Here is a 113,866-nt window from a genome sequence, read left to right as displayed (position 1 = left end):
CACGAAGGCTGCAGCCTTAAAATTAGTGGGAAGCGTTACCTGCAGTACATTCAACCCTTCCTCGGGCGGTCGAAATGCCTGTGGGTCTGGACTACAAAGCGTCATCAGATCAGAATCGAAGATATTCCATACTTTTGACGCGGAGAAACATTCGGCCAATGCATCAACATTAAGCCTCGGTATGCGTCGAAGAAATGTCTGCGGCGGCATGTTCATGATCGACATGGTCGGTATACGTCGGCGCGCAATTTGAGCCATCAGATCTTCAAGGCTCTTGGCAGCATATTGTGGTTCCTGCATTGCGAGAACCACTAGATCACACTCATTGAGATTTGCATCTGCCGGACTCTCGGCGCGGATTGTTCCAATTACCTCCTTGGACTTAATCTCAGCCAAGCCTGCATGTCCACGAATGGGGAAGCGAACAATAGTGCCCTCACTATTGATAAGGTCTGCTTCCTCAGGCAGACACACCAACGTCACCCGGTGGCCACCCATCGCAAGTTTGGTTGCAAAAAGAGAGCCGTACGACGCACCGAGAATGAGCACTCTGTACTTATCTGACATTCTTAATCCTGCTTTGTAGTTAGATTGACCCTTGTGGACCGCGCTGATGGCGATCGCTCAGAGCGTTCGATTTCCTGTCATGCTCAATACCCAGAAACTCAAGCTCACCTGGCATTGGTCCACCCGTAGCCCAATCAAGCAACTCCACCGTGTGAACGACCGGAATGCCGATGCCTGACTTCAGTTGAACAGCACAGCCTACATTCCCGGTGGCAATCACCTGAGGATTCACCTTCTGGATATTTGCAATTTTTCGATCACGCAGCTTCGATGCAATCTGCGGCTGCAATATATTGTACGTGCCAGCAGAGCCACAGCAAATGTAAGACTCTGGGATATCTCGCACATCGAAACCAGCAGCCTTGAGCAAGAACTTTGGCTCGTCACGAATCTGCTGGCCATGTTGCATTGAACATGCGGAATGATACGCCACCGTCAGCTTCGGCCTCCCGACGAAATTCAACGGTCCCAACTCGTGGAGGAATTCCGTGATATCCTTAGCGATCGCCGACACCTTTGCCGCCTTATCTGCATAGGCAGGGTCATTGCGTAGCATGAAGCCGTAATCCTTAACTGTTGTACCGCAGCCGGATGCAGTAATGATGATTGCGTCCAAACCTTTCTCGATTTCGGAAAACCATGCATCGACATTCTGCCGTACGAAGCTCAGAGTTTCCACCTCGCGCCCCAAATGATGGGTAAGCGCTCCACAACAGCCTTGCTTGGACACATCAAATACTTCAATGCCGTGACGCGAGAGCAAGCGTTCTGTCGCCGCATTATAAGACGGGCGCAAAACAGGTTGCGCGCATCCTTTGAGAATAGATACTCGTTTATATGCAGCTACGGCGACTGCAGGCTTCGGAGGCATACTTGCCAGCTCGCTCGGCACCAAATCTATCATCGCGGCGAGCCGCCCGCCGCCACGAGGTATCCGCTTTATCAAGCCACGCAATGGGCGCGCTGCAAGACCAAACGGCAGCAACATCCGCAGTCGCCATGGATACGGAAGCACTTTTGCCAAGGTCCAGCGAAACAACCGATCCAGGAGCGGGCGCTTATAAGTGTTCTCAATATAGGTCCTCGCGTGATCGACAAGGTGCATATAGTTCACGCCGGACGGACATGTTGTCATGCATGAAAGACAAGATAAGCAACGATCAATATGCTTCACAACGTCAGACGTTGGCGCAATTCCTTCTTCTAGCATGGACTTAATGAGATAAATTCGACCCCGAGGGCTATCAAGCTCGTCACCAAGTAACAGATAGGTGGGGCATGTGGCTGTGCAAAACCCACAATGGACGCAAGTGCGCAACACTTTTTCCGACGACCTCATCGCCGGATCCTCAAGCTGCTCCGGAAGGAAGTTTGTTTTCATCGATTAAATCCAGTCGTACATCCGGTGCGGATTCAAGATACCAGCCGGATCGAAGGCATTTTTGAGTCGCCTCGTAATGGCCATCAGCGCAGGCGACAACTCTTGAAAAACGGGAATGTCGCGGCGCACGTGCTCACTCGCCCTCATGAGCGTTGCATACCCACTTGTTTGTCCAACGGCGGCTCGAATGGTTTCACATCCAGAGCCAAGCCAGCTCGGTACCGCAACCCAAACTAGGCCGCCCGACCAATCAAAATACCAGCGCACGCCTTCGAGTTTCGATTTAATAATGGCCATCACCTCGGAGGCGCGATCCGGTGGAACGGAAAGACGCCACACAGCTTCATCCTGTCTTGCTCGAAGCGGACCGAGCTCGCGAATGCCTGCCCAGACGAATGCTGAACGCTCTTTATCTAGGCAGAGAACAGATCCATATTCCCTAAGGGCGGCATACAACCGACCGACTCTTACTTCGACTGAAGCAAGCGAACCCTCAATCCTGATCAGCGTCTGAGCAGGCATATCGACATCTTGCTCGGGGATATGAGCCGCTCCACTGACATCGTAGCTTGACCTCATAGCTGTGGTAAGAACTTCAATCCCATCCACATCAGACAACCCTTCTAGGCACAACGTTTTGGACACGCGGGCGCTGGGCAAGACTTTGAAGGTAACTTCACTCAGAAAGCCAAGTGTCCCCCACGAACCGGCCATCAACTTGACCAAGTCAAGTCCAGTCACATTCTTCATGACACGCCCGCCGGATTTAATGATGTCCCCGCGCCCGTTAACGAAACGAACGCCAAGTAGGCAATCGCGTGCGGCGCCTACGGATATGCGTCGCGACCCGGACAGATTCATTGCGGCCACCGCGCCGATCGTCGGCCGGCCACGAACACCATATAGTCCATAAAAATTTGGCGGCTCGAAAGGCAAATCCTGCCCATTATCCTGCAACAGCGCTCGAATTTCGTCGAGTGACGTTCCCGAGCGCGCCTGAATGACAAGCTCACTTGGCTCGTACATGACAACGCCCTTGAGGTTCACCGACGAAAGCACGCTGTCTGCAAGAACTGGGCGACCCGCCGACGATTTGGTACCACCGCCCTCGATACGCAGGGGAGACTGGCACCCCGCTGCTTCCCTGATCACCTCTGCTGCTTCCACCTCGTCGTGAGGTTCATGCCGAATTGAATCAAACATCAGGATGTTCCCGCGCACGCAGGCCGGCAATCGAGCGGAAAAACTTTCGCCGGATTAAGCAGCCATTTCGGATCAAATGCCGCGCGCGCATACATTTGCTGATCGAGATCGCCCTGCGAGAACTGTACCAGCATAAGGTCACGCTTCTCGATTCCAACGCCATGTTCCCCGGTCAGGCAGCCGCCGACTTCGACACAAAGCTTGAGCAGATCCTCGCCTGCCGCCTCCGCCTTTTCCATCTCGCCAGACTTATTGATGTCGAAAAGAATAAGCGGGTGGAGATTTCCATCTCCGGCGTGGAAAACATTCGCCACCCGCAATCCGTATTCCGCGATGATCTCCTGCGTGCGCCGGAGGACGTATGAAAGCTGACCGGTCGGAATGGTGCCGTCCATGCAGATATAGTCGGAGATACGGCCCGTTGCGCCAAAGGCAGCCTTCCGCCCCTTCCAGATCGCCGCGCTTTCCACGTCACTACGGGAAACCTTGATGCTGCGAGGAGTATAGGCCGACACAATGTCGGTAATCTGTTCCAACGTAGCATCGATTTCCTCGTTGGTCCCTTCGACCTCGACAATCAGCATCGCCTCGACATCGAGCGGATATCCGGCCTTCGCGTAATCTTCGGTAATCCCGATAGCCGTACGATCCATATACTCCAACGCAACGGGAATAATCCCCGCACCGATAATAGCGGCCACCGCCGCTCCTGCGGCTTCGACGGAATCAAACCCGAGAAGAGCGGGCCGGGCATTTTCCGCAGCCCGGATGATGCGAACGGTGGCTTCGGTCACGATACCCAGTTGCCCTTCCGACCCGCATACCAACCCGAGAAGATCATATCCCGGAGAGTCGAGATGCTCTCCGCCTATTTCAACGATTGTGCCGTCAATCAGAACGAGCTTTACGCCGAGAAGGTTATTCGTCGTCACGCCATACTTGAGACAATGAGCTCCACCCGAATTCATGCCGATATTGCCGCCGATGCTACAAGCAAGCTGGCTCGACGGATCGGGCGCATAGAAAAATCCCTCGGCTCTGACCTCCTGGCTGACCGCGAGGTTAGTAATGCCCGCCTGAACGCAAGCGGTCCGGTTTCGATAATTGATCGATAGCACGCGCTTCATCTTCGCTAGGCCGACAACGATTGCGTCCTCTTGCGGAATCGCACCGCCGGCGAGCGACGTTCCAGCGCCACGGGCGACGATCTTGATGTCATGTTGATTGCAATAACGAAGAACCGCCGACACCTGCTCCGTCGTCGTCGGCAGTACCACGGCGAGTGGGACGCGGCGATACGCGGTCAACGCGTCTGTCTCATAAGCACGCAATTCATCGCTGCTGGAAATGACGGACTCCGGCGAGAGGATTCGCTCAAGATCACAGATGATTTTCGGACGACGCTCTAGGATCGTGTTGTCCGGCGCAGGAATTTCGATCATCAAGTAGAACTCTCGCGGTTTACTTCAAGTGGTCGCGGTAGAGAGCAGCACGCGCCGCATAATCGCGCGCGTTATCGGCAATCCACTTCACCTCGTCATCCGTGAGCTGGCGTACAGCCCTTCCCGGAACTCCGAGGATCAGCGAGCGGTCCGGATAGGTTTTACCTTCCGGCACAACACTCCCTGCCGCCACGATGCTGTCCTTTCCGATTTTCGCATCATTAAGGATGGTTGCGTGAATTCCTACAAGGCTTCCATCTCCAATCGTGCATCCATGCACAACTGCGGCATGCCCCACCGTGACATTGTGACCAATCGACATGGGATGACCCGGATCAACATGCAAAATTGCACCGTCCTGAATATTGGCGCCACTTTCGATTGAGATCAGATCATTATCGGCACGCACGACGGCGCTCGGCCACACACTGGCATTCTCTGCCAACCGCACCTGCCCGATCACCGTAGCGTTCGGCGCCACGTACGCCGTGTCCGCCACTGATGGATGGAGGTTCTGCAAGGTAAAGATCGTCATATGTCGTTCCGTTGATGAGAGTAGGGCACGAAGGGTTCCTCTTTCGTGAGTCAAGCCGCATCACCGCCTTGGATTTGGCGCGCTGTATTGGACGACAAGCCACTACCGAAGAGGTAGCCCACCGCGGCCTCCGTCATCATGACAACCGCCGGCGTCACCAACGCGATATAAATGTTGTCAATTCCGAAGGGATCTCCAAGTAAATACCAGACGGTTGTCGTCACGGTTGCACCAATGAGGCCCATCGTCGCGCCCCGATTACTTCCGAAAAACGGGAGATAGAAGCCAATCATCGCTACGATGGAGATCGCCAGCCGCAACGCTCGCGTGAAGAACGAGAGATGCAGCACCTCGGGAGCGTAGAAGACAAAGAGAAGAGGCAGAAATCCGATTGGAACCGCAAGCAGACGAGACATGCGCAATTCCTTTTCTTCCGTTGGCTTAAACATCGGAACGTAGAAGTCGCGAACAATGAGAGCTGCAATCCCGATTGAAATGCTGCTCACTCCCACCAACACCGACGCCACCAGCGAAACAGTAACAATGCCGGAAAGCCAAGGGGACATATGGTCAAGAAATATCGGAAGCGCATAGAGACTCTTCATATCAGGGAAGAGATACTTCGCGCACACACCGATAATGCCGAGAGCGAAGCTGATGGGCACGCAAAGAATCCCTGCGACGTAACAGGCATTACGCACCTGACTAGGTCCCTTCAACGCCGAGATTGCTTGAATGATATACTGGGTCGAGAAAATGGCACCGACATTCGCGATTGCCCAGGCGATTATCGTTGAAGCACCAATCTTGCCATCCCACGTGAAGTAATAAGATGGCAACTTCGCTACCATAGGACCGAAACCTTTGGTCATAATCAACGCAACCACCAAAACGATAATAACGCCGATGTACTTGACCGCGGTGTGAAGCACCGAAACGTAAGCTGTGCTCTTAAGACCACCAACCGCACAATAGAACGTGCTGATTACGGCCGTCAGAACTGCTGCCGCCGCAAAAGAAATATGGAGCGAAGTTGAAACCGAAGCTGCGCCGCCAACGTAATAGCCAACATTTACGAGCAACAGCGCGTAGATCATAATGACGGAGACTGTCAGCTGCGTAGAGCGACCATACTTCTTCGCAATCGCCGCTGAGATCGTATACTCCCCTGAGTTGTAAAGCTTTCGGCCGAGAAGAAGCCCGAAGAGCGGAAAACCGACGGCAACGCTCAATACCGCCCAGGATGCTGCTGCACCCTTCTCAAACGCCGTTTGCGCGGCACCAATTGTCGATTTAGCTCCTATAAATTCCGACATCATAAGAACGCCAATAATGAAAGCCGGAACTGACCTCGCCGCGACGTTAAAGTCTGAATTCGTTTTGGCGCGATATCTGATCGTCAACCAAGTTGCAAAGCTGATATAAGTAACGACCATCCCGACGACGATAGCTGTATTATTGAGATCAAACCCTCGCACTCAAGTCTCCTTTTTTGATGGAGGCGTTTCGACTACGTGATGCTATGAGGTTTCTGATAAGCATACGCAGGCGATGACGCCGCCTTGTACATTTCCTCCGAGGCAGGTTTCTTTGAATGACCTGCTTCCCATGTATGATGCTTAGGTTGATGGCTGTGGTAGCTACCCCAATCGGGTAGCTACCAATATCGAGCTATGAATGCCGACTGCGCCAAATCATGATGGATCGAACAGCACGCCTGGATTGAGAATAGCTTTCGGATCGAAGGTGTGCTTCGCAGCCTTCATGGCTGAACAGAACAGCTCGGGGCGTTCCTTGTCATACCAGGGGCGATGATCCCGGCCGAGCGCATGGTGATGGGTAGTCGTTCCTCCAGCATCAACCATCGCCGTTTCAGCGATCTTCTTGATCGCCATGTACTGCTCTGGAATACGAGCCTTATCGCCGTAGGCGTACCAGGTGAAGTACGGCGCCGGGCCGTCCGGATAGATATGAGTAAATCGGCAGGTGACAGAACCGGGCCGCCCCGTGACTTCCCGAATCGCACGAAGCGTTTCCGCTCTCACATGTTCACGCATTCGGGCAAACTGCCCCCAGGTGACGCATGTTTCCATCGTTTCGCGCATCACGCCGCGAGCGATCGCGTATTCACGCAAGTAAGGACCGCGCAGAAACTTGTCGCGCCAACTCTTGGCGCTGGAATCTGCGTTCGCATCACCCTTCAGAACTGAGGCATCCCAGGTGCCGCCATGATCGCCACAGATTTCAAGCGCGCGATTCATCCAGACATCGACCGGATGGTCCGCGGATTCAAAGCCGAGCACCAGAATGTCGTAGGTGCCGTCGCTCGAACCGGTGTAGGCGGCTTCTTCACGTTCGACCAAGCGGGCGCTTGCGGGATAGAGACCAGATTGCGAAATGACGCGCGTCGCCTCGACCGCCTTGTCGTAGTCGCTGAACCGGACGCTGACCATCTGCCGGAAGGTCGGTCGCTTATGCAAACGCACCCATGCTTCGGTGATGATGCCCAAGGCACCCTCGGATCCAAGGAACAAGCGGTCCGGATTCGGGCCGGAGCCGGATGCCGGAAAGCGGCGCGATTCGATATTTCCCGACGGGGTAACGACTTTCAGGCTTTGAACGTGATCGTCGATCTGCGTGTAGACGGTCGCGAAGTGACCTGCGGCCCGAGTCGCAATCCATCCGCCCAAAGAGGAGAACTCCCATGCCTGCAAAAAGAAGCGCATGGTAAGGCCGCTCGACTTGAGTTGCCGCTCAAGGCTCGGGCCAAGAACGCCAGCCTGAATTCGCGCGGACTGCGACGCATGGTCGATCTCAAGCACCTTGTCGAAATACTTCATGTCGATCGACACAACGCCGCGATAGCGGTCATACGTCGGAGGATTGACGCCGCCGACGACGCTCGTTCCGCCGCCGTACGGAATAGCCGCAAGGCTGTCGTTTTCGCACCAGCGATAAATATCGACGATGTCCTGCTCGGTGCGCGGATAAGCGACCGCATCCGGCGGATTGCGGAATTCACCGCGCACAGCGTATGCAACGTCGACAGTCCCCGCCCCATAGGTGTGATAGAGCCGGTCATATTTGTCGGTCGTGCAGATATTCTGCAGCGCCGCGGGGACCTTCACGCGCGAATCTCTGATCGTCACCGACTCGAGGGTCGGGAACGGCACTGCACTGAAATCCCCAACACCGAGAAGCTCGGTCCAGGCCTTTTCGAATTCAGCGATTTCCGTGGGCGAAACCTCATCGCCTTCGTAACCCCAACCGTAAAACTTTCTGCGTCGCTCCTGCAGACCGCCGTGCATCTTATTCATTGCGTTATCTCGCTCCTCGTTTGTTAAGCCTTAGCGTCAAACATATTTTTCCAAGATGCCGTACCTGGCTTGGCTTCCCATCTCTTCGTTTCCGACATTACGGCGAGACCTTCCTCCACCGCAGAACGTGCTTTAATTGCATCGAACCAGCGTTTTAGATTCGGAAAATCTTGAAGATCCTGCCCCTGCCAGCGGTGCAGTCGGATCCACGGAAAAGTCGCGATATCTGCGATAGAATAATCACCCGCGAGATACTCGCTGTTTGCAAGCTGGCGGTCCATCACCCCATACAATCGAGTCGCCTCGTTCGTATAACGATCTACCGCATATTGAATTTGTTCGGGTGCGTAACGACGAAAATGATGAGCCTGCCCCAACATTGGTCCGACGCCGCCCATCTGGAACATCAACCACTGAAGGGCGTTCGTTCGCGCTCGAACTTCCGTTGGAAGCAGCTTACCTGTCTTCTCGGCGAGATATAAAAGGATCGCACCAGATTCAAAAATCGATATCGGCTTTCCACCTGGCCCATCGTGGTCAACGATGGCCGGAATTTTATTGTTTGGGCTAATCTTGAGAAATTCAGCGCCGAACTGATCCCCCGAGGTGATATCGATCGGCAGCACCCGATAATGCAGGCCAAGTTCGGCCAGCATTATCGTCGCCTTGTATCCGTTCGGTGTTGTCCAGAAATAGAGATCAATCATAACGAATTGCCATACATGACTGAACGCCGCCCATTGCAGCTCACATCGCGGGCCGGTCGAACAGAACACCAGGATTGAGCACCCAGTTCGGATCGAGCTCCCTCTTGCTCGCCTTCATCATGCGGACGAAGCCTGGGTCGATTTCCTTGTCGTACCAAGGACGGAAGCTACGTCCCACCGCGTGATGATGCGTGATGGTGGCCCCAAGCTCTATCAAGGCATCGGACGCCACCTTGTTCAGGGCAGCATAGTGCTCGATATTTTTCTCATGAGAGGACGGAGCCATGATTGAGTAATATGGCGCGGGACCATCCGGATAGAGGAATGAAAAGCGGCGGCATACAATGCCTCCACCGCAAATCTTCTTTTCTGCATCCGCTATACGACGCATGATTTCAGCATCGACGGCTTCGAATTTGTCCCACGTATATGCGGTCTCGAATGTGAAGCTAATGATGCCCATCGCCGCACGGACATGCATAAGGTATGGGAGATAACGAAATTGATTACGCCAGCTTCCTTGCGCACCTGAGCGGCTGTTCTCAAGAGCCGCCCCGCCGGATCCCGCCTGATCTTTCACCGTGCCGCCGAAATCCCTGCATATCTCGAGGGATCTTTCGAGCCACGCATCGACCGGGTGATCCGCCGATTCGTAACCGATCAGCAGCATCGATTCGGAGCCATCCCCTGCGCCATAAAAGAAAGCGTCCTTTTCATCCAGATATCGACAATTAGCTGGATAGAGACCAGCCTGTGTGATCCGCCGAACGGCTTTCGCGCCCTGATAAAAAGTCTTGAACGAAACCGCCGCGTTGGCCCGGAATCTCACCCGCCCCTGCAAGCGCATCCACGCTTCGGTAATAATGCCAAGCGTTCCCTCTGAACCGATAAACGCCCGGTCTGGGTTTAGGGCCGGCACCGGACGAGGGCAGCCGGCGGTTTTCAATCGTTCCCGTCGGCGTCACGACACGCAGACTTTCCACCATCTCGTCGATATGAGTGAGATGCGTTGCATAGTGACCAGATGAGCGTGTCGCGATCCAACCACCGAGCGAAGAAAATTCCCACGATTGCGGGATATGCCGCAGCGTGAAACCATGAGGCTTCAATTGCGTTTCGAGCGACGGCCCCAAGGTGCCGCTCTGAATACGAGCCGCACGTGAAATCGGATCGACTTCAAGCACACGATTGAAGTTCTCAAGATCGATGGTGACGACACCCTTATAGTGGCTATCGTCAGGAGGGTTGATTCCACCAACAACGCTCGACCCACCACCGTAAGTCACGGCCGCGTAGCCATTCTCACCGCACCAGTCGAGAACGGCAGAAATATCCTTCTCATCTCGGGGATACGCCACGATGTCGGGCGGATTGGGGTATTTTCGCTTATAAATCATGGCAAGGTCACGGAAACTCTTGCCATAACTATGAGCTACTCGATCCCACTTAGCAGTGGTGCAAAAACTCGTCAGCGAAGCCGGCGGTGTGATGCGAGGCGCGCGAATCTCGATCTCATCGAGGGTTGGATCCTTAAGAACCGTGAAATCGCTCATTCCAAGACGCTGCGCCACGCGCGCGTGCATCGATTTCACTTCCGACTCGGGAATCTCCTGGCCCTCGTAACCCCAGCTCCAGAACTTCCTGCGCGGCCCCTTCGATACAGCCATGGGCGCATTCATTCGCTTCACTCCTCAATCATGTTGAACCAGAAAGAAAATCCGCGCCCGCCACACCTTTTCGTAAGCAATCAGGCGAGAATTTCCGAGATATGGACCATCCAAATTGGTCTTACCAGTAAGATCAAAAAAGACCGCAGTGTCAAGATTATTATTGGCGATCGTGGGGAATTTCATCGCGCTGGGAAGGATCAGCTTGTCAGGCGCGTAATGCGCACAACGACAAATACGGCAAAGTTCAAAGCCGTTTCGAAGCCACCGGGGGCCTCGACTTCACAGTTCTATGCAGCCGCTCTCACACTTCACCACATTCATGGTCGGAGGCTGACGCTACACGTGATGTTCAGTTATGAATTTCGTATTCAGGTAAGCATCCATCGCTTCCGTGCCACCCTCAAAGCCAAACCCGGAATCCTTGATCCCACCAAAAGGGGTTTCGGGCAAAGCAAGGCCATGATGATTGACGGAGACCATGCCGCTCTCCACAGCCGCCCCGAACGCACCACTCGTTGCAGCTGATTTTGTATAGGCATAGGCAGCAAGGCCATAAGGCAGGCGATTGGCCTCAGCCACGGCATCTTCGAATGTCGAGAAGCGCGCGATCGGCACGACAGGACCAAACGGTTCTTCATTCATGATGCGCGCGCTCAGCGGCACCTCTGTCAGAACAGTTGGTTCAAAGAAAAACCCTTCGTTTCCTGAACGCTTACCACCTGTTCTCAGGCATGCCCGCTGCTGAACAGCATCCGAGACCAGGGACTCTATCGCTTCTACACGTCGAAGATTTGCCAACGGTCCCATCTGGGTCGTCTCATCGAGACCATTTCCCACAATGACAGCTTCAGCCGCAGCGATAAAGCGCTCGACGAACTCTTCATAGATTTGCTCGTGAACCACAAATCGCGTGGGAGAAACACAAACCTGACCAGCATTTCTGAATTTCGCCGCCGCCAACAAGCGAACTGCTTCCCTCACATCCGCATCTCCAAAGACAATTGCCGGCGCGTGGCCACCAAGCTCCATGGTGACGCGCTTCATGTGACCGCCCGCCAAAGCAGCAAGTCGCTTGCCCACTGGTGTTGAGCCTGTAAAGGAAATCTTGCGAATGACGGGGTGCGTGATCAGATATTCAGATATCTCAGACGGTACGCCGAAAACTAGATTGAGAACGCCCCGCGGCAGCCCCGCATCGACGTAAGCCTGCACTAGGGCGGCGCAACTCGCCGGCGTCTCTTCTGGGCCCTTCAGAATCACCGAACAGCCTGCGGCCATTGCAGCTGAAATTTTCCTGACCGCTTGATTGATTGGAAAATTCCACGGCGTAAAGGCCGCCACCGGCCCAACCGGCTCCCGCACCACAGCCTGCTGCACAGCGCCAGACCGTGCGGGAATGATTCGACCGTATGATCGGCGAGCCTCTTCCGCGAACCAATCGATGATATCGGCACCAAGCAATATCTCGGCGCTCGCTTCGCGGAGCGGCTTGCCTTGTTCGAGGGTCATAATTTCCGCAATTGCGCTGACCCGTTCGCGGAGCTTCTCAGCAGCCCCACGCATAAGTTTGTAGCGATCAAAAGCAGACGTCCGTCGCCAAACTTCGAATCCGTCCCTGGAGGCATTAACCGCACGATCGAGATCGTCGATAGACGCATGAGCGACACTTCCTATCTGCGCTCCTGTCGCCGGATTGAAGATCGGCTCGGCATATCCGGAAACGCCATCACACCAAAGGCCGTCAACAAATAACTTTACATCTGGATAAATCTGTTGCTGGCTCATGCTCTTGATCAACTCCGAATCCTGATTGTCGACCGCAGCAGCAAGAATCTCTTCCGCCTTGATGGCACAAAGCCGGAGTCCTGCCTGCTGCTTTGACGCGTCTCCTCACGCGAACCGGCTTCCACTTCGCTGAACGCATTCTAAGCGGTCAACGCTAACTCTTCAGCTCGTTTCTTCAGATCGTGTTTTCTGATCTTGCCGTTTGGCGCGGTTGGCAGCTGCGACATAATGATAATCTGCTGGGGTTTCTTGTATCGCGCCAGTTTTTGTTCCACGAGGACAAACAGCTCTTCGATGACAATGGAGGCTTCAGGGACCGGCTCGACAAAAGCGATGATTTCCTCATTCCCCTCGACCGATCGCCCGACGACCGCAGTATTGAGCACCGCTGGATGAGCATTGATAACAGCCTCGATCTCAGCCGGATACACATTGAAGCCAGAACGGATAATCAGTTCTTTTGAGCGTCCCTGCACGATCAGCTCGCCTTGAGGAGCGCGACTGACAATATCTCCGGTGCTCAAATATCCGTCGTCATTGATAACAGCTGCAGTCATCTCCGGCTGGCCATAGTAACCCAACATCACGTTGGGACCTCGCACCAGCAATTCTCCCGGTTTGCCATCCGGCACTTCTTGTCCGTCAGGCCCGATAATCTTGACCTCGACACAGGGGATCGGCAACCCGATATTGACCTCATTACTTCCCATCTCATACTGCGTACGACTGATCGTCGGTGATGTCTCGGTCAGACCGTAACCATTATGAAGCACGACGCCGAACACACGCTCGACGCTCTTGCGGAGTGAGAGATCGAGCGGAGCCGTTCCCGTGTAGACATAACGAAGCCGATTGGGCGTGAGCTTGATTCCTTCCTGATCGACGTGCGCGACAATTCTGGAAAACAAGGCAGGAACAGCGTTAAGGATCGTTAGCGTTCCATCGACGACGGCTTCAATAACCCGCGAAAGCGAAAATCTCTTCATGATCCGCAAATGCCCGCCTGCAAACAACATCCCTTGCATAAGCGTCAGACCATACGAATGCGAAATCGGCATAAGGCAAAGAGATACATCGTCGGCGTGAATGGCATTTGTTCTCTTGCCGCGGCAAGCAACGAACGCAAGGTTTCGGTGAGTGAGCATGACCCCTTTCGGGCGGCCAGTGGTCCCGGTCGTGTAGATCAGAACCGCGACCTGTCGCGCCGGATCTGCATGGACTTTCTCGGGGACGGAATCCGTCGCCAACTTGCCGGCCTTGATTTCGCCGATACCCGTCAGCACCTGCACCTCCGCCCCTCCCCGGTGCGCGGCGGCGTCTGCCTCGGGCGATACCCTATGGATATAGAAAACACGCCTGGGCTTGCAGTCACCTTCAATCAAGTCCAACTCATGTGGACTGAGCCGGGCATTTGCCATCACAACCCAGGCATCAAGCCGGCTTGCCGCATACATGATGACAATGGCAGCGATTGAGTTTTCACCGATCACCATGATCCGATCGCCAGGGCGAATGCCGAGGCGCGCCATCTCAGCGGAAACGGCCTCAATCGTGCCGATCACCCGCTGATACGACCAGACGACGCCATGTTCGTCGGTGAATGCAGGACGAGAGCTCCCCGCTTTCGCCCCTTCTTCAAGAATCATGTGAATGCGAGGTGGTAGATTTGACAGTAAATCTACTTTCATCGCCTCACCCGCCCTGCCTGAACTGAAATACTCGATCGACCTTCACGCGACGAACCGAAATGCTTTCGGGCAGCATCGACCTCGTCATCATCATTGGTCTATTTGGTAATACCAATTTGGTCGGCAGAAGTGGCTCGTGTCAAGCTATTTCTGATCGGCCGCCCCCATTTGCAAGTGACGGGAGCAATCCAATAACAACCTTCGCATCGTAACCAGTTGCGATCCGGGTCGCGCGAACACCCCGTCACGAACGAATCGACAGCAAATGGCGCGCGCTGCCTGTGGTTTTATGGCCTACCTGGCGGGTTTCGGATGCTTCAAATTCTCCAACCTGATATCAACAAGCGGTAGACTCGGCGCCAACGGTTACTCCGTTGGTCATTTAGTTTGTGGGTCTTACCAATTTGGTATACCGTTAGATTTAGTAGAATCCTCAAATCAAGTCACTGATGGCGCACGTCAGGAAAATTAGATGCCCGAAAAAAGTCGAACCAATAAGACTGCCGCCCTCCCATCAAACGCTATCGGGAAAATTCTTTCGTTCATTCATGAGCGCCCTTATCAGCCTTCTGAGCGGCTTCCTTCGGAACGCGATTTTGCTGAGAAATTCGATACCAGCCGCGGCGCCGTTCGCGAAGCCTTAGCAGCACTTGAATCCATGCGCGTGATAGAGCGACGCCCGAATTCCGGCATCTACTTGCGGAATTCAGAAGAAAGCAGCATCGAAGCTCTCGTTCTTTACGCCGAGTCCGGAGTTCCGTTCGAGCCCAAGGAAATTGCCGAGGTTATGGAAGTTCGGCGTATCCTGGAGGCTCAGGCAACCAGACTGGCCTGTACACGCAGGACCGCCGACAACATCCGCGATCTCCACATGATCCTGCGCGACACGGAAAAGCGTCTCAGCAAAAAACAGAGCATCGAGCATGAGGACGAAGCGTTTCACCTAGCGATTTTCGCTGCCGCTAAAAACGACATCCTGCTCCGCATCGCGAGGTCATTCTACGAACTATCGAGACCGCGGCGGCGCCTCTATTTTTCAGATCAGGGCCGCTGTCGACGCGCCTACGACGATCATCAGACGATCCTGACGGCTATCGAGGGACGGCGCGTCGGCCAAGCCGAACAGCAAATCAATGCGCATTTGTCCCGAACCACCGATGCTTGGCAGGCGCTGTTAGGGGAACAAAAGAATTCGAAGTAATCGCGCGCCGCAGTTGCCTCTCCGGTCCTGCGCAGATTTTCCACTGTTCGTTTTCTCCATCGCCGCAACATCCGTTCTCGGAGTAAATCCAAGAATGGATGTCGCAAAAATCCTATCCCTTGACCGCTCCCGCCGTCAGACCAGCGACAAAATATCGGTAGCAGAACGTAAATACTACAAACAGCGGCAGAGCGATAAGGGTCGCACCAGCCAAGATCTCGCCCCAACGCAAATCCTGTGCGCCGAGCATCGATGCCAAAGCCACGGGCAACGTCTTCCGGTCATCACTCATGATCAGGATCAGCGCAAAGACGTAATCCGCCCACGATAACAGGAATGAGAATATACCAACCGTAATCAGCCCAGGCGCTGAAAGCGGGAGAACGACCTTGATGAAAGCGCCGAACTGGGAACAGCCGTCGACCATTGCGGCTTCCTCCAGGTCGAAGGGCATCGATTTAAAGAATCCCCAAAGCAACCACACAGCTAAAGGCAACGAAATCGCCAGATGGGCGATCAATAGCCCCCACAAACTGTCGGCGAGACCAGCCATCCGAAACAAAGCTGACATTGGAATAACCAGCATCAACGGCGGAAACATGTAAGCAAATAACATGGAAGCAATCAGCATCGTCTTGCCGCGGAAGCGTAACCGGGTCGCGCCATAAGCAATAAATGACGACAGTATCGTGGCTGCTACGATGGTGGCGAGCGCCAGCAGAACGCTGTTGATAAAATTCACCGGGTAATTCGTAAGCTCTAAAAGCGACTTGTACGAACTCAAATCCGGCGGCCAGAACACCAACGACGTATCCAGAAAAAGCTTCTGAGGCTCTCGCAAGCTCGAAATCAGCATCCAATAGATTGGAAAAGCCGAATAGATGCAGACTGCAAGAACAGCGATATACAGACCGCTGCGACCGGCAATATGCTTGATCAACTTTCCATCGAATGCCTGCTTTCCGGCAGCTTTCCCTGTCATATTTTGCGATGTTCCTTCCGCGCCAGCCGTATCACGGTGCAGTATCTCCACTGAAGAAGCCGAGGTTACGATATAAGGAACGGTGTTCTGAGAGTTCATCGTCACCGCCCCTGCTTCACTTCATCAATCGGGAAAAAGCGCAGGTATATAAGAATAATACATGCAAGCAGCATGAATGACACGGTTGCGACTGCTGCTCCCCCCCCCAGATCGAATTCAATAAATGCCTTCCGATAGGCTAGTGTCGGAAGTGTCTCCGTTTGATTAAGAGGTCCGCCTTTCGTCAACAGCCAGATCACATCGAACTTGTTGAACATCCAGATTCCTCTCAAAAGAATCACGACGATCAACACCGACCGGAGTCCTGGCAGCGTGACGTGCCAAAACTGCTTCAAGGCGCCCGCACCGTCAACTCGAGCAGCTTCGTAAAGTTGGGATGGAATTGACTGAAGACCTGCGAGCACACATGTCACAACGAATGGAGTCCAAATCCAAACGCTCACAAGAACTATGGTCATCTTCGCAGTCGTTCCCGACGCCCCCCAGTCAAACATGCTATATCCGAACGAGTTCAGAATGCTTTTGACTAGGCCGTAGTTAGGATCGAGAAGCCATTGAATTACGAGGCACGCAACGACAGTCGGAAGGAAATAAGGCACGATCGACAACGCCCGGACAATCGTTTGCCCGACGAAATGCCGATTGAGAACAAGCGCAATGCTCACCCCAAGAACGACTTGCAGCACAATCGCAGAAACCGCGATCGTGATTCCGTTCAGCAGCGAGCTCCAGAAGAGCGGATCGCTTAATACCTTCCGATAGTTTTCAAAACCTACCCAATGCGACGGCTCAATGAATGAGCTCGCCGCATAGAATGAGAGCTTGATCGAATAAACGAGCGGCCCACCGACAATAGCACCGAGTATCAATACACTCCCGATGAATAAGCTTATGATGCCTCGGTCTTGTCTCATGAAGTGCCGTCCCTTATTATAAGTGGCTCTTAGCTGATCTTACGCATTCGATCGGCTGCAGTTTTCACACAATCGCTAGACGGAACATTTCTCAGCACTCGGTTCTGTAACATCTCGGGCATAATATTTGTGTCGAAAACCTTGCATGGCCGCGTGTCCATCGCTGGGCCACACATATCAATCGCATTGAGAATGGTTGTGCTACCCGGATCGATGAACGACTTCATCTGCATCATTGTCTGCCAATGCTTCTGGATCATCGGATGATCCTTCCATCGCGGATCATCGTAGATATCCATACGCGCCGGCTGGAAGTTCATCCAGGCTGAGTGAAGCCAGTTGATATAATACTCATCAACGAACCATTTCAGAAACTTGATTGTTTCTTCCGTTTGCTTGGTCTTGAAGACGATAAAGCCATCGAAGGCGAAGGACAGCGCCTTCTGCTTCCCTGCGCTATCAGGAAAAGCAAAAATCCCATACTTGTTCGCGAGATCTGGGTTTCGCGCTTCGAGCGCCTCAACGACGCGGCCGGAATAGACAGTATGTGCGGTTTTTCCTGTCGCAAAAAGACTCATCAACTCTGCATAGCCGACCGTGTTCATGCCAGGCGGCATGGTCGTGTAAAGATCGGCATAAAAATCAAGGAAGCGGCTAGTTCGATTCTTGTTCTCCGCCTCGTCAAGAACCACGTTCCATTTGTCGTCGTAGAATTTTGGTTGCTCCGCAAACAGACCTCCAAAACTCGCCCAATTGGTCGAACTATCACTGGCCAAAGGAAGGACGCAACCGCCCCGTTCGATATTGCCGCCCTTTGTAATAGTCAGAGCCCGGCAATTCTCCAGAAACTCATTCCAGGTGGTAGGGACCTTCAGGCCGTTTTCTTTATACAAATCCTTTCTGTAATACACCGTCACCAAATTATAATCGTAGGGATAGAACCAGTGTTCGCCCTGATAGGACCAATCGCCCTTCCGCCCCCACGAGTACTTTTTGACGATATCCGTGAGCGGAACGATATAACCTGCACGCGCATACTGCAGAATTTCAAAGGCATATCCTTGCGTAGAAATATCGTATGGCACACCCGCGTTGAGAGCCGCCATCGTTTTCGAATATGCACCGCTAATCGGTGATGAATCGACGAGGACTTTTACGCCGAACTTGCTCTCGTAAGCATTGCCCGCGTCTCGCAGTACGGCTTGACTCGCGGCAGACGTTTCGGTGTTCAAAAAGCGAAGTGTTACATTGGATTTAGCGTGGACATGGGGAGCCGCCAATGAACCGGCAATGCCTGTCGCCAACCCGGCAGACGCCTTAAGAAAATTCCGCCGATCAACGCCAACGAGATCATCCTTGGAATTCGACCGGCTCGATCCGTGACCTTTCATGACACTCCCTCCCGATGCTGTTTTCGCTTGTCTTCGTCGCTTGCCTCAACGTTCCGCCGCTCTCGCGAGAGAACAGATGCAACCTCTGTCGAGGAAAAACGATTGAAATCCGATCTTGTACTTTCAATGCATCGTCGCGAGCAAATACCGCACGCAGTTTCTTGCCGTGAATTGTACCCAGCACGTAAGTTTGAGCGCCAATCTGCTCGACAAGATCGATGGCCATTTCAAATGCGCCGGATGCCGCAGAACGCTCGATGTGCTCCGGCCGAATGCCTAAGGTGACATCTTGCTTCGCTTCGGAGAATTCATTGTCCGGAAGATCGACAAGGAGGCTTCCCGAGCGCACGGCAAGACGCCCTTCGTCTCGCGTCAGTTCACCATCCACCAAATTCATTTCAGGCGAACCGATGAAAGCCGCCACGAAAGCATTCGCAGGCCGATCGTAGAGATCAAGGGGTTTTCCAGCCTGCTGAATTAGGCCATCTCGCATAATCACAATGCGGTCGCCAAGCGTCATAGCTTCGACCTGATCGTGGGTCACAAAAACCATTGTAGCCTTCAATCGAGCATGCAGAGTCGCGATCTCTTCACGCGTCCTAACACGCAACTTGGCGTCCAAATTGGAGAGAGGCTCATCGAACAGAAAGACATCCGGGTCTCGAACCAAGGCGCGACCAAGAGCCACTCGCTGCATCTGCCCTCCTGACAACTGTCGAGGCTTGCGCTCGAGCAAATTTTCAAGGCCTAAACTCGATGCAGCACTACGTACTCGCCGTTCTATTTCATCACTCGGCGCCCTACGCACCCGGAGCCCGAACGCCATATTCTCGTAAACGGTCTTCTGCGGATAAAGCGCATAGTTCTGAAACACCATCGCGATATTGCGATCTTTCGGCGGAAGCGTCGTTACATCTTTCCCACCAATAAAAATTTTTCCAGAGGTCACCTCTTCAAGGCCAGCAAGCATACGCAACGTGGTTGATTTCCCACAACCAGACGGCCCGACAAAAACGACCAACTCACCATCCGCAATATCTAATGAAAAATCCTGTACTGCCCGCAGCCCTCGATCTCCTCCGTAGGATTTCGTGACATTCTGGAGAGTTACTCGCGCCATACAGTAAGACCTCCCTCAAGTGTTTCTCCCATTTATCACCGCGCTTTTTTGTCATGCGCTTGTGTCGACGTTTCATCGACCTCACAATTGGACAAACCAATTTGGTGTACCGTAAATCTCGACTAGTAGAATGTCAAGCGCTCGCGATTCGACGACGGACTTCTCGCCCTCCATCAGACAGCAAATCCACCCATTCGTCGGAGAAATTGCCATTTTGCGCGTAATTGGTTTGACCATTTTGGACGACCAAATATAATGCAAGCACACGCGATGAACCGTCGGATGTATTGGGAAAGAAAAATGGCAGGTCCGTTAGTTGGCTACCGAGTTCTCGATCTTTCAAGAATTCTCGCAGGACCTTGGTTGGGACAATTATTGTCTGATCTCGGAGCTGAAGTTTGGAAAGTCGAACGACCCGGCACCGGTGATGATACCCGGCAATGGGGGCCGCCGTTTCTAAAAGACGATAATGCAGCTAACACCACAGAGAGCGCTTATTTCTTAAGCGCAAACCGCGGGAAACATTCGATCTGCATCGACATATCGACCGAGGAAGGCGGCACTATTGTAAGGAAGCTCGCACAGCACGCAGATATCGTGATCGAAAACTATAAGGTCGGCGATATGGCGCGTTATGGCCTGGATTACGAGACTCTGAAGAAATCGAAGCCGGATATTATTTACTGCTCCATCACCGGCTACGGCCAGACCGGTCCAATGAAAGCCATCGCAGGCTACGACATGGCTATTCAGGCGATTGGCGGATTAATGAGCATTACCGGCGAAAGTGACGATAACCCCGGCGGAGGTCCTCAAAAGGTTGGCGTACCGATCGTCGATATTCTTACCGGCATGTATAGCGCGACCGGGGTCATCTCCGCCCTCCTGCATCGCGAACGTACCGGCGAAGGACAGCATATCGACATGGCGTTGCTAGATGTTCAAGTTGCCGTACTTGCCAACCAAAATCTGAACTACCTTACGACGGGCACGCCGCCCAAGCGATACGGCAATGCTCATCCAAATATCGTTCCATATCAAACCTTCAAAACAAAAGACGGTTCGTTTGTACTTGCTGTCGGAAACGACCAACAGTTCAAGAAGTTTTGCGCGGCATCTCGATTGACGCATCTGGCTACCGACAGCCGCTTCGCAACAAATACAGATCGGCTCAACAATCGCAACCAACTCATACCACTTCTAGATGCGCATTTGGCGCAAGAAACAACGGAGCACTGGATCTCCATTCTAGAGCCTGTGGGAGTTCCGTGCGCGCCGATCAATCGATTAGATCAGGTCTTTGCTCATCCACAAGTGATCCACCGGGGGATGCAGATTAATCTATCTCATTCTTCGGGGGCTACCGCCCCTCTTGTTGCCAATCCCATCAAATTTTCGGCGACGAAGATTGAATACGCAAAGAGTCCACCCAGGCGCGGTGAAGATACGAAGTCCGTCCTCAAATCTATTCTCAACTTCAACGACACAGATATTCGACGTCTCAGCGATCTTCGAATTATCGACACTGGAACATAATCGAAGTGTCATCAGAGCTATTAACACATGCGCGCGGCAAAAACTTCGCCAGCAGATATCTGTCTTAGCTCAATCGAGATTCAGAATACGCCGACAATTAGACTCACCGAGTTAGTATTAGGCACCACTGATCGAGCAATAGTCTGTCAGACTGCGTCGCGAGATTCTCTGTCCAGCAAAATTAGCACACAAAACAAGCTGGTCTCGGCATCCACAGAAGGAACCGAAAATGAAGCTTTCCGGATATGACTACATCGTCGTCGGGGCAGGATCAGCAGGGTGCGTACTCGCCGCGCGGCTGAGCGAGGATCCCACCGTCAAGGTGTTGCTGCTGGAGGCCGGAGCACCTTCTTCTTCCATTCTTGTTCATATGCCAGCAGGCATTCGTATACTCTATAAGAGTCCAAAACATAATTGGAAATTTTGGACCGAGCCTCAAGCCGAGTTAAACAATCGAAAGATCTATATCCCTCGCGGCAAAGTTGTTGGAGGCTCATCTTCTATCAATTCCATGATTGCAATTCGTGGCAATCCCGCAGACTACGATGCGTGGGCCGCGCAAGGCCTTCCCGAATGGGGGCACGAAAGCCTTCAGCCATATTTTAAAAAAATAGAAGATGCCTCTGCCGTCGTCCCGCAACACAACCAAGACAGAGGGTACTCCGGACCGATCCGCTTATCCTATGGCACTTTACAACATCCAATCTCGCAAGCTTTCATTGAAAGCGTAAAGTCAGCCGGTTGGCCCGAAAATAAGGGGTTCAACGGCCCCTCCCAAATTGGCGGTGGCTTCTACGAACTTACAATCGCTGACGGTAAGCGTTCTGGATCATTCAAGTACCTCGATCATGCGAAAGAACGAAGCAATCTCACGATTATAGCTAATTGCCGTGTCCGGCGACTTGCCCTGGCTGGGAAACGCGTGCGCGGCGTTGTGATAGAGAGAAATGGGCGTGAAATCACCCTTTCTGCCGAGCGAGAGGTCTTGCTGACGTCTGGAGCTATCGGATCACCACACCTGCTGATGCTATCGGGAATTGGACCAGCTGATCATTTGCGCTCATTTGGAATCAAGCCGGTGATCGATTCATTCGGCGTAGGAAGCAATTTGCAGGATCATTTAGATTGCGCAATCCGATTAGAAGCATCTCAGCCAATCACACTGACACCGTACCTCGGATTAATTAAAGGCGGTCTCGCAGGCGCACGATATATCCTCAATGGAACTGGCCCCGCAACATCTCAAGGTATCGAAGCAGGAGCATTTTGGGGGCCTGATAAGTCTTCGTCATGGCCCGAATGGCAGGCCCATCTCATTGTTGCTCTTCGAAATCCTCCCCCGAAGGAGCGGATCGAACATGGCTTCGCTATTCGTGTTTGCCAACTTCGCCCGAAAAGTCGTGGTATGCTGCGCTTACGGTCATCGGATCCCTCGGACACACCTTCGATCGACCCTCAATTCTTATCTGACAATAGCGACTTCCTCAGCATGCAAGAGGGTGTTCGGCAGATGTGTGAGATTATCGACCAAGCACCTCTTCGCAAACATGTTAAGCGAAAAATTGATCTTGACGCTTTTACCAGTACGGAAACGCGAAAGAGCTGGATTCGAATGCATGCTGAAACCGTCTACCATCCCGTTGGCACCTGTCGCATGGGCCAAGACAACGGAGCCGTTGTTGATAGTCAACTGCGTGTCCGAGGCATTGAGAATTTAAGAGTGGTTGATGGTTCGGTCATGCCGACGGTGATTAGCGGAAACACGAACCTACCTATCATGGCGATGGCCGAAAAAGCCGCAGACATCATCGTCGGAGAACGATCTTCGATATCGAAAAATTACTTTGAGACGATGTCGGTTCATTCTGGGAAATGACTGATCAACACCAACGTATGGTTGCATGCCGCAGCCCGTATCGCGTGGAGGCTTATAACAGTGCGAAGCTGTCTGAGAATCGGATTCACGATGATAAAGTAGCCCGGGAATATGGATTCGAGGGCGGACTTGTCCCTGGAGTCGACGTCCTCGCGTATATGATACACGTTCCTGTTGCCGAATGGGGGTTAGCATTTTTAGAGCGCGGATTAATCGAAGTGCGTTTTATAAAGCCTGTTTATGACGGAGATCTCCTACAAATATACAGTACAAAGGCTGTTAAAGGGCTTAATTTGACCGTCGAAAGTAATGGATTGAAAGCGTCTGGCTATACCGCATTAGCCACAGCACCGCCGGTTTTCTCTTTCGACGATTTTCCCGACATCCCTCCGATCCAAACACGAACACCTATCGATCTCACCTCACATGCGATCGGAAAGCGGCTCGGCACAACACCCTGCTCATGGGCCGGCAACGCAGGTGTCAAATATCGCGCAGATATACGCGAGCTGGACCAAATCTATGCGCGTGAGGGGCTCGTACATCCGGGAGTACTGCAGCGTCTCATGAATCGCGTGCTCATGGAGAATGCTATTCTGGGTCCTTGGATTCATGTCGCAAGCCGGATGCAATTACTGTCGGCGATAGCAGATCGACATGAATTGACTATGCGAGCCGTCGTCACAAATAACTACGAGAAAAACGGACATTGGTTTATCGAAATAGACGCGCTGATCGTTACTGACGGACAAGCACCCGTGGCGCATTGTCACCATGTAGCAATCTATAGACCTCGTAGACGAGCGCACGAAATCGACTCTCTGATCTCGCAATGAGCGCCATACAATATTATTATCGGAAATCGAAATCTCCACGAGCATATATGAACTTCGTATCTATCGCTGCCTGCCAGGCAGGTTGCCAGCACTCCTCAATCGCTTCGAGACCAAACGATAGAAATCTGGGCCTCGCGGAGCTTTGCTCGCAATAAAAGTGGGATACCGACGAGCAACCACTTTTATTACAAGCAACATTGATCAATTTCCTGCCAGCTTGTGCGCATTATCGAAAAACAGGTCTTTCCAGGAATTTGGCTTGGTTCTGATGATACCCACCTTATACATGAAGTCAGTATAGGTGCTGATACCAGACGGCACCGTGGTGAAGGTATTCTCGTGATTACTGATGATTTGATAGATGTCATCCTCGGAAATTTTTTCCTTGGACGTCTCCACGTAGAACTTCGCAGCAGCCCGTTTGTCCTTGTTGATGATATCCATCGCTTCGTTCAGGGCTGCAACGAAGGCATCATATGTCTTCGGGTTTTCTTTCCGAAACTTTTCGCTGGCCCAGACCAGGACAAACGTCGAATTTTGTCCCGCCACATCGTAGGAGCTCAGAACGCGATGAACCTTTCCCGTCTTTAGCTCCTGATATTGATAGGGCGGAGCGGTGAAGTGAGAATCGATTTCAGACACGCCCGACATCAAGGCTGCCATCCCATCGGCGTGCGACAGCGAAACCGTCAGCCGATCGAGTTTGGCGTAACTCTCATTGCCGAACGTCTTCGCGGCAGCCATCTGCAGCACGACCGCGTGAGGCGAAACCTTCACGGCCGGCAATGCGATCTTGTCCTTGTCGGTGAAGTCCGCAATCGTCTTGACGTCGGGATTGCGGGTGTTGAGATAGATTGGCATCGACGTCACGGCCGAGACTGCCTTGATCGCTCCCTTCGACTTCGCCCAGAGGATGATAAGGCCTGTCAGTCCGCCGGAAGCGAAATCGAGGCTGCCTGAAAGCAGTGCCTCGTTCATGACGTTGCTGCCCGCGAGCTTCAGGAAGCTGACATCAATGTCGCCAAGGCCAGCTTCCTTGGCGTGTTTCTTAAGCAGTCCTTTCTCAACCACCATCATCAACGGCAAATAACTGATGCCGTATTGCTGAGCGATGCGGACATGCTTTGTCTCTGCCTGCGCAGGCGTGCTGAAGTTGCAGGTTCCAAAGAATAGCAATCCAATTAAAAGCAAGCTTCTGATCTTTAGCATTTGGCATTCCTTCCCTGATTGTTGGGCGCGGATTAATCGCGTCTTTTGCTTCACAGTCCGCAGATGCCAATGGTTTCTCTCATGCCAAAAACAACTGCATTAAAATAGAGTCGGCGCTCATTTGGATTATCCAAATTGGACATACCAGATTATAAATCAAACACCGACTGTCAACCCCAAAAGACCAACCAAACAAACCAACTAATGAGAATTAACCGGTCAGACGGAGCTCTATCCAATGCTAAAGTCATGGGAATCCCACAGCGACCAAGAAAAGGTTGAGTCGCTTCAGAACGCGCTACACCGCCTTCGCTGGCCTATGCGATCACTGCGACGATTGCCAAGACCGCCAGCTTAGATGTTCAGCTATTCTATAACCATTTCATGGTTGCCTTCGGCAGACGCTTGAGCATTCCGCAGGAGCAGAACCAGAGGAACTGCTGCGAGCGAAAGCACCATCATCAGCTTGAAATCATCGATATAGCTAATGATCGAGGCCTGGGTCTGGATCATCTGGTCCAGCATTGCGCGCCCGCCCGCAGTCCATGGGCTCCATGTTTGCAGGATCGCTGCATTGTTGAAGCCATGATTGGTTGACCAGGACCTACAAGTCCGCGATCAACTCGCCTTTGCCGCTCACCTTGGCGCCACCGCTTCCCAAGGTGCGCGCAACACTGCTGTTCGAGTTCCCCCATGCACGAGAGGTGATTGATACCATCTTGTCCGACCTCATCGGCCAGCGGGGCGTGAGGCTCAAACCCACCCTGCTGGTCGGCCAACCCGGCGCCGGCAAGTCGCGCTTTGCCAGGCGTCTGGCCGAAGAGCTCGGACTTATTGTCTGGCGTGTCGACGGCGCCCAGTCGGATGGTTCGATCTTTGCCGGCACCGACCGGCGCTGGCACTCGACCGAGCCTTGCCATCCATTCATGGCGTTGCATCGCGCGGGCCACGCCAATCCGCTCGTTCTGATCGATGAGCTCGAGAAGGCCGCAACCCGAAGCGACCATGGCCGGCTGCGGGATTGCCTGCTCGGCTTCTTCGAGCCGGAGACGGCCGCGCGTTATCCCGACCCTGCGCTGCAGACCACGCTCGACCTCTCGCACGTCAACTACATCATGACCGCGAACAGCACAGATTCCCTGCCCTCACCGCTCCGGGACCGGCTGCGCGTGATCAGCTTCCCCTCGCCGCAAGCCCGCGATCTCGAAGCACTGCTACCCGCGGTCCTTGCCGGCATCGCCCTTGAGCGCCAGCTCGACCCGCGCTGGATCACACCGCTGGATGGCGACGAACACCGCGCCACCGCACAGTACTGGTACGGCGGCTCCGTTCGGCAACTCAAGCGGATCGTCGAGGTCATCCTGAAGGAAAGAGAGAAAGAGAGCGTGCGGAACTAAACCATCGCTTCAACCGATCACTTCTCGCCACTCAAGCCAGAGCTTGAGCAAGAATATCGGCGAGTTCGGTATACCCCTTCTTCAGCGCGTGCTGCACAGGAGAGGTACCCCACTGGTCGGCCATGGCTGGATCAGCCCCTGCTGCGAGCAACAATCGGACGACTTCTTGCTGTCTGGGACCACCGTCGTTAAGGATGATCGCCTCCAGCAACGGGGTCCAACCGCACAGATTTGTGTGGTTGACATTCACGTCAGTCTCCTCGGCCAGCAACCGGACGATTTCCACGTGCCCCTTCTCCGCAGCCGGATGGATGGGCGCTCCGTCGAAGCGTGTCCGGCGCTCAAGATCCGCACCAGCTTCAACCATCAGCTTCACGAGGTCGAAGTCTCCCACGATGCAGCCCCACAGCAACGGGTTCAACCGGATCTGGTCTTGCTTATTGATATCCGCCCCAGCTGCGATCAACTGACGCACAATATCCAAACGACCGGCCTTCGCTGCAATCAAGATCGCAGTCCGCCCCTGAGTATCGGTCGCATTAACATCCGCGCCACCACCGAGAACTGCCGAGATCTGATCCCATGTTACGATTGCGGCAAGGGTCGGCCAATCGGTGGGGTTCTGCAGCGGCTTCCTCATATTATTCACCTCGCTATCGATCAAGCAGCGTCATGCCGACTACATTCTTGAGTCGCTCAACAACAGACATGCGCGATGTACTCGTTGGCAAAAAGCGCGTGATCCGCGCGCCGGGTTTGCTTCAATAGTACTAACGCGTGCGATGGATCAGCTGTGTGTTGCTGCCAGTTTATCGCTATTATCGTTATGCGCCAACATTGTGCATGCGGAGATGGCGCGGTCACATCTGTTTGCGGAGCGCTTTGACGTGGCCGCATTATGCGGCCGAGCAATCTTTCAGACAATTACAGATCTTCCGGCCCGGTCGCCATCAAGCAGGGCTACCAGACTATCCTGCTAGAACCCACAAGATCACCCAATTCAACCGATCACTTGCCGTCAGCCTGACATGGCGCGATGCTGTCGGCGAGCGCTCGTGCACGACGATTGGCATGTGGCTCATGGACGCTAACCGCGCCCACTTTGCAAGGACGCTGCCCGCGCAACGAGACCACCAGAAGCTCCTGCGTAACATGGTCGTGGCCGTCCTGATCCGTGTCGACACGCCAGGCTCGCAGGATCGCAGCGATCGGCTTGCCACCTGACAACCTCCATTCGAGCTTGTCGCCGAACACGTCGTCTGCACCGCGCCAAATCAGAACAGGCTCGTCGTCTCGTTGACCTGTCCGGAAAATTTTGAAGGCGACCAGATTGCCCTCATCGGAAAACCCAGCGCTATAACCGCCTGGCCCGGGGCACTGCCAGGCGTTGAATTCTTCCTTCGATCCGGAATCGCGGCACTCAGGTCCGGATGTACGGGTATAAAGGCTCTCTGCGGCGTAAGCCGACGTGCTCAAGAACAAGAAGCCAATTACAATCCGGGCAGGCTTCATATCCGGACAGCTTCACGTGCCTGAAGGCGCTGTCGCTCTTCCCCGTCCGGGCCATAAAACATCTGCTCCCGCCGGGTCAGCGTCGCCAATGATATAATGAGTTGTCCAAACCCAACGAGCGCAATCGGAATCCCAATAAAAATCACCGAGAGCACGATGCCGATAAACATGATCCGCAGTGCCATATAGAAACGGAAGTTGGTCCCGTCGAAGTGAACCTCTCCGTTGGTGCACTTCACGCCCCACAGATGCTTCGGTCCCGAGGTTAAAATCCCCATGACCTTCTCAAAGTAAAATACCCCGTTAGTCCCCACCGCCAAATAGGCATCGGTCTGCGTCGTCACAAAAACCTTCTCGATGGTGACCCGGCGCCCATTCGGCTCCAACACCTCGACATATGAATAATACCTGCCGTGTAGGTTGTGTTGGCTCGACCCGGTCGCCGTGACCTGCCCTTCAATCTGAAAAAAGCTCATATCGCTCTCCTGAAGAACGACAAGCCTATACGTTGAAACGTATATTACACGTTAAAGCGTGTGGCGGCATTTTCATGATGATGCTTCATCATCATGAATGGGACGGCGCAATCCGCAAACAGCCCGACGTGACCTCGCCCGCAATCTCCGGAAGCTGCGGCTTGCGAGAGGCTGGTCTCAAGATGACTTGGCCGCTGAAGCAAACGTTCGGCAGGCCCTCGTCAGCGCGATCGAAGTCGGCACAGCCAACCCGACATTAAACTCTCTTGAACTACTCTCGGGCGCTCTTGACGTGGGGCTTAGCGATCTTTTTGCACGGCACTGAGAGAGCGGGGCATCAGGCGACAACCGAAATCAGCATCACGATTAAAGAGCGTGCCACTCAGAATAAAGCTGTTCGATACACGAATCGACGGATGCCAAAGATCTAAATGTTATTGTTGCGCCGCCGCTGAGGTTTTTGGGGCGATCGATGGCACGAAGCGTTCGGGAAGAGCTTCTACGAGGAAGTCAGCGGATACATATAGCTCGTGCGGATACCCATAACTCGTAAGGCATGTATCTGGCTGGCGGGAACATCACGTGAATGGACATTTCGGGAGCGCGGTAGCCGCTAAGCACTTCCTGCAAAGTACCGTCACGTAAACACGACTCGACGATAAAGATTGGAAGAAGCACGACCCCGCATCCTCGAGCGCGACGTCGCGCACCCTTTTCATTGTTGCTCCATGCCGGTGAGCTTCCATTGCGACCCGGTTTGAAGAGCAGCGAATTAAGGATTGCACCCCAACGGCAAAAAACGTCTAATTCAGCAAGATTGAATATGCATAGTTGTAACAACCGACTATGCGTAGCAATTTGCTACATTTTGCACTTGCAGCTTCATGGTGTTCTCTTAGCTCAGATTGGAGAATTCCAAATGGGCTGTCAGTTCATCCACGTCGAGACCTACGCGCTTATTGGCGCTCAAAACAGGCAAGGTCTGTCCCGCCGATCGCTGCGCGATATCCAGGCAGAGTTGACGCGGCAACCATATGCATCTTCGCACGTTGCTGCACCATTGCAGCCCAATGTTTTGATGGGGTCTATGAATGACGCCTTCATTGTGGCCGAATGGCAAGCACGCACCGCTCTCGATGCAGCTGGGCGGAAATACAGAAGGACTTCGCCAGCCTTATTGGCAGGCGTGCTATCTTGGCCCGTCCAAAGCATCAAGCTCAATGACAATTCAAGTCAATTCGAGCGCTATCTGGCATTCCGCACCGATACGATCGCCTGGCTCAGCCGAAAATTCGGAGATAATCTTAAATGCTGTGTCGAGCACAACGATGAAGAATACCCAAATCTACATTTCATCGTAGTCCCCGCCCTGCCAGCCGATCGGCGCATGAGTCTGTCGACAGTTCATCCAGGCATAAAAGCGCGACAAGACGCCCGTAATGCTGGCGCAAGTCGCAAGGAAATTGCGTCAGCTTACACGCGCGCCATGCGAAACTTTCAGGACGAATTCTGGTTAGAGGTGGCACAATTTCATGGCTTGACCCGTGAGGGACCACGTCGTCGCCGCCTGTCGCGGCGCGAATGGCGCCTCAAGAAGGCTCATGTAAAAGAAATCGCGAAACTTCATGACGCACGACGAAGGCAGGAAGCAGAACTCATTCGCGCCGGGGATAAGCGCGTTGAGGCTGTCCGGATCCAAGTCGTTGCAGATGTAAAGAATAAACTGGTTCCAAGAATTAAAGCGTTCGTCGAAGTGCGGGACGAACAAGCTTTTCAGATTTTGACAATGAAACAAAAATTGTCACACGCAGCAGATGAAATCGCCGCTCTGAAAGCACGTATTGCAGACATCGAGCCTAGATTAGAGAAAATTTCCCCTTAACTCGTTGATTAATCAAATCTAGCACCGCGCATGTTTGCCAGCAAAAACGGTTACGGGAAGTATTGACCTAAATACTTCCCAAGCTGCGCTTAAGCTAACTGTCGCTTGCCGCTCAAAGAAACCAAGATATTTGGCTGCTCTAAAAGAAAAAGCGCAGGACCGGTAAGCTTCAATATCCCCGCTTTCTTTTAATGGAGAGCGGCATTTCACCAGTCAGATAGCCATGACTGCGAAGCCAGTCGTGAATAATGAAGCGGATAGCCTCTGAATTATTTGTGCAGGGGATCGAGGGATCCGTCAGAACCTCCCGGATCGCGTCTTGAATAGGAAGAGACAGCCGAATGCCGATGAACGGCATCTGCCCAGTCTTGGGACGGCCCCTCTTTTTCTGTTTAACAGGAATTGACGTCTTCATTTTTTTGTTTTACATAAAATATAGACGGAGGGGAAGCAGCATTCCACGGCTCTACCCCGGCGACAGAGAATTCTCTCTCCATTGCTAAGAATGCGGAATATATTGCCAATGTCTCGCACGACCCTGACACCTCGCGATTTATCTCTGCCGCGCTTTGCCCTACGGCGAGATGAAGCTGCTGCTGCGATGGCGGTCTCGGCAACTAAATTCGATGAGTGGGTTGCCGTCGGTAAAATGCCAGTAGGTCGCAAGATTGACGGTGTTGTTCTGTGGGACGTGCAGGAAATTCACGAAGCTTGGCGTCAAATGCGAGACGGCGATATTGGTCACAATCCCTTTGACAGGATCGTCGCATGATCAAAACTCGCCTCCGATATTGCGTTTACGACCCTGATACCGCCGGTAACCCCCGTTATTATGTGCGTAATCTGCGCAAAAGCAGCAAGAAGATTAGGATTCGCGAGAGTTTCGAAGCACCCGACGGCACCATTACTCCCGAATTCATGAAGGCGTACCTTGATGCGCTGGCATCACTTGATAAGGAGACATCCTCAGCACCAAAGGCCTCACGCGAAAAGACCTTCAGCTGGCTTTGCGACCAATATTATCGTTCCGCCGAGTTTCAGCGCTTCGATAGGCTTACCCAGGCCGATAAGCGCGGCGTTCTCAATCGGTTCTGCGCTGCAGGCGCAGGAGATTTACCTTACGCGGCATTCCGACAGGCAGATGTTGAGCGCAGTCGAGACAAGCGCGCCGGAACTCCTGGCGCCGCCGACAAGCTGGTGAAGTACCTCAGAGCTCTCTTTAAGTGGGCGATCAAAAAGAGACTCGCCAGCGTTAATCCGGCCATCGGTGTTGAGAAGATCAATGAAGGAGAGGGGTGGCACGCTTGGACACCCGATGAGGTTGCGACTTATCGCAAACACCATTCCATCGGCACCAAGGCAAGGTTGGCATTAGAATTAATGCTGAACGTCGGCGCTCGAATTTCCGATGCTTGCCGCATTGGCCGTCAGCACGAAAGCAACGGCTGGCTTAAGTTTGTAGCTTGGAAGAACCGCAATAAGAAGTCACGAAAAACTATCGAATGCCCGATTACGCTTGAACTCCGCGCGGCGATTGACGCGACGGAAACAGGTGACCTCACCTATTTGATCAACGATCTTGGTAAGGCTTTCACGATCGATGGCCTTGGAAACAAGATGCGCGATTGGTGCGACGCCGCTGATCTGCCTCAGTGTTCATCCCACGGCCTACGGAAGGCCGCCGCGGTAATCTTGGCAGAGAACGGCGCAACTGCCCCAGAACTTTGTGCAATCTTCGGATGGTCGAAGCTAGAAACCGCCGAAACCTACATCCGGCAAGCCCAAAGTCGGATCATGGTGAGCAATGCCTTCTCGCGCCTCGACGAATACCGGAGCCGCGGAAGTGTCTCAGTTCACGGGGTAAAAAATTGCCATGAGACAAAAAACGAAAAAAGCAAAGGGAAATCAAATACCGAATAAAGCATTGGTGGGCCCGGCAGGACTCGAACCTGCAACCAGACCGTTATGAGCGGCCTGGCTTCATTTTATCCATTTGAATGAACAGTCATTTTTGTTTATCGGAGACGTCAGATATCACCGTTTGTTCATGATAATTCGGTGGGTAAGCGGTGGGTGAGAAACAAGGAACGCGAAGGTCATCGGTATTGATGCTTGTGCGATTTCATTGAGCAGAGATGCGGGCCCGCCCCCACCCTTGGAGAAACTCTGTTTGTTCTATTTAAACGCAGCGGTGGGCTTCCCTGGCCTTTTGAGGCGTATCTTTGCAGACAGTCCACGGGCTGTTCACTTTAAGCGAACGAGACTGCTCCATGCCTCATTCCTTAGCCTTTGCATATCCCTCTGAAGAAGCCCTCCCAGACACGAGGTCCGCTCTGATACGCGCCTACATGGTTGGATGATCGTGCAGCGGTTGGCCTTCAGCTTTTGTATTCCCGGAAACCGTCCATCAATTGCTTGAACGATGACGGCTTGTATTGCTCGAAGCTTTCCTGATCCACATAGACGAAGTCGTAGGCGACATCGCGCTGCACCCGGTTGATGTCCTCACACCATTGTCGCAGACGATTCATCTTCAGCGGCACGTCCAAGTCCTCAAGCCCCTTGGTTTCGACAATCACAATCCGCTTCTCGTCCAGCTTCACCAAGAAATCCGGATAATAGTTGGAAATATTGCCATCGGCGTTGATGTAATCCAGCTTGAAGTTCACGGCGAAATAGTTCTTTGCGTAGGACACCACGTCGCTGCAGGAGTCGAGGAAGCCCGCGAAGACCAGTTCAAGATGACTGTCGCCAATGATCCGGTTGAACACGCTCTTCTTCGGGACTAGATAGCCTTGATCCTTGGCCACGAACGGGCGTGTTTGCCGCAATTTGATCGTATCGCGGATTTCGGCGTCACCCTTATCCTTTACGGTCAAGTCGTTGATGGCCTTCTTGAAGTATTCGATCAGCGTTTTGGTCGCCGCCAATTCGGAAAGATTCCGGATGGTGTTGGCGTTATCGAGTTCCACTTCCCGATCAAACAACTCCGACTGAACGAAGGCTTTGACCTTGCCGTAGAGAACGTCATATCCGCTGACCAACCGCAGGTCCTTCATGATGGTCTGGGCGAAGTAACCTAGCACGCTGCGATAATCGGCAATGCCAGCGGTATCGAGAATCGTGGTGTGCGTCACCTCGCCGGTGGTGATGTCCTTGAAGATAATTTCCCGCTGTTCCTCCTCGCTGAACTGGCGATAGGGAACACGCTTATGTCCAAAAGACGACACGTCGAGTTCACTGAGCGACTTGTATTCCCGGTAGATGCGCGGAGTCATCACCGGAATCTCGATATCGAGGGCGTCGATATCCTTCCTGTCGTTGTCCTTGTCGATCTCGACCACCAGCGGGGTCTTGGCCTTGGTGCCTTCGCCCATGGCCTTTCGTTCAAGCTCCACGCCCTCGGCCTGAATGGATTCGACAAACTCCATAAAGGCGTCTGTGCCGACGACGCTGACATATTCCTCGATACCACCCGGATACATCTTGCGCAGGCCACGCCCCAGGGTCTGTTCCGGGAGGATGTTGCTCTTGGCAGCATAAGCCCGCAGCCCAACAATGGTGGTGACGTTACGCACATCCCACCCCTCTTTCAGCATCAAGACCGACACGATGGCCTTGTAAGGGCTGGCAGGATCATCGATCTCATTGGCCTGCGTGCGAAGCTTTTCCAGCTCCTCCTTGGCTTTGCCAGAGGCCGCTTCGGAAATCTCACCATTGGCCTTGGTGTGAATCACCAGCACCGCGTCCTTGAGATCGGGGTAGTGACCTTCAAGGTAGCCCGCGACATCGTCGCAATTGCGGGTGTCGTCGGTCATGATGAACAGGATAGCCTTCTTGCCTAGCTTTTCGTGCTCGGCGTAGGCCTTGCGCCATTCGATCACACCAAGATCGACATAATCGGCATACTTCTCGGTATATTTGGCGCTCTGGCGTTCTTGCAATTTTGCCCGGCTGGCGGCGTCCGGCAATACGGGATGCTTGACGACGTTTTGTGAAATCGCCTCGACCAGCGGATAGTCGGCCACGGTCTGCACGAAAATCGCACCGTTATTGTGCTTCGGCGTAGCGGTCACATCGACCTGCAACGACAGCGCGGCTCCTTTCTGCAAAAGCCGATTGTGAATGTCCTCAATCGACTTGAACCAAGCGAGTCGAGAGTCATGGATGTGATGGGCTTCATCGTTCAGCACCATCAACTCGTCAATATCGCGGACGATCATGCCCAAATCCACCTTGGAATCGGTGGTCGCACCGGTTGGTCGGGTGCCGAGGAAATAATCCATGGTGTTGTCGTCATCGGGCGAAGCGGCAATATCCTCCCCCGCGTAAACCCGATGGATGTTCGTAAGGAAGATGTTGCCGGTCGGGCGTGTGATATGCACCTCGTCCTGCAGATGCAGCGTCAACTGGAAATCGTCGCGCCAGTTACGATCATCGAAGCCATTGTCCGGAATGACCGGATCGCTGAAGAAAAGCCGCAGCCCTTGGAAATCCTTGTAGATGCGGTCCAGCACGATGATGTTGGGCGCAATCACAAGGAAGTTCCGGGCCAATCCTGAATCCGGCTCATAGAGCTTGTGGTAAAAGCTCCATGCAAGGGCGAGGCTCAAGACCTTCGTCTTGCCTGCCCCCGTCGCCATCTTGACGACGAATCGTCGCCACGTTTCGTCGAACATGCTGGCGGACACGGCCCCGCTGCTGTCGAAGCGCATCAGGTCGAACTTGTCGTTCACGCCTACGACGTCATACAGGTAGATAATCGTTTCGAGGGATTCCCTCTGGGCGAAGAAATACTGAAACTCGGCCATCGAGCCATCGGCTTGCGGAATCAAGTGCGTGGTCTTGAACCACCAGTTCAACAGGCTACGGCTGGTGTCGGATGCGCCGACATAGCCACCGTCGCGAAACTCCTTGACCTTCTGGCGTAGCGCCGCGACCAGCGGCGGCATGAGCTTGTCCATGCTGGTTTCGCGCAAGGCCTCGTCAGCCGGAAACCAGCGAATCGCAGGGTCGAGGATGGCATGAGGATCGTTCGGGAAGTCCGGATGCAGCGCCATTATTTCTTGGCTCCCACGGTCACTTCCGCAATCGTCATGGTGTCGTTGCCGAAGATGTCCACGACCTTGACGGCGATTTTGCGCCGCCCCCGCGGGCATTCATGGAAAACACTGGTCAGCTCAAGCTTGCGGTCCTTCTTGGTGCGGAACGACTGCCACTCGTTTTCGAAGATGTAGTCGCCAGTCCACGATTCTTCCCATTCGCTGGTATCTGGGTTCTGGGTACGGATGATCTCCCGCTTGTTTTCGAAATCGAAATCGACTGACCAATAGTCGATCCAGTCGGTCCAATTCTGGGTCAGCGTCTCGCGGGTAACGATGCCGTTCTTGTCTTTGCTGACTTTGACGATCTGCCCCTTCTCGACGACGATCTTGCTCCCCTTGTCCTTGAGGCTCGCCTCCGCATTGGCGATGGAGTCCTGCGAATAGAACACCGAGAAATCGGTCAACTCGACCGCGACGCTCTTGCCTTGGACGTGAGGCTTCACCTCGATGAAGGACACGTCATGGAAAAAGACCTGATTCTTCTCCACCGCACGCTTATCAAACACGTCCGCCGGAATGTATTTTGGCGCGATGTCGATGCCTTTGCCCCGCGCCTCGTCCAGCACGTTGGGGAACAGACCCATCTCAAATTCAAAGCCGAGAATATCGACCTTGGTAAGGTGCTTCTTGCGGCATTCGAGGATGATCTCTTCGACGAACAACCGCGACACAGGCATATTGACCGGTCCGACTGCGACAAGCCGTCCCGCCTTCTTGCCGTGGAAGCTTGCAAAGCCGTCCGTGCGTTCGGCGCGGTAGGCCCGGAGGATGAGGTCCAGAAACGCCGTTTCCTTTTCCTCAAGTTGCTTCTGGCGTTGTTCCTCACGCAAATTCGGGTTCACGCCGACATAATGCTGGCGTTCGTATTTGCCGAGGTTGAGAATTTCAAACGCACGATAATCTTTGCCTTCGGCCTTCAATCCGCGCTGTACACCGATCATGCGCTTGCGAGTGGTATGGACAGCAAATTTTCCAAGATCACTTGCAATCCACTTCCGCCCCAGCTTTTCCGCGACAGCAGCTGTTGTTCCTGACCCACAGAAAAAGTCTGCCACCAAGTCCCCCCTATTGGAGGAGGCGCGAATTACTCGGTCGAGCAATGCTTCTGGCTTCTGCGTCGCATAACCTAACAGCTCGACAGACTGATTATGTATCTTGTTTATGTCGGTCCAAATGTCCTGGAGTACCATCCCCTTGTAGTCACTCTCGAAATCCTTGAGGCGTGGTTTACCGCCCTCCTTCTTCGGATAATGTATCCTGCCTTCGCGGTCGAACCGCTCCATATGTTCGCGTTTGTACGCCCAAGTACGACCAGGCGCAGGCCATGCGCCTTTCCATTCGTACACGAGGTTTCCTCCATCTCCATGTCGAGGTGCATCTAGAGGCAAGCGGTTATAACGCTCTCCACGAACTGGATCGTATTGGTCAAAAAACTGCTCAATGTAGTCTGGACTTGGTTTCTGCAACACCTCGTTCCAAATCCAGGTGTCCCCCTTGGAGTAAAATAGAATTGAGTCATGGATTATTCCACACCTACCAGAGTCATTGTGAGCGAATGCTCGCCGCCAAATGATTTCGTTCAGGTGATGTGAAGACCCAAAAACCTCATCCAAGGCACTTCTCAAGAGATGATTCACGTTTGGACCAGTGTGCACATAAATGCTGCCGTCCCCAGCCAGCAAGTCGCGCATCAATATCAATCGTTCATAGACCATTGAGATGAAAGAATCGGAACCTCTACCCCACGTGTCCCGATAGGCAATTTCTTCCAAGATGTTTGGCTTCTTCGTGAATGTGTCATCGCCGATCTCAACGGGCATAGAGAAGTCGGCCCCGACATCAAACGGCGGATCGATATAAATCAACTTCAGACCACCCTGACGCTCAATTTCTTCCCGTAGCGGCCCATTCTTGAGGGATGACAGAATGAGTTTGTTGTCGCCCCAGATAAGTTTGTTGGTCCAGCCTTGAAGCTGCCTTCCCCGGCTGTCGGTTAAAAACAAATCCTGTTGCGCGGCCGTCTGTTCTGGTTTTTCCGCGCGCGGCTCATCGACCTGCTCGATGGTTTGAAATGGCAGCACAACATTGCAGACCTCATTGGTCTTGCCATTCCAGACCAATTCAACCTCGCGCTTGTCGTCGAACAGCAGGAAGCGATATTTCTCTGGCAACGGTTTGTCGGCTTCGATGAACCGGATGATTTCCTGTTGTTCCTGCTCGGTCAGTCTCGGCATTTTGTCCCCATCGCCCATCAAACCACGCAAGCGACTTGATCGCCGTGATTCGCATCGACCTCACTATACGGAATCCAAATCTGAGCCTGATCGCTATTCACGCGACAATCTCGGACAATGATCGGATCACCCTTCGCGCCGATTAGCGCAAGTGGGACACCTATCTCCCGATCATCGTCAACGCTCTCCCACCATTCTGGCAATAGCGGTCGCTGTAAAGGGCTTTCCTGAATGGCTGAGAAAGCCGTTCTCGGCCAGTATGGCAGAGATCGAACGCAGTGATCGTCTCTTGCCGTTCTTCGGCTTCCGCCTCAAGCTCTTGGCTGTCGCGATCATCAGGCCGGTTTTGTCACTTTCCGCATAAGATTTTCTCCCCTCGACTTTCACTCCGGTAGCGCGCTTTCTGTCCCGCGCAGCCTTGAGCTTCCCAACCAAACGGGCCTTCTCAAGCTGGGCAAAGACGCCCGCAATTTGGCGCATCGCAACCTTGAGCGGATCGTCGGTTTCCGTCAGGTCATCGCCGGAAGCCGTCAATACTTGAACGTTTCGTTCGATCAAAGCGACTATGCCAGCTTCTTGAACGACGAGCTGCCGAGCAAAGCGCGACACGTCTTCGACTATGACTGTGCGCACACCGTTTTCTTCGATCCGATCCAACAGCGCCGAGAATCCAGGCCGTGTTTCAATAGGGTCGGCGCCGCTCACGTCCGCGTCGTAGAACTCCTCAACGATTTCTATTCCCTGCCTCTTCGCAAAAGCCTGGATGGCCGAGCGCTGCCTTTTGTCGCTGTCCTTATCGACTCCGACATTCGTGGCACTGGACGTTCGAAGATAAGAAATCGCTTTGGTCTTTTTCATATTCATACCAGTATCTTATTTGATACTTTGTATCATTATCTTCAGAAATTGATACAGAAAACTTGGCGCTCGCTTGCCAAAGGAACATTTACAGAACACTTATAGAGACCGTCCGAAGCATCTTGAAATCTTTGGATAGCGACCCGCTCGGCCACCTAGGTGGAATCCGAACGATGTCGCTTGACCGAAATTTTTTATCGGAACAGGCCCCCGTATCAGATGACACCCTCATTGATCGAACTTCCAAAAGAGGCTTTTCACCCCGGCCTTCATCACACTCCAAAACGACCGTTCAACTTTCAAGAATGTATCGCCATCCCAAATGTCGGTAGCCGTGACGAGTTATGCCCGCCTCGCTTGAGTTATCGAACGTCGATGAAATTTTATCTGCGGCCTAACGGGCAGGTGCTGTCTTCTATGGTTATGGATCATGCATCCCTGGTTGGGAGCACCGCAAATGGATAAACGCCTCCCTCAGATAGATGACGCTTGGACTAAGAAGAGGAAGATCGGCCGTCAAAAGGTCAGCAAGAGCATTTCGGGCAGGGACGTAAAGAACATGGAGTCCGCATGGCACTTTGCGCGCGAGATTGGAAAACCGCTGAATCGCTTCATCACCTTCCGTCCTTGCGACATCAACGTTCAAACGCTCAAGCAACGCATCGGAACGTGGACGAAGTGGCGCAACCGACTCGCCCAATTCGCTCGCGACAACAATTTTGAGTTCACTTGTCTATGGACACGGGAGTCGGAACGTAAAACCGGAAAAAATGAACACCTGCATGTTTTAATGCATGTGCCCGCGGGACGTTTGAAACGCTTCGATGCATTGGTCAAACAATGGCCGGGCGATCCTCAAGAAATCGACTGTCGACCATCGACTTATCAGACCCAGATCACTCCTTCAGGCAAACAGAAGAACGTGTTGACCTACGTCACCAAGAACTCACCTCAGGCCGCCTACACCGGAAGACGGTTCTATCAAGCAGGAGGTCCCATCCTTGGGAAACGTTGCGGAACCTCCCGCAATCTGTCCCCTCAAACGCGCGCTTGCGCTAATGTTCGAGGCATCCTTATGCGAGATTTGAGGTTAGGAGCCCACGCTCGTCGCATCGCAACTTGCCCTCCCCATAAAAGGACCGAATTTTTAAATCGGAAAATCGCAAAAAGCCCCGTCATCCTTGAGGAAAAAATCCGAAGAAAAATCGAAAATAAATCGGATAATTCCTCCAAACTAGCAATTTTGAGGGCGGCGTCGTGACGGCAGCACAAGCAAATATTTCGCCGGTGGCAGCCACCCAGGTGCCAGCCTTCTCACAAAACACCCTCGTCCAAGTCGTTCAACCAGATACCCCGCTTCGCCTTTCAGCGGCTGTCGCCTTCTGCTTTCCAGGCGGCGGCATGACCGTTTCAGGACTTCGACGCGAGATAGCTCGTGGTCGATTGGAATACGAGCTGATCGCCGGGAAGCAGTTTGTAACACCTGCAAGCATGCAACGAATGCGAGCGTTGTGCCGCATCCCCGCGCAGCATAATGCAGCTCAAAATGGCACGATACGGCGGCACAATCGTTTACCGAGCCCGACCGCGGACATTTCTTCGCAGCAAGCTTTAGAGGCTCGACTGAACTCACTTAGCAAACAAGCAACGCTTCCAACGTCGGCCGAGAACCGACGACAAAAGGCTCTTCGAAACTAAGGTGCCCGCTGACAAAAATCCAACGAGGTAACATGCCAAGGACAAGCAAAGGCGCTCGCTTATGGAAGCGGCCTGCAAGAACCAAGAATGGCCGCTCAGAAGCGGCTGTTTGGATCATCAAAGACGGATCCAAACAGACCAGCACGGGATGTCCGGCTCACCCGACTGAAACCCAGCCACCTGAGGCAGCAGAACGTTTCCTAGCCAACTATATTGGTGCGAAATGGGAGCCGACGCGCCAAGAGCGCAACGTTGACGTCATCGATATAGCCGACGTCCTTGCGATCTATCACAATGACCGACGAGAAGATTTCGAAACCGAATTATACAAGCGCCGGTTCGACAGTCGTATTCAGCGCTTAAACAAATTCTTCGGCGGCACTGTGTTGGGGTCGCTAACAACAGAACTGTGCAAAAGCTATGCTGCTTCTCGGAGCGATGGCGGGGCGCGGCGCGACTTGGAAGACCTTCGGGCGGCCATAAATCATCACGCCAAAGAAAATCTTCATCACGCCGTAATCAACGTCTGGCTCCCCCAAAAGGGCGAACCTCGCGACCGCTGGCTAACGAGATCAGAAGCCGCCAAGCTTATCTGGGCATGCTGGCGACACCGCGAAGTCCAGACTCACAATGGCAAAAAAGTCCCGACAGCCAAGTACACCCTGAGGCACGTCGCCCGCTTCATCCTAATAGGGCTCTACACCGGCACCCGTGCAGCCGCAATCGCCGCTGCTTCCCCATATAAAGCAGAAGGTCGTTCTTACGTCGACTTGGAGAACGGTGTGTTTTATCGCCTCAAGATCGGCAAACGCAAAACTAACAAGCGGCAGCCACCTGTTGCCCTCCCCTCACGTCTTCTCGCGCACATGCGTCGGTGGGTGGACCGAGGAATTGTCAGCAACCATTTTGTTGAATGGCACGGCAAGGCCGTCACTTCGGTTAAGAATGGTTTCGGCAAGGGTGTAGCAACTGCCAAACTCGATATCTCAGAAGGGAACGTCACACCGCATACGCTGCGACACACGGCGGCAACATGGCTGATGCAGCGAGGCGCTGATCTTTGGCAGTCAGCGGGCTTCCTTGGCATGTCGGTGCAAGTGCTCATCGACACTTACGGCCATCACCATCCACTTCACATGCGGGAAGCTGCGGAAGCCATCACTTCAAAAGCTCGTATTCAACCGGTGGGTAAAACGGTGGGTAGAAAGAGAGAAGCTCGGAGGGCCTCTGCATAACCAATTGAAAAGATTGGTGGGCCCGGCAGGACTCGAACCTGCAACCAGACCGTTATGAGCGGTCGGCTCTAACCATTGAGCTACAGGCCCTGTCGCACCGCGAAGGGCGCGGCTCCTTTCCCTTACAATGACCGGCACGATGCGGCAATTGCGCCCGCGCCCCAACCCACGTCCCATTCCAGGATTTTCCCAGGAAAGTCCAACAGTTGGGGCGGTCTACTCACCCCATTCCGGCAGGCTTATTCCTCCACCTCGGACCCCCGCGTTAACTCTTTGCTAACCATAAACTGGGCAAATTTTGCCCAGTGAAAGTGCGTGTCGTTCTGCAAAAACGGGGGTCCCGTGGAAGCAAGCGCCGTGAATCACTTACCGCCCGGTGGCCTTCCAGCCGCCGCAAAAGTATTTGGCGGGCAGAGGCGACATTCGCGCGAGGAAGCGGCGACCATGGTCGATGTGACGGCGGGGCAGGACGGCGCATCGCGCCTGCAGATTCCGACTTTCGATGAAATCAAGGATATCCTGAAGCGCGGCGACCTGACGCTCGCCTTCGGCGTGCTGACAATCCTCGTCGTCCTGATCCTGCCCCTGCCCGCCATGGTGCTCGATCTGTTTCTGGCGATCTCGATCACGCTCTCGGTGCTGATCCTGATGACCGCGCTGTTCATCCAGGCGCCGCTGGAATTCTCCGCCTTCCCGACCGTGCTCCTGATTTCGACCATGCTGCGGCTGTCGCTCAACATGGCTTCGACCCGCCTGATCCTGGCGCACGGGCACGAGGGCAGTGCCGCCGCCGGTCACGTCATCGAGGCGTTCGGCAGCTTCGTGATGAGCGGCAATTTCGTGATTGGCATCATCGTCTTCACGATCCTCGTCATCGTCAACTTCGTGGTCATCACCAAGGGTTCGGGCCGCATCGCCGAAGTCGCCGCACGCTTCCACCTCGATTCGATGCCGGGCAAGCAGATGGCGATCGACGCCGATCTCTCCGCCGGATTGATCGACGAGCAGACCGCGAAGAAGCGCCGCAAGGATCTCGAAGACGAAAGCGGTTTCTTCGGCGCGATGGACGGTGCCTCGAAGTTCGTCCGCGGCGACGCGGTCGCGGGCCTCCTGATCGTGTTCATCAACATTATCGGCGGCATCATCATCGGCGTCGCGCAGCAGGGCCTGAGCTTCGGCGACGCCGCGCGCAGCTACACGCTGCTCACGGTCGGCGACGGCCTCGTCACGCAAGTGCCCGCGCTGATCGTCTCGACCGCTGCGGGCCTTCTGGTGTCGAAGGCTGGCGTCTCGGGCGCCGCCGACAAGGCGATGGTGAAACAGTTCTCCGGCTATCCGCAGGCGCTCGGCATGTCGTCCGGCGTGATGCTGGTGCTGGCGATGCTGCCCGGCATTCCGATGATTCCGTTCCTGATGCTGAGCGCTGGCGCGGGCGCACTGGCATTAAAGGCGCGTCACCGCAACACCCACGCAAAGGCCGAGGAAGCTCGCGCGGCAGCGGCTCCCGCCGAAGCCGCCGCAGCGGCCGCTGCCGAAGAAGAACCAATCTCGACCGCGCTCAAGATCGACGATCTCAAGATCGAACTCGGTTATGCGCTCTTACCGCTCGTCAACGGACCGGACGGCAACGACCGTCTCACCGACCAGATCAAGGCGCTGCGCCGCTCGCTCGCCATCGAGATGGGTTTTGTGATGCCCGCTGTCCGTATCCTCGACAACGTGCAACTCGAGGCCAATACCTACGTCATCAAGATCAAGGAGGTCGACGCCGGCTCGGGCCGCGTTTGGGCCAACCAGTTCATGGTCATGGATCCTGCCGGCAATCAAGTCACCGTGCCGGGCACGCATACCATCGAGCCGACCTTCGGCCTGCCCGCGACCTGGGTGGATGCCTCGCTGAAGGAAGAAGCCTCGCTCAAGGGCTACACGGTGGTCGATGCCGCGACCGTTCTGTCCACACATCTCACCGAGCTGTTGAAGAACAACATGTCGGACCTGTTGTCCTACGGCGAAGTGCAGAAGCTCCTGAAGGACCTGCCGAAGGAGCAGGGCGAACTGGTCAAGGATATCGTCCCGAGCCAGATCACCGTGTCCGGCATTCAGCGCGTGCTTCAGTTGCTGCTCGCCGAACGCATCTCGATCCGGGATCTCTCCACCATTCTCGAGGGCGTCGCCGATGCGCTGGCGTTCTCGCGCAATCCGGCGACGATCGCCGAGCATGTTCGCGCCCGCCTCGCGCGCCAGATCTGCGCCCAGAACACCTCGATCAACGGCTACCTGCCGCTGATCGCACTCTCCGCCAAATGGGAGCAGGCGTTCGCTGAATCAATCGTCGGCACCGGCGAAGACCGCACGCTGGCGATGCAACCCTCCAAGCTGTCGGAATTCATGACCGCGACCCGCGACCGTTTCGAGCAGGCCGCGCGTGAAGGCGAGAACCCGGTGCTTGTTACCTCTGCGGCAATTCGTCCCTTCGTGCGCTCGCTGGTGGAGCGCTTCCGCGCACAGACCACGGTGCTGTCGCAGGCAGAAATCCATCCGCGGGCGAAACTCAAGACCGTTGGAAGCGTTTGAGAATCCGGGCTTTCGCCGCTGCGTCGGCATGACAATTTCGTCACATCCAAGCGATTTCTTATTTCCAACGCCATCCCGCCGTGAGCGGGTTCCAGGCGCTAAAATTGTATCTATTTGATTTAGCGATATTTTTATTTCGCCCTGTAGGGTTCCTCGCGAGCGATCAAGAAAAATCACTCGCTTGTGATGGGGTCTGGGAAACAAAAACCCCCTCCACCACGTTTACGAAACATGGAATTCGAACCGGCCGCTCACTGGGCGCGACCAATAAGGCAACCGGGCCAGAACGTGGCTAAAACGTGAGGGAGGCGAAATGAACCATTCATTGTACAGCGCTGACCGCATGACCCACCTCAAGATCGTGGTGGTGGCGTTGGTTGCCGCAATCGGTATCGCCGGACTTGGAATTTCAGCACGCCTCTCCGCCGGTGACGGCGGGATGCAGACTGCGCGCGCGACGACGCCGGTTCTGAAAGCCAGTCACACCATGATGGTTTCCGACTCCGAGCAGCAGGTGATCCGCTGACATGAATTTCAGGAATTCATAAGGCTCTCTTCCCCGCCCCCCGAAGTCGCCTTGTGAATATCTTCCGGGACATCTCATCCCCAGTGAACCCGGACAAAAAACGCCCGTTTCCCCCACGGGCGTTTTTTGCTGTCTGGGGCTGGATAATGCAGACCGGGAAGTGCGCCTGCCTCAGTGCGCCGGCACGCTCTCGTAGAGTTTGCCCGCCCACAAAGGTTGCGCGGTCGGCTTGCCGCTCGGCGAGCCGCCCTTGGCCTCGACCGTCACCGCATAGATCGAGTTGTTCACGGCAGCCGCGTCATAGCCGGTAAGGCCACCACTCACGGTGAATTCGCCATCGATCACCCCGATGGAGTGCGGCTCTCCGAATTTGCTCGGCACGATCCAGAGTTCGTAGCTTTTGTCTGCCGCAGGCGGCGGACCGACGCGGCGCACCGTATAGCGGCGCGAGGCGGCATCGACCGTCAGAACGAAGCCCGGATCGCGCGCATCCGATTGCAGCGCGGCCACCCATTGCGCGGCGACCGGCGGCGGCGGAATCTTGACCTCCACCGTGCGGACCTCCGGCTTCATCCGCAGAGCAGCGGGCAATGCGGCCGGACGATAGATTTGCAACGCGACGATGCCCGCCAGCACCGCAGCCACCGCGCTCATGACGATGCCGAAAATGCCGGAGCCTTTCGCAGGCGATGGTTTTGCCGTGGCCGCCGCGACAGAAGCGCCCTGCCCGGTGGATTCGGATTCCGGCGGCGTGACCGTGAGTTCGGGCGACACGGTGGCGTTTGCATCCGGCGCGGAGGACGCATCGAGCGCGGATGTCATCTCCAGCGTAACCGGATCAATGGCATGGACCGGCTTATCTTCGCTTGCATTATTGGCGGAAGCCGCCGGAGCCTGTTCTTCCGCTTGCGCGATGCTAGCCTTGATCCTGTTCCAGACATCGCTGGGGGGCTCGACCGACGAGACCATCTGATGCAGCGGCGCCAGCTTGTGCTCCCACGCATGGACGAGCGCGAGAAAACCGGGATCGACGATCAGCATCGTCTCAACCAGCGCGCGTTCATCCGCGTCGAGAGTGCCGAGCGCATATTCGGCGGCAAGCGCGATATGATCTTCGCTGTATGCCATCATGCAAGACCGAGACAGGTTCGGATATCGAGCAGGCTGCTGCGCAGCCAGGTTTTGACATTGCCAAGCTGCGTGTCGAACTTGGCCGCAAGCTGCTCGCGACTCCAGCCATTGTAATAGGCCAGCAGCACGAGCTTCTGCCGGTCGGGCTCAAGCTGCCCGACACATTCCAGCAGCGCCTTCAATTCGTCCGTCATCTCCCGGCGCGACAGAGGCGCAGGCGTGTCGGAGGCACCTTCGAAGTTCGCGGCATCCTCGAGCGGAGCGCCGCCGCGCTTGCGCACGATGTCGATGGCGCGGTTCCGCGCGATCGACACCATCCATGCAAGTGGCGAGGCTTCGCTGGGGCTATACTGCCCGGCGCTATTCCATATCTTGAGGTAGATTTCCTGGAGGACTTCTTCCGCGAGCGCCTGCTCGCGGACGATGCGCAGCACGACACCAAACAGCTTTGCGCAGGTCGCTTCATACAGGCCCTCGAAAGCAGCCCGATCACGCCGGGCCACCGAGGCCAGCAGCCAAACCAACTGCTCCGGCGTCAGCATTGCACGTCCCCAACAATCGCTGCCCGCAGACAGCACCCCTGCGCCTTTATGCCAGCCCGGACGAAAGCTGTAAAACGGGACCTCACACCATCCCAAGCTGATCGCCACAGACAGCAAAAAGCCCGGACCTTCCGGACCGGGCTTTCAAACCGTTCAAAGACAGGCGGGATCAGGCTACCGCGCCGATCCGCGAGCGCAACAGGCCGATGCTGTCGAGGTCGGCCTGTTCACGTGCGCTCTCCTCGGCGCGTTCGCGCGCCTGATCGCGCTCGTCCAGAAGCTCGACCTTCTTCAATTCCTCGAAGGCATCCGCCAGATGCGTCTTCGCCTCCTCGAGCTGCCCGCGCAGTTCGTCCGCCGAGCGGGTCAGGTTCTCACGGCGCTGGATCGCGGCCTTGGCGTAGGTCGGATAGGCGAAGTGGGCTGGATCCTGAATGCCTGCGCGATCCTGCTCGGTCTGGATTTCGCGCTCGAGGTCGACCGACATCCGCTGGAATTCGGCGATCATGGTCTCGATCTGAGCAACCCGGCGACGCTTCTCGTCGACCTGAAATTTCTTCAGACGGATAAGCGTTTCACGTGACTTCATCGACTCGTACTCCCCAGAAGTCCCAGTACCAAAACGGGACAGAACCGGCTCCCCGACTGGGCCCCGCCGGCAATCAACAGACGGTGCGGATCATGGCCTGACAAAGTTAGCTTTCCGTTTCCACAGAGGCGAGGATTTGCTGCAATTGCCGGTAGCCGGCCTCCAGTCCGGTCGCCTCGTTCTTGGCCTGTCGCAGGAAGTTCTCGAGCGGCTCATGGAGACGGATCGCCTCGTCCACCTCGGCGCTGGAGCCTGCCCGGTAGGCCCCGAGCCGGATCAGTTCCTCCATGTCCGCATAGGTCGCCATCACCTGGCGGCCGCGCATGATGACGGGCAGGAATTCCGGATCGGCCGATTTCGGCATCGTGCGGGAGACGGATTTGAGAATGTTGATGGCCGGGTAGCGTCCACGCTCGGCAATGGAGCGCTCCATCACGATATGTCCGTCGAGAATGCCGCGCACCGCGTCCGCCACCGGCTCGTTGTGGTCGTCGCCGTCCACCAGCACCGTGAAGATGCCGGTGATGGTGCCCTCGCCGAGCCCCGGCCCGGCGCGCTCAAGAAGCTTCGGCAGTTCGGTGAAGACGGTCGGCGTGTAGCCCTTTGCGGTCGGCGGCTCGCCCGCGGACAGGCCGATCTCGCGCTGCGCCATGGCAAAGCGGGTGACTGAATCCATCAGGCACAGCACGTTCTGGCCCTCATCGCGGAAATATTCGGAGATTGCGAGCGTCAGGTAAGCGGCCTGCCGCCGCATCAGGGCAGGCTCGTCCGAGGTCGCCACCACGACGACGGAGCGCGCGAGGCCCTCCTCACCCAGATCGTCCTGTAGAAACTCCTGCACCTCGCGGCCACGCTCGCCGACAAGGCCGATCACCGAAATATCGGCATCGACGTTGCGCGCCAGCATCGACAGCAGCACCGATTTGCCGACGCCGGAGCCGGCGAAGATGCCCATGCGCTGCCCGCTGCAGCATGTGAGGAATGTATTGAGCGCGCGCACGCCGAGATCGAGCGGCTGACCTACCCTCTTTCTTGAATGGGCAGGCGGCGGCAGGTTCCGGAACGGCATCGGCGACGCACCCTGCTCGATCGGCCCCTTGCCGTCGATCGGATCTCCCATCGCGTTGACGACGCGGCCGAGCCACGCCGGCGATGGCCTAACCTGACTCGCCGCATTGGCGATCACCGCCCGGCACCCGCGCCGGACGCCGTCCAGCCCCCCGAACGGCATCAGCACCGCATTGCTACCGGTGAAGCCGATCACCTCGCAGGGAATGTCGCGATCGCCGCCCGTCTCGATGACGACCCGCGCGCCGACCGACATCGCATGAATGGGACCGGCCACCTCGACCATCAGGCCGCGCACGCCCACAACACGGCCATAAATGTTGATGCCGTCGATATCGCCGATCTGTTCGGCAAGGGCTTTCACTTTAAGCTGGCCTTCACTGCGAGCCTCGCGTCACCGGAGCGCCTTCTTCATTTCAAAAAGCTTAAGTTTCCAGAGCTTGATGGCGCTTCCTTAACCCCGTGTTTACCCGCATCGTTAATGATTGCGTCACTGTCTTTGGTAACTGAAAGCAATTCGACCTTCAGAACGGAGGTGCGAATCGCAGGAGGCGGTCAGGCCCGACTCCTAATACGGAACTTGAACTTGCGTGGATACGAAAAGCCGCTTCTGTGCAACATCTTAAGTCGATTCGGCATAATTTGCACGAATAGAGCTTGCAGGCACGAATCAGCTTTTGTTAACCATGTCTGGTCAGGATTCGAATCAGTTGTTCAAAGGCGTTCCAGTGCCGCGAGTTGTGCGGCCGACCTGACGCCCGGGGTGGCGACTATTAGGGGACTGGCATGCGCGTATTGCTGATAGAAGATGACAGCGCCACTGCGCAGTCGATCGAGCTGATGCTCAAATCCGAGAGCTTCAACGTCTACACGACGGACCTCGGAGAAGAAGGCGTCGATCTCGGCAAGCTGTATGATTACGACATCATCCTGCTTGACCTCAATCTGCCCGACATGTCGGGCTACGAAGTGCTCAAGCAGCTTCGTGTTTCCAAGATCAAGACCCCGATCCTGATCCTGTCCGGCCTCGCCGGCATCGAGGACAAGGTCAAGGGCCTCGGCGTCGGTGCCGACGACTACATGACCAAGCCGTTCCACAAGGACGAACTGGTCGCCCGCATCCACGCCATCGTGCGCCGCTCGAAGGGCCACGCCCAGTCGGTGATCCAGACCGGCGACCTGATCGTCAACCTCGACACCAAGACGGTCGAAGTCGGCGGCCAGCGCGTGCACCTGACCGGCAAGGAATATCAGATGCTGGAGCTGCTCTCGCTCCGCAAGGGCACCACGCTCACCAAGGAAATGTTCCTCAACCATCTCTATGGCGGGATGGACGAGCCGGAACTCAAGATCATCGACGTGTTCATCTGCAAGCTGCGCAAGAAGCTCGCCAACGCGTCCGAGGGCCGCAACTTCATCGAAACCGTCTGGGGCCGCGGCTATGTGCTGCGCGAGCCGAGCGACGACGAAGCCCGCATCCCGGCCTGAGCTTCCACTTCACGAAATACAAAAAACCCCGCCACTGGCGGGGTTTTTTATTGCTGCCGACAGACCGGCGACAAGAATGATCGAATCTATCGTGCCGACATCGTGGCCCGCATCCCGCCTGCGGCCATGCCGGGCATGATCGAGGGCGATGCGGTCTTGGGAAGGTACACGCCGCGGCGCTGCGTGCAGGGGCGATAGGCATCGGTCAGCCCGACAACCGTTTCGGCTGCGCCGAGGAACAGGTAGCCGTCCGGCTCGTTCACCTTCATCATCCGGCCGAGAACGTCGGCCTTGGTCGCCTGCTCGAAATAGATCAGCACGTTGCGGCAGAAGATCACGTCGAACTTGCCGAGGCTTGAGAAGTCGTTGAGCAGATTGAGCGGCTTGAACTGCACCATGGCGCGGATATCGGAATTGATCTGCCAGGTCTCGCCGATCTGCTTGAAGTGAGTGACGAGCTTCTGAATCGGCAGGCCGCGCTGCACCTCGAACTGGCTGTAGATGCCGCTCTTGCACTTCTCGAGAACTTCCTGCGACAGGTCGGTCGCGACGATCTCCACCCGCCAGCCCGACAACGCCTGGGCAAAATCCTTCACGATCATCGCCAGCGAATAGGGCTCCTGCCCGGTCGATGCGGCCGCGCACCAGATGCGCAGGCTCTTGCGATTGGCGCGCGCCTTGATCAGTTCGGGGAGAACGCTGTCCTTGAAATGATCGAACGGAATCTTGTCGCGGAAGAAGAACGTCTCGTTCGTGGTCATCGCCTCGACCACGTCGCAGATCTTGCTTTCCACCCCGCGCTTGAGCTCCGCGATCAACTCGGTCAGTCCACCGAGATTCGCCTTGCGCGCGAGCGGCATGAGACGGCTTTCGATCAGGTACTGCTTGTCGTCCGCCAGGACGAGACCGGATCTTTCCTTCAGGAGCTTGCGCAGAAAATCATACTCAGCCTGGATCACGAGAAGTCTCCTGAAAGGATCTTTTGTATTTTTTGGCCGATCTGGTTGAGCGGCAACACGGCAGAACAGATGCCGGCCTGAGCGGCCGCACCCGGCATTCCCCACACCACGGACGTCGCTTCGTCCTGAGCGATCACGTTGCCGCCGGCGGCGACGACATCCCTGCCGCCACGCATGCCGTCGGACCCCATGCCCGTCAGGATCACCGCCAGCAGGTCACCCTTCCAGACGTCGATCGCCGACATGAACAGAGGGTCCACCGCAGGACGGCAGAAATTGACCTGAGGGCCGTCATCGAGCGCAATCGCGACGTTGCCGCCCTGGCGGCCCACGCGCATGTGCAGCCCGCCCGGTGCGATATAGATGTTGCCCGCCTTGACGGCCTGCCCTTCGGCGCCCTCATGGGTCGGCCGGGAGCTGGCACGGCCGATATGCTGGGCAAGAATGGTGGTGAAGGTCGGCGGCATGTGCTGGGTAATCAGCACCGGCACCCGGTCGACAATCGGAGCAAGCTCGGCGGCAAGCGCGGTCAGCGCCTGCGGGCCGCCCGTCGAAGAGCCGATCAGCAGCGCCTGCGGCCTCACCTTGTGGAACGGGCGGAGCGAAAACTTGGTCGGCGCGTGATGAACCGGAGCCGCCGCCGGGGCTGCGGCCACCTGCGAAGCGGCCGGCGCCAAAGGCGGGCTCGGCACGCGGCGGCGCGCGAGACGGGCGGTGAGATGGCGGATCTTCTGCACCAGTTCGTGCCGGAAGGTATCCGCGCCGCCCAGATGATTGCTTTCGGGCTTCGGAATGTAGTCGGTGGCGCCGAGCGACAGCGCCTTGAGGCTGATCTCGGCGTTCCGCAGCGTCAGCGTCGAGGCCATGATGATGACGAGATCGCGCTTCTTCGCCAGCAGCAGCGGCAGCGCGGTGATGCCGTCCATATCCGGCATCTCGATGTCGAGGATCACGGCGTCGGGATTGATCCGCTCGATCTGGTTGACGGCGTCGAGACCGGTGCGGCAGGACGCCGCCACCACCATGTCGGTTTCGGCTTCGATCCAGCGCGTGATGATACCGCGGATGATGGCTGAATCATCAACCACCATAATTCGAATGCGCTCGCCACTCGTCGAGACCGGATGAGAAGCGGCTGCCAAATCGATACTCATTCAAATACCAAACTTACTTTCTGCCAGAGGGCAGGAGGACACAATATCGATTCGGCGATGACCCTCGCCTACTTAGATCAGGCCGACTTCCTGAAACTTCGCGGTGACGATTTCCTTGTCGAACGGCTTCATGATGTACTCGTTCGCGCCGGCATGAAGCGCGCGGGCGATATGAGCGACATCATTCTCCGTGGTGCAGAACACGACCTTCGGCTTCTCGCCGTTCGGCATCATGCGCAGGTTGCGCAGGAATTCGTGGCCATCCATCACCGGCATGTTCCAGTCGAGCAGCACGGCGTCGGGAAGGCCGCGCTTGCAGACTTCCATGGCCTTCTCGCCGTCCTCGGCTTCGATAATTTCGAAATTCAGGCCTTCCAGGATTCGGCGTGCGACTTTGCGGATCACGCTGGAATCGTCGACGACAAGACACGTTTTCATGTTGACCTCTATTTCCAAATGCTGACCCGATGGGCGCTCACGCCGCCATCATGTCAGGAGCAATCTCCAGAACCCGGTCGATATCGAGCACCACCATCAACTGTCCATCAAGCCGATGGATGCCGCCCGCAACTCTCTCCATGCCGCGATCGAGGTTGACCGGATTCATTTCCCGGCTGTCGTCGGACAGCTTCATGACTTCCCCGATCGAATCGATCAGCAACCCGTAGGACTCGCCGCGATGGTCCACGCCGATCGCCATCGGCGGACGGCCGTCCTCGATCTTCGGCAGGCCGAGGCGCGCGCGCATGTCGATCGCGGTGACGATCCGGCCGCGCAGGTTAAGAACGCCTGCGATATCGTCGGAAGCGAGCGGCACGCGGGTCAGCCGCTCGGGCATGAACACGTCCTGCACGCGGGAGATCGGCAGGCCGAACAACTGTCCGCCAATCATGGCGGTGACGTATTCGGTGATCTGGCCGTCGGTTTTCTGAGCTTGCTGGTCCATGTCGCTATCCTTATGCCGCGCGGTTGTCGCGAGCGGCCTGTTCCTTCAACGCCGCGATCAGACCGGGCCGGTCGAACTTCGCGACATAATCGTGGAAACCGACCTGACGTCCGCGTTCGATCGCCGCCGGAGACACCAGCGACGACAGCGCGATGATCGGCGTCTCGTTGTTGCGCTGATCGGCGCGAATGGCCTCGGCGAATTCGAAGCCGTTCATGTCCGGCATCTCGATGTCGGTGAGGATGACGTTGAACTGCTTTCCTGCGCGCAGGATGTTCAGCCCCTCGTTCGCATTGGTCGCGGTCTGGACGCTGTAGCCCGCCGCCTTCAGGACCGGCGCCAGCATGTTGCGGAAGAAAGCCGAGTCGTCGACCAGAAGAACCTCCTGGGTCAGGCTCGTGCGCTGCATGTCCTTGCGGGTGAACCAGTCGGCAAAAGCCATCGGCAGGAAATAACCGACATCGATCACCTCGGTCGCCTGCCCCTTGATGACGGCGGAGCCGAGCAGGCCATCCTGCGCACTCGCCACTTCAATGTTGAGGCTTTCCTCGACGATATCGACGATCTCATCGACCACGAGGCCCATGGAGCGGCCATCGTCGACGAACACCAGGATCGGCTGCACGCCTTCGCTGCGAACGGTGACGCCTTCCATGCTCACGAGCGGCATCAGATGGTCGCGGTACTGCACCATATGACGGCCGTTGGAGAACTCGATCTTCTCCGCCGCGATCTCCTCGAGACGGGTGACGAGCGCGAGCGGCACCGCCTTCGGCTGGGTATTGCCGGCGTGGAAGACGAGAAGCGAGGTGAGCTGTTCGGAGCCGGCGACGCGCGCCGCGGCGTTTTCGTCCATCATCTCGGCCTGCGCCGACATCGAGCTGCCGACCGACTGCGAGATGCCGTTCGGATCGATGATCATGATGACGGCGCCATCGCCAAGGATAGTGTTGCCGGAGAACATGTTGATGTGACGCAGCTTGGTCGACATCGGCTTGACGACGATTTCCTCGGTGTGGAAGACGCCGTCGACCACGATGCCGAAGGTCTGGCTGCCGACCTGCATCACTACGATGAAGCCGTTTTCCGGATCGATCTCCTGGCCGTCGTCGATCTTGAGCAGCTTGCGCAGGTGCAGCAGCGGCAACAGCTTGTTGCGCAGGCGGAGCACCGGGGTGTCCTTGATGCGCTCGATGCGGTGATCCGAATTGGCGCGCGCACGCACCAGTTCGACGACCGCGATCTGCGGGATCGCGAAGCGCTCGCCCGCCGATTCCACGATCAGCGCGGAAACGATCGCAAGCGTCAGCGGAATCTTGATGGTGAAGGACGAGCCTTCGCCCGGCACCGACTTGACGTCGATGGTGCCGCCGATCTGATCGATGTTGTTGCGCACCACGTCCATGCCGACGCCGCGGCCGGACACGCTGGTGATCGCGGCAGCGGTCGAGAAGCCCGCCGCGAAGATGAACTTGTGAATCTGAGCTTCGCTCATCTTCTCAAGATCGGCTTCGGTGACGAGGCCGTTCTGAACCGCCTTCTGCTTGATGCGCTCGGTGTTCAGACCCTGGCCGTTGTCGGCAATGCAGATGATGATGTGGCCGCCTTCATGATAGGCGGAGACGCGGATGGTGCCGACTTCCGGTTTGCCTGCGGCAACGCGCGCCGCGGTGCTTTCAAGGCCATGGTCGGCTGAGTTACGCACCATGTGCGTCAGCGGATCCTTGATGAGGTCGAGCACCTGGCGGTCAAGCTCGGTGTCGGCGCCGTGCATCTCGAGTTCGATCTGCTTGCCGAGTTCGCTCGAAAGGTCGCGCACGATGCGCGGCAGCTTCTGCCAGGCGTTGCCGATCGGCTGCATGCGCGTCTTCATGACGCCTTCCTGCAGCTCAGCGGTGACGTTGGACAAGCGCTGCAGCGGCACCTTGAATTCGTTCTCTTCGTGACGGCGGCTGATTTCCAGCAACTGGTTGCGGGTCAGCACCAGTTCGGACACCATCGTCATCAGATGCTCGAGCGCATCGACGTTGACGCGGATCGATTGCGAGGAAACCTTGTCGGCATCGGAGCCTTCGCCGTCGGCGGCTTTCCGCGCGGCCGGTTTTGCCGCGGGCTTGGCAGCCGGTTTGGGCGCGGGGGCTGCCGCGGCAGGCGGCGGTGCAGCAGCGGCGACCGGCGCGGCCGGAGCCGCCGTCTCGACTGCGGTTTCGCGGAATGCGCGCTCAAGCTCATCGAGCGAGACTTCACCCGGACGCAACTCGCGCTCCAGAGTCTGTACGACGAGAGTGCCTTCAGCGCCGCCGGCAGATGCGGGGGCAGCAGCCGCAGCGGGAGCAGGCGCGCCGCCTTCCATCGAAGCCATGCCGATCTCCACCATCTTTTCCAATGCGCCGATCAGATCGGGGTCGGAGCCTTCCGGCTCCGCCTCGCTGGATTCGAGTTCGCCCAGGATGTCCTTGATGCGGTCGATGGTGTTGAGGATCAGCGAAACGGCGTCGCCGGTCACCGGCATGCCGTCGCGGAATTTGCCCATCAGGGTTTCGGCCGCGTGGGCCAGCGCTTCGAGGCGCGGCAGGCCGAGAAAGCCGCACGTCCCCTTGATGGTGTGAACGAGCCGGAAAATATTATCCAGGATCTTGGCGTTATTCGGATCCTGCTCAAAACGAACCAATTGATTGTCGACGGTATCGAGGCTCTCGTTCGTTTCCGTCAGGAACTCACGCAACAAATCATCCATGAAACAGCCCAGCCTTCGAGCGGAGGCGGCGAGATGCGCCTACCAAGTCTGCGCAGTTTCAACGGAAAGCGTTTAATAATGGTGAGCAAAAGGTATTTTTGTTCGGTCAGTTTTGCGCACCCGTGGCCTCAACCGGCCACAGGCGGAAAGAGTTCGTTAAGATTTGAGCGACGTTACGAGGTCGTCGCTACCACGACGGCGTCCTCTTCCTTGGTCAACCCGACCTTGAAGCCGCAGGCCTGCGCCAGCAGCGCCGTATAATAAGGCTGCACCGCATGCGCGGTGATGGAAGCCGCATTCTCCAGATTGAGCTGGTCGGCGATGCTGTGCGGCTCGCGCGCGTTCGCACCGACCGCGCGGATGCGGAATCCCATCGTATCGCCCTCACCGATCGGGTCGATCACCAGTTCACCACCGCGCGGGATCGCCTGCTGGGCGATGACCAGCATGTTGAGAAGCAGCTTGACGCGGTTCTTCGCCAGCAGCATGTGCGGCAAATTCCATGTCAGCTTGGTCTTGCCGTCCTCCAGATGGCCGCGCGCCACCTTCTGCGCATCGCCAAGGTCGATCTGCGTCCCGGCCGAACCCGCCGCGCCATAGGCGATACGACAGAACTGCAGCCGCGCCGAAGTGCTCACCGCACTCTTGCGGATCAGGTCGAGGGCGAACTCCTTGTCTTCGGCCTTGTTACTCGAATCCATCACCTCCAGGCCGTTGACGATGGCGCCGACCGGATTGATGAGGTCGTGGCAAACCCTTGAAGACAGCAACGCAGCAAGGTCGAGAGCATCGGGAGCACCGGAGGTACCTGACATGAAAATTTTCCTGCTGTGGTTTGGTGTGTGATAAGGATTCGCCGCTGCGATTTCCGCAGTCGAATCACGCCGGACCGTGATTTGATACACCGCGAAACCTGCCGCGGCCACACAGGCCACCGAGGAACCACAGCGGACCAGGAAAGAGATTGTGGCTGAAGGGGTTACCCTCGCCGGCGAAAACGCCCTCACGTTGATGGAGCCGCTCACAAAGCTCGCCGTTCAGGCGGGTGCGGCAATCCTTGCGGTCAATCGCAGCACCATGGGGCTGGGCAAGAAAATCGACGGCTCAGTGGTGAGCGATGCCGATACCCTTGCCGATGCGATCATCGCCGAAGGGCTTGCGAAACTTGCACCCGCCATCCCGGTGCTGTCGGAAGAACGCACCCATCTGGCGGCGCGTCCCTACCGCGACAGTTTCTTCCTGATCGATCCCCTCGACGGCACGCGCGAGTTCGTCACCGGGACCGACGAATTCACCGTCAACATCGCCCTCGTCACGCGCGGGGAGCCCACTCTCGGCATCGTCGTCGCACCCGCGCTTGGGATCGTCTGGCGGGGAATCGTCGGCGTCGGCGCCGAGCGCCTGCTGGTGACCAAGGACGCCACGGTTTACGGCGCGCCTCAATCGATCCGGACACGTCCGCATCCCGGCCCCGCCGCGCCATGGATCGTCGCGGTCAGCCGCTCGCATGGCGACCCACGCACCGAGGCCTTCATTGCCGAGCGCCCCGGCGCGATCCGGCAGGTTCTCGGCTCCTCGATCAAGTTCTGCCGCGTTGCCGAGGGCGGCGCCGACATCTACCCCCGCCTCTCGCCCACCAGCGAATGGGACATCGCCGCGGGCCATGCCATCGCCACCGCCGCTGGCGGCCTCGTCACCAGCGGGCGCGGCCAGCCTTTAAAATTCGGCGAGGATCACGACGGCTTCCTCGTTTCCGACTTTATCGTATGGGGCGACCCGCAAGCCGCGCGCCGCGACAGCGCAAAGACGCCGGATCAATAGTCGGCGAGGGTCTCGCTGAGGGCCGGCCATTTCTCGGCCGCATCGGCAAGGCGGGAGGGGTCCGCCGTGAAGGCGTCGCGGTTCTCGATCCGGCTAAACAAATAAAGACGCTGGCCATAAACGAGCCAGATCAGCGGCTGCCCGGCGACGATCCGGCCATGTGCAAGGTCGATGGGATCGTAACCGCCGAATTGCGGGCCGTAGATGTCCGGGGCCGAGAGAAAAATGTCCCTGTCCCGTTCATTAGAGAAGCGCCAGATCGAGCCGCCCTGGTACGTCTCGATTCCGGACTTCCCGGCAATGGGCCGGGACTGGATGAAATAGCCCACCGGATCGTAGCCGTCGATCGCAAGCCCGGTGTGATGGTTCGTCACCACCCGCTCGGTCGATGCCGCCTCCGCCGCGGCGGGCCTCATGACCACAAATACGGCCAAAATACCCGCTGCGATCAGGCCTTTTCGAGCCCACCCTTTATTTTCCTGCCGCCATACCGTCATAGTTGCTGCCGATAAAGTTCGAGTCGCGTGAGTTTAGGATCTGCCTGTCAGCAAGCCGTTAAGCTGGGAGCAGGCCCTGCTCGCTTTACCAAGCGCCTTCATCAAGCGTCTTCCTGGGGGTTATTTCATGAATTTCGCTCTGCGTTGTGCAGCCCTGCTTTTCGCGGCGGCGATCTCGTTCTCCACCCCTGCCTCGGCGCAACAGGCACCGCGTTCCGATTCCTACCGCTCCGACGAGCTGGTGGTCGCGGGCCATCGTTTCTTTGGTAACGTCTCGCGCGGCCTCGCCTCGATCATCGAGCGGGCGGTCAGCCGCTGGGGCCTGCCGAACGGCTACGTCCTCGGCGAAGAAGGCGCGGGCGCATTCGTGGCCGGCCTGCGCTACGGCGAGGGCACGCTTTATACAAAAAACGCCGGCGACCTGAAGGTATACTGGCAGGGCCCCTCGGTCGGCTTCGACTGGGGTGGCGACGGCGCGCGGACCATGATGCTGGTCTACAACCTGCCCGCCACCAGCGCGATCTACCAGCGCTTCGCCGGAATCGATGGCTCCGCCTACGTGATCGGCGGCTTCGGCATGACCGCGCTTACCGCGAACCACATCGTGCTGGTGCCGATCCGGGCCGGTGTCGGCCTTCGCCTTGGCGCGAGCGTCGGCTACCTGAAGTTCACCCCCCGCGCGACCTGGAACCCCTTCTAAGGGGTTTTCATGCCACTTTCGGACACCGCGGCATGTTTCACGCCGCCCGGCTGATCTGCTAGTTTCTGCGCGTTTTGAGACTGGCGACCGGGTCCGGTCGCCCTTGCGGGAGTTGTCCTATGGTTGAGCCGATCATGTATCTGGCGATCGGTTTTCTGATCTCGATGCTGTGCGGTCTGATGATCATGCCGCTCGTGCACAACCGCGCGGTGCGGTTGACGACGCGGCGGCTGGAGGCGGCGGCGCCGCTGTCGATGGCCGAGATTCAGGCCGACAAGGACCAGTTGCGCGCCGAATTCGCGATGTCCGCCCGTAAGCTGGAAATGAGCGTCGAGCAGCTCAAGGCCAAGACCACCAGCCAGCAGGCCGAGCTTGGAAAGAAAAACGACGCCATCAATCGCCTGAAGATGGAGCTTGGCGAGAAAAGCGCGGCGATTTTTACGCTGGAGACGCGCGAGAAGGCGCTGCACGAACAGCTTCACGCCACGGAGAAGGAATTCTCGCTCAAGACCGACAGCCTGCGCGACGCCGAACAGGCGCTACGCGAAAAGCAGATCGAACTGACAAAGCTGTCCGGCGAATTATCCGACCGCTCGCAGACGGCGGAAGCTCGCGAAGCCGAGCTCGTCACGGTGCGCGCCGAAATCGAAGCGCTGCAAACCCGTGTCGCCCATGCCGAGCAGGAACACACCGAGGCCCGCTCCCGCCTCGACGATCAGCGCGGCAAATCGGAAACGGCAAGCCGCGAACTGAACGACGCCCGCTCCCACGCCGAAACCTTGACCGGTCGCCTCGGCGAGCTTGACGGCCAGTTGCTGACGCAATCGCAAAAAGCCGAAGCGCTGGCGAAACGCGTCGAAGAACTGGAAGCCCGCCTCGTGACGCAGGACAAGGCTCTCGTCCAGCGCGACCACGACAACAGCGAACTGCGCAGGCAGATCGAAGCCGCCCATGACGAGCGGGCGAAACTCGTGCGCGAGCTGGCGGCCGCGAGACAGCAGGCGGACAAGGCTTCCGCGGAGGAGCGGCAGGAAAACGGGCTGCTGCGCGAACGCATCAATTCCATTGCTGCCGAAGTCGCCGGCCTCGCAGGCAAGCTCGAAGGGCCGGATTCGCCGATCCAGAAAATCCTCGCTTCGGAGAGCGGGTCCACGCCTGCGATCAGTGCCATCGTCAATGGCGATACCGCAAAGGGCGCAGCCAGCGGAGCACAAGGCAGCCTTGCCCAGCGCATCCGCGCGCTTCAGGAAGTGCAGGCCGCGCGCACCGGCAAGGCCTGACACGTCCCGGCAGGCCTGAATTCGTCCGATCGGAGCTTGACACCTTGGCCATGAGCTTCGTAAATCGCGGCCTTCACGGCCTCGCGCAGGCCGTCCCGGGCGCATAGCTCAGCGGGAGAGCGTTCCCTTCACACGGGAGAGGTCCAAGGTTCGATCCCTTGTGCGCCCACCATCGGTTTTCATTTCGATCATCGGTACATTCCCGCGATATCGGCTCGTTCTAGAGACGATATGCCGCTTTCACGTTGCTGTGGGTTGCGGCTCCCTGCAGAATATGGCCTTTCTGGGCTATCCGAAGCCACAATTACCCTGAAAGGTCCGCCGATGAAGCGTGTCGTTTCGTTATTGTCCGCCTGCATGATCCTGGGCAGCGCGTCATTCGCCGCCGCGCAGGAAGCGAACAGCAGCGAAGTCATGTTCCCGAACTTCTTCTCCTCGGGCATCGGCCACTCGAGCCCGATTCCGCGCCAGCGGGTCAGCTATCAGAGCAATTACGCGCCGGGCAGCATCGTCGTCGATACACGCGAGCGGCGGCTTTATCTCATCACCGCTCCGGGCGAAGCGATGCGTTACGGCATCGGCGTCGGCCGCGACGGATTCCGCTGGGGCGGCGTGCATCGCATCACCGCCAAGAAGGAATGGCCGAGCTGGACGCCGCCATCGCAGATGCTGCGCCGCCGCCCCGACCTGCCGCGCCACATGAAGGGAGGACCGGAGAACCCGCTCGGCGCGCGCGCGATGTATCTGGGTTCGACGCTCTATCGCATTCACGGCTCGAACGAGCCGGAAACCATCGGACAGGCAGTGTCGTCGGGATGCTTCCGCATGGTCAACGACGACGTCATCGATCTCTATAACCGCGTCTCGGTCGGCGCCACGGTCTACGTCAAGAACTGAGCATGAAACAGGGCGTGCGCGTCAGCCTCGCAATGCTCGCAACGGCCTTCGTTGCAAGCCGGGCCTTGGCGGCCGACGCGGACATCCCTTCCATCGCGGCAAACCAGCATAACCAGAAAACGAATTTCACCGACGCCGAGATCGTCGACGGATTTCTGAAGACGACTTTCGGCGCGGAATACCAGCTCGCGGGCAAGGTCGACCGCATCCGCAAATTCCAGAAGCCGGTGCGGGTGTTCATCACCGGCGTGAACAGGCCGGACCGCAATCAACAGATCGAAGCCGTGACCGCGGATATCGGCCAGCACATCGATCATCTCGACATCGCCGTGACGCCAAACCGCGAGGAAGCCAATCTCATCGTGCAACTGGTGCGCGACCGCGATCTCGACCGTTCAATCCGCAAATCCTACGGCACGACGACGGCCCGCAAGATTCGCAAATCGCTCGACCCGCAATGCCTCTCGGGATTTCGCAAGAACGACAAGTACGAGATCGAACACGCCGAAGTCATCCTGACGGTCGACAGCGGCGATTTTGTTTTCCTCGACTGCGCCTATGAGGAAATGCTGCAATCGCTGGGGCCAATCAACGACACCGGATCGGTGCCGTGGACGATGTTCAACGATGCGGTGTCGATGGGTTTCTTCGACACCTACGACCGCTATCTCCTGAACATTCTCTACGATCCGCGCGTCAAGGCCGGCATGAGCGTCGATCAGGTCCGCCCGCTCTTGCCCGCGATCCTCAAGGATGTCCGCGCAAAGGTCGCGGCGCCTTTGCAGGACCGTCACTAAGACACGCGCCTTAAGCCAGCTTGCGCGACGCTTCCTTCACCTTGCGCGTGGCGTCGTCGACGGAACGGGTCGCCTCGGCGATTTCCCTCATGCTGCTGTCGATCTCCGACACGCCCTTGGCGGCAACCTGCATGTTCGACGAAATGCTCTGCGTCACAGACGCCTGTTCCTCGACGGACGCCGCAATTGCGGAGGAGATTTCGTTCACCTGCGAGATCGTTTCGGTAATGCTTTCGATCACCGTGACCGCGTTCGCCGTGGTGCTCTGCACTTCGGCGATCTGGCCGCTGATCTCGTCGGTCGCCTTCGCGGTCTGCGCGGCAAGGCTCTTCACCTCGGAAGCCACCACCGCAAACCCCCTGCCCGCTTCACCCGCGCGGGCGGCTTCGATCGTCGCATTCAGCGCCAGAAGATTGGTCTGATCCGCGATATTGTTGATGAGCTTGACCACATCTCCGATCTTCTGCGCGGCAGCGGCCAACCCCGACACGATTTCATTGGTCTCGTTGGCCTGCTTCACCGCGCGCATCGAGATGTCGAGCGCATTCGCCGCCTGACGGCTGATCTCGCCGACCGAAGCCGCGAGTTCTTCGGCACCGGACGCCACCGCCTGCATGTTCGACGATGTTTGCGTCGAGGCTCCGACCACGGAGGTGATCCGCCCCGTGGTATCGGTGACGGCCCCCGTAATCAGATCCAGATCGCCGTCGATGGAGGTCTGGATTTCACCACGGCGAATCCGATCCTCGACCTGCGCAGTCACGTCGGTTGCGAATTTCACCACCTTCATCAATTCGCCGCCTGCACCATAGATCGGATTGTACGACGCCTGAATCCAGACCACGCGGCCACCCTTGCCGACGCGCTTGAACTCACCGGCCTGATACTCTCCGCGCCGCAGCGCGCTCCAGAAATCACGATATTCGGGGCTGCCGCGATAGGCCGCATCGACGAACATGCCGTGATGCTGGCCGCGAATGTCTTCCAGCGCATAGCCAAGCGCCGCCAGAAAGTTCTCGTTGGCGGTCAGAACCTTGCCATCGAGATCGAATTCGATGACGGCCTGCGATTTGTGAATTGCATTGATCTGTCCTTCGTAATCGGCGCTGCGTATTTTCTGCTGCGTGATGTCGAAGGCAAACTTGATGATTTTGTAAGGTTTGCCCCTGCGGTCGAACAACGGGTTATAGGAGGCCTGAATCCAGATCGGATGCCCGTCCTTCGCGACGCGCTTGAACTCGCGCGCCTGGAATTCGCCCGCGCGCAGCCTGTTCCAGAATTCGCGGTATTCGGCGCTGCTGCGCTCCGCCTCGGGCACGAACATGCCGTGATGTTTGCCCTGCACCTCATCGAGCCGATAGCCGAGCGCACCGAGAAAGTTTTCGTTGGCCGTGATGATCGTGCCGTCGAGATTGAATTCGATAACAGCCTGCGACCGGCCCACCGCATCGATCTTGGAGCGCAATTCCTGATTCACATTGAACAGTGCCATCGTTCCACCCTTCTGGTTTTGGGCAGCCTGCCGATGATTTCTTTAAACAATCATAACGTGTATATTAATAGGAATTCTACCGTATGGAACCGGCACTGGAGCACCGCATCACAACGAAGCGCCCCGACTTTCCTCTCCTTCCTTTTCCGCACCACCCCGCATCCCTGCGCGACTGTCTCGCCATGGCTTTGGCCGCCTGCGCGGTGTATCAGGGGCGCGCTTACCAACGCGCAGTTAAGAGGATTGACGTTTGACCCGGGATTCTTCCGCCAAGCCGTTCATCGACGTTCTTTCGGGCCAGCGGCAAACCGTTCCTCCCATCTGGATGATGCGCCAGGCCGGGCGCTACTTGCCGGAATACCGGGCCGTGCGGGAGAAGGCGGGCGGCTTCCTTGATCTCGTCTACAATCCCGAGCTTGCCGCCGAAGTGACCCTGCAGCCGATCCGCCGCTTCGGCTTCGATGCCGCGATCATCTTCTCCGACATTCTGGTGGTGCCCCATGCGCTGGGCCGCGATGTCCGCTTTGAAGTTGGCGAGGGTCCCCGGCTCGATCCGCTCGATACTCCTGAAAAAATCGCGGCGGAGAAATTCTCCGCGAATTTCGCGACCTTCGAACCGGTGTACGAGGCCCTGCGCCGCGTCCGCAGCGAACTCGCGCCGAACGTCGCGCTGATCGGCTTTTGTGGCGCGCCATGGACAGTCGCGACCTACATGGTCGCAGGCCACGGCACGCCCGATCAGGCTCCAGCGCGGCTCCTCGCCTATCGCGACCCGAAGGCGTTCGCGAAGATCATCGACGCCATCGTCGAGACCTCGATCCGCTATCTGCTCGGCCAGCTCGCGGCCGGCGCGGAGGTGCTGCAGATTTTCGATACCTGGGCCGGCGTGCTGCCGCCCGCCGAATTCACCCGCTGGTCGATCGAGCCGACGCGGCGCATCGTGGAAGGCGTCCGCGCCAAGGTGCCGGGTGCGAAGATCATCGGTTTTCCGCGCGGCGCAGGCGCCATGCTGCCCGCCTATGTCACCCGCACCGGCGTCGATGCCGTCAGCATCGACTGGGCCAGCGAGCCGTCATTCATGCGCGAATATGTGCAGAGCCGCGTCGCCCTACAGGGCAATCTCGACCCGCTGGCGCTGATCGCGGGCGGCGACGCGCTCGATAAAGCCGTCGATGACGTACTTGCGAATTACGCGGGCGGCCGGCTGATCTTTAATCTCGGCCACGGCATCCAGCCGAACACGCCGATCGCGCATGTCGAGCGTATGATCGCGCGGGTGCGGGCCTACAAGGGCTAATGCGACAACGGCCGGGTGCGTGCGATCACATCCGCCGCGCCCTTCTCGAGCAGATCGAACGCCACCGCGCGCCCCAGTTCGCGGGGCCGTCCGACAGGCCCGCGCCGCGTGACTTCGATGAAGTGATGGTTGGCCTCATCAAGAACAGCCGCCTTCAATGAAATCTCGCCGCCGTCGAGCGTCGCGTAGCCCGCGATCGGCGAGTTGCAATGGCCGTTCAGCACCCATAACACTTCGCGCTCCGCCTCTCCGCACTGGCGCGAGACGGCATTATCGATGCCCGCCAGACGGGCAAGCGTCTGCCAATCAGCCGCCGCGCATTCCACCGCCACGATGCCCTGCCCGACGGCGGGCAGCATCTCGTCCGGGGAGAATTGGTGAACGATACGGTCGGCGAAACCGACACGCTCAAGCCCCGCGCGCGCCATCACCAGCGCATCGGCAGGCCCGACCTCGCCGCCGTCCGGCAGACGCTGCATCTCGCGCCCGTCGAGCTTGCGGATGCGCGTATCGGCGGCGCCACGAAAATGAATGATTTCGGCTTCCGGAAACAGACGGCGCACATAGGCGGCGCGGCGCACCGCATTGGTGCCGATCTTGAATCCCTTGCCGCGCGAACGCCGCAGTTCATCGAGCGTCACGCCGTTCCGCACCACCAGCGCATCGGTCGGCGGATCGCGCAAGAGCATCGCGCCGATCACGAGGCCGGGCGTGTCTTCGTTGCCGGGCATGTCCTTGAGCGAATGCATCGCCGCCTCCAGGCGGCCTTCGCGAACGGCATCGCGGATCTGCGCGACAAACGCCCCGCCCTTGCCGCCGAGATCGAGCAGCTTGCCGGTCTGATCCTGATCGCCCATGGTCTCGAACTTGACGATCTCCACCGCAAGGCTGGGGTCAGCCGCCGTCAACTGGCGCGCGATTTCGTTAGTCTGCGCCAGCGCCATCACGCTCTTGCGCGTGCCGATCCGCATCAGTCGTTGTGTCAATGAACGGGCTTCCACTATGATTACCGGTCTCCCATAGCTTTGAAAAAGGCCGCTCACAAGCTAAAGCTACCGGGTCAATCCGCCCCCGGAAGCATTCTTGAGTCCAATTGATCCAGAACGGCGCCCATCGTTCATGAAGATAGCCCTCATTACATACAGTGCTGACCCTGCACGGGGCGGGGCGGAGGGCTACACACTCGAATTGGCGGAAGCACTCATCGGGCGCGGCAACGACGTTTCCGTCCTCCATTACACGCCACTCGGGAATAACCGCTCGACCGGCCCCAATTACATCCAGATCGGGAAGCCCCGCAGGACAAAGGCCGCGCAATATCTCGAATTTATCGATGCGGTGGACGAACACATCGCTCACGGCCAATTCGATATCGTTCACGCCATGCTTCCAGTCCGGCGCTGCGATATTTATCAGCCTCATGCCGGACTGGCGATCGAAGCGATCAACGGCAACAACAAGCGCCGGCAGGGCCTGAGCCGGTTTCTGGCGCGCATCGGCAACCAGCTGAACAGCAAGCGACAGCTCTATGCGCGCATTGAGCGCGATCTGCTCGCATTGCCTTCACCGCCGACAATCATTTGCCTCAGCGAGGCCATGAAAGCGAAAGTCGCGTCCGCCATCGAACCTGGCCGCATCCGTCTTCCGGTTATTTACAACGCCGTCGATCTGGATCGTTATGATAAAAACCGCGATCCCGCGGCTGGCGCCATTCTCAGAGAAAAATTCGGCATAACGCCCGATCAGACGGTTGCGTTGTTCATCGCTCAGGATTTCGAACGCAAGGGCCTCGCCGTCTCGCTGAAAGCCATGGCCGAGGTTCGTCATCCGGCGCTCAGGCTGATCGTTGTCGGAAACGACAAGCCCGAACCATACCAGCGCCTCGCGGACACGCTCGGCATATCCGGGAATGTGATTTTCGCGGGAGGCGTTCGCGATCCCTACCCGTTTTATGCGGCAGCGGATGTCGTTCTTTTTCCCTCGCTCTTTGATCCATTCGGATTGGTCCCCGCCGAATCCGTCGCGATGGGCGTGCCACCCATCGTGAGCCGGCAATGCGGCGTGAGCGAGCTTCTCACTCACAACCATGACGCGCTGGTGATCGAAAACCCTGAACAGGTTTCTGAGCTCATCTCAGCTATCAACACAATCCTTCAGCCCGACGTCCGCCAACGGCTTGCATCCAATTGCATCCAGACACGCCAGACCTTCTCTTATGAGAAGCACCTCGACTCGATCTCTCAACAGTATGACGCACGAATAAACACGCCCTAGAAGCAGTTCCCTGAAAGGTGGCCCTCAAAAAAACGGCCCGCCGGAGCGTCGCTTCCTGCGGTTTCTGCAGAGATTTCCTGTTAACAAGGCTTGTGAGTTTGCCTATAATATACATATGAAATGAATCTTATATGCATGCTCGCGCGCAGACCCGTTCTGAAACTACATACGCGCCGGCTAGAAGGATACCCGATGACTCACGTCGTCACCGACAACTGCATCAAATGCAAATATATGGACTGCGTGGAGGTCTGTCCGGTCGATTGCTTCTATGAAGGCGAGAACATGCTTGTCATCCACCCCGACGAATGCATCGATTGCGGCGTCTGCGTGCCAGAGTGCCCGGCTGAAGCGATCTTCCCGGATTCGGACCCCGCAGCCGAGCCGAAATGGCTCGAGCAGAACAAGAAATATGCCTCGCTCTGGCCGAATATTCCGTTCAAGAAGACCCCTCCGGAAGACGCCGACAAATGGAACGGCGTGAAGGACAAGTTCGAGCCGTATTTCAGCGAGAAACCCGGCGAGGGCTCCTGAAAAGCCTCCATCAGGTAGTCTTTTGGGCTGCTTGTCGCCGCAACCAAATCAGGGTGAAATGCCTCTTTGAGACAGCATCGCCGTGCCAAACCATATTCCGCCCGCAAACTCCTTCGATGACAATCTGCTCCAGCACGGGCTGGAGGATTCCGGCATCGGCACATGGGATCTCGACCTTGCGACCCGCAAGCTGGCGCTGTCGCCGACGACGCGCAAGCTGTTCGGTCTTTCCGCCGATGAAAGCCTCGACTACACGCGGTTTCTGTCACTGATCGAACCGGAAGACCGCGAGCGCACCAAACGCGCGATCGACCGCGCGATCGCGGATGTCAGCCATTTCGACATCCAGTATCGCATCCTCTCGCCGCACGGGACGCCTCATTGGGTGCGCACCCGCAGCGCCGTCGTCAAACAGAACGGCACCGCACACATGTGCGGCATCGTCATCGATATCGAGGAACAGAAACAGCTAGAAGCGGCGCTGCGGATACGCGAGGGCCATCTGCGCTCGATTCTCGAGACCATCCCCGACGCGATGATCGTGATCGATGGCCGGGGCATCATGCAGTTCTTCAGCAAGGCAGCCGTCCGGCAGTTCGGCTATACCGAGCGCGAGGCGATCGGGCAGAACGTCAGCATGCTGATGCCCAACCCGGACAGCGCCCGGCATGACGGTTATCTCGCGCGCTATCGCGCGACCGGCGAGCGCCACATCATCGGCATCGGCCGCATCGTGTCCGGCAAGCGCAAGGATGGCACGATTTTTCCGATGCATCTGTCGATCGGCGAGATGCAGACCGAGGGCGAACCTTATTTCACCGGCTTCGTGCGTGACCTCACCGAGTATCAACAGACGCAAGCCCGGATGCAGGAACTGCAATCCGAACTCGTGCATGTCTCGCGCCTTACCGCTATGGGCGAAATGGCGTCGGCGCTGGCGCACGAACTGAACCAGCCGCTCGCCGCCATCAGCAATTACATGAAAGGCTCGCGGCGCCTGCTGGCCTCCGACACCGAGGATAACCGGCAAAAGATCGAATCCGCGCTGGATCGCGCCGCCGAACAGGCCATTCGTGCCGGTCAGATCATTCGCCGCCTGCGCGATTTCGTCTCGCGCGGGGAATCCGAAAAACGCGTGGAAAAGGCCTCGAAACTGATCGAGGAAGCCGGCGCGCTCGGCCTCACGGGTGCGCGCGAACAGGGCGTGTCGCTCCATTTCAATCTCGAGCCGGATCACGACTTCGTTCTGGTCGATCGGGTCCAGATCCAGCAGGTTCTCGTCAACCTGTTCCGCAATGCGCTCGACGCCATGACCGAATCCACGCAGCGCACGATGATCGTCACCAGTTCCCGCGTCGCCAACGACATGATCGAAATAACTGTGTCCGACACCGGCCATGGCATCGCGAAGGAACATCAGGCAAGAATGTTCCAGACCTTCTTCACCACCAAGATAACCGGCATGGGGGTCGGCCTTTCCATCAGCCGGACGATCATCGAGGCTCACGGCGGGCGGATGTGGACCGAAGACAATCCGGCAGGCGGCGCGACTTTCCGCTTCACCCTGCCGGCCGCACCAAGCGAAGGATTGACCGATGCCGGTTGAAGGACTTGTGTATGTCATCGACGACGATCCGGCGATGCGGGATTCGCTCGATTTCCTGCTCGGCGCCGCCGGTCTGAAAGCGCGCCTGTTCGAATCCGCGGTGAGCTTTCTCGAAGCTCTGCCCACGCTGGAGCACGGCTGCATCGTCTCCGATGTGCGGATGCCGAATCTCGACGGCCTCGAATTGCTGAGGCGCCTACGCGAAAGCAACAAATCGTTGCCCATCATCATCATGACCGGCCATGGCGACATTCCGCTCGCGGTCGAAGCGATGAAACTCGGCGCCATCGATTTCATCGAAAAGCCGTTCGAAGATGACCGGCTGATCGGGACCATCACGACCGCCCTCAGCGGCGCCGCGCAACGTCACAAGGGCGACGCGGTGGCCGCCGATATCGCATCCCGAATCGCAAGCCTGAGCCCTCGCGAGCGGCAGGTGCTGGAGGGCCTCATCGCGGGATTGTCGAACAAGCTGATCGCACGAGATTATGACATCAGCCCCCGCACCATCGAAGTCTATCGTGCCAACGTCATGACCAAGATGCAGGCTTCCAGCGTCTCCGAACTGGTGCGCTTCGCCATCCGCGGCGGCCTCCTGAAGGATTGAGACAAATCAATGCGGTGAGGGCTCCCAGCAGCCAATCTCGAAAGACGCGCCACTGCGTCGACCGGTTGAAGCATGTCCTCCCTGCGCAAAAGCACCGTCTATGTCATCGACGACGACCCGGATGTTCTGGGCTCGCTGCGCTTTCTGCTGGAAGCCGAAGGATTTGAAACCCTGACGTTCCGCACGGCTTCCGCGGCACTGGCGACAGACGTGCCGCGCCATGCCGACTGCTTCATCATCGACTACAAGATGCCCGGCATGAACGGCCTCGATCTCGTCTCCCGCCTCCACAGCCAGAACGTGCGGGTGCCGATGATCCTTATTACCGGCGACCCCGACGAGGCCATCTCCGCGAAGGCGCTGGCGGCCGGAGTCCATTATGTGCTGCGCAAGCCTCATCTGGAGGAAAGCCTGATCGGCCATATCCGGCAGGCGATGCAGGACAGCGCCCCGGCCCGCCCTTCCTGAAGGAAAATCCGCCTGTCACCTCCGGTGAATCCCTTAAGGGACCGAGCGAAATACCGCTGCATCCGCGTTTCGGAGACAAAAGGCCATCGCCTCACAGGAGATGACCATGCTCGCCGAGATGCCCGCCACCCCTACTGCTTGTACCTTCAGGCGAATCTCCGCCACCACCGTGGCGCCACGCCTCGACCGCTTCGACACGATTCTCGGCAGCGCCGGTGTCGTGGGAGCCTCCCTCTCCTACCACAAGGACGAGGAAATCTACGGCGAAGGCGAGCCCGCCGACCACATCTACAAGGTGATTTCCGGCGCAGTCCGCACCTACAAGCTCCTGCCCGACGGCCGTCGCCAGATCGATGCCTTTCACCTCGCCGGCGACGTATTCGGCCTGGATTCTGGTGATGAGTACCGGCTGACCGCCGAAGCCATCGTCGACAGCCAGGTCCGCGCGGTCAATCGCCATCACCTCGAGGTCGCGGCCGAGATCGAAGTTCAGGTCGCACACGGCCTCTGGACGCTCACGGTCGACCACCTGCGTCATGCCGAAGATCACATGCTGCTGCTCGGCCGCAAGACCGCGACCGAGCGCGTGGCGACCTTTCTTCTGGAAATGGACCGTCGCCTTACGGTCACCGGCCTGATGGCGCTGCCGATGTCCCGTCGCGACATCGCCGACTATCTCGGGCTGACGCTTGAAACCGTCTCACGCACCTTCTCGCAATTGCAAAGCCAGGGCGTGCTCGGCCTGTCCGGCGCGCGGCGGGTGGCGTTGCGTGATCGTCAGTGCCTGCTCGGCATGGACGCCTGAGGCGGCCCCCGTTCATCGAGACGGATGGCGAGAAACGCCGGCGCATAGCTCAGGCCAAATCCGAGAAACGACAGGATCCAGCAGGCAGCGGCCGCATAAATCAGGCCGCTGCTCCATGCCGGGACAAGGGCCGCCGCAATCCGCGCGAACGCGGCCGCAATCACGAGGGCATAGACCGCCTGCGTTGCCGTGGACGCCACCAGCGGGCGGCCGGTATGACCGAGGCTCGCCCGCGACATCACCGCGAGCGTCATGATGCCCGCACCGCCCACCATCCACGCATGGATGGCGGCGCTCACGCTGACAAACCCCAAGGCCGATATCGCGGCCAACAGAAAGCCAAGCGGCACGAAGGCGTAGCCGATATGCAGGATGACCAGAATCCTGTTGGCCCAGGTGCGATAGCCCGCCCAGCGCACAAGCCGTGCGGCATGAAAAAGTCCCGCGATCAGGCAGAGGCCGCCGGCCGGCATCCCTTCGGGACGGATCACCCAGGCGACCAGGGCAAGCGCGCCCAGCAGCACGGCGATGCCGTCAAATCGGGAAAACGGCACCGGCATCGCGCCCTGCGGCCGCCGCATCAGCCATATCCGCGTGAAGGCCGGGACAATGCGGCCGGCGATCACCGAAACCAGCAGGACGATAGCCGCAACACCGGCGCGCACGCTGTAGCCGGCGGCGCCCTGAACATGCGCCTCGACATGAAAGGCGACATTGCAGGCGAACAGCAGCAAAACCAGCGCCACGACCCGCATGTTGCGGAAATTGCGGGCTGCCAGCACCTCGCGGGCCGCGACCGCTCCGGCAAGAAGAAGGAACGACACATCGACCAGCATCGCCGCACGCCAACCGACCTCTCCGGAGCATGCCACCGCGACGCGCCCGAGGACCCATACGACAACCATGAGCAGAAGCAGGTTGCCACGCACCGGCGGACGGCCGGTCCAGTTCGGTATCGCGGTCAGCAGGAATCCGGCGATCACCGCCGGCAGAAAACCGAACAGCATTTCATGAATGTGCCAGTCGAGCGGGGCGAAAGCCGTATGGAGCGTCACTTCGCCGAAATAAACCGGTATCCAGATCGCAACCGCCAACCCTGAATAAATCGCCCCGGCGAGAAAGAACGGCCTGAAGCCGTAGGACAGAAACGCAAAACCCTGCGCGTTCCGCAGCAATGACATCTCGATTTTCATAGCTTGTTCCTGGCCGGACTAAGACATCTCGCAGGGATGCAGTCCGGTCCCGCGGTAAGCCGCGATTCTGCAAAAGTCAAAAACTTCTCCGCCGCGGCTTCTGAACCGCAGCACCCAGCCTTCGCGCCTCTCGCAGATCGTCCACTGCGCGAACGGCAACCAGCAAAGCCAGAACCAGAAATACGATATAGATCGACATGATTCACCACCACGGATGGTGGAAACCTGCCGCTTTTCCGCACCGCCGCATTGAGAAAAATCAAATATCATTTGAAAGACGTTTTGTTGTCCACAAACCGGATGCGAAACAAATAACGCAACGGGCACAGATAGCCCTATGCAAATGAAATGTGACGGGATTTCCTGATATTTTGCGTTACCGCAAAGTCCTTTTCGCAACGCCAGATAGATTGTCGTCACATTCCTTCATCATTCCGAATGACGGCATGCTGAAACGCTCTAGAATATGTTGCGCAAGTCGCTCACGATTCCTCCTGGAAACGTCGCGACCCTTGAATCTTGTGCCTGCCGCAAGCAGGCATTCGCCGATGCGGGGCAGATAACGATGCGAATGATCGAACAACTCACCAAGGACGAGCGCGAGTCGGGCCTCGTCATTCTGCTCATCATGTTCGTCGTCGGCGCGGTGATGACCGTTGCCGGCCGGGCCGACCTGTTCAGCGTCCATGGCGCGCTGGTGATGGTCGCAGCCCTTGCCGGCATCTTCTGGGTCGGCTCCGGATACTACTCACCCGAGCCGTCTCCCGATCGCCTCAACCAGTATTACGACGACCCGAGCAAGGTCGGCATCATTCTGTCGATGGGCTGGGCCGTGATCGCGATGTTCGTCGGCGACTGGGTGGCGTGGCTTCTGGTCAATCCCAACCTGACTTTCGACGCGGGATGGGCGAGCTTCGGCCGCCTGCGCCCCGTGCACACCAGCGGCGTGATCTTCGGCTTCGGCGGTAACGCGCTGATCGCGACATCCTTCTATGTGATGCAGCGCACCTGCCGCGCACGCCTTCCCGGCCAGCTCAGCCCCTGGTTCGTGCTGCTCGGCTACAACCTGTTCTGCGTCATCGCTGCCACCGGCTACCTGATGGGCATCACCCAATCGAAGGAATATGCCGAGCCGGAATGGTATGCCGATATCTGGCTCGTCGTTGTGTGGGTGGTCTACTTCATCCTCTACATGCGCACGCTGGCGCGTCGCAAGGAGCCGCACATCTACGTCGCCAACTGGTATTACCTCGCCTTCATCCTGGTGGTGGCGATGCTGCATATCGTCAACAACCTGGCGGTGCCGGTGTCATGGGCGGGCGTGAAAAGCTACTCGCTGTTCTCCGGCGTGCAGGATGCGATGACGGAGTGGTGGTATGGCCATAACGCCGTCGCCTTCTTCCTCACCTCCGGCTTCCTCGGCATGCTGTATTACTACATGCCCAAGCGCGCGGAGCGGCCGATCTACTCCTACCGGATGTCGATCATCAGCTTCTGGGGCATCACCTTCTTCTACATGTGGGCGGGCTCGCACCACCTGCACTACACCGCCCTGCCGCAATGGGTGCAGTCGCTCGGCATGACTTTCTCGGTGATGCTGCTGATCCCCTCATGGGTGTCCGCCGGCAACGCGCTGATGACGCTCAACGGCGCCTGGCACAAGGTTCGCGACGACGCCGTACTGCGCTTCATGATGGTTGCCGCCGTGTTCTACGGACTGACCACGTTTGAAGGCTCGTTCATGGCGATCCGCCCGGTCAACGCGCTGTCGCATTACACCGACTGGACCGTCGGCCACGTTCATGCCGGCGCGCTCGGCTGGGTCGCGATGATCACCTTCGGCGCGATCTACGCGTCCGTGCCGTGGCTGTGGAAGCGCCCGGCGATGTATTCGGCCCGCCTTGTCGAAGCTCACTTCTGGCTCGCGCTGGCAGGCACTGTCGTTTACGTGTTCGCGATGTGGAACTCCGGCATCATCCAGGGCCTGATGTGGCGGACCTATAACGAGAACGGCACGCTCGCCTACTCCTTCGTCGACTCGCTCGTCGCGATGCACCCCTATTACATCGCCCGCGCGATCGGCGGCCTCCTGTTCCTGATTGGCACCATCATCGGTTGCTACAACATCTGGATGACCATTCGCGCCGTGCCGCATGTCGCGGCCGAGCCCGCCACCGACCGTCCCGAACTCGCAGGCGCGCCTGCGTTGCAGCCGGGGGAGTAAACCGATGTCGATGTTTGGATTTCACTATCGTCTCGAACGCAAGTCGGTCGGCCTTGTGCTGATGATCGTCGGTGTCGCCTCGATCGGCGGCCTGTTCGAAATCGCGCCGCTGTTCACCATCCACCAGACGGTGGAGGATGCACCGAACATGCGCGTCTACACGCCGCTCGAACTCGCGGGCCGCAACATCTACATCCGCGAGGGCTGCTATGCCTGCCACTCGCAGATGATCCGTACCCTGCGGGACGAGGTCGAGCGCTACGGTCATTATTCGCTCGCGGTCGAATCCAAATACGACCACCCGATGCTGTGGGGATCGAAGCGCACCGGGCCGGACCTTGCCCGCGTCGGCGGCAAGTATTCCGACGAATGGCAGGTCGCCCATCTCAACAACCCGCGCGACGTGGTGCCGGAATCCGTGATGCCGGCCTATGCCTGGCTGTCGCGCACCGAACTGCGGACCGATGATCTCAGTGCCCATTTGAAAGCGCAGCGCACCGTCGGCGTTCCCTATACCGACGACATGATCGCCAATGCCGCGGCCGACGCCTATGGGCAGGCCTCGCCGGATTCGAACGACGCTGAGGGCGTGACCAAGCGCTACGGCAAGGACACCAACGTCCGGGCTTTCGACGGCAAACCCAATCAACTGACCGAGATGGATGCGCTCGTTGCCTATCTGCAGATTCTCGGCCGCCTGACCGACGTCACCGAGAAGCCGGTCGCGGACGCGGGAGGAAAGCCATGAACCTCGATCACAGCTCCCTCGTCTGGTTCTCGAAATCCTACGGGCTGTTCTATCTGCTGGCGCTGTCGGCAGCCGTCCTCGTCTACGCTTACTGGCCATCGAACAAGAAAAAGTTCGAGCACGCCGGCCGCGCCATCCTCGAGGATGACGACGACCGCCCCGCCAAGACTTCGGAGAAGGGTTAAACGATCATGGGCGACCATTTCATCCGCGACCCTCATACCGGGCATCTCTCCACCGGCCATGAATGGAACGGCATCACCGAGCTGAACACGCCGGTGCCGCGCATCATCTATTTCTTCCTGATCGCGACCGCGCTTTTCTCTCTCGGCTACTGGGTGCTGATGCCGACCTGGCCGGTCGGCACCACTTACACCAAGGGATTGCTCGGCGACGATGTCCGCGCCGATGTCGTCCAGTCGGTGAAGCAGGCCGCGCTCGATCGCTCCCATTGGACCAAGCAAATCGAGAGCAAGAGCTTTGCCGAAATCCAGAAGGATCCGCGCTTGATGGAAGTGGTGCGCGAATCCGGCCGGGCCCTGTTCGGCGACAATTGCGCCGCCTGTCACGGCCGCGAAGCCAAGGGCAACAAAGGTTATCCCAACCTCACCACGCAATCCTGGCTGTGGGGTGGAAGCCCCGAGGAGATCGCCCAGACCATCCGCGTCGGCATCAATTCCGCTCATCCGGACAGCCGCAGTTCGCAGATGCCCGCGTTCGGGCGTGACGGCATCCTGAAACGCGCCGACATCGACAATGTCGTTGCGTTCGTCCGTAGCCTGTCCCATCCCGGCGACAAAACCATTCCCGCTGACAAGATCGCAGCCGGGAAGGAAGTTTTCGCCGCGAATTGTGTCGCCTGCCACGGCGAGAACGCCAAGGGCAGCCATGAGGCCGGCGCGCCCGACCTGACCGACGCGTTCTGGATTTACGGCGGCGACGCGCAAACGATTACCGATACCGTCTGGGCCGGCCGGCAGGGCCACATGCCGACATGGGAAGGCCGGCTCTCGGATGTCGACCGCAAGATTCTCGCGCTTTACATCACCGACCTGCGGAGTCCGAACCCATGAGCACCGGCATGTCACTTGGACAATCTCCTGGACGATCTCCTGGACGGTCTCCTGGACGGTCTCTTGGCCGCCGCGGCCGTCTGACGATGTGGGTCATCGCAGCCGCGATCATTCTCGTCTTCGCCGTCGCGAACTGGCATTTTGTGTATGTCGCCGTGACATCGCAACCGGATTGCGTATCCCATCTGAGACTTGGCAACGGTAACGCCGCGCAAGGTAACTTCAGCGCCGCGCAATCGTCCTGCACGCCGAAATAAACGAGGGCTGATATGGTCGTCATTCCGGTCGTTGTACCGCCGCTGCCACACGAAAACCGCTGGGCTCGCAATCTGCCGCCTGCGACCGCACTGAAGTGGCTCGCGCAGGGCTGGCAGGATTTCTGCACCGTGCCCGGCCCGAGCATCGCCTACGGCATACTGATTTTTCTGTTGTCGTTCGCGATCATCGACGGCCTGTTCCTGTTCGGCCGGGACTACATCCTGTTTCCCGCGCTTGCGGGATTCATGGTGATTGGCCCGCTGCTCGCGATCGGGACTTACGCCAAGAGCCGGCAGATCGCGCGCGGCGAGCCCGTCAGCCTGATGCAGATGATTTTCGTCCGGCCGGCCGCGGGAGCGCAGCTCCTGTTCACCGGCGTGCTGCTGTGCCTTTTGATGCTGGTCTGGATGCGCGCCGCCGTCATCGTCTATGCGCTGTTCTTCGGGCTGCTGCCCTTCCCGGGCCTCGACCATGTCGCCGCGATGCTGTTCTCGACGCCGGTCGGATGGGCGATGCTGATCGTCGGCAGCGCGGTGGGCGCATTGTTCGCGTCCTTCTCCTTCGCCATCAGCGCGTTCTCGATTCCCATGCAACTCGAACAGCGCGTCGATGCGCTGACCGCGATGGGAACGAGCTTCGCACTCGTCGGCAAGAACCTGCCGGTGATGCTGACCTGGGGCGCGATCGTGCTGGGACTGTTCCTCTTGTCCCTCGCCACGGGCCTGCTCGGTTTGATCATTGTGTTTCCGGTGCTCGGGCACGGCACCTGGCACGCCTATGAGGCGATGAAAGCTGCCCCGGCTGCCGCGAAGGCAAGCTGACCTGAATTGCCCGGCGGCACTGTCGCCGGATCGTGAAAGCCCTTCGCGCTGAACCCGGCGCGGAGGGAATGCTGGAGAAGCCGATGACGTGTTGTACCTCCGCCGGAGGCATCGCGCTGACCGTCGCGAACGACATCAACAAGGACGGCGAAGTCCTGCTGGCGAGCCGGCTTGTCGGCGACGGCATCCGCCAGACCGATCTCTCTGTCCCTTCCATTCACTGCGGCGCCTGCATCCGTAACATCGAAACCGCATTGGCCGCCCTGCCCGGTGTCGAGACCGCACGCGTCAATCTCTCGACCAAGCGCGCGACCATCCGCTGGCACGACGGCGCGCCGCCGCCTTTCATCGAGACACTGCGCCGCGCAGGCTACGAGGCGCATGTTTACGACGCGGGCGCGGAGGTGAAGGACACCGCCTTCAGCGAACTCATTCGCGCGCTGGCTGTTGCAGGCTTCGCCGCGAGCAACATCATGCTGCTGTCGGTGTCGGTCTGGTCCGGCGCCGATCCCGCAACGCGCGACCTGTTCCATGCGATCTCCGCCGCCATCGCGCTACCCACGCTCGCCTATTCCGGCCGCGTGTTTTTCCGTTCGGCATGGCGCGCGCTGCGCCACGGCCGTACCAACATGGACGTGCCGATCTCGATCGGCGTGCTGCTTGCCTTCGGCATGAGCGTGTACGAGACCGCGACCCATGGCTCGCATGCCTATTTCGATGCGTCGGTCACGCTGCTGTTCTTCCTGCTGATCGGCCGTACGCTCGACCATCTGATGCGGGAAAAGGCCCGCACAGCGGTCAAGGGTCTTGCCAATCTTGCATCGCGCGGCGCGCTGGTGCTGCAAGGCGATGGCAGCCGCATCTACATGCCGGTCAACGAGATCGCCGTGGGCATGACGATCCTGCTTGCGGCCGGTGAGCGCGTCCCTGTCGATGCCAAAGTTCTTGCCGGGCATTCCGATATCGACAGCGCGCTGTTGAGCGGCGAAAGCGCGCCGCTTGCGGCCGCGCCAGGGACATCCTTGCAGGCTGGCGTGCTGAACCTCACCGGGCCGCTGACGCTCATCGCCACGGCTGCGGCGAAGGATTCGGCGCTCGCCGACATGATGCGCCTGATGGAGGCGGCGGAGACGGGCCGCTCGCACTATCGTCGGATCGCCGACCGCGCCTCGCAACTCTACGCGCCGGTCGTACACGCGACGGCATTCCTCACCTTCATCGGCTGGATGATCGCCACCGGCGACCTTCACCGCGCCGTCACCATTGCGATCGCGGTGCTGATCATCACCTGCCCCTGCGCGCTCGGCCTCGCGGTGCCGATGGTGCAGGTGATGGCGGCCCGCCGCCTGTTCGAGAACGGCATCCTGCTCAAGGACGGCGGCGCGCTGGAGCGGCTCGCGGAGATCGACGCCATCGTGTTCGACAAGACCGGCACGCTGACCTCCGGCATGCCGCGCCTCATCGATCCCGCCGCCATCGATGCCGAGGCATTGCAAATCGCCGCCGCCATCGCGGGCCACTCCCGTCACCCCTATTCGCGCGCCATTGAAGCTGCCTGCGCCTCCCCCATGCACACCATCGAGCCGGATGCCATCACCGAGCATCCGGGCTGCGGGCTGGAAGCGCGGATCGGCCCGCATCTTTATCGCCTCGGCCGCGCCAATTGGGCGCTGTCCGATTCCGCCACCGACGGCGCCGGACTTGTGCTCGCGAAAGACGGCACAGCGCTCGCGCGCTTCCAGTTCGAGGATCGCCTGCGCGCCGGCACGCACGACGCACTCGCCACCCTCAGGCGAAATTTCGATATCGAAATTCTGTCGGGAGACCATGACGCCGCCGTGGGCCGGATCGCGCGCGAACTCGATCTTCGGTATTCCGCCGGGATGCTGCCTGCCGGCAAGGTGGCCCGCATCCGCGACATCGAGACAAGCGGCCGTAAGGTGCTGATGGTCGGCGACGGATTGAACGACGCGCCCGCGCTCGCGGCCGCCCACGCGTCAATGGCGCCCGCGACCGCAGCCGATATCGGGCGCAACGCCGCCGACCTTGTATTCCTGCACGAAAATCTGGACGCCGTGCCGCAGGCCATCGGCATCGCGCACGACGCCGCAAAACTCGTCCGGCAGAACCTTGTCCTTGCGGTCGGCTACAATCTGATCGCGGTGCCGGTCGCGATCATGGGATACGTGACACCTCTGGTCGCGGCGATTGCGATGTCGTCATCCTCGATCATCGTCATCGCCAACGCGCTGCGGCTTGGCGGCCGTCGCGTGCGAACCAAATCCAAAACCACCGCAACGAAGCCCCTTCCCCTGAATATCGTGGAGCATGCGTGATGGACGATTTTCTGTTTCTCGTTCCCGTTGCGCTGCTGCTCGGCCTTGCAGGCCTCGGCGCCTTCATGTGGGCGCTTGGCAACGGGCAATATGACGACCTCAACGGCGCGGCCGAGCGCATCCTGCTCGATGACAAGGACGTGCCGCTTTAGGCGCGGCAAACATCGTGATTTTTATGAAAAATGGCGCGCCATTCAGAATAAAACTGCGAACTCATATACCATTGAAATTGTTATTTAATATTAACTGACTGGCCCCACGGGAAAGAAGGGTCTGATCAACAACAGCCGTGTCCAAATCCTGAAGCCGCTCAATCCTACGGCGCCATTGAGAGTGCGCTTTGCGACCATGGACTCGTATCGTCGCATCCGCACTTCCGGCATCGCCAACACTCCCAAAACTCTATGCGCCGGCTCTGAGATCCGCCGCACTCTTTAGGCCAGAAAACCGGAGATCGCCCTCACGAAAGTTTCAGGCTCCTGCACCATAGGAGCGTGACCGCACCCGGGAATTTCCAGCAGTTTGGCCTCGGGAAGAGCCGCAGCCAGCGCCCGCGACATCTCCGGCGGCGTTGCCGTGTCGAGTTCACCGACAACGACCAATGTGCGGTTACGGATTGCGCCAATTTGAACTGTCAGATCCAGCGTCGCGAGGGCGTGACAGGCTTCGGCAAAGAATTCAGGATTGGTTTTGACCAATGCGTTTCTTCGCTCGACGACTATTTCGGGATGAGCTGCGATGAAATCGTCGGGAAACAGGCGCTTCATGGCAACATCGACGATAGCTTCCATCCCGCTTTGGCGAACACGGTCGGCCATCGCATAAAACGATTGCTTGCCTTCCGGCGTGAAGGCGATGCCGGTGTCGGCCAGAACGAGCCGATCGAATTTGGCGCCATGACGAATGGCAAGCATACTTGCAATGAAGCCACCAAAGCCGTTGCCCAGCACATCGGCTTCCGTGCCGAGCTTGAGCGCGTCGAATAGGCTCGCAATCCTGTCGGCGATGCCCTCGATCGTCGCGCCGGCCGACGACGAGCCGCCGAAGCCGGGCAAATCGGGAACGATGACCCGACGCTCCCTGGCAAGCAGCGGAACGATTGCGTCAAACACCGCGCGGTCTGCGAGCAACGAGTGCAACAGAACGATGGGCTTTCCGGCACCCTCCTCGCCAACGTCAAGCACCCCGTCATCCCCATGCAAGCGTACCGATTTCATCATTCACCCTCTCAATAAATACCCAGCAGTTGCTCCACCAGACGATCGTCGGAACGGAGCGAGGCTGCGTTACCGGCATGCGCGACATAGCCGGTGTTGAGCACGATCACCTCATCGGCGATTTCCAGCGCGAGCTTGATGTTCTGCTCGACCAGAACGATCGACAGTCCGCTTTCACTCAGCTTTTTCAGGATTTCCGCGACCTCCGCCACGATCTGCGGCGCCAGCCCTTCCGAAGGCTCGTCGAACAGCACCAGGCGAGGGTTAGTCATGAGAGCGCGGCAAATCGCCAGCATCTGCTGCTCGCCGCCGGACAACGATCCCGCGAGTTGCTGCTGACGTTCCGACAATCGCGGGAAGGTGGCGTAGACTCGTTCAAGTCCCCATCCCGCGCCATTTTCGGCATAACCTTTTCGCGCCGCGACCGTGAGATTTTCATAAACCGTCAGCGACGGAAAAATCCGCCGGCCCTGCGGGACCAGACCAACGCCCTTCAGCGAAATGGCTTCCGGCGACAGACCCGCAATCGGCTGACCGAACAGGTCGATGCGCGACGCCTTCGCCTTGACCAGCCCCATGATGGCGCTGATGCATGTCGTCTTGCCCGCGCCGTTGCGCCCGAGCAATCCCAGCACCTGCCCCTTCTTCACGCTAAACGACAGGTCATGCAGGACATGGCTTTCGCCATAGAACGCATTCAGGCCGCTGATGGTGAGCGCGTCAGTGTCCAAGGTACACCTCTCGCGTCTTGGGATCGGCGACGACGTCAGCACGGCTTCCCTCCACGACCACCTGGCCGTGCTGCATCACCGTGATCACATCGGCAAAGGCAAGCGCCACATCCATGTCGTGCTCGATCATGACGATGGTCACGTCGCGCGGAATGGATTGCAGAAGGCGCTGGACATCCTTTCGCTCGTCCGCGGACAGACCGGCCAGTGGCTCGTCGAGCAACAACAGCTTCGGCTTTTGCGCCAGCGCCATGGCAATCTCGAGCCGGCGCCGTTCGCCATAACTGGTTTCCATCACGGTCCGCTCGGCGAGGTGATCGAGGCCGACGAGTGCAAGTGTTGCCCGCGCTTCGTCCCAGAGCGCGGTCTGCCGCCGCAGATCGAACCACGGATCGAAACGCAGCTTTCGCAAGCCAACGAGTGAAATGACGACGTTATGAAGCAGCGTGTTTTTCGGAAACAGCGTGATGATCTGGTAGGTCCGTGCCATACCAAGATGGGTGCGCTGGTCGGCGGACTTTCGAGTCACGTTCTGGCCGAAAATCCGGATTTCACCCTGTGAAGGCGGATAATCGCCGGCGATCAGATTGAAGAACGTGGTCTTGCCTGCCCCGTTCGGACCCAGCAACAGCCGCCGCTCACCGGCCGGCACGCGCATCGAGACGTCACGCACCGCCGGCAATCCGCCGAAGAAACGGGAGAGTCCGCTCACTTCCAGAACCGGAATCGTCATAGCACGCGATCCTTGGTGATGGCGGATACGCCAGTTGTCTTCCTACCTCCGTGCAAACGCTCCTTGATTCGGCGCATCCAGCCAGCCAGCCCCGGCAGCAGACCCTCAGGCATGAACAGGACGATAGCGACGAAGATGGCCCCGAGCAGGATCAGCCAGCGCGTGATGTAGGCGCTGACGACGTTCTTGAGGATCACCACCAGAGCCGCGCCGACCACGGGGCCGAACAGCGTGCCGGTGCCTCCCGCGATCACCATCAGCAATGCTTCGGCCGATGTCGTCAGATGCAGCGTCTGCGGGCTAACGAACTGGTGATAGTAGGCATAGAGCAATCCCGCGACTGCGCCCCAGAATCCCGCAAAGACGAAACTCAGCCACTGGATCAGCCACACATTATAGCCTAGCGCGCGCATGCGGCGCGGCTGGTCACGCGTGCCCTGTAGGCTTTGGCCGAGCCCCGACTGAATGAAGCGCGCAATGCACCAGAGTGCGAGGCCGAGAAAAAACAATACGAAGTAATAGAAGATCGCCGGATGTGTGAGGTCGAGGCCGAACGGATGCGGCCGCTTCATTCCACCAAGGCCATTGTCGCCGCCGGTGAGACTCGCCCAGCGATAAGCGATGCCCCAGAGAATCTGGCCGAGCGCGAGCGTAATCATGAGGAAACCGAGCCCGGATGCACGCAGCGAGAGATAGCCGAACAGCATCGCCAGCGCGGTGGTGCCACCGATGGCGATCAAGGCTCCCGAGAGCTGGCCAAATCCGGCTTGTGCCGTCAGGTAGATCGCAAGATAGGCCGAGACGCCGAGATAGGCCGCATGCCCCAGCGAGATCATGCCGCCGAAGCCGATCAGGAGATTAAGGCTCAGCGCAAGAATCGCTGCGATCACGATCTGGCTGGCGATGTTGATGTAGTATTCGGACGTCACCAGCCATGGCAGCGCCAGCAGCGCTGCAAATCCGGCCAGCCACACCATCCAATTCAGCGCCGGCACTCGCATCAAATGGCCTGCCTTCCGAACAGGCCGGTCGGCCGCAGCGTGAGCACTAGGACCATCGGCAAGAAGAGGATCACATAGGCAAGGTCCGGAAACAGCGCCTGTCCGTAACTGTAGATGAAGCCGATGATCAGGCTGCCGACGAACGCACCGAGCAGACTGCCGACGCCGCCCAGGATCACCACCACCAGCGCGAGCGGCAACATGTCGGTATCGAGGCCGGGATAGACCGACAGGATCGGCCCCGCCAGCACGCCGCCCGCGCCCGCCAGCGCGGAGCCGAGGCAGAACACCACCGAAAACAACAGCGATGTCCGGATTCCCATGGCGCGCGCCATGGCGAGGTCATCGACACCGGCGCGGATCATTGCGCCAAGGCGACTGCGCTCGAGCAAAAACCAGAGCGCGGCTGCGAGCGCGAACGCCACCCCGATCACGAACAAACGATAGATCGGAAACGCAAGATGCGCGACGCGGAATGCGCCGGTCAGTTCCGAGGGCATCGGCACCCGTCGCGGATCGCCGGTCCAGATCCAGACGCAGGCGTCGGCAATGATGAACGCGATGCCGAGCGTCACCAGCACCTGCGCCAGCGGCTGCCCGTTCAGGCGGCGCAGGACGAACCGCTCGATCAGCGTGCCGAGAATGCAGATCGCCACGCCGCCAAGCAGAATGGCAACCCAGAAATTGACCCCTGCCTCGATTGCGGACAGGCCGACATAGGCGCCGAGCATGAAATAAGCGCCATGCGAGAGATTGACGATCCGCATGAGGCCGAAAATCAGCGAGAAGCCGGACGCCAGAATGAACAGGAGGGATCCGAATGCCAAACCGTTCAGACCCTGGATGATCCAGAAATTCATGCGAATCCCTCCCGGCGGCGCGAATTACTTCGCCGGCGCCCAGTCGCGTGAATAAACCGGACTCTTGAGGAACTCCTCCGCGCCGTAGGTCCAGAACTGGCTCACGGCCGGATAGGTCTTGATGACGACATTCTGCAACCGGCCATCCTTCTTCTCGACCTTGCGGATGGTGATGTCGAGAAGCGGCTGGCCGTACTTGTCGATCTTCACGGGTCCATACGGACTGTCGGTGATGTTGACGTTGCGCAAGGCCTTCATGAAAGCCTCCTTGTTCGACGTGTCGCCCTTCACCTGCTCAAGCGCGTTGTTGAGGAATTGACAGGCCATGTAGGCGCCGACGGAATAATAGCCAGGATCAGCGCCATAGGCCTTGCGCATCGCCGCGACGAATTTCTTGTTGGTCGGCGTATCGGTCGCGGCGCTGTACCAGCCCGCGGAAATCACCCCGAGCGCTTCATCGCCCATGCGCTTGAGGATGCCTTCATCCACCGTGGTCATGGAGCCGAGCACCGGCTTCTGCATGCCGTAGTTCTTGTACTCGCTGAGGAACTTGATGCCGTTGCCGCCGGCGAAAGCCGCGAAAACAGCGTCGACGCTTGGGTCGATCTGCGTGATGTAAGTGCCATACTCCGCGGTGTTGAGCGGAGACCACAGCTTCTGAACCACCTTACCGCCGTTCTGCTCGAACGTGCGCTGGAAGCCTGCCGCGATTTCATGGCCGAACGCAAAGTCGTCGGCGATGATCGCGATCTTCTTGTAGTGCAATTCCTTGGCGGCATACTCCCCGAACGGATGATACGGCTGCGCCGATGTGCCGACCGCGCGCACGAACCACGGGTTGGGTTTGCGTTGGGTGAGATCTTCCGCAGCTGCCGAAGGCGAGATGATCGGTGTCTTGGTCTGCCGGATATATTCGTCGATGGCGAGGGCCTCGAATGCGGCAAGCGGGCCGATCAGAACCTGAGCGCCGTCGCGCTCGACCAGTTCCTGCGCCTTGGTCTTGGTGACTGCGGGTTGCCCTGCCGTATCGGCGGTAATCACCTCGATCTTGCGGCCGGCCATTTCGCCGTGATGCTCATCGATGCAGAGCTTCAGCCCTTCCTCCATCTGCCGGCCGCCGGCGGCCAGCGCGCCCGACCGAACCGTCAGGAAACCGACCTTGAGCGGGCCGGTGTCCGCAGCCTCGACCGGCAGAGTGCACACCAGCAGGGCCGCCACGGCCGCTGAAACCAGAACGCTTGACCGCATCATCGTTTTCGCTCCCGACTAACTCTGACGTATCAGATTTCTATTTTTTTATTTTTGTAAGATGTCACTTTGCTTCGAAATGAGTCAAGATCAAAGCACCAATCCATTTTGGCTTATTTGCAGATTATACATTTTAATAATATAAATCAAAATGATATGCTTGATTTTATCGTCAACAACCATCGCCAGTCTATCGAGACAAATGCCCTTTACGGCAATGTTGTAATATCTTAGAAGACTAAATATGAGCGATCAAACCTTGGCCCCGGCCGTCATGCACGGGACACGAATCTACGACGAGCTAAAGCGCGGTATCCTCACCTGCGAGCTGCCGCCGGGCACCGACCTGCGCGAACAGGAGCTCGCGCAGCAGTTCGAGGTCAGCAAATCGCCTGTCCGCGAAGCCCTTCAGCATCTCGTGCGCGACGGACTCGTGACCGTCATGCCGCGTCAGGGCTATCGCGTGTCGCCGATCTCCCTGACCGACGCGCGCGACATGTTCACATTCCGCTGCGCGCTCGAAGTCGCGTGTGTCGTCGAGGCCGCAAAGAACGCCAGCGACGAACAGTTGAAGGCCCTGGACCGGTTCCGCCATTTTCACGGCAAGTCCGAAAGCGAATTCATCGCCTACAATCGCGACTTTCACTGTGCACTCGCGCGATGCTCCGGCAATGGCCGGATGACGCGCACAACCTGCGACCTCATCGAGGAGGCCGACCGCCTCACCCGGATGAGCGTCGCCTCCTTGCGCGGGCACAACCCCGACAAGCTTGCCGAAGAACACAGCGCCATCATCACGGCATTGCAGGCGCGCAATTCGCGCCTCGCCGCCAACCTGATGAAAAAACACGTCACCGCGGCAGTGAAGCGTTTCAGCGCAGCTCTCGAATGGGCTGTGCTGCAAGCATAGTGCGTACCATCGGAGGTTACATGTCTGTCCAAGCGAACCCGCAATCTGCAAAAAATATCGAAACACACGGACTTTTCATCGACGGCCGCGAGGTGGCCAGCGAAACCTCCGAGACGCTTGCTGTCCACAACCCGGCCACCGGCGACATCATCGCCAGGATCGCGCACGGCACCGCAAGGGACGTCGATCGCGCAATGAAAAGCGCCCGCCGCGCTTTTGAAGGAAAGGATTGGGCGAGCATGCCGGTTCGCACGCGGGCCCGGCTGGTGAACAAGCTCGCCGATGCGTTCGAGGCCAATCTCGACGAACTCTATCAGCTTGAGACCATCAACAACGGCAGGCCGGTCAACGAGACACGCGCCCAGCTCCGCCGCGTACCCGATTTCTTCCGCTACAATGCCGGTCTGGCGCTCGCGCGGCGCGATGCGGTGATCCCGGTCGAGGGCGAGTATCTCAACTACACGCTGCGGCGGCCGGTCGGCGTTGTCGCCAACTGCACGCCCTTCAATCATCCGCTGATGATCTTGTCGAAAAGTCTTGCGCCGGTTTTCGCCTCGGGCTGCACCACCGTAGTCAAGCCTTCCGAATACACGCCGCTGACCACGCTGGCGCTGGCGCGCATTTTCTCCGAAGCCGGCCTGCCGGACGGAGTCTTCAACATTGTCACCGGCCTTGGCCCGACCACCGGCAAGGCGCTTTGCGAACATCCCGATTACAACAAGCTGGTTCTGACGGGCGGCACCGAAGCCGGACAAATCGCAGGCGCGCATGCGGGCCGCATCTTCGCGCATCAAACACTCGAACTCGGCGGCAAGACGCCAGTGCTGACCTTCCCGGATTTCGACGTGGATCGCGCCGTCAACTATGCCGCGTTCGGCGCCTTCATCGGCGCGGGCCAGACCTGCGTCTGCGGCAGCCGGCAGATCGTACATAAAGACGTCTATGACGAGTTCGTCGATAAACTGGCGAAAAAGGCAAAATCCATCCGCATCGGTGATCCCACCGAAACCACCACGCAACTCGGCCCGGTGATCTCGGAAAAGCAGCGCCAGCGCGTGCTGAATTACGTGAAGTTCGGTCTCGACGAAGGCGCGCGCCTGGTCGCGGGCGGCGGCGTTCCGAAGCATATGTCGAACAGCGGCGGCTACTTCGTGGAGCCGACTGTTTTTGCGGACGTCAGCGCGAAGATGCGCATCTTCCAGGAAGAGGTGTTCGGCCCCTTCACCTCGATCACGCCGTTCTCAAGTGAAGAAGAAGCCATCGCGCTGGCGAACGACTCGCCGTTCGGACTTGCCGCCGCCATCCGCACCAAGGATGTCTCGCGCGCTCATCGTGTCGCCAGCGCGTTGCAATGTGGCATCGTTTGGATCAACGACCACCATCGGCTCGACCCGGCCTCGCCTTGGGGCGGCGTCAAACTTTCAGGCGTCGGCCGCGAATTTGGGCCTGAGTCCTTCGACGACCACTTCGAAGTTAAGAGCGTGATGGTCAACATGACCGACCAGCCGTTCGACTGGTACGAACAAACGACACAGCAGCGACTGAATTGACCGCGGCACCGCTCTTAAAGGCTACAATTGATGTCGGGTCTGGATAGTGCGATTGAGGAAGTTTTACCTTCCTCAATTGGCATTTTCTGGCACGATCTTGTTTGTGCTCAGTGAGCGAACGTCGGGAAAGCGCCAGAAGAGGACATTGATTGGCCGCCTCAGGCATTCATCCAGCCGTTCCGGTCACAACATTCCCGAACTTCGCGAAAAACTCACCTGCGAGCTTCTTTGCCGTTGAATCGATCAGGCGGCTTCCAAGCTGGGCAATCTTGCCGCCGACCTGTGCATCGACGTCATAATGCAGCACGGTTATGTCGGCGTCCTGTTCAAGACGCACATTTGCGCCCCCCTTGGCGAATCCAGCAACACCGCCTGCCCCCTCACCGGTGATGCGATAGCTGTTCGGCGCATCGATATCCGACAGGGTGACCTTACCGTTGAACGAAGCCTTGACCGGCCCCACCTTGAGCGTCACGGTCGCCGTCATCTCGCTGTCTGACGCCTTTTCCAGCTTCTGGCATCCGGGAATGCATTGCTGCAAGATCGCCGGATCGTTCAACGCTGCCCAGACCACCTCCTTCGATGCGGCAATCCGCTCGCTACCGTTCATTTCCATATCATGTTCCTTAATCCGTTCGCGACGTCAGACCGCGCAGTAGCGATCCTGAATATCCTTGTCAGCAAGGAGAGCCGCTGAGCTGCTTTCGTAGACGATTTCACCCTGATCGATAATGATCGCCCGGCTCGCCAGCCGCAGCGCCCATTCGACGTTCTGCTCCACGAGAAGCAACGTCACACCGGAGTCGCGCAGACGCCGGAACAAAACACCCATCTCCTCGACCAATACCGGCATGATGCCTTCTGATGGTTCGTCGAGCAGAATCATCTTCGGTTTGGCGATCATCGCGCGGGCAATGGCAAGCATCTGCTGCTCCCCGCCCGACATGGTCGAACCCTGCTGATCAAGACGCTCTTTTAGCCGCGGGAAGATTTCCGCAATCTCATCGATTGCGGCACGCTCATTGATATTGCTGTCGCTCGCCAAAAGGCCGAGCCGGAGATTTTCGCGCACCGTCAGTCCCGGAACGATACGGCGCTCCTCCGGCACATAGGCAAGACCGATCCGGAAACGCTCGTGTGCCGCAAGCGGCATGATTTCGCGGCCGTCGAACGCGACATCCCCGGAGGCGCGCTGCATCAGGCCCATAACAGTGCGAATAGTCGTTGTCTTGCCCGCACCGTTGCGGCCGACAAGCGCGACAATCTCACCCGGTTCGACAGAAAACGATACGCCATGCAGCACATGGCTTGCGCCATACCAGGCATTCAGTTTCTTGACTTCAAGCATAGCCATGACTTTGCCCCAGGTAGACGCGGCGCACTTCGGGGTCCGATTGAATTTGCTGCGGCGATCCATCGGCAATCAGCTTGCCATGGTGCAGCACCAGGATGCGATCGCTGAGGCCAAGGATCATTTTCATCTTGTGCTCGACCAGCAGGATGGTCCGCTCAGCCGCGAGCCGCTCAATCAAGGCAACCATCTCCTTGGTTTCCTCCGGCCCCATGCCCGCCGTCGGCTCATCGAGCAGCAGCAGTTGAGGATCGGCGACCAGCGCAACGGCAATTTCAAGCGCGCGTTGCTGACCGTGTGCGAGAAACTTTGCCACTGTATGACGGCGCTCATACAGGCCGACGGCGTTCAATACAGTGTCGGCTCTCTCATCAAGGTTCTTGAGCCGATCGCGATTTGTCCAGATGTTGTAACGCGAATGCAGCGCCTGCGCTGCAACACGCACATTTTCATGAACCGTGAGAAGCGGAAAGATGTTTGTGATCTGATATGAGCGCGCGATGCCAAGATGTACGAAGCGATGCTGGGGCGTTCCGGTGAGGTCCTTGCCCTTGTAGGTGATACGGCCGGTGGATGGCGCCAGCACACCCGACAGCACATTAAAGAAGGTGCTCTTCCCCGCGCCGTTCGGTCCGATGACTGCCGTAACCTTGTTCTGCTCGAAATTTGCCGTGATCCCTTCAAGGGCTTTGAAACCGCCGAAAGTACGGCCGATATTCTCGACGGAAAGAAGGTGCTCGCTCATTTCGGCACCCTCCATGCCAATAATGCTCCCCAGATTCCCTTCGGCAGGAACAGCACGAATAGAATGAACACCGAGCCGACGACGATCTGCCAGTGCGACGTCCAGATCGAGAACACGTCTTCCATCAGCAGAAACGCCAATGCACCGACGAAGGGCCCGAAAAACGAGCCCGCGCCTCCGAGGAGCGTCATCATCACGATCATGCCCGATGTCTGGTAGTGCAATGAATCGAGCGGCACGATGGCGAGATGCATCGCCGACAGCGTTCCGGCCAGCGCGCAGATCAGGCCGGATAGCGTGAACGACATGAGCTTCGCCCGCTCGACATTATAGCCGCAGGCCCGTGCCCGGGTTTCGTTCTCGCGTATTGCCTCGATGACTGCCCCGAACGGCGAATTCAGAATCCGCGAGACAAACCAAAGCGCCAGCCCTGCAAACGCCATCAGCACATAATATTTCTGTAGCGGATCGAGAAAATTGATCTGAAGGCCAAACAGATCGATCTTGCTGACGGTAAAGCCGCGCAGACCATTTTCACCGCCGGTCCAGTTCGATGCCTGCAACGCGACATAGTAGACGAGTTGCGCCAGCGCGAGCGTCACCATGGCAAAGTAGATGCCGCGGGTGCGTATGGACAGCGCGCCGATCACCAATGCCAGAAGCCCGCCGCCGAGAACTCCGAGCACCACCGCCGCGTACCAGGGCAACCCAAAATGCACGATCGCGATGCCGGTGATGTAGGCGCCAGCACCGAAAAACGCAGCATGGCCGAATGACAGCAGGCCGGTATAGCCGAACAGCAGATTATAGCCGACGCACACCACGCCATAGATCAGCACGTTCACCGCGAGAGCCTTCGACGGCAACACCCACGGCAGCACGCAGAGTGCGAGAATCGACAGCGGCACCCGCCATTTCATAAGCCGTGCTCGCCATCCGCTTGTGACGGTGAGATTCGTCGGTGCGCGATCTGCTGACGCCAGCGGCGATGCGACAGGATTGATGTCGGTCATGCGTGAGCGCCCGATTTTCCGAACAGGCCCTGCGGACGGACCAGGAGGATGAGCGCCATCAGCGCGAACATGACGATCTGCGCCATCTCCGGCGCGATCAACGATGTCATGCTGACCGCAATGCCGACAACCAGCCCCGCAACCACGGACCCGGCCAGCGACCCCATGCCGCCGATCACGGTGACGACAAACGCTTCGGCCAGCACCAGCGATCCCATCTCGGGATTGACCGTGCGCATCGGCGCAGCAAGCACGCCGCCAAGCGCCGTGAGACCGACACCCAGACCGAAGACCAGTAGCCAGACCTTGCCGATATCGACACCCAGCACGCGCATGATCTGCGGATCGCGAGCCCCTGCGCGCACGATCAGGCCGAATTTCGTCTTTTCCAGCAACAGCCACAGCGTCAGTAAAATTACGCCGACCACGCCAATGACGAACAATCGATAGATCGGAAAATAGCCGATGCCGAGATTCACCACTCCGCGTAACTGCGAGGGCGTCGGGAATGGGATCCCGTCGCTGCCGAACACAATGCGTACGGCTTCAACCAGCACGTAACCGAGGCCAAAGGTCAGTAGCAGAGGATCATCGACGGAACGGCCATAAAGCGGGCGGATCAGCAAAAACTCCACCGCCATGCCGAACACACCAATGGTAAGCGGCGCAACCAGCAAGCCCCACCAGAAGCTGCCGGTGAGCGACGCAACCCACAGCCCGGCATACGCACCCACCATGAACATGGCACCATGCGAGAAATTCACGACTCCCAGCATGCCGAAAATAATCGACAGGCCGAGCGCAGCCATCACGAGGATCGCGCCGAGCGCGATCCCCGAGAACAACTGCATGGCGATGAGGCTAAAGTCCATCATCCACTCAATACCGTCAGGTCGGGAAGCCGAGTTCTGCGCAGCTGCGCAGCACGCTTTCGGAGGCCGGTTCGGTCGCCAGAATCTTGAAGAGATCGAGATCACTCTTCATCTCGGCCTTCTTCTTCGATTCCAGAACAAGAACCGACTGCACCGACTGGTGATCGCATTTGCGATAATATTGCGACCCCTTGGCGACGTCGTACTTCAACCCTTCAAGCGACGTGACCATCTTGTCGGTGACCGTGCCGCCGGCGGCCTGCATCGCAAGCAACAACGACATCACGCCGGTGTAGCCGTAGGCGCCATAGTCGGTCGGCGTGGCGCCACCATGCGTCGCGCGGAAGGCATCGTTGAAAGCCTTGGCGGAGGGAACCGTATCCTCCATGCCCCAATAATAGTTCGAGCCGCCGATAACGCCCTCGAATACATCGGGGCCGACAGCCAGCCGCTGGTTATGCAGGATAACCGGCACGACAATCTTCATCTGGTCCTTGAGGCCGAAATCGACCGCCTGCTTGATCGAGTTGGCCTGGTCGCGCCCGAAATTGCAGATACAGAGAATATCCGGCTTCATTGCACTGATGCGCGGAATGAAAGTCGAGTAATCCGGCGCTCCGATCGGATGCAGGATTTCCCCGACGGTCACGGCTCCGATCGCATCTCCCGCGCGCTTGAACCCACGCACCATTTCGTGGCCATAGGCATAGTCGGCCGCGAGATAAGCGATCTTGGCCCCTTTCTTGAAAGTGTGCTTCGCCACTGCTGCCGTGGTCATGGTGGGGTTCAACGCCTCGTGGAAGGTGTACTTGCTGAAATCCTTCACCTCGTTGATGCTGTCGGACTGACTGATGGAAATATAAAGCACTCCACGGGCACGGGTGACTTCGTTGGTCGCAAGCTGAATCGCGCTCGACAACGCACCGACAATGGCGCTGACTTTATCGTTTTCGATCAATTCCAGAGCGCGCGTCGCAGCCTCTCCGGCATTGAGCTTGTCGTCACGCACCAGCAATTCGACCTTGCGGCCGGCGACGCCACCCTTGTCGTTGATCTGCTGAACCGCAAGCTGCGCGCTTTTCACCTGATCCTTTGCCTCCGCCGCGTATGGGCCTGTGAGCGGCATCGGAAATCCGATCTTGATGGTGTCACCGCCCTGCGCACGCGCGACCCACGGCATTGCAAGCAGGCTGGCCCCGGCACCAAGGCCCTTCAAGGTGGCGCGGCGGGAGAGCGGAAAGAAGGCCGTATGTTTCATGTCAGTCATCGTTTCCTCCGGTATGTTTTATCGTTTCAGCTACTTTTTTTATTCGTGGCCTAACGCACGCAGAATGCGCGCCGGCGTCATTGGTATTTGGCCGATCGTGGCATCGAGTGACGCCAGTGCATCGTTCACCGCATTCATCGCAGCAGCCGCGGCCGCAGCCGTCCCTGCTTCGCCGCAGCCTTTGGCGCCAAGTTCTGTGTCCTGCGTCGGAGTCTCGACATGCGCGACCTCGATGTCCGGCATCTCAACCGCCATCGGCACGAGGTAATCGGCGAGCGATCCGTTGGTGAGCTGACCATTGTCGTCGTACAGGCATTCTTCAAAGAATGCCGCGCCGAGCCCCTGCACCACGCCACCACGAATCTGCTCATCGACCAGCATCGGATTGATGACGCGCCCGCAATCCTCGACGACCCAGTGCTTGAGGATCTTCACAAAGCCGGTCTCGGCGTCGAGCTCGATCAGGCTACCCTGGATGCCATTGGTGAAGGCGAACGGATAACCCTGCGGCGCATAATGATGTGCGACGGTGAGCTGAGGATTTGTGTCGGGCGGCAATGTATCGGAGCGGAAATAGACGATGCGAGCCACTTCAGCGAGCGCAATGCGCTGCTGGCCGCCATCGGCATCGACAATGTACCCATTCCGGATATCCAGCCGCTCCGGCTTTTCCTGCAGGATCGCCGCGGCGACGGAGAGAATGTTGGCTTTCAGTTTCTTCGTGCCCTGCAGCGCGGTTTCGCCGCCGATGCCCGCGCCCCGGCAGGCCCAGGTCGCACCGCCATGAGGTGTATTGTCGGTGTCTCCCGTCATCACCTTCACGCGCTCGCGATCGATCCCCAGCGTCTCGGCCACGATCTGGCCGACAATGGTTTCGGTGCCCTGACCAAGCTCCGTAACCGAAATCTGGCACTGCACTTCGCCCGAGGGCGTTACCTTGATGATGGCGCCGTCCTGCGCAGAAATGCGCGCGCCGCCCACACCATAAAATGCCGGCCCGGGATTCGTGATCTCGACAAACGCGGCGATGCCGATGCCACGGCGAATGCCTTTTTTCAGCAACTCCGCTTGTTCGGCGCGCAAGCCATCGTAATTCATCATCGTCTTGAGGCGCGCGAGACAAACTTCGTGTGACAATGATTCGAACTTGAAACCACTGGGCGAGGCGCACGGATAGGCATCGTCCGGAATGAAATTCCTCGCCCGCATCTCGAACGGATCGAGTCCTGCCCGCAATGCAGCCATATCGACAAGCCGTTCCGTCACGGCACAGGCGATGGGATGGCCGACCGCGCGATACTGACTGGTCTGCACCTTGTTCTGAAACACCACCGACAATTCCGCGCGGTAGTTCTTGAACCGATACGGTGTACCGATCAGGCGGACCACTTGATTGCCTTCCACCACACTGGTGCGCGGAAAGCTGGAGAACGCCCCGACAGCGGTCACGTCATCGACATCCATCGCCAGGATCGTGCCAGACTCGTCCATTGCGAGCCGGGCACGGACGCGGTGATCTCGCGCATGAATGTCCGACAGAAACGCCTCCAGCCGGTCGGCGACATATTTCACGGGCCGGCCAAGCATCATACTCAGGCCAACCACCGCCATGTCCTCGTGATAGACGTGCAGCTTCATGCCGAACGAGCCGCCAATGTCCGGCGCGATCACGCGAACATTGGCTTCCGGGACACCGAAGTGCCGGGAATAGAGATCCTGAAACTGATACGGGGTTTGCGTGGCGTGATGCACCGTGAGTTGGTGCTCGCTCGGATTATAGTCGGCAACGATCGCGCGCGGCTCCATCGTCACCGCCGTGTGGCGGCCGAAGGTGAACTCCCCCTCCACCACATGCTTTGCCGTCGCGAAAATGCCGTCGACCCCGCCGGTATCGATCTTTGTATTGAAACAAACATTGGTGCCGAGTTCCGGCGCGATGATCTCGCTTCCGGCAGCCCGCGCCGCATCGATATCCACCACGGGCGCGATTTCCTCGAACTCAACCATGACCGCCTCGGCGGCGTCCTCAGCCTGCGCGCGCGTATCCGCAACGACGGCGACGACCGCCTGCCCTGCCCAGACAACCCTGTCCATCGGCAACGGCAATTGCTCGGACGATTTCATGCCCTTGAAGTGATCAAGCATGCCGAGCCAGGGCTTGCAGATGCGCGAGAGGTCTTCGCCGGTCGCAATCAGCCGCACACCCGGCATGGCTTTGGCGTCTGCCATATCGATGGAAACGATCCGCGCATGGGCATAGGGACTGCGAACGAATGCCGCATGGAGCATGCGCGGCAACATCAGGTCGGTGACGTAACGTCCGCGGCCTGCAAGCAGCCGCTTCGCGTTCGGGCGCGAGACGGATCGGCCGATGTAGGAATTTGGCCTGTCGATGGAGTGAAGCGGCGTGTTCATACGTCAGCTTCCTCCCGCACGCTGATCAGACCTGTCCTTCGATCCCGTGCCACGGTCTCGATCGCATCGACGATCGCTTCATACCCCGTGCAGCGGCAGTAATTGCCCGACAACCCGTCGCGGATATGCTCCCGCGAGCCTGTGAGGTCCGTTTTCAGAAGATGGTAGGCGGTCACGAGAACACCTGCGGTGCAGAAGCCACATTGCAACGCATTGCGCTGATGAAATGCCTCCTGAATGTCAGCGATGGCGCCGCGATCGTTCAACCCTTCGATCGTCTCGATCGTCATTCCATCAGCCTGAACTGCGAACATCAGGCAGGCATGGATCGGCTTGTCGTCGAGAAGCACAAGGCATGCACCGCACGCGCCCATTTCGCAGCCCATATGCGTGCCGGTGAGTTGCAGATCCTGCCTCAAAAAATCCGCCAGCGTGTCCCGCGGCGACACATGGCGCGACACCACCTCTCCATTGATCGTCAATGTGATCGGCATCTTATCGGTCATGCCGCCTCCATCACGCGATGAAGCAGTCGTCCGAGCACAACCCGCGCCAGATGCATCCGCATCGCCGAGGTCATATGTTTATCGTCCGGCGGATCGAGGTCTGTCTCAAGCGCGGCCTGAGCGCGTTGGATCGTCTCGGCGTCAAGCCTGTTGCCGATCAATGCGCTTTCAGCGGCCTTCGCGCGAACCGGCGTCGCGCCGACTGCAATGAATACGATGCGGGCATCGCTGACGGTTTCCCCGTCAAATGACGCGATGACACCGACACCTACAATGGCGTAGTCGCCGCGCCGGCGGGCAAGTTCATCGAACGCCCACCGCTGGCTTGGCTTCACCACCGGCACATGCAGAGCGACCAGCAGTTCACCGGGCTCCAATGCGGTTTGATAAAGATCGAGAAAGAAGTCATCGGCCGCGATGCGGCGCGTGCCCGATGGACCGGCGATCTCCATTTCCGCACCGAGCGCCAGCATCATCGCCGGGAATTCGGAAGCCGGATCGGCCAGCGCAACGCTACCGCCCAACGTGCCTTTGTTGCGGATCGCCGGATGCGCAACATAAGGCGCCGCCTCGCTGAGCAACGGCGCATGCTTGCGGATCAGCGGATCGCTGAGTGTTTCAAAATGCCGGGTGAGCGCACCGATGCGCAGCCAGTTTCCATCAAGGGAAATCCCCTTCATGGAATCGATATGGGAAATGTCGACAAGCAATGATGGCGCCTGCAACCGCATCGCCAAGGCCGGAACGAGACTCTGCCCGCCCGCGATATAGCTCGCGTCGTCACCCGATCCTGCATATGCGCCGAGTGCGTCTTCGACCGTCGTCGGACGCACATAGCTGAACGCTCTGGCCTTCAACGAAACCTCCCTCGAGGCAGCCATCCAGATTTGTGACCATCTGGTAACTTAATCCAACCACGTCGGAGACAGACTCGTCAACAGAAATGACCATTTGGTCACTTTTTTGGATTGCGGTAGCGTAACGCAGATTTGGAAGTCCGATTCACGCCATGGCCAAAAAGGTCGTAAAATCAGTCAGGAAGATCGCGGCGAAACAACCGCGGCGACGCAACATGCGCGCGGCGGACCGTGAGCAATTCATTCTCGATGAAGCCATCCGGTTTTTTGCCGAACGCGGTTTCGAGGGACAAACCCGCGAACTCGCCAAACGCATGGGAATTACGCATGCGACGATCTACCGGCACTTTCCGAGCAAGGAGGCCCTGGTCGAGCGCGTCTATGAGCACATCTATCTGAGCCGGTGGAATCCGAACTGGGGACCGCTGATCCGCGACCGCACGCGGTCTCTCGAATCGAGGCTCACCCAGTTCTATCTCGAATATGTCGAGCGCGTATTCGACTACAACTGGGTGAGGATTTTCGTCTCGTCGGGCCTGAAGTCGTTCGACATTACCAGTCGCTACTTGGCTATCGTCAATCGCGAGATCATCGATCCCGCCTGCCGGGAGCTACGCCACGACCTGGGACTTCCAAGCGCCGACGACGTGCCGATATCAGAGCGCGAACTGGAAATGTTCTGGGGCCTGCACGGACGCATCTTCTATATGGCAATCCGACGCTTCGTGTACTGCACACCGACTCCTTCGTATCTCGACGACATCGTGCAGGATTCAGTGATAGGCTTTCTTAGTGGATCGAAGGACCTGATGCCGAAACTGGTCGTGGAGTTTACGGCTAAGAGCGCATCAGCGGTCGCACTTGGTCCGAAAGCTACGATCTAAGTCTAAGCCTACCCAGAAAAGAAGTCGTTGTTTGCTTTGGGTCCTGAGCCAATGTTGCGAAGCATCAGCATTGCGCCAGAAGCAAGCATCGTAACAATCTGAGTTCGCAGTTCTATTCTGAGTGGCGGCAATTTGGCGCTCCCTAGGGGAATCGAACCCCTGTTTCAGCCTTGAGAGGGCCGCGTCCTAACCGCTAGACGAAGGGAGCGTTGGGGCAAGGGATAGCCGCCACGGGCGCAATTCGCAAGGTGCGAAAAGCCGGTGTGGAAGGTTAAGGCTCGGTCGCGAACCGGGCCCGGCCCAGCAATTTGAAGGTTTTGGCGTCATAGGTGCGGATTTCGGTGGCCCCGCCGATATCCAGCGTCACCGCGATCCGGTCCTCCAGCGCCGCCGTGGAGACGATCCGGCTGCCCTTGGGCACCATGATCGTGGCTTCGGTGGCCGCTTTAGTCGCACCTTCACCACGAAACAGCTTGTAGCCGATGGCGATGAATACCGCCCCGATCCCGAGAGCCGTGGTCAGGCCCGCGATCAGCATCAGGCGCTTGAGCCGCGCCATCATGGCGGCCTGTTCAGGCGTCAGTTCGGCAGCTACATGTTCAGTCATGCAAGGGTCTTCTTCAAATCACCAGGGTGCGGAAAGTACCGGCGAACGCCGCATTATCACAGCCGGGGCTGCGGGCAAATCGCCAGGCCAATCGCAGCGGCTCGACCGCGTGCTCGCCGAGCAGGTCGAGGACCTCTCGCGCACCCGGCTGAAGGCCCTGATCGTGGCCGGCCATGTCAGCATCGGCGGCGCCCCGGTTCAGGACCCCGCCTATCAGGTCAAGGCGGACGAGACGATCATCGTCGAGGTTCCACCTGCCGTCGCCCCCGAGCCGGAAGGCGAAAACATTCCGCTCAATATCGTCTACGAAGATGACGACCTCCTCGTACTCAACAAGCCGAAGGGGCTCGTGGTGCATCCAGCGGCAGGGCATGAGACCGGCACGCTGGTCAACGCTCTCATTGCCCATTGCGGCACAAGCCTTTCCGGCATCGGCGGCGTCAAACGCCCCGGCATCGTGCACCGGCTCGACAAGGACACCACCGGGCTGATGGTGGTGGCGAAGAACGATCGCGCGCACCAGTCGCTCACGGCGCAGTTCGCTGACCACGGCCGCACCGGCGCGCTGCGGCGCGGCTACATGGCGTTCGTCTGGGGAGCACCCTCACGGTCGCACGGGACCATCGACCAACCGATCGACCGCCATCCCTTCGCACGGGAGAAAATGGCGGTCCGGCAAGGCGGCCGGCATGCCGTCACTCATTGGGAGATGCTTGAGAGCTTCGAGGGGCGGGACGGCAAGCCGCTCGCCGCCCTGCTCGCCTGCCAGCTCGAGACCGGGCGGACCCATCAGATCCGGGTCCATCTCGGCCATGCGGGCCACCCCTTGATCGGCGACGACGTCTATGGTTCGGGCTTCCGCACCAAGGCCAACCAGTTAGGCACTCCGGCAAAAACGGCGGTGGCGGCTCTGGGCAGACAGGCTCTCCATGCCTATCTCCTCCAGATCGAACACCCGGCCACAGGAGAAATAATGAACTGGCAGTCGGGGTTGCCGGAGGATTTGGTTCTCTTGCAGAGCGCCCTGCGCGCGGCGCCTTGACGCAGACCAATTGAGAAAACTCTAAGGTTACATACATTTAACAGGCGTCACGGCTTCGTGACCCCGTTTTGTTCTTCCCCTTTTCGCTCCCCTCGGGTATGCTGCACCTGCGTGACGGAGATGTCCCGTCGCGGAACATTGCAGCTCCGCTGGCTTTGACAAAGCAGCAGCCTGCCTGGCCCGCCGATGTCGGGGGCCTGAACAACGGAGGGCGCACCCACATGGCCCGGACAGCCACTCTGCCGGTTCTCAACGGAGAATCCGGTCTTTCCCATTACCTCGCCGAAATCCGCAAATTCCCGATGCTTGAACCGCAGGAGGAATACATGCTCGCCAAGCGTTGGCGCGAGCATGACGACCGGGATGCGGCGCATAGACTCGTGACCAGCCATCTGCGGCTCGTGGCGAAAATTGCCATGGGCTATCGCGGCTACGGCCTGCCGATCTCCGAGGTCGTCTCGGAAGGCAATGTCGGCCTGATGCAGGCGGTGAAGCGCTTCGAGCCTGAAAAGGGATTCCGCCTCGCCACCTACGCGATGTGGTGGATCAAGGCGTCGATCCAGGAATACATCCTGCGTTCGTGGTCGCTCGTGAAGATGGGCACCACCGCGAACCAGAAGAAGCTGTTCTTCAACCTGCGCAAGGCCAAGAGCAAGATCTCGGCGCTGGAAGAAGGCGACATGCGCGAGGATCAGGTCAAGCTGATCGCCAAGCGTCTCGGCGTGACCGAGCGCGACGTGATCGACATGAACCGCCGCCTCGGCGGCGATGCCTCGCTCAACGCGCCGATCCGCGACGACGGCGAGCCCGGCGAATGGCAGGACTGGCTGGTCGATACCTCGCCCAACCAGGAAGCCATCATGGCGGAAAGCGAGGAATATGATCACCGCCGCAACGCGCTGACCGGCGCGATGGGCGTGCTCAACCCGCGCGAGCGCCGCATTTTCGAAGCGCGACGTCTGGCCGAAGAGCCGATGACGCTCGAGGATCTTGCCGCGGAGTTCGGCGTCTCGCGCGAGCGCGTGCGCCAGATCGAGGTCCGCGCCTTCGAGAAGGTGCAGGCTGCGGTCAAGAGCACCGTGGCGCGCCAGGAGCAGGCAGCCCTTGAGGCCGCCTACTGAGGCACTCGCTTCGCTATCGAATAGAGATGAAAGCCGGCGGAAACGCCGGCTTTTTCGTCAGTAATAATCCTGCAAAAATGCCGAGAGCGAATCCGGATCGTAAATGTCATTGCCGCCCAGCGGGGCGTTCAGCATCGTCAACGCATTGGTCTTGTAATCGGCCTCGACATTGTTGGGCGCGGCGCCCAGCGGCTGCGACAGGATCGAGCGATACGACAGATAATTGTCCTTGTTGCCGACGAAGATGCAGACGCATCGCTTGGGATCGGCAAACAGATAGCGCGCCACGCCGTTAACGGTGTGAATCACGAAACGATGCGGCGGCAAGGCGTGCAGCGCTTTCTCCCCCTTGGGTCCGTTCGCCAGTTGCACCTTGAACCCGGCGGACGAGAGATAAAAATCATTCTTGTCCAGAAAGGAAAGGCTGAGTTCCTCATCGGCCAGCAGCGGGCTGCCCGACAGCAGCGAGATCAGACCTATTCCAAACGACAGGCGTCGCGTTGTTGTGAAATTCATGAACTATCCTCCAGCCGGAACCGAGGATGGGCCGGGGCCATCGATCGATCAAGGGAAAATGAAAGGGTCGGCGAAGGCCCGGGAATTTTGAACCGATATCGATTCCAAAGCGACTAATCGTCATCACCACATGCGTTGCACAAGATGTAGTGCGGTCATAACGCGCCATCGACAAACGATCTTACAAACACGTCATGATGCAAAGCATGAAGAAAATATGAATTGAAGAATTCTGAATCCGCGCACGCCGATTTGCTTTCTTTCACTCTCACTCGACTCACAACCGCCTCAATGCACCTCGATGGTGCGCCAGCCATTCAAGCAAGGAGACGCGCATGATCAATCGTCCGCCAGAAACTTTCAGCGCAGAAACCGTGGCTGCCTTACGCGAAGTGCTCAACATCGCCGTCGCCCAGATCGCCGAGCAGAACAGAACGCCCGCAACCAAGGCCAAGATGGCCGAGACCATCGTGCGGCGTGCCGCCGAAGGCGTCACCGACGCCGTCGATCTCGTCACGTTTGCAGTCCGCGAGGGCGAAACGCCTGCGGCCTGACGCACAAAGACGGAAGGAAGAGAGATGCAATGCCCGGTCTATGCCGGGCATTTTCATTTTGGCTTACGCTTCGACGGGAGCCTTGATGCGCGGCGCCTGCGTCGCGAACTGCTCGTCCTGCGGCTTGGACGGCAGGGATCCGAATGCCTTGGCATGATCGATCACGCGCGCCATCAGCTTGAGGCCGAGCGGCGCCAGCGCCCGCTCCCAGAGTTCACGCGCGGTTTCGCCTTTCTTGACGAAACACCATTCCTGCGCGGCGATCGCGCCGCCATCCATCTTCTCGGCGAGATGATAGATCGTGCCGCCCGTCACCGGGTCGCCTTCATTGATCGTCCACTCAACCGCGGCGATGCCGCGATGGCGCGGCAACAGCGAGGGGTGATAGCCGATGCCGCCGAGACGCGAGGCCGCGAGCGCCTCCTCCGTCACCTTGGCATGGCTGTGCGCGGTGATGATGAGGTCGGTGCCCGGCGGAATCTCCGAGGCTTCGATCACCTTGGGGTGGGCCTGCACATGAACATGAAGCCCCGCGGCGCGGGCGGCCGCCGCCAGACGATCCTCGCCGTCGGCCACGATCACGCCCGCGATCTCCACGCCATGGGCGAGAAGCATCTCGAGCGTTTTCACTCCGAAATGACGGGAGCCGGCGAGCGTAATCCGCAAGGTCATTGTCCCCAGGCTGAGAAGGCTTCGTTGAAGGTGCGCTCGCCCGGCGAGCCCTTCTCGATCGACAGGATGGCGCGCTTGCCGTTGCCATAGACAATCGGAATGTCGAGCGAGGAACGCTCCTTCAGCACCTGAATGTTGCGGGCGCGATCGACATCGACATTGGAAAGACCGATCAGGAAATAGCCGTCCTGCACCTTGACCGACGTGGCCGCGAGCGGCGTGCCGCGCGGCTGATCCGGCGATTTGGCGTAGACACCCGGCACATTCGCGATCGTGGTACCGAAATCGGGGCCGACCGTGAACACGATCTCCATCGTATGGCTGGTCGCCGGCATCGACGGATCGGTGTTGCGCATGATCGTCAGCGCCACCTTCATCTTGCGGTCGGGCAATTCGACGTCGGCCTTGATCGCGGTGTCCGGCTTCTGCTTCGGCGACGCCGCGACCTGATCGAGACGCCACACCACAGTGCCGACAGTCTGCTTGCCCTGCGGATCGGACGAATCCTCTTCATAGAGGATCGCGCGCTGCGCGACCTGCGCGACCTGCTGGTTGGAATCCGATTGCCCGACCCGGTCGGTAATCTTCGGACGGACGCCGGTGTCGCTGCCTGCCCCGTTCTGTATCGCAGTCCGCGGCGACGACTTGAACATCGACTTCATCGACGCGCCGTACTTCTGATAGCCGAGAATGCCGCCGCCGATCAGAATGAGCGCCAGACCCGCGAACAGCACGCCCTTGAGCGGAAAACCGCTGCGCATTTTCTCGGGACCGCTGTCATAGCCGCGCCGCACTTTCGCGGGCGCAGGCTCGTGGCCGGTCAACTCCTCATAGGATTCGTCATCGGGATAGCCGGAATACGCACCGCGTTGTTCCATGTCCGGCTCGGAACGATCGAACTCCGGCGTCGGCGAGGACACGTTGGCAAACGTCTTGCGTGCCGAGCGGTTGGCCTGCGAAGCGGCGCGGCCGAGTTCATCGGTATCGGCGACGACATCGCGGAATCCGCGCGTCCCGACGCCACCCTGCGGATGTGGCGGACGACCCTGCCCCTGACCTGCCGGTGCATGCGGCTGCCCGGAAAATGAATCCGGCTCCGGCCCGCGCGGACGGCCGGGGACGCGAGAGCGATCCTCGAAAGGCGGTGGTGCATCGTTACGCGATACAGTCGGGCGAGCCATCGGAGCGCCGGGCTGCGCGGCACGCGCACCGGTCGCGGCACGCGCGCTGTCCCGCAGAATGTCGCCCCGGCGCGGACCTTCGCGGGGCGGGGCTTCCGGCCTGCCGCGCGGCGGCTCGGAACGATGCGATTCTCCCCGCATGCGATGAGCGGCTTCCGCCTCGACCTTGCGGACGGCTTCTTCCAGCGCAAGGCGCTCGCGGGTGATTTCAGCTTCGGTGAGAGGCGGCTGCACGCCGCGCAACTGGGCGATCAGCGCCGTACGGGCGCGCTCATACAAAGCACGCCGGCTTTCCCCTGAAGCGTTGGGATCGAGGCCGGCGACGGCACGCGCGATGAGGGGATAATAATCAGCCATTCTTGTTCAGCCGGCGAACCCTTTACACAACCCGATTGCCGAGGCGCATGTTTGTCATGACATCACGCCTCGAATGGATTTTGCACCAGAATAGTATCTTCGCGTTCGGGGCTTGTGGAAAGCAGGGCAACCGAACACCCCACCAGTTCTTCCACACGCCTGACATATTTGATCGCCTGTGCCGGAAGATCCGCCCACGAACGCGCGTTCGCGGTCGGCTCCTGCCAGCCTTCGATGGTCTCATAGATCGGTTTGACCCGCGCCTGAGCACCCTCGCCTGCCGGCAAATGGTCGATCTCTTTACCATCGAGCTCGTAGCCGACACAAACCTTGATCTCCTCGAAGCCGTCGAGAATGTCGAGTTTGGTCAGAGCGAGGCCGTGAATGCCGCAGGTGCGAACGGTCTGACGGACCAACATCGCATCGAACCAGCCACAGCGGCGCTTGCGGCCGGTGTTGACGCCGAATTCGCGGCCGCGCTGGCCGATCAGTTCGCCGGTCGCGTCGGTCAGTTCCGTCGGGAAAGGACCCATGCCGACGCGCGTGGTGTAGGCCTTGCAGATGCCGAGCACGTAGCCGAGCGAACTCGGGCCCATGCCCGAACCGGTCGCTGCCGAAGCCGCGACCGTGTTCGATGAAGTGACGTAGGGATAGGTGCCGTGATCGACATCGAGCAACGCGCCCTGCGCACCCTCGAACAGGATGCGCTTGCCCTCGCGGCGCTTGTGGTCGAGCAGATTCCAGACCGAATCCGCATAAGGCAGCACCTGCGGCGCGACTTCCGCGAGTTCTTTCAAGACCAGACCCGGATCGATCTCCGGAAGCGAAAGACCCCGTCGCAACGCATTGTGGTGCGCCAGCAACCGCTCGATCTTGTGCGGCAAGGTCTGCGGATCGGCGAGATCCATCAGGCGGATCGCGCGGCGGCCGACCTTGTCTTCATAGGCGGGGCCGATGCCGCGCTGGGTGGTACCGATCGCGGTCGCCTTGCTGGCGTTCTCGCGCACCGCATCGAGCTCGCGATGCAGCGGTAAAATCAGCGTCACGTTTTCAGCGACGCGCAGATTGTCGGGAGACACCGCGACGCCCTGCTCCTTCAGCCGCGCCACTTCCGTGACAAACGCCTGCGGATCGAACACCACGCCGTTGCCGATGACCGACAGCTTCGAGGGCCGCACCACGCCGGATGGCAGCAATGCGAGCTTGTAGGTCTTGCCGTTGATGACAAGTGTATGGCCGGCATTGTGCCCGCCCTGGAAACGAACGACGATGTCAGCCTGCTCTGACAGCCAGTCGACGATCTTGCCCTTCCCTTCGTCGCCCCACTGAGCGCCGACGACCACAACATTAGCCATTGGGGTAAGCCATTTTCGGAAGCATCCTTACGTTCATCTCAAGCAACCGGACACGGCTGCGCCTACCGGCAGGAACGCTCGCATGCCAGGCCCCCACCCGATAAAGGATGATGGGATGTGACGCAAGCAAAACAGCCCTCTGACGGAGGCATGACCATGTCGGCAAACTATTGATATCCCCAGATAAATCGTAACATTGCCGGAATTCCACCGACTCACTGGTACCACTGCCGACATGACCCCGCCCAAGCCGCTTTTTCCGTCCCTGCGCCTGATGGACAGGCCCTATCTGTTGCTCTGCCTCACCATGCTGTTCTGGGCGGGAAACATCGTCATCGGCCGCTATGCCGCCGGGCAGATTCCCCCGATGGCATTGTCATACCTGCGCTGGCAACTGGCTTTCCTGTCCCTGCTGCCGTTCGCATGGTCCGGCCTCGTCGCTGATTGGCCAACCATCCGCCGAAACCTCGGCATGATGATCCTGCTCGCCTTCACCGGCGTCGCGACCTTCAACACGCTCGGCTACTGGAGCCTGCAATACACCACGGCGCTCAACGCGCTGCTGCTGCAATCCTCCGGCCCGCTCTACGTGGCCCTGTTCGCGCTGGTGCTGTTCAACGTGCGCCTGACATGGATGCAGGCGTTCGGCATCGTGATTTCGCTGACGGGCGTGCTAACCATCATCCTGCAAGGTCAGTTGTCGACCCTGCTGCAAATTCACTTCAACAAAGGCGACATCGGCTACACCGTGGCGCTGTTCGTCTTCGGGCTTTATTCCGCGCTCGCCTCACGGCGGCTGGCGCTGAAGCAGCTCTCCTTCCTCGCATTCAACTGCGGGGTTGGGTCGCTGTTCATCCTGCCGCTGTTTTTATGGGAAATGGCATCAGGTCGCGTCACGCCGCTGAATGCCCACACCATTCCGATTCTCGCCTATGTCGCGATCTTCCCCTCGACGCTCGCCTATCTGTTCTACAATCGCGGCATCGAACTGATCGGCGCCAACCGGAGCGCACCGTTCCTGCATCTGATTCCGGTGTTCGGATCGGCGATGGCGATCGGGCTGCTCGGCGAGGAGCCGCATCTGTATCATATCGTCGGCTACGCACTGGTGTTCGCCGGTGTGGTGATCGCCGCGCGCAAGCCGAAGCAGTCCTGAGTAAAAACACCGCGGGGGCCGCCGCGAGAACGGCTTCACCAATGGCTGCGCTTCGGCCATGCAGAAGACACCGCCGCCCTTCGGAAACCTCCGGTCATGGATACGCTCAGAATGATGATCCGTTCGGCCTAAAGCCTGTATTCTGCTCGCGGAACGGATTTCTCAGCGTGGTCGCTGCAGTGTCCGGCTTGCTTCCCGGCACCGGGAAGGCGTAACCGATGATTGTCTTGATCACGATACGATCCGAAGCGGGCGTGAGGCCATATCCCACGCCGAAGTTCACATCGAAATCACCGGCCTTGAAGTCCGTTACCGCGAACAGTGTGTGCTGCTGATCGCGGACCGCCGCGAAGCGGCCGATCTCGCCGAAATCCGCGTAGTATTCGAGGCCAACCTGCACATCCGGCGCAACCTTCTTCGCTGCCCGGAACGCCGGAGCGAAATCCGCTTCACCCAACCGGCCAAGCCCGATGTCCACGATCGGATTCACGATGAACTCGTAGTCGCCTTTTCGCATGCCGATGATCGGGCGAATTTCGAGTCCCCATCGGGTCTGGGAAAATTTCGGCGTCTCGTAGCCCAGCTCAAAATTGACGCCGTAGAAGAACTCACGCTGGCCGGCGTTGGGCGACACAAAGAGGGTTCGCAGCTTGAAGCCGTCGGACAGGAATTGCCGATCCTGCACGGCGAACGGCAGATAAAAGCCGAGCTCCCACCAATCCGTCAGGCCGTAGGCGAATTCCGGCGTGCCATTGAGGCTGCCATCGGAGCGAAAGCTTCCCGGAAACGGCGGCAAGGACTGACCGCGCGACATAATTGAGGTGCTGCTGAATGGTCCATTGGCCCACCGCCGCAATCGACGCGTCGTAGACCTGGATCTCATCTGTCGCATGGGCGGCGGTGCCAGAGAGGCCAAAGGCCGCTGCGGCACCGATCAGAATATGCCTGATGACACAACGGAATCGCGCTGCGACCGGACAATCCACCTTATTCGCCCCCGTCGCTGTCTTTGCAGCCTGCTATAATTAGAATGATTCTAAATTAATTATCGTCAGTCATCCTGTCAAACGCGAAAGGCGGCTGCACCCATCCGGTTGCAGCCGCCTTTCAAAGTTTAGGAGAAGCCCTTCAGGGCTGACGCGTTCAGAACGTCAGCGCCTTTGCCTGCTTCACATGCGGCAGCTTCGCGACCTTGGCGAGAATCTCGGCAGGCACCGGTCCATCGACCTCGACCAGCGCGATGGCGTCGCCGCCCTGCTGGTTGCGGCCGAGATGGAAGGTCGCGATGTTGACCTTGGCATCGCCAAGCAGCGAGGCGAACTGGCCGATGAAGCCCGGCTTGTCCTCGTTGGTGATGTAGATCATCGACTTGCCGAATTCGGCATCGACGCGGATACCCTTGATGTTGACGAGGCGCGGCGCACCGTCCGCATACACCGTGCCGGACACCGAGCGCTCCATGTTCTCCGTGGTCACAGTGACGGTGATGACGCTCTCGTAATCGCTTTCCGCCGCGCGCAGCACTTCGTCCACCACCATGCCGCGTTCCTTGGCGACGACCGGCGCGGACACCACGTTGACGTCGCCCAGCATCGGACGCAGCAGGCCGGACAACGCCGCCGCCGTCAGCGCCTTCACCTTCATCTCGGCAACGGCACCTTCGTAAGTGATCTGCACCTTGGCGATGTTGCTCTCGGTGAGTTGACCCGCGAACGAGCCGAGCTTTTCCGCCAGCTCGATGAACGGCTTCAGTTTCGGCGCTTCTTCCGCCGTGATCGACGGGAAATTGATCGCGTTCGAGATCGCGCCGGTCAGCAGGTAATCCGACATCTGCTCGGCGACCTGCAACGCGACGTTCTCCTGTGCTTCCGAGGTCGATGCGCCGAGATGCGGCGTGCAGATCACGTTGGGGTGGCCGAACAGCACATTGGCCTTGGCCGGCTCCTCGACGAACACGTCGAACGCCGCACCCGCGACATGGCCGCTGTCGAGCGCGGCCCGCAACGCCGTCTCGTCCACAAGACCGCCGCGCGCGCAGTTGATGATGCGCACGCCCTTCTTGGTCTTGTTGATCGCGGTGGCGTCGAGAATGTTGCGGGTCTTGTCGGTGAGCGGAGTGTGCAGCGTGATGAAGTCGGCGCGCTTGAGCAGGTCGTCGAGTTCAACCTTCTCCACGCCGATGTCCTTGGCGCGCTCCGGCGACAGGAACGGATCGAACGCGATCACCTTCATCTTCAGGCCAAGCGCGCGGTCAGCAACGATCGCACCGATATTGCCGCAGCCGATCACGCCGAGCGTCTTGCCGGTGATCTCGACGCCCATGAAGCGGTTCTTCTCCCACTTGCCGGCCTGCGTCGAGGCATCGGCCTGCGGAATCTCGCGCGCCAGCGCCAGCATCAGCGTGATCGCATGCTCGGCGGTGGTGATCGAATTGCCGAACGGCGTGTTCATCACGATGATGCCGCGCGCGGTGGCGGCGGGGATTTCGACGTTGTCGACGCCGATACCGGCACGGCCGATCACCTTGAGGTTCTTGGCGTTGGCGAGAATCTTCGCCGTCGCCTTGGTGGCGGAGCGGATGGCGAGGCCATCATAGTTGCCGATGATCTCGGCAAGCTTGTCCTTGTCCTTGCCGAGCGCGGGCTGGAAATCGACGTCGACGCCGCGATCCTTGAAGATCTGCACGGCGGCAGGAGACAAAGCGTCTGAAATGAGAACCTTGGGTTTGGTCATGGGAGTGATCCTGTGTTCGTCATTCCGGGCGCGAACAGCGTGAGCGAACCCGGAATCTCGACATGAAAGGGAAAAGCATCAGAGGATTCCGGGTTCGCGCCTTTGGCGCGCCCCGGAATGACATCGCGTAATGCGTTACGCCGCTTTCGCCAGCGCAGCCTTGGTCTCGGCAAAGGCCCAGTCGAGCCATTGCGTCAGCGCCGCAACGTCGGCGGTCTCGACCGTCGCGCCGCACCAGATGCGCAAACCCGGGGGCGCGTCGCGATAAGCGCCGAGGTCGTAACCCGCGCCTTCCTTCTCCACCAAAGCGACGAGCTTCTTGGCGAAGTCCGCCTGGGCATCGGCGGGCAACGCGGTGATCGCCGGATCGACGACCTTGAGACAGACCGAGGTGTTGGAGCGGATCGACTTGTCGGCTGCGAGGAAATCCACCCACGGCGTTTTCGCCTGCCAGTCGGTCAGCACCTTGGTGTTGGCGTCGGCGCGCGCCATCAGCGCCTTGAGGCCGCCGAGCGACTTCGCCCAGGTCAGCGCGTCGAGGTAATCCTCCAGCGCAAGCATCGAGGGCGTGTTGATGGTTTCGCCGACGAAGATGCCCTCAATGAGTTTGCCGCCCTTGGTCATGCGGAAGATCTTGGGCAATGGCCATGCCGGCGTGTAGCTCTCGAGCCGTGCCACCGCGCGCGGTGACAGGATCAGCATGCCGTGGCCGCCTTCGCTGCCCAGCGCCTTCTGCCAGGAGAAGGTCGTGACATCGAGCTTGGCCCAATCGAGCTTCTGCGCGAACGCCGCCGAGGTGGCGTCGCAGATCGTCAGGCCTTCACGGTCCGCCGCGATCCAGTCGGCGTTCGGCACGCGCACGCCCGAGGTCGTGCCGTTCCAGGTGAAGACGATGTCGGAATTCTTATCGGCCTTGGCGAGGTCGGGAATGTCGCCATAACCGGCGGTCAGCTTGGTCACGTCCTTGAGCTTGAGCTGCTTCACCACATCGGTGACCCAACCCTCGCCGAACGATTCCCAGGCGATCATGGTGACGGGGCGCGCGCCCAGCAGTGACCACAGCGCCATTTCCACGGCGCCGGTATCGGACGCAGGCACGATGCCGATGCGGTAGTCGGCGGGAACTTCAAGCACCTCGCGCGTCAGATCGATCGCGAGCTTGAGCTTGGCCTTGCCGATCTTCGCGCGATGCGAGCGACCGAGGGCAGCGTTCTTGAGATTTTCGGGGGTCCATCCGGGGCGCTTGGCGCAGGGGCCGGAGGAAAAATGCGGCACGTTCGGCTTTGAGCCGGGCTTCGCTACAGTCATGATCTATCCTTCCAGATAGTAAGCCTCCCGTTGGGGGGAGGTGTCCCACTGATGGGGATACGCGAAGCAGCCCGGCCCGGTCAAGCGATTTCGCGGGAGCAGCAATACCCGGCCGCCGATTGTGACAGTTTAGTGAATGTGACAGGGATAGCGGTCAATCACGCCGACACGGAAACCCGCCGATGCCGACCCATGTGCTCCTGCTCGTCCTGTTCGCCGCGATGATGCATGCGAGCTGGAACGCCATCGTCAAATCCGGCGAGAACAAGCTCGAGGAAGCCGGCCTTGTCGCGGGTGCGGCTGCCGTGATGGCGGCCTGCGCGCTGCCCTTTGCCGGAATGCCCGCAACCGCAAGCTGGCCGTGGGTCATTGCTTCGGCCGCCATCCACCAGATTTACTTCATCCTGGTCGCGGCGGCCTATCGCTCCGGAGACATGGGCCACACCTACCCGCTGATGCGCGGGACCGCGCCGCTGATCGTCGCGCTGGCCAGCGCGCAGGTGCTCGGCGAAACGCTGACGCCGGCGAGCTGGGCAGGCATCGGCCTGATCTGCGGCGGCATCCTGCTGCTGGCGATCCATCGCCATGCCAGCCATCGCGCGACGATGATCGCCGTCACCAACGCGATGGTGATCGCGCTCTACACGATCGTGGATGGCACCGGCGTGCGGCTCTCCGGCAATTCGGTGTCCTACGTGCTGTGGCTCAACCTCTTGAGCGGCGTCCCGCTTTTTCTGCTGGTGTGGCTGCGCGACAGGAAGAAGGTGGAGGGCATGCTGCGCACGAGCGGCCTGACGGCTACGATCGGCGGCGGCTGCAAGCTCGGCGCTTATGGTCTTGCGCTGTGGGCGATGACGCAGGCGCCCGTCGCCGCGATCGCCGCGCTGCGCGAAACATCCGTGCTGTTCGGCGTTGCGATCTCGACGCTGATCCTGCGCGAGCGCAGCGGCATGCGCCGCCTCGTCACTGCCGCGCTCATCGCCGCGGGTGCCGCGGCGCTGAAGCTGGCGTGAGTTTTCAGAACGTCAGAACTTGTAGCCGAGGCCGCCGCGCACGGTGTTGATGTTCACATCCGCACCGGCGTTGACGAAGCGAATATACTCCCACTCCGCGCGCGCGAAGACATTGCCGAACAACATCACTTCGGTGCCCAGGCCAGCGGTGTAGCCATAAAGCATCTTGCCGCTTATCCCGTCGCTCGCCGACAGTGTGACGGGAGTAGCGGCTTGCGCCGCGGCCGAATCCGCTCCTTTCTGATCCGAAACGGAAACGGCACTGTAGATATTGCCACGCCCTAACGCGGCACCGCCAAAAACGTAGGGCATGAAATTGCCCCAAACGTATCCGGCACGAGCTCTAATCGTTCCCATATCGCTAATGGATATCGACTTGGACGAATTCACCGTGACGATGTGATAAAGAGAATCACTCGTCAGCAACATGCCACGGCTGACGGGCGCAGAGACGGACGCCCCGCTAAATGTCCCATGCATGTAGTTGGCTTCAACGCCAAGCACGACGTCGTCCCATTGGCTGTTGTAGCCGACGAATCCACCAACCTGACTTTGGTGGGTGTTCGTCTTGCCACCAAGCAGCGGCCACGAGGAAACATTCATCTCGTTTTCGATATTTGTATTGGCAAGCAACTGCGCGATCATCGCGCTATTGGAACTCGAAAAGTTCATATCGGCCGAGCCATAGCCCGCCTGCCCGCCAGCATAGAAGCCCTGCCAGTTGACCACACCGCGGCTGATGCCGACCGGCCCGCGCAAGGCTGAAAAATCCGGAAGATCCGCGGCCTGCGCGGCCTGTGCCGCTCCCGCAACCATCATCGCCACCACCAGCCGACGCATCGCAACGCTCCTCGATACCAACGCTTAACCCTGTCCAATCATGGCCTGTTAACCTTAACCAATCGTGTGCAGACCTCTCCTCGCGCAAAAGAAAACGGCGCGGAAATCCGCGCCGTTCTCAAATTATATCGTGTAGCGATATCAGCCCTTGGTGATGAGTGGCGGCGCATACACCGGCGCCGGATCGATCGCCCAGCGCACGCCGAGTTTCACGTCATGCGATGTGATGTGGTTGAAGTGCATCGCCTGATTGATCGTCGTTCCGTTGGTATTGTACAGGATGCCCGTCGCGCCATTGCCCATGTCGACGTAACGATAGGCCAGTTCCATCGTCCAGTTCGGCGAGATCTTGTAGGCAAGGCCTGCGTGCAAGGCCCACGCGAAATTCCACTTCGAAGCATCGCTCGCTATGCCGGTGAGCGTGCCATCGTCGAGATGATCGTTGAAGCCGCCCAACGTGACACGCGCCGCGCCGATGCCCGCGCCGACGAACGGCGTGATGCACCACCATGTACCAAGATCAGCATAAGCGTTGGTCAGGAAAAGCCATTCCGACTTGTAGCCGTTATAGTTGTCGGCACCGGGGGTCCCGGGACTCGGATTGGCCAAGAAAGTATCCCGCCCGGTATAATTCGATCTGGCGCGATACTCACCCGTCACATCCATGCGGAACCACGAATTGAACTGATAACCTGCGCCGACCCCGAAGATGCCCGCCTGGCCGAAATGCGTGTTCTGCTGCAGAGAACCCGGGACCAGATCGGTATCGTACCGGGAGTAATGCCGGTCCTTGATGCTCTGATTGCTGAGACCGATATCGCCACGCAAATACCAGCCACCGAACTCCACCGGCGGCGGCACGTAAGGCGGAGGCATCGGCAGGTCGGCGGCGAGCGCCGCGCCCGACAACAATGAAGCCGCACCAGCAGCAACAATGGATTTCACGTAACGCATCGGATGGTCCTTTCGTCCAGTGAGGCAGGACGACGCAAAGGCCTCACTCAAAAATCCTCAGTCGGACGATGGCACCAAATGTTTAAGCCGCACTTAACCCTAATTCTTAACCGCGATTTTTAATGCAGGTGAAGAGATGCGATTAACGCTTCGCTAACGCGCGCGCCACAGTGGTTAATGATACGTTGATCAATGAGTCAGCCGCACTGACATAATGGCAAGCGAGCATCCGTCATTGCGGGCCAACGGGTCGGCGCATGCGCCGCCCGAGGACAGGCTCCGCGAAGCAATCCATCTCGAGCAAGGCTGGATTGCTTCGTCGCGCACGGCTCGCAATGACGAAAGGAAAATGTCAGGCGCGCTGACGCTTGAGCTGCGGCAGGAACACCGCGAGCAACCCGATCGCGGGCAGGAACGCACACACTTGATAGACGTAGTCGATGCTGGTGCGGTCGGCGATATAGCCGAGCACGGCCGCGCCGATGCCGCCGATGCCGAACACGAATCCGAAGAACAGGCCGGAGATCATGCCAAAGCGATGCGGCATCAGCTCCTGCGCATAGACGATGATCGCGGGCATCGCCGAGGAGATGATGAAGCCGATCAGAATGCTGAGCATGAGGTTTCCGGTCAGGCTGGCATAGGGCAGCATCAGCGTGAACGGCAGCGCGCCGACGATCGAAAACCAGATGACGTATTTGCGGCCAAAGCGATCTCCGAGCGGGCCGCCGAAGAACACGCCGCAGGCGCTCGCGGCGAGAAACACGAACAGATAGATCTGCGCGGTTTGCGTCGAGACGCCGAACTTATGGATCAGGAAGAAGGTGTAGTAGCTGTTGATGCCGGCAAGATAGAACGCCTTCGAAAAACACAGCACCACCAGCACGACCAACGCGAATTTCACGCGCCCCGAAGACAGACCCACGGATTGACGCTCCGCGTGCGCCTGCTTCCGTGTCCTCATGCGCGGCTTGTACCAGGCTCCCAGCCGCCACAGGATCACGATGGCCACCGCCGCCACACCGGAGAAACCCACGA

At 58.5% G+C, this 113,866-nt stretch carries 107 protein-coding genes, 3 tRNA genes and 2 pseudogenes (2 of these 112 cut by a window edge); 45 read left to right on the top strand and 67 right to left on the bottom strand.

All coding sequences use genetic code 11. The features are described 5' to 3' along the window. The 11 genes and pseudogenes from AFIDRAFT_RS13605 to AFIDRAFT_RS13555 form a co-directional block, all read right to left on the bottom strand. Positions 1–567: the 5' portion of a ketopantoate reductase family protein gene (locus AFIDRAFT_RS13605; RefSeq protein ID WP_002716805.1), read on the bottom strand. Its footprint begins 525 nt before the window's first position; 567 of the gene's 1,092 nt are visible here — the first part of the coding sequence; its start codon is at positions 565–567; its stop codon lies off the left edge, out of view. 19 nt (positions 568–586) lie between these two features. Beyond that, positions 587–1,948, bottom strand: coding sequence for a glycolate oxidase subunit GlcF (gene glcF / locus AFIDRAFT_RS13600; protein WP_083801652.1), 1,362 nt, complete (start codon positions 1,946–1,948; stop codon positions 587–589). A 3-nt stretch (positions 1,949–1,951) separates the two neighbouring features. Next, positions 1,952–3,151 (bottom strand): glycolate oxidase subunit GlcE, encoded by a 1,200-nt coding sequence (glcE, locus tag AFIDRAFT_RS13595; protein WP_002716807.1) that lies wholly within the window; start codon positions 3,149–3,151, stop codon positions 1,952–1,954. Next, a complete protein-coding gene (locus AFIDRAFT_RS13590) occupies positions 3,151–4,596 on the bottom strand; it encodes an FAD-linked oxidase C-terminal domain-containing protein (RefSeq protein ID WP_040298413.1) in 1,446 nt (481 codons plus the stop codon). The genes glcE and AFIDRAFT_RS13590 overlap by 1 nt, the downstream gene beginning before the upstream one ends. Positions 4,597–4,612: 16 nt before the next feature. Then, entirely contained in the window at positions 4,613–5,128 is a 516-nt protein-coding gene (locus AFIDRAFT_RS13585) for a gamma carbonic anhydrase family protein (protein WP_002716809.1), read from the bottom strand. 50 nt (positions 5,129–5,178) lie between these two features. Beyond that, positions 5,179–6,606, bottom strand: coding sequence for a sodium:solute symporter family protein (locus AFIDRAFT_RS13580; RefSeq protein WP_009340056.1), 1,428 nt, complete (start codon positions 6,604–6,606; stop codon positions 5,179–5,181). A gap of 216 nt (positions 6,607–6,822) precedes the next feature. Further along, positions 6,823–8,445 carry an FAD-binding oxidoreductase gene (locus AFIDRAFT_RS13575; RefSeq protein WP_002716811.1) on the bottom strand — a complete coding sequence of 541 codons (1,623 nt, stop codon included), beginning with the start codon at positions 8,443–8,445 and terminating at the stop codon, positions 6,823–6,825. 23 nt (positions 8,446–8,468) lie between these two features. Continuing rightward, complete coding sequence (locus AFIDRAFT_RS13570) at positions 8,469–9,152, bottom strand: glutathione S-transferase N-terminal domain-containing protein (RefSeq protein WP_083801651.1); 684 nt, start codon at positions 9,150–9,152, stop codon at positions 8,469–8,471. Between the two features lie 40 nt (positions 9,153–9,192). Further along, positions 9,193–10,831, bottom strand: a pseudogene (locus AFIDRAFT_RS13565) (FAD-binding oxidoreductase). A gap of 327 nt (positions 10,832–11,158) precedes the next feature. After that, entirely contained in the window at positions 11,159–12,607 is a 1,449-nt protein-coding gene (locus AFIDRAFT_RS13560) for an NAD-dependent succinate-semialdehyde dehydrogenase (protein ID WP_009340052.1), read from the bottom strand. A gap of 140 nt (positions 12,608–12,747) precedes the next feature. Continuing rightward, entirely contained in the window at positions 12,748–14,253 is a 1,506-nt protein-coding gene (locus AFIDRAFT_RS13555; protein WP_244597920.1) for a class I adenylate-forming enzyme family protein, read from the bottom strand. A gap of 514 nt (positions 14,254–14,767) precedes the next feature. Between AFIDRAFT_RS13555 and AFIDRAFT_RS13550 the strand changes: the two genes are divergently transcribed. After that, complete coding sequence (locus AFIDRAFT_RS13550) at positions 14,768–15,496, top strand: FadR/GntR family transcriptional regulator (RefSeq protein ID WP_009340051.1); 729 nt, start codon at positions 14,768–14,770, stop codon at positions 15,494–15,496. 112 nt (positions 15,497–15,608) lie between these two features. Here AFIDRAFT_RS13550 and AFIDRAFT_RS13545 read toward each other — a convergent pair whose 3' ends face one another. The 4 genes from AFIDRAFT_RS13545 to AFIDRAFT_RS13530 are packed head-to-tail and all read right to left on the bottom strand — an operon-like array spanning position 15,609 to position 19,963. Then, positions 15,609–16,577, bottom strand: coding sequence for a carbohydrate ABC transporter permease (locus AFIDRAFT_RS13545; protein ID WP_002716817.1), 969 nt, complete (start codon positions 16,575–16,577; stop codon positions 15,609–15,611). A 2-nt stretch (positions 16,578–16,579) separates the two neighbouring features. Beyond that, positions 16,580–17,452: a carbohydrate ABC transporter permease gene (locus AFIDRAFT_RS13540; protein ID WP_002716818.1), complete on the bottom strand. Its 873-nt coding sequence runs from the start codon at positions 17,450–17,452 to the stop codon at positions 16,580–16,582. Between the two features lie 29 nt (positions 17,453–17,481). Continuing rightward, complete coding sequence (locus AFIDRAFT_RS13535; protein WP_009340050.1) at positions 17,482–18,843, bottom strand: ABC transporter substrate-binding protein; 1,362 nt, start codon at positions 18,841–18,843, stop codon at positions 17,482–17,484. After that, positions 18,803–19,963 carry an ABC transporter ATP-binding protein gene (locus AFIDRAFT_RS13530; protein WP_002716820.1) on the bottom strand — a complete coding sequence of 387 codons (1,161 nt, stop codon included), beginning with the start codon at positions 19,961–19,963 and terminating at the stop codon, positions 18,803–18,805. Before AFIDRAFT_RS13530 ends, AFIDRAFT_RS13535 begins: the two co-directional genes overlap by 41 nt. Positions 19,964–20,263: 300 nt before the next feature. Here AFIDRAFT_RS13530 and AFIDRAFT_RS13525 point away from each other — a divergent pair, with 300 nt between their 5' ends. The 4 genes and pseudogenes from AFIDRAFT_RS13525 to AFIDRAFT_RS20420 all read left to right on the top strand — a co-directional run. Further along, on the top strand, positions 20,264–21,499 hold the full coding sequence (locus AFIDRAFT_RS13525) for a CaiB/BaiF CoA transferase family protein (protein ID WP_040298467.1): 1,236 nt from the start codon (positions 20,264–20,266) through the stop codon (positions 21,497–21,499). A 229-nt stretch (positions 21,500–21,728) separates the two neighbouring features. Beyond that, positions 21,729–23,375, top strand: a complete 1,647-nt coding sequence (locus tag AFIDRAFT_RS13520) for a GMC family oxidoreductase (RefSeq protein WP_002716822.1) — start codon at positions 21,729–21,731, stop codon at positions 23,373–23,375. Further along, on the top strand, positions 23,372–24,211 hold the full coding sequence (locus AFIDRAFT_RS19515) for a hotdog family protein (protein WP_002716823.1): 840 nt from the start codon (positions 23,372–23,374) through the stop codon (positions 24,209–24,211). The genes AFIDRAFT_RS13520 and AFIDRAFT_RS19515 overlap by 4 nt, the downstream gene beginning before the upstream one ends. A 43-nt stretch (positions 24,212–24,254) precedes the next feature. Continuing rightward, positions 24,255–24,323 (top strand): annotated as a pseudogene (locus AFIDRAFT_RS20420) (NIPSNAP family protein); the annotation flags it as partial. A gap of 89 nt (positions 24,324–24,412) precedes the next feature. On the opposite strand, the gene AFIDRAFT_RS13515 reads toward AFIDRAFT_RS20420, so the two are convergent. Both AFIDRAFT_RS13515 and AFIDRAFT_RS20055 read right to left on the bottom strand, forming a co-directional pair. Continuing rightward, positions 24,413–25,420 (bottom strand): ABC transporter substrate-binding protein, encoded by a 1,008-nt coding sequence (locus tag AFIDRAFT_RS13515; protein WP_009340048.1) that lies wholly within the window; start codon positions 25,418–25,420, stop codon positions 24,413–24,415. A gap of 366 nt (positions 25,421–25,786) precedes the next feature. After that, the gene (locus AFIDRAFT_RS20055; RefSeq protein WP_002716825.1) at positions 25,787–25,945 is read right to left on the bottom strand and encodes a hypothetical protein; all 159 of its coding nucleotides are present in this window, start codon (positions 25,943–25,945) and stop codon (positions 25,787–25,789) included. Positions 25,946–26,013: 68 nt separating this feature from the next. Between AFIDRAFT_RS20055 and AFIDRAFT_RS13510 the strand changes: the two genes are divergently transcribed. Further along, positions 26,014–26,817 carry an AAA family ATPase gene (locus AFIDRAFT_RS13510; protein WP_002716826.1) on the top strand — a complete coding sequence of 268 codons (804 nt, stop codon included), beginning with the start codon at positions 26,014–26,016 and terminating at the stop codon, positions 26,815–26,817. Positions 26,818–26,848: 31 nt separating this feature from the next. On the opposite strand, the gene AFIDRAFT_RS13505 is transcribed toward AFIDRAFT_RS13510, so the two are convergent. The 3 genes from AFIDRAFT_RS13505 to AFIDRAFT_RS13495 all read right to left on the bottom strand — a co-directional run bounded on the left by AFIDRAFT_RS13505 (position 26,849) and on the right by AFIDRAFT_RS13495 (position 28,805). Then, entirely contained in the window at positions 26,849–27,481 is a 633-nt protein-coding gene (locus AFIDRAFT_RS13505) for an ankyrin repeat domain-containing protein (protein ID WP_245258177.1), read from the bottom strand. A 344-nt stretch (positions 27,482–27,825) separates the two neighbouring features. After that, positions 27,826–28,293, bottom strand: coding sequence for a hypothetical protein (locus tag AFIDRAFT_RS13500; protein ID WP_244597922.1), 468 nt, complete (start codon positions 28,291–28,293; stop codon positions 27,826–27,828). Between the two features lie 32 nt (positions 28,294–28,325). After that, positions 28,326–28,805, bottom strand: coding sequence for a hypothetical protein (locus AFIDRAFT_RS13495; protein ID WP_002716829.1), 480 nt, complete (start codon positions 28,803–28,805; stop codon positions 28,326–28,328). Positions 28,806–28,902: 97 nt separating this feature from the next. Here AFIDRAFT_RS13495 and AFIDRAFT_RS13490 point away from each other — a divergent pair, with 97 nt between their 5' ends. Together AFIDRAFT_RS13490 and AFIDRAFT_RS13485 are read left to right on the top strand one after the other, a co-directional pair. Then, positions 28,903–29,130, top strand: coding sequence for a helix-turn-helix domain-containing protein (locus tag AFIDRAFT_RS13490; RefSeq protein WP_081602526.1), 228 nt, complete (start codon positions 28,903–28,905; stop codon positions 29,128–29,130). Between the two features lie 594 nt (positions 29,131–29,724). After that, positions 29,725–30,687, top strand: coding sequence for a plasmid recombination protein (locus AFIDRAFT_RS13485; protein ID WP_002716830.1), 963 nt, complete (start codon positions 29,725–29,727; stop codon positions 30,685–30,687). 169 nt (positions 30,688–30,856) lie between these two features. On the opposite strand, the gene AFIDRAFT_RS13480 is transcribed toward AFIDRAFT_RS13485, so the two are convergent. After that, positions 30,857–31,102, bottom strand: a complete 246-nt coding sequence (locus AFIDRAFT_RS13480) for a hypothetical protein (RefSeq protein WP_009340047.1) — start codon at positions 31,100–31,102, stop codon at positions 30,857–30,859. A 108-nt stretch (positions 31,103–31,210) separates the two neighbouring features. On the opposite strand from AFIDRAFT_RS13480, the gene AFIDRAFT_RS19830 reads away from it, so the two are divergent. Together AFIDRAFT_RS19830 and AFIDRAFT_RS13475 are read left to right on the top strand one after the other, a co-directional pair. Then, complete coding sequence (locus tag AFIDRAFT_RS19830; protein WP_244597924.1) at positions 31,211–31,459, top strand: XRE family transcriptional regulator; 249 nt, start codon at positions 31,211–31,213, stop codon at positions 31,457–31,459. Continuing rightward, a complete protein-coding gene (locus tag AFIDRAFT_RS13475; protein WP_002716831.1) occupies positions 31,456–32,607 on the top strand; it encodes a tyrosine-type recombinase/integrase in 1,152 nt (383 codons plus the stop codon). Before AFIDRAFT_RS19830 ends, AFIDRAFT_RS13475 begins: the two co-directional genes overlap by 4 nt. A 458-nt stretch (positions 32,608–33,065) precedes the next feature. Here AFIDRAFT_RS13475 and AFIDRAFT_RS13470 read toward each other — a convergent pair whose 3' ends face one another. From AFIDRAFT_RS13470 to AFIDRAFT_RS13460, 3 genes are all read right to left on the bottom strand, one after another. Continuing rightward, the gene (locus tag AFIDRAFT_RS13470) at positions 33,066–35,747 is read right to left on the bottom strand and encodes a DEAD/DEAH box helicase family protein (protein WP_009340046.1); all 2,682 of its coding nucleotides are present in this window, start codon (positions 35,745–35,747) and stop codon (positions 33,066–33,068) included. Then, complete coding sequence (locus tag AFIDRAFT_RS13465; protein WP_040298466.1) at positions 35,747–38,026, bottom strand: site-specific DNA-methyltransferase; 2,280 nt, start codon at positions 38,024–38,026, stop codon at positions 35,747–35,749. The genes AFIDRAFT_RS13470 and AFIDRAFT_RS13465 overlap by 1 nt, the downstream gene beginning before the upstream one ends. 177 nt (positions 38,027–38,203) lie before the next feature. Further along, positions 38,204–38,890 (bottom strand): recombinase family protein, encoded by a 687-nt coding sequence (locus AFIDRAFT_RS13460; RefSeq protein ID WP_156786899.1) that lies wholly within the window; start codon positions 38,888–38,890, stop codon positions 38,204–38,206. 451 nt (positions 38,891–39,341) lie between these two features. Between AFIDRAFT_RS13460 and AFIDRAFT_RS13455 the strand changes: the two genes are divergently transcribed. From AFIDRAFT_RS13455 to AFIDRAFT_RS13445, 3 genes are read left to right on the top strand one after another with little or no spacing between them, the layout of a single operon-like run. After that, the gene (locus AFIDRAFT_RS13455; RefSeq protein ID WP_009340043.1) at positions 39,342–40,145 is read left to right on the top strand and encodes a hypothetical protein; all 804 of its coding nucleotides are present in this window, start codon (positions 39,342–39,344) and stop codon (positions 40,143–40,145) included. Next, positions 40,142–40,582 (top strand): hypothetical protein, encoded by a 441-nt coding sequence (locus AFIDRAFT_RS19510; RefSeq protein WP_198007821.1) that lies wholly within the window; start codon positions 40,142–40,144, stop codon positions 40,580–40,582. The genes AFIDRAFT_RS13455 and AFIDRAFT_RS19510 overlap by 4 nt, the downstream gene beginning before the upstream one ends. 32 nt (positions 40,583–40,614) lie before the next feature. Then, on the top strand, positions 40,615–41,817 hold the full coding sequence (locus AFIDRAFT_RS13445) for a tyrosine-type recombinase/integrase (protein ID WP_009340042.1): 1,203 nt from the start codon (positions 40,615–40,617) through the stop codon (positions 41,815–41,817). 14 nt (positions 41,818–41,831) lie between these two features. Here the strand turns inward: AFIDRAFT_RS13445 and AFIDRAFT_RS13440 are convergent. After that, a tRNA-Ile gene (locus tag AFIDRAFT_RS13440) sits at positions 41,832–41,907 on the bottom strand. A gap of 354 nt (positions 41,908–42,261) precedes the next feature. Here AFIDRAFT_RS13440 and flhA point away from each other — a divergent pair. Further along, positions 42,262–44,391 carry a flagellar biosynthesis protein FlhA gene (gene flhA, locus AFIDRAFT_RS13435; RefSeq protein ID WP_009340041.1) on the top strand — a complete coding sequence of 710 codons (2,130 nt, stop codon included), beginning with the start codon at positions 42,262–42,264 and terminating at the stop codon, positions 44,389–44,391. A 313-nt stretch (positions 44,392–44,704) separates the two neighbouring features. Beyond that, a complete protein-coding gene (locus AFIDRAFT_RS13430; RefSeq protein ID WP_009340040.1) occupies positions 44,705–44,917 on the top strand; it encodes a hypothetical protein in 213 nt (70 codons plus the stop codon). 171 nt (positions 44,918–45,088) lie between these two features. On the opposite strand, the gene AFIDRAFT_RS13425 is transcribed toward AFIDRAFT_RS13430, so the two are convergent. The 4 genes from AFIDRAFT_RS13425 to fliI all read right to left on the bottom strand — a co-directional run bounded on the left by AFIDRAFT_RS13425 (position 45,089) and on the right by fliI (position 48,611). Next, positions 45,089–46,048 (bottom strand): anti-sigma factor, encoded by a 960-nt coding sequence (locus AFIDRAFT_RS13425; protein ID WP_009340039.1) that lies wholly within the window; start codon positions 46,046–46,048, stop codon positions 45,089–45,091. Next, the gene (locus tag AFIDRAFT_RS13420; protein WP_009340038.1) at positions 46,045–46,590 is read right to left on the bottom strand and encodes a sigma-70 family RNA polymerase sigma factor; all 546 of its coding nucleotides are present in this window, start codon (positions 46,588–46,590) and stop codon (positions 46,045–46,047) included. The genes AFIDRAFT_RS13425 and AFIDRAFT_RS13420 overlap by 4 nt, the downstream gene beginning before the upstream one ends. 169 nt (positions 46,591–46,759) lie before the next feature. Next, positions 46,760–47,179: a flagellar export protein FliJ gene (fliJ, locus tag AFIDRAFT_RS13415; protein WP_009340037.1), complete on the bottom strand. Its 420-nt coding sequence runs from the start codon at positions 47,177–47,179 to the stop codon at positions 46,760–46,762. Between the two features lie 106 nt (positions 47,180–47,285). Then, positions 47,286–48,611, bottom strand: coding sequence for a flagellar protein export ATPase FliI (gene fliI / locus AFIDRAFT_RS13410; protein ID WP_009340036.1), 1,326 nt, complete (start codon positions 48,609–48,611; stop codon positions 47,286–47,288). 422 nt (positions 48,612–49,033) lie between these two features. Here fliI and ctrA point away from each other — a divergent pair, with 422 nt between their 5' ends. Next, positions 49,034–49,735 carry a response regulator transcription factor CtrA gene (ctrA, locus tag AFIDRAFT_RS13405; RefSeq protein WP_009340035.1) on the top strand — a complete coding sequence of 234 codons (702 nt, stop codon included), beginning with the start codon at positions 49,034–49,036 and terminating at the stop codon, positions 49,733–49,735. An 86-nt stretch (positions 49,736–49,821) separates the two neighbouring features. Here ctrA and AFIDRAFT_RS13400 read toward each other — a convergent pair whose 3' ends face one another. The 6 genes from AFIDRAFT_RS13400 to chpT all read right to left on the bottom strand — a co-directional run bounded on the left by AFIDRAFT_RS13400 (position 49,822) and on the right by chpT (position 56,346). Then, positions 49,822–50,694: a CheR family methyltransferase gene (locus AFIDRAFT_RS13400; protein WP_009340034.1), complete on the bottom strand. Its 873-nt coding sequence runs from the start codon at positions 50,692–50,694 to the stop codon at positions 49,822–49,824. Beyond that, positions 50,691–51,848 (bottom strand): protein-glutamate methylesterase/protein-glutamine glutaminase, encoded by a 1,158-nt coding sequence (locus AFIDRAFT_RS13395; protein ID WP_040298410.1) that lies wholly within the window; start codon positions 51,846–51,848, stop codon positions 50,691–50,693. Before AFIDRAFT_RS13395 ends, AFIDRAFT_RS13400 begins: the two co-directional genes overlap by 4 nt. A gap of 72 nt (positions 51,849–51,920) precedes the next feature. Then, the gene (locus tag AFIDRAFT_RS13390) at positions 51,921–52,286 is read right to left on the bottom strand and encodes a response regulator (protein ID WP_002716841.1); all 366 of its coding nucleotides are present in this window, start codon (positions 52,284–52,286) and stop codon (positions 51,921–51,923) included. A 37-nt stretch (positions 52,287–52,323) separates the two neighbouring features. Further along, positions 52,324–52,794, bottom strand: a complete 471-nt coding sequence (locus AFIDRAFT_RS13385) for a chemotaxis protein CheW (RefSeq protein WP_009340032.1) — start codon at positions 52,792–52,794, stop codon at positions 52,324–52,326. 10 nt (positions 52,795–52,804) lie between these two features. Continuing rightward, the gene (locus AFIDRAFT_RS13380) at positions 52,805–55,531 is read right to left on the bottom strand and encodes a hybrid sensor histidine kinase/response regulator (RefSeq protein ID WP_009340031.1); all 2,727 of its coding nucleotides are present in this window, start codon (positions 55,529–55,531) and stop codon (positions 52,805–52,807) included. Positions 55,532–55,704: 173 nt separating this feature from the next. Next, the gene (gene chpT, locus AFIDRAFT_RS13375) at positions 55,705–56,346 is read right to left on the bottom strand and encodes a histidine phosphotransferase ChpT (protein WP_009340030.1); all 642 of its coding nucleotides are present in this window, start codon (positions 56,344–56,346) and stop codon (positions 55,705–55,707) included. Positions 56,347–56,542: 196 nt separating this feature from the next. Here chpT and AFIDRAFT_RS13370 point away from each other — a divergent pair, with 196 nt between their 5' ends. Further along, on the top strand, positions 56,543–57,352 hold the full coding sequence (locus AFIDRAFT_RS13370; protein WP_197083259.1) for a 3'(2'),5'-bisphosphate nucleotidase CysQ family protein: 810 nt from the start codon (positions 56,543–56,545) through the stop codon (positions 57,350–57,352). Here the strand turns inward: AFIDRAFT_RS13370 and AFIDRAFT_RS13365 are convergent. Further along, a complete protein-coding gene (locus AFIDRAFT_RS13365) occupies positions 57,346–57,849 on the bottom strand; it encodes a YHS domain-containing (seleno)protein (protein WP_009340028.1) in 504 nt (167 codons plus the stop codon). The two genes, AFIDRAFT_RS13370 and AFIDRAFT_RS13365, sit on opposite strands and share 7 nt — an antisense overlap. Positions 57,850–57,976: 127 nt before the next feature. Here AFIDRAFT_RS13365 and AFIDRAFT_RS13360 point away from each other — a divergent pair, with 127 nt between their 5' ends. The 5 genes from AFIDRAFT_RS13360 (at position 57,977) to AFIDRAFT_RS13340 (ending at position 61,523) form a co-directional block, all read left to right on the top strand. Continuing rightward, positions 57,977–58,549 (top strand): DUF1134 domain-containing protein, encoded by a 573-nt coding sequence (locus AFIDRAFT_RS13360; RefSeq protein ID WP_009340027.1) that lies wholly within the window; start codon positions 57,977–57,979, stop codon positions 58,547–58,549. A gap of 119 nt (positions 58,550–58,668) precedes the next feature. Next, a complete protein-coding gene (locus AFIDRAFT_RS13355; RefSeq protein ID WP_009340026.1) occupies positions 58,669–59,829 on the top strand; it encodes a coiled-coil domain-containing protein in 1,161 nt (386 codons plus the stop codon). A 97-nt stretch (positions 59,830–59,926) separates the two neighbouring features. Further along, positions 59,927–60,001, top strand: a tRNA-Val gene (locus tag AFIDRAFT_RS13350). Between the two features lie 152 nt (positions 60,002–60,153). Next, positions 60,154–60,726, top strand: coding sequence for a L,D-transpeptidase (locus tag AFIDRAFT_RS13345; RefSeq protein ID WP_009340025.1), 573 nt, complete (start codon positions 60,154–60,156; stop codon positions 60,724–60,726). A gap of 2 nt (positions 60,727–60,728) precedes the next feature. Then, positions 60,729–61,523 (top strand): DUF2927 domain-containing protein, encoded by a 795-nt coding sequence (locus AFIDRAFT_RS13340; RefSeq protein ID WP_009340024.1) that lies wholly within the window; start codon positions 60,729–60,731, stop codon positions 61,521–61,523. Positions 61,524–61,533: 10 nt separating this feature from the next. Here AFIDRAFT_RS13340 and AFIDRAFT_RS13335 read toward each other — a convergent pair whose 3' ends face one another. Further along, on the bottom strand, positions 61,534–63,015 hold the full coding sequence (locus AFIDRAFT_RS13335; protein ID WP_009340023.1) for a methyl-accepting chemotaxis protein: 1,482 nt from the start codon (positions 63,013–63,015) through the stop codon (positions 61,534–61,536). A gap of 250 nt (positions 63,016–63,265) precedes the next feature. Between AFIDRAFT_RS13335 and hemE the strand changes: the two genes are divergently transcribed. Then, positions 63,266–64,312, top strand: coding sequence for a uroporphyrinogen decarboxylase (hemE, locus tag AFIDRAFT_RS13330; protein ID WP_009340021.1), 1,047 nt, complete (start codon positions 63,266–63,268; stop codon positions 64,310–64,312). Here hemE and hemC read toward each other — a convergent pair. Continuing rightward, positions 64,309–65,283: a hydroxymethylbilane synthase gene (hemC, locus tag AFIDRAFT_RS13325; protein WP_009340020.1), complete on the bottom strand. Its 975-nt coding sequence runs from the start codon at positions 65,281–65,283 to the stop codon at positions 64,309–64,311. The genes hemE and hemC overlap by 4 nt on opposite strands. Before the next feature lie 148 nt (positions 65,284–65,431). On the opposite strand from hemC, the gene AFIDRAFT_RS13320 reads away from it, so the two are divergent. From AFIDRAFT_RS13320 to AFIDRAFT_RS13295, 6 genes are all read left to right on the top strand, one after another. Further along, a complete protein-coding gene (locus tag AFIDRAFT_RS13320) occupies positions 65,432–66,586 on the top strand; it encodes a glycosyltransferase family 4 protein (protein WP_009340019.1) in 1,155 nt (384 codons plus the stop codon). A 192-nt stretch (positions 66,587–66,778) separates the two neighbouring features. After that, complete coding sequence (gene fdxA / locus AFIDRAFT_RS13315; RefSeq protein WP_009340018.1) at positions 66,779–67,120, top strand: ferredoxin FdxA; 342 nt, start codon at positions 66,779–66,781, stop codon at positions 67,118–67,120. A gap of 82 nt (positions 67,121–67,202) precedes the next feature. Further along, positions 67,203–68,726, top strand: a complete 1,524-nt coding sequence (gene fixL, locus AFIDRAFT_RS13310) for a sensor protein FixL (protein ID WP_009340017.1) — start codon at positions 67,203–67,205, stop codon at positions 68,724–68,726. Continuing rightward, positions 68,716–69,333, top strand: a complete 618-nt coding sequence (gene fixJ, locus AFIDRAFT_RS13305) for a response regulator FixJ (RefSeq protein ID WP_009340016.1) — start codon at positions 68,716–68,718, stop codon at positions 69,331–69,333. Before fixL ends, fixJ begins: the two co-directional genes overlap by 11 nt. A 72-nt stretch (positions 69,334–69,405) precedes the next feature. Continuing rightward, positions 69,406–69,801 (top strand): response regulator transcription factor, encoded by a 396-nt coding sequence (locus tag AFIDRAFT_RS13300; RefSeq protein WP_009340015.1) that lies wholly within the window; start codon positions 69,406–69,408, stop codon positions 69,799–69,801. A 106-nt stretch (positions 69,802–69,907) separates the two neighbouring features. Further along, positions 69,908–70,606 carry a helix-turn-helix domain-containing protein gene (locus tag AFIDRAFT_RS13295; RefSeq protein WP_009340014.1) on the top strand — a complete coding sequence of 233 codons (699 nt, stop codon included), beginning with the start codon at positions 69,908–69,910 and terminating at the stop codon, positions 70,604–70,606. Here the strand turns inward: AFIDRAFT_RS13295 and AFIDRAFT_RS13290 are convergent. Beyond that, positions 70,579–71,799 (bottom strand): NnrS family protein, encoded by a 1,221-nt coding sequence (locus AFIDRAFT_RS13290; RefSeq protein WP_009340013.1) that lies wholly within the window; start codon positions 71,797–71,799, stop codon positions 70,579–70,581. The two genes, AFIDRAFT_RS13295 and AFIDRAFT_RS13290, sit on opposite strands and share 28 nt — an antisense overlap. An 18-nt stretch (positions 71,800–71,817) precedes the next feature. Next, the gene (locus AFIDRAFT_RS19825) at positions 71,818–72,219 is read right to left on the bottom strand and encodes a hypothetical protein (RefSeq protein ID WP_156186872.1); all 402 of its coding nucleotides are present in this window, start codon (positions 72,217–72,219) and stop codon (positions 71,818–71,820) included. Positions 72,220–72,370: 151 nt separating this feature from the next. On the opposite strand from AFIDRAFT_RS19825, the gene ccoN reads away from it, so the two are divergent. The 8 genes from ccoN to ccoS all read left to right on the top strand — a co-directional run bounded on the left by ccoN (position 72,371) and on the right by ccoS (position 79,411). Beyond that, entirely contained in the window at positions 72,371–74,023 is a 1,653-nt protein-coding gene (gene ccoN / locus AFIDRAFT_RS13285; protein ID WP_197083261.1) for a cytochrome-c oxidase, cbb3-type subunit I, read from the top strand. A 10-nt stretch (positions 74,024–74,033) separates the two neighbouring features. Continuing rightward, entirely contained in the window at positions 74,034–74,771 is a 738-nt protein-coding gene (gene ccoO, locus AFIDRAFT_RS13280) for a cytochrome-c oxidase, cbb3-type subunit II (RefSeq protein WP_040298464.1), read from the top strand. After that, positions 74,768–74,956, top strand: a complete 189-nt coding sequence (locus tag AFIDRAFT_RS13275; protein WP_009340010.1) for a cbb3-type cytochrome c oxidase subunit 3 — start codon at positions 74,768–74,770, stop codon at positions 74,954–74,956. Before ccoO ends, AFIDRAFT_RS13275 begins: the two co-directional genes overlap by 4 nt. Before the next feature lie 6 nt (positions 74,957–74,962). Then, on the top strand, positions 74,963–75,844 hold the full coding sequence (gene ccoP / locus AFIDRAFT_RS13270; protein WP_009340009.1) for a cytochrome-c oxidase, cbb3-type subunit III: 882 nt from the start codon (positions 74,963–74,965) through the stop codon (positions 75,842–75,844). 86 nt (positions 75,845–75,930) lie between these two features. Continuing rightward, a complete protein-coding gene (locus AFIDRAFT_RS13265; RefSeq protein WP_245258176.1) occupies positions 75,931–76,101 on the top strand; it encodes a hypothetical protein in 171 nt (56 codons plus the stop codon). 12 nt (positions 76,102–76,113) lie between these two features. Next, complete coding sequence (locus AFIDRAFT_RS13260) at positions 76,114–76,923, top strand: DUF2189 domain-containing protein (protein WP_009340007.1); 810 nt, start codon at positions 76,114–76,116, stop codon at positions 76,921–76,923. Positions 76,924–77,006: 83 nt separating this feature from the next. Further along, complete coding sequence (locus tag AFIDRAFT_RS13255; RefSeq protein WP_009340006.1) at positions 77,007–79,259, top strand: heavy metal translocating P-type ATPase; 2,253 nt, start codon at positions 77,007–77,009, stop codon at positions 79,257–79,259. Continuing rightward, entirely contained in the window at positions 79,259–79,411 is a 153-nt protein-coding gene (gene ccoS / locus AFIDRAFT_RS13250) for a cbb3-type cytochrome oxidase assembly protein CcoS (protein WP_009340005.1), read from the top strand. Before AFIDRAFT_RS13255 ends, ccoS begins: the two co-directional genes overlap by 1 nt. Before the next feature lie 282 nt (positions 79,412–79,693). Here ccoS and AFIDRAFT_RS13245 read toward each other — a convergent pair whose 3' ends face one another. The 6 genes from AFIDRAFT_RS13245 to AFIDRAFT_RS13220 are packed head-to-tail and all read right to left on the bottom strand — an operon-like array spanning position 79,694 to position 85,052. Then, positions 79,694–80,443, bottom strand: a complete 750-nt coding sequence (locus AFIDRAFT_RS13245; protein ID WP_245258175.1) for an alpha/beta fold hydrolase — start codon at positions 80,441–80,443, stop codon at positions 79,694–79,696. 44 nt (positions 80,444–80,487) lie between these two features. Next, positions 80,488–81,207, bottom strand: a complete 720-nt coding sequence (locus AFIDRAFT_RS13240; RefSeq protein WP_040298409.1) for an ABC transporter ATP-binding protein — start codon at positions 81,205–81,207, stop codon at positions 80,488–80,490. Then, entirely contained in the window at positions 81,197–81,940 is a 744-nt protein-coding gene (locus AFIDRAFT_RS13235) for an ABC transporter ATP-binding protein (protein WP_009340001.1), read from the bottom strand. The genes AFIDRAFT_RS13240 and AFIDRAFT_RS13235 overlap by 11 nt, the downstream gene beginning before the upstream one ends. After that, positions 81,937–82,941, bottom strand: a complete 1,005-nt coding sequence (locus AFIDRAFT_RS13230) for a branched-chain amino acid ABC transporter permease (protein ID WP_009340000.1) — start codon at positions 82,939–82,941, stop codon at positions 81,937–81,939. Before AFIDRAFT_RS13230 ends, AFIDRAFT_RS13235 begins: the two co-directional genes overlap by 4 nt. Next, complete coding sequence (locus tag AFIDRAFT_RS13225; protein WP_009339999.1) at positions 82,941–83,801, bottom strand: branched-chain amino acid ABC transporter permease; 861 nt, start codon at positions 83,799–83,801, stop codon at positions 82,941–82,943. Before AFIDRAFT_RS13225 ends, AFIDRAFT_RS13230 begins: the two co-directional genes overlap by 1 nt. A 24-nt stretch (positions 83,802–83,825) precedes the next feature. Beyond that, entirely contained in the window at positions 83,826–85,052 is a 1,227-nt protein-coding gene (locus tag AFIDRAFT_RS13220; RefSeq protein WP_009339998.1) for an ABC transporter substrate-binding protein, read from the bottom strand. A gap of 241 nt (positions 85,053–85,293) precedes the next feature. On the opposite strand from AFIDRAFT_RS13220, the gene AFIDRAFT_RS13215 reads away from it, so the two are divergent. After that, on the top strand, positions 85,294–85,959 hold the full coding sequence (locus tag AFIDRAFT_RS13215) for a GntR family transcriptional regulator (RefSeq protein ID WP_009339997.1): 666 nt from the start codon (positions 85,294–85,296) through the stop codon (positions 85,957–85,959). Positions 85,960–85,979: 20 nt separating this feature from the next. After that, positions 85,980–87,509: an aldehyde dehydrogenase gene (locus AFIDRAFT_RS13210; protein WP_009339996.1), complete on the top strand. Its 1,530-nt coding sequence runs from the start codon at positions 85,980–85,982 to the stop codon at positions 87,507–87,509. A gap of 166 nt (positions 87,510–87,675) precedes the next feature. Here AFIDRAFT_RS13210 and AFIDRAFT_RS13205 read toward each other — a convergent pair whose 3' ends face one another. From AFIDRAFT_RS13205 to AFIDRAFT_RS13165, 9 genes are all read right to left on the bottom strand, one after another. After that, positions 87,676–88,125, bottom strand: coding sequence for an SRPBCC family protein (locus tag AFIDRAFT_RS13205; protein WP_009339995.1), 450 nt, complete (start codon positions 88,123–88,125; stop codon positions 87,676–87,678). Positions 88,126–88,152: 27 nt separating this feature from the next. Next, positions 88,153–88,857: an ABC transporter ATP-binding protein gene (locus AFIDRAFT_RS13200; protein ID WP_040298408.1), complete on the bottom strand. Its 705-nt coding sequence runs from the start codon at positions 88,855–88,857 to the stop codon at positions 88,153–88,155. After that, complete coding sequence (locus AFIDRAFT_RS13195) at positions 88,850–89,605, bottom strand: ABC transporter ATP-binding protein (protein ID WP_009339993.1); 756 nt, start codon at positions 89,603–89,605, stop codon at positions 88,850–88,852. The genes AFIDRAFT_RS13200 and AFIDRAFT_RS13195 overlap by 8 nt, the downstream gene beginning before the upstream one ends. Next, on the bottom strand, positions 89,602–90,525 hold the full coding sequence (locus tag AFIDRAFT_RS13190; protein WP_009339992.1) for a branched-chain amino acid ABC transporter permease: 924 nt from the start codon (positions 90,523–90,525) through the stop codon (positions 89,602–89,604). The genes AFIDRAFT_RS13195 and AFIDRAFT_RS13190 overlap by 4 nt, the downstream gene beginning before the upstream one ends. A gap of 89 nt (positions 90,526–90,614) precedes the next feature. Continuing rightward, positions 90,615–91,490 (bottom strand): branched-chain amino acid ABC transporter permease, encoded by an 876-nt coding sequence (locus AFIDRAFT_RS13185; RefSeq protein ID WP_009339991.1) that lies wholly within the window; start codon positions 91,488–91,490, stop codon positions 90,615–90,617. A gap of 16 nt (positions 91,491–91,506) precedes the next feature. Next, entirely contained in the window at positions 91,507–92,757 is a 1,251-nt protein-coding gene (locus AFIDRAFT_RS13180) for an ABC transporter substrate-binding protein (protein WP_009339990.1), read from the bottom strand. Between the two features lie 39 nt (positions 92,758–92,796). After that, positions 92,797–95,172 (bottom strand): xanthine dehydrogenase family protein molybdopterin-binding subunit, encoded by a 2,376-nt coding sequence (locus AFIDRAFT_RS13175; protein WP_009339989.1) that lies wholly within the window; start codon positions 95,170–95,172, stop codon positions 92,797–92,799. Further along, positions 95,169–95,678: a (2Fe-2S)-binding protein gene (locus tag AFIDRAFT_RS13170; protein ID WP_009339988.1), complete on the bottom strand. Its 510-nt coding sequence runs from the start codon at positions 95,676–95,678 to the stop codon at positions 95,169–95,171. The genes AFIDRAFT_RS13175 and AFIDRAFT_RS13170 overlap by 4 nt, the downstream gene beginning before the upstream one ends. Further along, complete coding sequence (locus AFIDRAFT_RS13165) at positions 95,675–96,535, bottom strand: FAD binding domain-containing protein (RefSeq protein WP_009339987.1); 861 nt, start codon at positions 96,533–96,535, stop codon at positions 95,675–95,677. The genes AFIDRAFT_RS13170 and AFIDRAFT_RS13165 overlap by 4 nt, the downstream gene beginning before the upstream one ends. A gap of 152 nt (positions 96,536–96,687) precedes the next feature. On the opposite strand from AFIDRAFT_RS13165, the gene AFIDRAFT_RS13160 reads away from it, so the two are divergent. Then, on the top strand, positions 96,688–97,419 hold the full coding sequence (locus AFIDRAFT_RS13160; protein ID WP_009339986.1) for a TetR/AcrR family transcriptional regulator: 732 nt from the start codon (positions 96,688–96,690) through the stop codon (positions 97,417–97,419). Between the two features lie 133 nt (positions 97,420–97,552). Here AFIDRAFT_RS13160 and AFIDRAFT_RS13155 read toward each other — a convergent pair. Together AFIDRAFT_RS13155 and AFIDRAFT_RS13150 are read right to left on the bottom strand one after the other, a co-directional pair. Next, positions 97,553–97,627: transfer RNA gene (locus AFIDRAFT_RS13155), tRNA-Glu, on the bottom strand. Between the two features lie 63 nt (positions 97,628–97,690). Then, entirely contained in the window at positions 97,691–98,026 is a 336-nt protein-coding gene (locus AFIDRAFT_RS13150) for a hypothetical protein (protein ID WP_197083266.1), read from the bottom strand. On the opposite strand from AFIDRAFT_RS13150, the gene AFIDRAFT_RS13145 reads away from it, so the two are divergent. Both AFIDRAFT_RS13145 and rpoH read left to right on the top strand, forming a co-directional pair. Next, positions 98,025–99,068, top strand: a complete 1,044-nt coding sequence (locus tag AFIDRAFT_RS13145) for an RluA family pseudouridine synthase (RefSeq protein ID WP_009339984.1) — start codon at positions 98,025–98,027, stop codon at positions 99,066–99,068. The two genes, AFIDRAFT_RS13150 and AFIDRAFT_RS13145, sit on opposite strands and share 2 nt — an antisense overlap. A 221-nt stretch (positions 99,069–99,289) precedes the next feature. Then, positions 99,290–100,189: an RNA polymerase sigma factor RpoH gene (rpoH, locus tag AFIDRAFT_RS13140; protein WP_009339983.1), complete on the top strand. Its 900-nt coding sequence runs from the start codon at positions 99,290–99,292 to the stop codon at positions 100,187–100,189. A 57-nt stretch (positions 100,190–100,246) separates the two neighbouring features. Here rpoH and AFIDRAFT_RS13135 read toward each other — a convergent pair whose 3' ends face one another. Further along, a complete protein-coding gene (locus AFIDRAFT_RS13135; RefSeq protein WP_009339982.1) occupies positions 100,247–100,705 on the bottom strand; it encodes a hypothetical protein in 459 nt (152 codons plus the stop codon). A gap of 335 nt (positions 100,706–101,040) precedes the next feature. Between AFIDRAFT_RS13135 and AFIDRAFT_RS13130 the strand changes: the two genes are divergently transcribed. After that, a complete protein-coding gene (locus AFIDRAFT_RS13130; RefSeq protein WP_009339981.1) occupies positions 101,041–101,259 on the top strand; it encodes a hypothetical protein in 219 nt (72 codons plus the stop codon). Positions 101,260–101,322: 63 nt separating this feature from the next. Here the strand turns inward: AFIDRAFT_RS13130 and AFIDRAFT_RS13125 are convergent, their stop codons facing one another. The 3 genes from AFIDRAFT_RS13125 to AFIDRAFT_RS13115 form a co-directional block, all read right to left on the bottom strand. Then, the gene (locus tag AFIDRAFT_RS13125; RefSeq protein ID WP_040298458.1) at positions 101,323–101,925 is read right to left on the bottom strand and encodes a formyltransferase family protein; all 603 of its coding nucleotides are present in this window, start codon (positions 101,923–101,925) and stop codon (positions 101,323–101,325) included. A 2-nt stretch (positions 101,926–101,927) separates the two neighbouring features. Beyond that, on the bottom strand, positions 101,928–103,469 hold the full coding sequence (locus AFIDRAFT_RS13120) for a hypothetical protein (protein WP_009339979.1): 1,542 nt from the start codon (positions 103,467–103,469) through the stop codon (positions 101,928–101,930). 62 nt (positions 103,470–103,531) lie between these two features. Next, positions 103,532–104,824 carry an adenylosuccinate synthase gene (locus AFIDRAFT_RS13115; protein ID WP_009339978.1) on the bottom strand — a complete coding sequence of 431 codons (1,293 nt, stop codon included), beginning with the start codon at positions 104,822–104,824 and terminating at the stop codon, positions 103,532–103,534. 235 nt (positions 104,825–105,059) lie between these two features. On the opposite strand from AFIDRAFT_RS13115, the gene AFIDRAFT_RS13110 reads away from it, so the two are divergent. Continuing rightward, on the top strand, positions 105,060–105,980 hold the full coding sequence (locus AFIDRAFT_RS13110) for a DMT family transporter (RefSeq protein WP_009339977.1): 921 nt from the start codon (positions 105,060–105,062) through the stop codon (positions 105,978–105,980). Positions 105,981–106,086: 106 nt separating this feature from the next. Here AFIDRAFT_RS13110 and AFIDRAFT_RS13105 read toward each other — a convergent pair whose 3' ends face one another. The 3 genes from AFIDRAFT_RS13105 to AFIDRAFT_RS13095 all read right to left on the bottom strand — a co-directional run bounded on the left by AFIDRAFT_RS13105 (position 106,087) and on the right by AFIDRAFT_RS13095 (position 110,021). Continuing rightward, the gene (locus AFIDRAFT_RS13105; protein WP_009339976.1) at positions 106,087–106,794 is read right to left on the bottom strand and encodes a hypothetical protein; all 708 of its coding nucleotides are present in this window, start codon (positions 106,792–106,794) and stop codon (positions 106,087–106,089) included. Positions 106,795–107,123: 329 nt separating this feature from the next. Next, on the bottom strand, positions 107,124–108,713 hold the full coding sequence (gene serA / locus AFIDRAFT_RS13100; RefSeq protein ID WP_009339975.1) for a phosphoglycerate dehydrogenase: 1,590 nt from the start codon (positions 108,711–108,713) through the stop codon (positions 107,124–107,126). A 135-nt stretch (positions 108,714–108,848) separates the two neighbouring features. After that, on the bottom strand, positions 108,849–110,021 hold the full coding sequence (locus AFIDRAFT_RS13095; RefSeq protein WP_009339974.1) for a phosphoserine transaminase: 1,173 nt from the start codon (positions 110,019–110,021) through the stop codon (positions 108,849–108,851). A 182-nt stretch (positions 110,022–110,203) separates the two neighbouring features. Between AFIDRAFT_RS13095 and AFIDRAFT_RS13090 the strand changes: the two genes are divergently transcribed. Beyond that, a complete protein-coding gene (locus tag AFIDRAFT_RS13090) occupies positions 110,204–111,034 on the top strand; it encodes an EamA family transporter (protein ID WP_009339973.1) in 831 nt (276 codons plus the stop codon). A gap of 12 nt (positions 111,035–111,046) precedes the next feature. Here the strand turns inward: AFIDRAFT_RS13090 and AFIDRAFT_RS13085 are convergent, their stop codons facing one another. The 3 genes from AFIDRAFT_RS13085 to AFIDRAFT_RS13075 all read right to left on the bottom strand — a co-directional run. Further along, positions 111,047–111,874 (bottom strand): outer membrane protein, encoded by an 828-nt coding sequence (locus AFIDRAFT_RS13085; RefSeq protein WP_009339972.1) that lies wholly within the window; start codon positions 111,872–111,874, stop codon positions 111,047–111,049. Between the two features lie 141 nt (positions 111,875–112,015). Further along, positions 112,016–112,828, bottom strand: coding sequence for an outer membrane protein (locus tag AFIDRAFT_RS13080; protein ID WP_009339971.1), 813 nt, complete (start codon positions 112,826–112,828; stop codon positions 112,016–112,018). Positions 112,829–113,180: 352 nt separating this feature from the next. Beyond that, positions 113,181–113,866: the 3' portion of an MFS transporter gene (locus AFIDRAFT_RS13075; RefSeq protein WP_040298457.1), read on the bottom strand. It continues 559 nt past the right edge of the window; the window shows 686 of its 1,245 coding nt (coding positions 560–1,245); its start codon lies beyond the right edge, outside the window; the stop codon is at positions 113,181–113,183.

The sequence above is a fragment of the Afipia sp. 1NLS2 genome (assembly GCF_000178995.1).
In the GTDB taxonomy this organism is placed as follows: Bacteria; Pseudomonadota; Alphaproteobacteria; order Rhizobiales; family Xanthobacteraceae; genus Afipia.
This window is presented reverse-complemented; position numbering and strand designations above follow the sequence as displayed.

Coding starts and splice junctions, on each gene's coding strand:
- serA (WP_009339975.1), bottom strand. CDS start 108,713: ATGACCAAACCCAAGGTTCTCATTTCAGACGCTTTGTCTCCTGCCGCC.
- AFIDRAFT_RS13540 (WP_002716818.1), bottom strand. CDS start 17,452: ATGAGACAAGACCGAGGCATCATAAGCTTATTCATCGGGAGTGTATTG.
- AFIDRAFT_RS13260 (WP_009340007.1), top strand. CDS start 76,114: ATGGTCGTCATTCCGGTCGTTGTACCGCCGCTGCCACACGAAAACCGC.
- AFIDRAFT_RS13535 (WP_009340050.1), bottom strand. CDS start 18,843: ATGAAAGGTCACGGATCGAGCCGGTCGAATTCCAAGGATGATCTCGTT.
- AFIDRAFT_RS20055 (WP_002716825.1), bottom strand. CDS start 25,945: ATGCTGGACCAGATGATCCAGACCCAGGCCTCGATCATTAGCTATATC.
- AFIDRAFT_RS13345 (WP_009340025.1), top strand. CDS start 60,154: ATGAAGCGTGTCGTTTCGTTATTGTCCGCCTGCATGATCCTGGGCAGC.
- AFIDRAFT_RS13470 (WP_009340046.1), bottom strand. CDS start 35,747: ATGGCGCTGCATCCGGACTTCCCGAACGATCCTCATGCCATCCTCGAC.
- fixJ (WP_009340016.1), top strand. CDS start 68,716: ATGCCGGTTGAAGGACTTGTGTATGTCATCGACGACGATCCGGCGATG.
- AFIDRAFT_RS19515 (WP_002716823.1), top strand. CDS start 23,372: ATGACTGATCAACACCAACGTATGGTTGCATGCCGCAGCCCGTATCGC.
- AFIDRAFT_RS13210 (WP_009339996.1), top strand. CDS start 85,980: ATGTCTGTCCAAGCGAACCCGCAATCTGCAAAAAATATCGAAACACAC.
- AFIDRAFT_RS13460 (WP_156786899.1), bottom strand. CDS start 38,890: ATGAATATGAAAAAGACCAAAGCGATTTCTTATCTTCGAACGTCCAGT.
- AFIDRAFT_RS13095 (WP_009339974.1), bottom strand. CDS start 110,021: ATGACTGTAGCGAAGCCCGGCTCAAAGCCGAACGTGCCGCATTTTTCC.
- AFIDRAFT_RS13445 (WP_009340042.1), top strand. CDS start 40,615: ATGCCAAGGACAAGCAAAGGCGCTCGCTTATGGAAGCGGCCTGCAAGA.
- AFIDRAFT_RS13225 (WP_009339999.1), bottom strand. CDS start 83,801: ATGAATTTCTGGATCATCCAGGGTCTGAACGGTTTGGCATTCGGATCC.
- AFIDRAFT_RS13115 (WP_009339978.1), bottom strand. CDS start 104,824: ATGGCTAATGTTGTGGTCGTCGGCGCTCAGTGGGGCGACGAAGGGAAG.
- AFIDRAFT_RS13090 (WP_009339973.1), top strand. CDS start 110,204: ATGCCGACCCATGTGCTCCTGCTCGTCCTGTTCGCCGCGATGATGCAT.
- AFIDRAFT_RS13365 (WP_009340028.1), bottom strand. CDS start 57,849: ATGACGGTATGGCGGCAGGAAAATAAAGGGTGGGCTCGAAAAGGCCTG.
- AFIDRAFT_RS13080 (WP_009339971.1), bottom strand. CDS start 112,828: ATGCGTTACGTGAAATCCATTGTTGCTGCTGGTGCGGCTTCATTGTTG.
- ccoP (WP_009340009.1), top strand. CDS start 74,963: ATGGGCGACCATTTCATCCGCGACCCTCATACCGGGCATCTCTCCACC.
- AFIDRAFT_RS13370 (WP_197083259.1), top strand. CDS start 56,543: ATGGAGCCGCTCACAAAGCTCGCCGTTCAGGCGGGTGCGGCAATCCTT.
- AFIDRAFT_RS13480 (WP_009340047.1), bottom strand. CDS start 31,102: ATGAAGACGTCAATTCCTGTTAAACAGAAAAAGAGGGGCCGTCCCAAG.
- AFIDRAFT_RS13110 (WP_009339977.1), top strand. CDS start 105,060: ATGACCCCGCCCAAGCCGCTTTTTCCGTCCCTGCGCCTGATGGACAGG.
- AFIDRAFT_RS13220 (WP_009339998.1), bottom strand. CDS start 85,052: ATGATGCGGTCAAGCGTTCTGGTTTCAGCGGCCGTGGCGGCCCTGCTG.
- AFIDRAFT_RS13495 (WP_002716829.1), bottom strand. CDS start 28,805: ATGAGCTTTTTTCAGATTGAAGGGCAGGTCACGGCGACCGGGTCGAGC.
- AFIDRAFT_RS13380 (WP_009340031.1), bottom strand. CDS start 55,531: ATGGATGATTTGTTGCGTGAGTTCCTGACGGAAACGAACGAGAGCCTC.
- ccoN (WP_197083261.1), top strand. CDS start 72,371: ATGATCGAACAACTCACCAAGGACGAGCGCGAGTCGGGCCTCGTCATT.
- AFIDRAFT_RS13230 (WP_009340000.1), bottom strand. CDS start 82,941: ATGCGAGTGCCGGCGCTGAATTGGATGGTGTGGCTGGCCGGATTTGCA.
- AFIDRAFT_RS13085 (WP_009339972.1), bottom strand. CDS start 111,874: ATGCGTCGGCTGGTGGTGGCGATGATGGTTGCGGGAGCGGCACAGGCC.
- AFIDRAFT_RS13180 (WP_009339990.1), bottom strand. CDS start 92,757: ATGACTGACATGAAACATACGGCCTTCTTTCCGCTCTCCCGCCGCGCC.
- fdxA (WP_009340018.1), top strand. CDS start 66,779: ATGACTCACGTCGTCACCGACAACTGCATCAAATGCAAATATATGGAC.
- AFIDRAFT_RS13290 (WP_009340013.1), bottom strand. CDS start 71,799: ATGAAAATCGAGATGTCATTGCTGCGGAACGCGCAGGGTTTTGCGTTT.
- AFIDRAFT_RS13475 (WP_002716831.1), top strand. CDS start 31,456: ATGATCAAAACTCGCCTCCGATATTGCGTTTACGACCCTGATACCGCC.
- AFIDRAFT_RS13320 (WP_009340019.1), top strand. CDS start 65,432: ATGAAGATAGCCCTCATTACATACAGTGCTGACCCTGCACGGGGCGGG.
- AFIDRAFT_RS13550 (WP_009340051.1), top strand. CDS start 14,768: ATGCCCGAAAAAAGTCGAACCAATAAGACTGCCGCCCTCCCATCAAAC.
- AFIDRAFT_RS13205 (WP_009339995.1), bottom strand. CDS start 88,125: ATGGAAATGAACGGTAGCGAGCGGATTGCCGCATCGAAGGAGGTGGTC.
- fliJ (WP_009340037.1), bottom strand. CDS start 47,179: ATGAAGTCACGTGAAACGCTTATCCGTCTGAAGAAATTTCAGGTCGAC.
- glcF (WP_083801652.1), bottom strand. CDS start 1,948: ATGAAAACAAACTTCCTTCCGGAGCAGCTTGAGGATCCGGCGATGAGG.
- AFIDRAFT_RS13255 (WP_009340006.1), top strand. CDS start 77,007: ATGACGTGTTGTACCTCCGCCGGAGGCATCGCGCTGACCGTCGCGAAC.
- glcE (WP_002716807.1), bottom strand. CDS start 3,151: ATGTTTGATTCAATTCGGCATGAACCTCACGACGAGGTGGAAGCAGCA.
- AFIDRAFT_RS13130 (WP_009339981.1), top strand. CDS start 101,041: ATGATCAATCGTCCGCCAGAAACTTTCAGCGCAGAAACCGTGGCTGCC.
- AFIDRAFT_RS13520 (WP_002716822.1), top strand. CDS start 21,729: ATGAAGCTTTCCGGATATGACTACATCGTCGTCGGGGCAGGATCAGCA.
- AFIDRAFT_RS13420 (WP_009340038.1), bottom strand. CDS start 46,590: ATGCTGACGCCGGAGCAGTTGGTTTGGCTGCTGGCCTCGGTGGCCCGG.
- AFIDRAFT_RS13265 (WP_245258176.1), top strand. CDS start 75,931: ATGTGGGTCATCGCAGCCGCGATCATTCTCGTCTTCGCCGTCGCGAAC.
- AFIDRAFT_RS13395 (WP_040298410.1), bottom strand. CDS start 51,848: ATGAGTATCGATTTGGCAGCCGCTTCTCATCCGGTCTCGACGAGTGGC.
- AFIDRAFT_RS13485 (WP_002716830.1), top strand. CDS start 29,725: ATGGGCTGTCAGTTCATCCACGTCGAGACCTACGCGCTTATTGGCGCT.
- AFIDRAFT_RS13430 (WP_009340040.1), top strand. CDS start 44,705: ATGAACCATTCATTGTACAGCGCTGACCGCATGACCCACCTCAAGATC.
- AFIDRAFT_RS13190 (WP_009339992.1), bottom strand. CDS start 90,525: ATGAAATGGCGGGTGCCGCTGTCGATTCTCGCACTCTGCGTGCTGCCG.
- AFIDRAFT_RS13145 (WP_009339984.1), top strand. CDS start 98,025: ATGCAAGGGTCTTCTTCAAATCACCAGGGTGCGGAAAGTACCGGCGAA.
- AFIDRAFT_RS13555 (WP_244597920.1), bottom strand. CDS start 14,253: ATGATTCTTGAAGAAGGGGCGAAAGCGGGGAGCTCTCGTCCTGCATTC.
- AFIDRAFT_RS13215 (WP_009339997.1), top strand. CDS start 85,294: ATGAGCGATCAAACCTTGGCCCCGGCCGTCATGCACGGGACACGAATC.
- AFIDRAFT_RS13545 (WP_002716817.1), bottom strand. CDS start 16,577: ATGAACTCTCAGAACACCGTTCCTTATATCGTAACCTCGGCTTCTTCA.
- AFIDRAFT_RS13150 (WP_197083266.1), bottom strand. CDS start 98,026: ATGACTGAACATGTAGCTGCCGAACTGACGCCTGAACAGGCCGCCATG.
- AFIDRAFT_RS13195 (WP_009339993.1), bottom strand. CDS start 89,605: ATGAGCGAGCACCTTCTTTCCGTCGAGAATATCGGCCGTACTTTCGGC.
- AFIDRAFT_RS13170 (WP_009339988.1), bottom strand. CDS start 95,678: ATGACCGATAAGATGCCGATCACATTGACGATCAATGGAGAGGTGGTG.
- AFIDRAFT_RS13515 (WP_009340048.1), bottom strand. CDS start 25,420: ATGCTAAAGATCAGAAGCTTGCTTTTAATTGGATTGCTATTCTTTGGA.
- AFIDRAFT_RS13425 (WP_009340039.1), bottom strand. CDS start 46,048: ATGATGGCATACAGCGAAGATCATATCGCGCTTGCCGCCGAATATGCG.
- AFIDRAFT_RS13135 (WP_009339982.1), bottom strand. CDS start 100,705: ATGAATTTCACAACAACGCGACGCCTGTCGTTTGGAATAGGTCTGATC.
- AFIDRAFT_RS13585 (WP_002716809.1), bottom strand. CDS start 5,128: ATGACGATCTTTACCTTGCAGAACCTCCATCCATCAGTGGCGGACACG.
- AFIDRAFT_RS13530 (WP_002716820.1), bottom strand. CDS start 19,963: ATGGCGCGAGTAACTCTCCAGAATGTCACGAAATCCTACGGAGGAGAT.
- AFIDRAFT_RS13275 (WP_009340010.1), top strand. CDS start 74,768: ATGAACCTCGATCACAGCTCCCTCGTCTGGTTCTCGAAATCCTACGGG.
- AFIDRAFT_RS13235 (WP_009340001.1), bottom strand. CDS start 81,940: ATGACGATTCCGGTTCTGGAAGTGAGCGGACTCTCCCGTTTCTTCGGC.
- AFIDRAFT_RS13490 (WP_081602526.1), top strand. CDS start 28,903: ATGGGACGGCGCAATCCGCAAACAGCCCGACGTGACCTCGCCCGCAAT.
- AFIDRAFT_RS13385 (WP_009340032.1), bottom strand. CDS start 52,794: ATGGACCAGCAAGCTCAGAAAACCGACGGCCAGATCACCGAATACGTC.
- AFIDRAFT_RS13455 (WP_009340043.1), top strand. CDS start 39,342: ATGGATAAACGCCTCCCTCAGATAGATGACGCTTGGACTAAGAAGAGG.
- chpT (WP_009340030.1), bottom strand. CDS start 56,346: ATGTCAGGTACCTCCGGTGCTCCCGATGCTCTCGACCTTGCTGCGTTG.
- AFIDRAFT_RS13355 (WP_009340026.1), top strand. CDS start 58,669: ATGGTTGAGCCGATCATGTATCTGGCGATCGGTTTTCTGATCTCGATG.
- AFIDRAFT_RS13575 (WP_002716811.1), bottom strand. CDS start 8,445: ATGAATAAGATGCACGGCGGTCTGCAGGAGCGACGCAGAAAGTTTTAC.
- rpoH (WP_009339983.1), top strand. CDS start 99,290: ATGGCCCGGACAGCCACTCTGCCGGTTCTCAACGGAGAATCCGGTCTT.
- ccoO (WP_040298464.1), top strand. CDS start 74,034: ATGTTTGGATTTCACTATCGTCTCGAACGCAAGTCGGTCGGCCTTGTG.
- AFIDRAFT_RS13105 (WP_009339976.1), bottom strand. CDS start 106,794: ATGTCGCGCGGTCAGTCCTTGCCGCCGTTTCCGGGAAGCTTTCGCTCC.
- AFIDRAFT_RS13390 (WP_002716841.1), bottom strand. CDS start 52,286: ATGAAAACGTGTCTTGTCGTCGACGATTCCAGCGTGATCCGCAAAGTC.
- AFIDRAFT_RS13175 (WP_009339989.1), bottom strand. CDS start 95,172: ATGAACACGCCGCTTCACTCCATCGACAGGCCAAATTCCTACATCGGC.
- AFIDRAFT_RS13185 (WP_009339991.1), bottom strand. CDS start 91,490: ATGGACTTTAGCCTCATCGCCATGCAGTTGTTCTCGGGGATCGCGCTC.
- AFIDRAFT_RS13300 (WP_009340015.1), top strand. CDS start 69,406: ATGTCCTCCCTGCGCAAAAGCACCGTCTATGTCATCGACGACGACCCG.
- AFIDRAFT_RS13335 (WP_009340023.1), bottom strand. CDS start 63,015: ATGGCACTGTTCAATGTGAATCAGGAATTGCGCTCCAAGATCGATGCG.
- AFIDRAFT_RS13295 (WP_009340014.1), top strand. CDS start 69,908: ATGCTCGCCGAGATGCCCGCCACCCCTACTGCTTGTACCTTCAGGCGA.
- AFIDRAFT_RS13560 (WP_009340052.1), bottom strand. CDS start 12,607: ATGAGCCAGCAACAGATTTATCCAGATGTAAAGTTATTTGTTGACGGC.
- AFIDRAFT_RS13340 (WP_009340024.1), top strand. CDS start 60,729: ATGAAACAGGGCGTGCGCGTCAGCCTCGCAATGCTCGCAACGGCCTTC.
- AFIDRAFT_RS13120 (WP_009339979.1), bottom strand. CDS start 103,469: ATGGCTGATTATTATCCCCTCATCGCGCGTGCCGTCGCCGGCCTCGAT.
- AFIDRAFT_RS13200 (WP_040298408.1), bottom strand. CDS start 88,857: ATGCTTGAAGTCAAGAAACTGAATGCCTGGTATGGCGCAAGCCATGTG.
- AFIDRAFT_RS19830 (WP_244597924.1), top strand. CDS start 31,211: ATGTCTCGCACGACCCTGACACCTCGCGATTTATCTCTGCCGCGCTTT.
- AFIDRAFT_RS13465 (WP_040298466.1), bottom strand. CDS start 38,026: ATGCCGAGACTGACCGAGCAGGAACAACAGGAAATCATCCGGTTCATC.
- ccoS (WP_009340005.1), top strand. CDS start 79,259: ATGGACGATTTTCTGTTTCTCGTTCCCGTTGCGCTGCTGCTCGGCCTT.
- AFIDRAFT_RS13160 (WP_009339986.1), top strand. CDS start 96,688: ATGGCCAAAAAGGTCGTAAAATCAGTCAGGAAGATCGCGGCGAAACAA.
- AFIDRAFT_RS13525 (WP_040298467.1), top strand. CDS start 20,264: ATGGCAGGTCCGTTAGTTGGCTACCGAGTTCTCGATCTTTCAAGAATT.
- hemC (WP_009340020.1), bottom strand. CDS start 65,283: ATGCGGATCGGCACGCGCAAGAGCGTGATGGCGCTGGCGCAGACTAAC.
- flhA (WP_009340041.1), top strand. CDS start 42,262: ATGGTCGATGTGACGGCGGGGCAGGACGGCGCATCGCGCCTGCAGATT.
- AFIDRAFT_RS13360 (WP_009340027.1), top strand. CDS start 57,977: ATGAATTTCGCTCTGCGTTGTGCAGCCCTGCTTTTCGCGGCGGCGATC.
- ctrA (WP_009340035.1), top strand. CDS start 49,034: ATGCGCGTATTGCTGATAGAAGATGACAGCGCCACTGCGCAGTCGATC.
- AFIDRAFT_RS13570 (WP_083801651.1), bottom strand. CDS start 9,152: ATGATTGATCTCTATTTCTGGACAACACCGAACGGATACAAGGCGACG.